General features: G+C 43.8%; 98 protein-coding genes and 1 riboswitch (1 of these 99 running past the window's edge). Of the genes, 57 read left to right on the top strand and 41 right to left on the bottom strand.

Annotated elements, in window-relative coordinates; all coding sequences use genetic code 11:
* The 3 genes from DPF91_RS16005 to DPF91_RS15995 form a co-directional block, all read left to right on the top strand.
* Positions 1-419 carry the end of an extracellular solute-binding protein gene (locus tag DPF91_RS16005; RefSeq protein WP_117235450.1) on the top strand. 616 nt of this gene lie to the left of the window's left edge, so only the last 419 of its 1,035 coding nucleotides appear in the window; its start codon lies off the left edge, out of view; its stop codon occupies positions 417-419.
* A 240-nt stretch (positions 420-659) separates the two neighbouring features.
* Positions 660-1,697 (top strand): extracellular solute-binding protein, encoded by a 1,038-nt coding sequence (locus DPF91_RS16000; RefSeq protein WP_117235449.1) that lies wholly within the window; start codon positions 660-662, stop codon positions 1,695-1,697.
* Between the two features lie 121 nt (positions 1,698-1,818).
* Entirely contained in the window at positions 1,819-2,619 is an 801-nt protein-coding gene (locus DPF91_RS15995; RefSeq protein WP_123766767.1) for a GGDEF domain-containing protein, read from the top strand.
* Positions 2,620-2,634: 15 nt separating this feature from the next.
* Here the strand turns inward: DPF91_RS15995 and cobB are convergent, their stop codons facing one another.
* From cobB to DPF91_RS15945, 10 genes are all read right to left on the bottom strand, one after another.
* The gene (gene cobB, locus DPF91_RS15990; protein ID WP_117235447.1) at positions 2,635-3,363 is read right to left on the bottom strand and encodes a Sir2 family NAD+-dependent deacetylase; all 729 of its coding nucleotides are present in this window, start codon (positions 3,361-3,363) and stop codon (positions 2,635-2,637) included.
* Between the two features lie 181 nt (positions 3,364-3,544).
* Entirely contained in the window at positions 3,545-3,961 is a 417-nt protein-coding gene (locus DPF91_RS15985) for a hypothetical protein (RefSeq protein WP_117235446.1), read from the bottom strand.
* Positions 3,945-5,009, bottom strand: a complete 1,065-nt coding sequence (locus DPF91_RS15980) for a formate dehydrogenase subunit gamma (protein ID WP_117235445.1) — start codon at positions 5,007-5,009, stop codon at positions 3,945-3,947. Before DPF91_RS15980 ends, DPF91_RS15985 begins: the two co-directional genes overlap by 17 nt.
* 14 nt (positions 5,010-5,023) lie before the next feature.
* A complete protein-coding gene (gene fdh3B / locus DPF91_RS15975; protein WP_117235444.1) occupies positions 5,024-5,632 on the bottom strand; it encodes a formate dehydrogenase FDH3 subunit beta in 609 nt (202 codons plus the stop codon).
* Positions 5,633-5,643: 11 nt separating this feature from the next.
* Complete coding sequence (locus DPF91_RS15970) at positions 5,644-8,499, bottom strand: formate dehydrogenase subunit alpha (RefSeq protein ID WP_117235443.1); 2,856 nt, start codon at positions 8,497-8,499, stop codon at positions 5,644-5,646.
* 11 nt (positions 8,500-8,510) lie between these two features.
* Positions 8,511-8,708 carry a twin-arginine translocation signal domain-containing protein gene (locus tag DPF91_RS15965; RefSeq protein ID WP_117235442.1) on the bottom strand — a complete coding sequence of 66 codons (198 nt, stop codon included), beginning with the start codon at positions 8,706-8,708 and terminating at the stop codon, positions 8,511-8,513.
* A 96-nt stretch (positions 8,709-8,804) separates the two neighbouring features.
* Positions 8,805-9,434, bottom strand: a complete 630-nt coding sequence (locus DPF91_RS15960) for a TorD/DmsD family molecular chaperone (RefSeq protein WP_117235534.1) — start codon at positions 9,432-9,434, stop codon at positions 8,805-8,807.
* A 72-nt stretch (positions 9,435-9,506) separates the two neighbouring features.
* Positions 9,507-11,174, bottom strand: a complete 1,668-nt coding sequence (locus DPF91_RS15955) for a 4Fe-4S binding protein (RefSeq protein ID WP_117235441.1) — start codon at positions 11,172-11,174, stop codon at positions 9,507-9,509.
* A gap of 268 nt (positions 11,175-11,442) precedes the next feature.
* Positions 11,443-12,051: a DUF3306 domain-containing protein gene (locus tag DPF91_RS15950; protein ID WP_117235440.1), complete on the bottom strand. Its 609-nt coding sequence runs from the start codon at positions 12,049-12,051 to the stop codon at positions 11,443-11,445.
* Positions 12,044-12,523 carry a DUF3305 domain-containing protein gene (locus DPF91_RS15945; protein WP_117235439.1) on the bottom strand — a complete coding sequence of 160 codons (480 nt, stop codon included), beginning with the start codon at positions 12,521-12,523 and terminating at the stop codon, positions 12,044-12,046. The genes DPF91_RS15950 and DPF91_RS15945 overlap by 8 nt, the downstream gene beginning before the upstream one ends.
* Positions 12,524-12,736: 213 nt before the next feature.
* Here DPF91_RS15945 and fdhD point away from each other — a divergent pair, with 213 nt between their 5' ends.
* Positions 12,737-13,564 (top strand): formate dehydrogenase accessory sulfurtransferase FdhD, encoded by an 828-nt coding sequence (fdhD, locus tag DPF91_RS15940; RefSeq protein WP_117235438.1) that lies wholly within the window; start codon positions 12,737-12,739, stop codon positions 13,562-13,564.
* 2 nt (positions 13,565-13,566) lie between these two features.
* Complete coding sequence (locus tag DPF91_RS15935; RefSeq protein WP_117235437.1) at positions 13,567-14,274, top strand: class I SAM-dependent methyltransferase; 708 nt, start codon at positions 13,567-13,569, stop codon at positions 14,272-14,274.
* Between the two features lie 91 nt (positions 14,275-14,365).
* Here the strand turns inward: DPF91_RS15935 and DPF91_RS15930 are convergent, their stop codons facing one another.
* Complete coding sequence (locus tag DPF91_RS15930; protein ID WP_117235436.1) at positions 14,366-15,958, bottom strand: ABC-F family ATPase; 1,593 nt, start codon at positions 15,956-15,958, stop codon at positions 14,366-14,368.
* Between the two features lie 273 nt (positions 15,959-16,231).
* On the opposite strand from DPF91_RS15930, the gene DPF91_RS15925 reads away from it, so the two are divergent.
* The 3 genes from DPF91_RS15925 to DPF91_RS15915 all read left to right on the top strand — a co-directional run bounded on the left by DPF91_RS15925 (position 16,232) and on the right by DPF91_RS15915 (position 20,127).
* Positions 16,232-18,580, top strand: a complete 2,349-nt coding sequence (locus DPF91_RS15925; protein WP_117235533.1) for an AAA family ATPase — start codon at positions 16,232-16,234, stop codon at positions 18,578-18,580.
* A 1-nt stretch (position 18,581) separates the two neighbouring features.
* Positions 18,582-19,460 carry a mechanosensitive ion channel family protein gene (locus DPF91_RS15920; RefSeq protein WP_117235435.1) on the top strand — a complete coding sequence of 293 codons (879 nt, stop codon included), beginning with the start codon at positions 18,582-18,584 and terminating at the stop codon, positions 19,458-19,460.
* Between the two features lie 172 nt (positions 19,461-19,632).
* Positions 19,633-20,127: a fasciclin domain-containing protein gene (locus DPF91_RS15915; RefSeq protein ID WP_117235434.1), complete on the top strand. Its 495-nt coding sequence runs from the start codon at positions 19,633-19,635 to the stop codon at positions 20,125-20,127.
* 60 nt (positions 20,128-20,187) lie between these two features.
* Here DPF91_RS15915 and DPF91_RS15910 read toward each other — a convergent pair whose 3' ends face one another.
* Together DPF91_RS15910 and DPF91_RS15905 are read right to left on the bottom strand one after the other, a co-directional pair.
* Positions 20,188-22,260: a sensor histidine kinase gene (locus DPF91_RS15910; RefSeq protein WP_241033843.1), complete on the bottom strand. Its 2,073-nt coding sequence runs from the start codon at positions 22,258-22,260 to the stop codon at positions 20,188-20,190.
* Positions 22,250-23,725 carry a sigma-54-dependent transcriptional regulator gene (locus DPF91_RS15905; protein ID WP_117235433.1) on the bottom strand — a complete coding sequence of 492 codons (1,476 nt, stop codon included), beginning with the start codon at positions 23,723-23,725 and terminating at the stop codon, positions 22,250-22,252. The genes DPF91_RS15910 and DPF91_RS15905 overlap by 11 nt, the downstream gene beginning before the upstream one ends.
* Before the next feature lie 323 nt (positions 23,726-24,048).
* Between DPF91_RS15905 and DPF91_RS15900 the strand changes: the two genes are divergently transcribed.
* From DPF91_RS15900 to DPF91_RS15875, 6 genes are all read left to right on the top strand, one after another.
* On the top strand, positions 24,049-24,840 hold the full coding sequence (locus DPF91_RS15900; protein ID WP_420855611.1) for an ABC transporter substrate-binding protein: 792 nt from the start codon (positions 24,049-24,051) through the stop codon (positions 24,838-24,840).
* Between the two features lie 10 nt (positions 24,841-24,850).
* Positions 24,851-25,552, top strand: coding sequence for an ABC transporter permease (locus DPF91_RS15895; RefSeq protein WP_117235431.1), 702 nt, complete (start codon positions 24,851-24,853; stop codon positions 25,550-25,552).
* Positions 25,549-26,271: an energy-coupling factor ABC transporter ATP-binding protein gene (locus DPF91_RS15890; RefSeq protein WP_117235430.1), complete on the top strand. Its 723-nt coding sequence runs from the start codon at positions 25,549-25,551 to the stop codon at positions 26,269-26,271. The genes DPF91_RS15895 and DPF91_RS15890 overlap by 4 nt, the downstream gene beginning before the upstream one ends.
* A 36-nt stretch (positions 26,272-26,307) precedes the next feature.
* Positions 26,308-26,937 (top strand): molybdenum cofactor guanylyltransferase MobA, encoded by a 630-nt coding sequence (mobA, locus tag DPF91_RS15885; RefSeq protein ID WP_117235429.1) that lies wholly within the window; start codon positions 26,308-26,310, stop codon positions 26,935-26,937.
* A 15-nt stretch (positions 26,938-26,952) separates the two neighbouring features.
* A complete protein-coding gene (locus tag DPF91_RS15880) occupies positions 26,953-28,749 on the top strand; it encodes a bifunctional molybdopterin-guanine dinucleotide biosynthesis adaptor protein MobB/molybdopterin molybdotransferase MoeA (protein WP_117235428.1) in 1,797 nt (598 codons plus the stop codon).
* 102 nt (positions 28,750-28,851) lie between these two features.
* Complete coding sequence (locus DPF91_RS15875; protein ID WP_117235427.1) at positions 28,852-29,118, top strand: DUF2960 domain-containing protein; 267 nt, start codon at positions 28,852-28,854, stop codon at positions 29,116-29,118.
* Positions 29,119-29,179: 61 nt separating this feature from the next.
* Here the strand turns inward: DPF91_RS15875 and DPF91_RS15870 are convergent, their stop codons facing one another.
* Entirely contained in the window at positions 29,180-39,106 is a 9,927-nt protein-coding gene (locus DPF91_RS15870) for a retention module-containing protein (protein ID WP_117235426.1), read from the bottom strand.
* A gap of 186 nt (positions 39,107-39,292) precedes the next feature.
* Here DPF91_RS15870 and DPF91_RS15865 point away from each other — a divergent pair, with 186 nt between their 5' ends.
* Positions 39,293-39,643, top strand: coding sequence for a DUF2750 domain-containing protein (locus DPF91_RS15865; protein WP_117235425.1), 351 nt, complete (start codon positions 39,293-39,295; stop codon positions 39,641-39,643).
* A gap of 116 nt (positions 39,644-39,759) precedes the next feature.
* Here the strand turns inward: DPF91_RS15865 and queC are convergent, their stop codons facing one another.
* Positions 39,760-40,449: a 7-cyano-7-deazaguanine synthase QueC gene (gene queC / locus DPF91_RS15860; protein WP_117235424.1), complete on the bottom strand. Its 690-nt coding sequence runs from the start codon at positions 40,447-40,449 to the stop codon at positions 39,760-39,762.
* A 9-nt stretch (positions 40,450-40,458) separates the two neighbouring features.
* On the bottom strand, positions 40,459-41,127 hold the full coding sequence (gene queE, locus DPF91_RS15855; RefSeq protein ID WP_117235423.1) for a 7-carboxy-7-deazaguanine synthase QueE: 669 nt from the start codon (positions 41,125-41,127) through the stop codon (positions 40,459-40,461).
* 164 nt (positions 41,128-41,291) lie between these two features.
* On the opposite strand from queE, the gene yidA reads away from it, so the two are divergent.
* Complete coding sequence (gene yidA / locus DPF91_RS15850) at positions 41,292-42,104, top strand: sugar-phosphatase (protein WP_117235422.1); 813 nt, start codon at positions 41,292-41,294, stop codon at positions 42,102-42,104.
* A 40-nt stretch (positions 42,105-42,144) separates the two neighbouring features.
* Here yidA and DPF91_RS15845 read toward each other — a convergent pair whose 3' ends face one another.
* A complete protein-coding gene (locus DPF91_RS15845; protein WP_117235421.1) occupies positions 42,145-42,624 on the bottom strand; it encodes a GNAT family N-acetyltransferase in 480 nt (159 codons plus the stop codon).
* Between the two features lie 272 nt (positions 42,625-42,896).
* On the opposite strand from DPF91_RS15845, the gene DPF91_RS15840 reads away from it, so the two are divergent.
* The 4 genes from DPF91_RS15840 (at position 42,897) to DPF91_RS15825 (ending at position 46,556) form a co-directional block, all read left to right on the top strand.
* Positions 42,897-43,124, top strand: a complete 228-nt coding sequence (locus DPF91_RS15840) for a hypothetical protein (protein ID WP_117235420.1) — start codon at positions 42,897-42,899, stop codon at positions 43,122-43,124.
* A 241-nt stretch (positions 43,125-43,365) separates the two neighbouring features.
* On the top strand, positions 43,366-44,337 hold the full coding sequence (locus tag DPF91_RS15835; RefSeq protein WP_117235419.1) for a tripartite tricarboxylate transporter substrate binding protein: 972 nt from the start codon (positions 43,366-43,368) through the stop codon (positions 44,335-44,337).
* Positions 44,338-44,514: 177 nt separating this feature from the next.
* Positions 44,515-45,012 (top strand): tripartite tricarboxylate transporter TctB family protein, encoded by a 498-nt coding sequence (locus tag DPF91_RS15830; protein ID WP_117235418.1) that lies wholly within the window; start codon positions 44,515-44,517, stop codon positions 45,010-45,012.
* A gap of 17 nt (positions 45,013-45,029) precedes the next feature.
* Entirely contained in the window at positions 45,030-46,556 is a 1,527-nt protein-coding gene (locus tag DPF91_RS15825; RefSeq protein WP_117235417.1) for a tripartite tricarboxylate transporter permease, read from the top strand.
* 76 nt (positions 46,557-46,632) lie between these two features.
* Here DPF91_RS15825 and DPF91_RS15820 read toward each other — a convergent pair whose 3' ends face one another.
* From DPF91_RS15820 to DPF91_RS15805, 4 genes are all read right to left on the bottom strand, one after another.
* The gene (locus tag DPF91_RS15820) at positions 46,633-47,313 is read right to left on the bottom strand and encodes a response regulator (protein ID WP_117235416.1); all 681 of its coding nucleotides are present in this window, start codon (positions 47,311-47,313) and stop codon (positions 46,633-46,635) included.
* On the bottom strand, positions 47,310-48,926 hold the full coding sequence (locus DPF91_RS15815; RefSeq protein ID WP_117235415.1) for a sensor histidine kinase: 1,617 nt from the start codon (positions 48,924-48,926) through the stop codon (positions 47,310-47,312). The genes DPF91_RS15820 and DPF91_RS15815 overlap by 4 nt, the downstream gene beginning before the upstream one ends.
* Before the next feature lie 129 nt (positions 48,927-49,055).
* Positions 49,056-49,424 carry a transporter gene (locus tag DPF91_RS15810; RefSeq protein WP_117235414.1) on the bottom strand — a complete coding sequence of 123 codons (369 nt, stop codon included), beginning with the start codon at positions 49,422-49,424 and terminating at the stop codon, positions 49,056-49,058.
* Positions 49,425-49,656: 232 nt separating this feature from the next.
* Positions 49,657-52,053: a helicase-related protein gene (locus DPF91_RS15805; protein WP_117235413.1), complete on the bottom strand. Its 2,397-nt coding sequence runs from the start codon at positions 52,051-52,053 to the stop codon at positions 49,657-49,659.
* Positions 52,054-52,266: 213 nt separating this feature from the next.
* Here DPF91_RS15805 and DPF91_RS15800 point away from each other — a divergent pair, with 213 nt between their 5' ends.
* From DPF91_RS15800 to DPF91_RS15790, 3 genes are all read left to right on the top strand, one after another.
* Positions 52,267-53,961 (top strand): NAD-dependent malic enzyme, encoded by a 1,695-nt coding sequence (locus DPF91_RS15800; RefSeq protein WP_117235412.1) that lies wholly within the window; start codon positions 52,267-52,269, stop codon positions 53,959-53,961.
* Positions 53,962-54,063: 102 nt separating this feature from the next.
* A complete protein-coding gene (locus tag DPF91_RS15795; RefSeq protein ID WP_117235411.1) occupies positions 54,064-54,387 on the top strand; it encodes a DUF3392 domain-containing protein in 324 nt (107 codons plus the stop codon).
* The gene (locus DPF91_RS15790; protein WP_420855609.1) at positions 54,360-55,130 is read left to right on the top strand and encodes a SanA/YdcF family protein; all 771 of its coding nucleotides are present in this window, start codon (positions 54,360-54,362) and stop codon (positions 55,128-55,130) included. The genes DPF91_RS15795 and DPF91_RS15790 overlap by 28 nt, the downstream gene beginning before the upstream one ends.
* 95 nt (positions 55,131-55,225) lie before the next feature.
* Here DPF91_RS15790 and DPF91_RS15785 read toward each other — a convergent pair whose 3' ends face one another.
* Positions 55,226-56,554: a GGDEF domain-containing protein gene (locus tag DPF91_RS15785; protein ID WP_117235409.1), complete on the bottom strand. Its 1,329-nt coding sequence runs from the start codon at positions 56,552-56,554 to the stop codon at positions 55,226-55,228.
* 201 nt (positions 56,555-56,755) lie between these two features.
* Between DPF91_RS15785 and DPF91_RS15780 the strand changes: the two genes are divergently transcribed.
* Positions 56,756-57,583 (top strand): DUF2797 domain-containing protein, encoded by an 828-nt coding sequence (locus DPF91_RS15780; RefSeq protein WP_117235408.1) that lies wholly within the window; start codon positions 56,756-56,758, stop codon positions 57,581-57,583.
* A 112-nt stretch (positions 57,584-57,695) separates the two neighbouring features.
* Here the strand turns inward: DPF91_RS15780 and DPF91_RS15775 are convergent, their stop codons facing one another.
* Together DPF91_RS15775 and DPF91_RS15770 are read right to left on the bottom strand one after the other, a co-directional pair.
* A complete protein-coding gene (locus DPF91_RS15775) occupies positions 57,696-58,925 on the bottom strand; it encodes a cysteine desulfurase-like protein (protein ID WP_117235407.1) in 1,230 nt (409 codons plus the stop codon).
* Positions 58,909-59,565 (bottom strand): 2OG-Fe dioxygenase family protein, encoded by a 657-nt coding sequence (locus DPF91_RS15770; RefSeq protein WP_117235406.1) that lies wholly within the window; start codon positions 59,563-59,565, stop codon positions 58,909-58,911. Before DPF91_RS15770 ends, DPF91_RS15775 begins: the two co-directional genes overlap by 17 nt.
* 376 nt (positions 59,566-59,941) lie before the next feature.
* Between DPF91_RS15770 and trxB the strand changes: the two genes are divergently transcribed.
* The 3 genes from trxB (at position 59,942) to cydC (ending at position 64,553) form a co-directional block, all read left to right on the top strand.
* Positions 59,942-60,898, top strand: a complete 957-nt coding sequence (trxB, locus tag DPF91_RS15765; protein ID WP_117235405.1) for a thioredoxin-disulfide reductase — start codon at positions 59,942-59,944, stop codon at positions 60,896-60,898.
* Positions 60,899-61,042: 144 nt separating this feature from the next.
* On the top strand, positions 61,043-62,824 hold the full coding sequence (cydD, locus tag DPF91_RS15760; RefSeq protein ID WP_117235404.1) for a heme ABC transporter permease/ATP-binding protein CydD: 1,782 nt from the start codon (positions 61,043-61,045) through the stop codon (positions 62,822-62,824).
* Complete coding sequence (gene cydC / locus DPF91_RS15755) at positions 62,817-64,553, top strand: heme ABC transporter ATP-binding protein/permease CydC (protein ID WP_117235403.1); 1,737 nt, start codon at positions 62,817-62,819, stop codon at positions 64,551-64,553. Before cydD ends, cydC begins: the two co-directional genes overlap by 8 nt.
* A 67-nt stretch (positions 64,554-64,620) precedes the next feature.
* On the opposite strand, the gene DPF91_RS15750 is transcribed toward cydC, so the two are convergent.
* The 4 genes from DPF91_RS15750 to DPF91_RS15735 all read right to left on the bottom strand — a co-directional run bounded on the left by DPF91_RS15750 (position 64,621) and on the right by DPF91_RS15735 (position 70,380).
* Positions 64,621-66,567, bottom strand: coding sequence for a GGDEF domain-containing protein (locus DPF91_RS15750; protein ID WP_117235402.1), 1,947 nt, complete (start codon positions 66,565-66,567; stop codon positions 64,621-64,623).
* Positions 66,567-67,736: a sugar ABC transporter substrate-binding protein gene (locus tag DPF91_RS15745; RefSeq protein WP_117235401.1), complete on the bottom strand. Its 1,170-nt coding sequence runs from the start codon at positions 67,734-67,736 to the stop codon at positions 66,567-66,569. Before DPF91_RS15745 ends, DPF91_RS15750 begins: the two co-directional genes overlap by 1 nt.
* Positions 67,737-67,894: 158 nt before the next feature.
* Positions 67,895-68,983: a 3-phosphoserine/phosphohydroxythreonine transaminase gene (gene serC / locus DPF91_RS15740; RefSeq protein WP_117235400.1), complete on the bottom strand. Its 1,089-nt coding sequence runs from the start codon at positions 68,981-68,983 to the stop codon at positions 67,895-67,897.
* Between the two features lie 131 nt (positions 68,984-69,114).
* A complete protein-coding gene (locus tag DPF91_RS15735; protein WP_117235399.1) occupies positions 69,115-70,380 on the bottom strand; it encodes a DUF945 family protein in 1,266 nt (421 codons plus the stop codon).
* A 208-nt stretch (positions 70,381-70,588) separates the two neighbouring features.
* On the opposite strand from DPF91_RS15735, the gene DPF91_RS15730 reads away from it, so the two are divergent.
* From DPF91_RS15730 to DPF91_RS15720, 3 genes are all read left to right on the top strand, one after another.
* Positions 70,589-72,586 (top strand): ATP-binding protein, encoded by a 1,998-nt coding sequence (locus tag DPF91_RS15730; protein ID WP_420855610.1) that lies wholly within the window; start codon positions 70,589-70,591, stop codon positions 72,584-72,586.
* Positions 72,579-73,076 (top strand): response regulator, encoded by a 498-nt coding sequence (locus DPF91_RS15725; RefSeq protein WP_117235398.1) that lies wholly within the window; start codon positions 72,579-72,581, stop codon positions 73,074-73,076. The genes DPF91_RS15730 and DPF91_RS15725 overlap by 8 nt, the downstream gene beginning before the upstream one ends.
* A gap of 177 nt (positions 73,077-73,253) precedes the next feature.
* On the top strand, positions 73,254-73,802 hold the full coding sequence (locus DPF91_RS15720) for a hypothetical protein (protein ID WP_117235397.1): 549 nt from the start codon (positions 73,254-73,256) through the stop codon (positions 73,800-73,802).
* Positions 73,803-73,864: 62 nt separating this feature from the next.
* On the opposite strand, the gene DPF91_RS15715 is transcribed toward DPF91_RS15720, so the two are convergent.
* On the bottom strand, positions 73,865-74,449 hold the full coding sequence (locus DPF91_RS15715) for a TfoX/Sxy family DNA transformation protein (protein WP_117235396.1): 585 nt from the start codon (positions 74,447-74,449) through the stop codon (positions 73,865-73,867).
* Between the two features lie 389 nt (positions 74,450-74,838).
* Between DPF91_RS15715 and DPF91_RS15710 the strand changes: the two genes are divergently transcribed.
* The 5 genes from DPF91_RS15710 (at position 74,839) to DPF91_RS15685 (ending at position 80,604) form a co-directional block, all read left to right on the top strand.
* On the top strand, positions 74,839-75,759 hold the full coding sequence (locus DPF91_RS15710; protein ID WP_117235395.1) for an HDOD domain-containing protein: 921 nt from the start codon (positions 74,839-74,841) through the stop codon (positions 75,757-75,759).
* A 92-nt stretch (positions 75,760-75,851) separates the two neighbouring features.
* The gene (locus tag DPF91_RS15705) at positions 75,852-76,757 is read left to right on the top strand and encodes a LysO family transporter (RefSeq protein ID WP_117235394.1); all 906 of its coding nucleotides are present in this window, start codon (positions 75,852-75,854) and stop codon (positions 76,755-76,757) included.
* 353 nt (positions 76,758-77,110) lie between these two features.
* Positions 77,111-77,644: a hypothetical protein gene (locus DPF91_RS15695; protein WP_117235392.1), complete on the top strand. Its 534-nt coding sequence runs from the start codon at positions 77,111-77,113 to the stop codon at positions 77,642-77,644.
* A 156-nt stretch (positions 77,645-77,800) separates the two neighbouring features.
* The gene (panP, locus tag DPF91_RS15690) at positions 77,801-79,447 is read left to right on the top strand and encodes a pyridoxal-dependent aspartate 1-decarboxylase PanP (protein WP_117235391.1); all 1,647 of its coding nucleotides are present in this window, start codon (positions 77,801-77,803) and stop codon (positions 79,445-79,447) included.
* Between the two features lie 302 nt (positions 79,448-79,749).
* Positions 79,750-80,604 (top strand): MurR/RpiR family transcriptional regulator, encoded by an 855-nt coding sequence (locus DPF91_RS15685; RefSeq protein WP_117235390.1) that lies wholly within the window; start codon positions 79,750-79,752, stop codon positions 80,602-80,604.
* 73 nt (positions 80,605-80,677) lie between these two features.
* Here the strand turns inward: DPF91_RS15685 and DPF91_RS15680 are convergent, their stop codons facing one another.
* Positions 80,678-81,904, bottom strand: coding sequence for an iron-containing alcohol dehydrogenase (locus DPF91_RS15680; protein ID WP_117235389.1), 1,227 nt, complete (start codon positions 81,902-81,904; stop codon positions 80,678-80,680).
* Positions 81,905-82,233: 329 nt separating this feature from the next.
* Here DPF91_RS15680 and DPF91_RS15675 point away from each other — a divergent pair, with 329 nt between their 5' ends.
* Positions 82,234-82,497, top strand: a complete 264-nt coding sequence (locus DPF91_RS15675) for a GrxA family glutaredoxin (protein ID WP_117235388.1) — start codon at positions 82,234-82,236, stop codon at positions 82,495-82,497.
* Positions 82,498-82,688: 191 nt separating this feature from the next.
* On the top strand, positions 82,689-84,371 hold the full coding sequence (locus DPF91_RS15670) for an aspartate:alanine antiporter (protein ID WP_117235387.1): 1,683 nt from the start codon (positions 82,689-82,691) through the stop codon (positions 84,369-84,371).
* Between the two features lie 63 nt (positions 84,372-84,434).
* Here DPF91_RS15670 and DPF91_RS15665 read toward each other — a convergent pair whose 3' ends face one another.
* Together DPF91_RS15665 and DPF91_RS22125 are read right to left on the bottom strand one after the other, a co-directional pair.
* A complete protein-coding gene (locus DPF91_RS15665) occupies positions 84,435-85,166 on the bottom strand; it encodes a chromosome partitioning protein ParA (protein WP_117235386.1) in 732 nt (243 codons plus the stop codon).
* Positions 85,167-85,185: 19 nt separating this feature from the next.
* Positions 85,186-85,344, bottom strand: coding sequence for a hypothetical protein (locus DPF91_RS22125; protein WP_164684211.1), 159 nt, complete (start codon positions 85,342-85,344; stop codon positions 85,186-85,188).
* Positions 85,345-85,654: 310 nt separating this feature from the next.
* Positions 85,655-85,770, top strand: a riboswitch (glycine riboswitch).
* Between the two features lie 100 nt (positions 85,771-85,870).
* Here DPF91_RS22125 and DPF91_RS15660 point away from each other — a divergent pair.
* The 5 genes from DPF91_RS15660 (at position 85,871) to phnE (DPF91_RS15640) (ending at position 90,882) form a co-directional block, all read left to right on the top strand.
* Positions 85,871-87,241, top strand: coding sequence for an alanine/glycine:cation symporter family protein (locus tag DPF91_RS15660; RefSeq protein WP_117235385.1), 1,371 nt, complete (start codon positions 85,871-85,873; stop codon positions 87,239-87,241).
* Positions 87,242-87,443: 202 nt separating this feature from the next.
* Positions 87,444-88,382, top strand: a complete 939-nt coding sequence (phnD, locus tag DPF91_RS15655) for a phosphate/phosphite/phosphonate ABC transporter substrate-binding protein (protein ID WP_117235384.1) — start codon at positions 87,444-87,446, stop codon at positions 88,380-88,382.
* 93 nt (positions 88,383-88,475) lie between these two features.
* Positions 88,476-89,279, top strand: a complete 804-nt coding sequence (gene phnC, locus DPF91_RS15650; RefSeq protein ID WP_117235383.1) for a phosphonate ABC transporter ATP-binding protein — start codon at positions 88,476-88,478, stop codon at positions 89,277-89,279.
* Positions 89,279-90,076: a phosphonate ABC transporter, permease protein PhnE gene (phnE, locus tag DPF91_RS15645; protein ID WP_420855608.1), complete on the top strand. Its 798-nt coding sequence runs from the start codon at positions 89,279-89,281 to the stop codon at positions 90,074-90,076. Before phnC ends, phnE (DPF91_RS15645) begins: the two co-directional genes overlap by 1 nt.
* A complete protein-coding gene (gene phnE / locus DPF91_RS15640) occupies positions 90,076-90,882 on the top strand; it encodes a phosphonate ABC transporter, permease protein PhnE (RefSeq protein ID WP_117235381.1) in 807 nt (268 codons plus the stop codon). Before phnE (DPF91_RS15645) ends, phnE (DPF91_RS15640) begins: the two co-directional genes overlap by 1 nt.
* Positions 90,883-90,964: 82 nt before the next feature.
* Here phnE (DPF91_RS15640) and DPF91_RS15635 read toward each other — a convergent pair whose 3' ends face one another.
* Positions 90,965-91,615, bottom strand: a complete 651-nt coding sequence (locus DPF91_RS15635) for a LysE family translocator (protein ID WP_117235380.1) — start codon at positions 91,613-91,615, stop codon at positions 90,965-90,967.
* Positions 91,616-91,750: 135 nt separating this feature from the next.
* Between DPF91_RS15635 and DPF91_RS22120 the strand changes: the two genes are divergently transcribed.
* The 3 genes from DPF91_RS22120 (at position 91,751) to DPF91_RS15625 (ending at position 94,412) form a co-directional block, all read left to right on the top strand.
* The gene (locus DPF91_RS22120; RefSeq protein WP_164684209.1) at positions 91,751-91,888 is read left to right on the top strand and encodes a hypothetical protein; all 138 of its coding nucleotides are present in this window, start codon (positions 91,751-91,753) and stop codon (positions 91,886-91,888) included.
* 84 nt (positions 91,889-91,972) lie between these two features.
* Positions 91,973-93,445, top strand: a complete 1,473-nt coding sequence (locus tag DPF91_RS15630; protein WP_117235379.1) for a carboxypeptidase M32 — start codon at positions 91,973-91,975, stop codon at positions 93,443-93,445.
* Positions 93,446-93,539: 94 nt separating this feature from the next.
* Positions 93,540-94,412, top strand: coding sequence for a regulatory protein RecX (locus DPF91_RS15625; RefSeq protein WP_117235378.1), 873 nt, complete (start codon positions 93,540-93,542; stop codon positions 94,410-94,412).
* A gap of 59 nt (positions 94,413-94,471) precedes the next feature.
* On the opposite strand, the gene DPF91_RS15620 is transcribed toward DPF91_RS15625, so the two are convergent.
* Both DPF91_RS15620 and phhA read right to left on the bottom strand, forming a co-directional pair.
* Entirely contained in the window at positions 94,472-94,810 is a 339-nt protein-coding gene (locus tag DPF91_RS15620; RefSeq protein WP_117235377.1) for a 4a-hydroxytetrahydrobiopterin dehydratase, read from the bottom strand.
* Entirely contained in the window at positions 94,800-95,594 is a 795-nt protein-coding gene (phhA, locus tag DPF91_RS15615; protein ID WP_117235376.1) for a phenylalanine 4-monooxygenase, read from the bottom strand. The genes DPF91_RS15620 and phhA overlap by 11 nt, the downstream gene beginning before the upstream one ends.
* Before the next feature lie 199 nt (positions 95,595-95,793).
* On the opposite strand from phhA, the gene DPF91_RS15610 reads away from it, so the two are divergent.
* On the top strand, positions 95,794-97,809 hold the full coding sequence (locus DPF91_RS15610; RefSeq protein ID WP_117235375.1) for an acetoacetate--CoA ligase: 2,016 nt from the start codon (positions 95,794-95,796) through the stop codon (positions 97,807-97,809).
* 214 nt (positions 97,810-98,023) lie between these two features.
* Here the strand turns inward: DPF91_RS15610 and DPF91_RS15605 are convergent, their stop codons facing one another.
* Positions 98,024-98,920 (bottom strand): LysR family transcriptional regulator, encoded by an 897-nt coding sequence (locus DPF91_RS15605; protein WP_117235374.1) that lies wholly within the window; start codon positions 98,918-98,920, stop codon positions 98,024-98,026.
* A gap of 117 nt (positions 98,921-99,037) precedes the next feature.
* Between DPF91_RS15605 and DPF91_RS15600 the strand changes: the two genes are divergently transcribed.
* Positions 99,038-99,901, top strand: coding sequence for an SDR family NAD(P)-dependent oxidoreductase (locus DPF91_RS15600; protein WP_117235373.1), 864 nt, complete (start codon positions 99,038-99,040; stop codon positions 99,899-99,901).
* A 178-nt stretch (positions 99,902-100,079) separates the two neighbouring features.
* Entirely contained in the window at positions 100,080-100,772 is a 693-nt protein-coding gene (locus DPF91_RS15595) for a DODA-type extradiol aromatic ring-opening family dioxygenase (RefSeq protein ID WP_206355577.1), read from the top strand.
* Between the two features lie 114 nt (positions 100,773-100,886).
* On the opposite strand, the gene DPF91_RS15590 is transcribed toward DPF91_RS15595, so the two are convergent.
* Positions 100,887-101,819 carry a LysR family transcriptional regulator gene (locus DPF91_RS15590; RefSeq protein ID WP_117235530.1) on the bottom strand — a complete coding sequence of 311 codons (933 nt, stop codon included), beginning with the start codon at positions 101,817-101,819 and terminating at the stop codon, positions 100,887-100,889.
* A gap of 113 nt (positions 101,820-101,932) precedes the next feature.
* On the opposite strand from DPF91_RS15590, the gene DPF91_RS15585 reads away from it, so the two are divergent.
* The 6 genes from DPF91_RS15585 (at position 101,933) to DPF91_RS15560 (ending at position 106,882) form a co-directional block, all read left to right on the top strand.
* Positions 101,933-102,856: an SDR family NAD(P)-dependent oxidoreductase gene (locus DPF91_RS15585; protein ID WP_117235372.1), complete on the top strand. Its 924-nt coding sequence runs from the start codon at positions 101,933-101,935 to the stop codon at positions 102,854-102,856.
* A gap of 29 nt (positions 102,857-102,885) precedes the next feature.
* Complete coding sequence (locus DPF91_RS15580) at positions 102,886-103,266, top strand: DUF4345 family protein (RefSeq protein ID WP_117235371.1); 381 nt, start codon at positions 102,886-102,888, stop codon at positions 103,264-103,266.
* 163 nt (positions 103,267-103,429) lie between these two features.
* Positions 103,430-103,756: an IS66 family insertion sequence element accessory protein TnpA gene (gene tnpA / locus DPF91_RS22285; RefSeq protein WP_117235370.1), complete on the top strand. Its 327-nt coding sequence runs from the start codon at positions 103,430-103,432 to the stop codon at positions 103,754-103,756.
* Complete coding sequence (tnpB, locus tag DPF91_RS15570) at positions 103,753-104,106, top strand: IS66 family insertion sequence element accessory protein TnpB (RefSeq protein ID WP_117235369.1); 354 nt, start codon at positions 103,753-103,755, stop codon at positions 104,104-104,106. Before tnpA ends, tnpB begins: the two co-directional genes overlap by 4 nt.
* A 59-nt stretch (positions 104,107-104,165) precedes the next feature.
* Positions 104,166-105,680, top strand: a complete 1,515-nt coding sequence (gene tnpC, locus DPF91_RS15565; RefSeq protein WP_117235368.1) for an IS66 family transposase — start codon at positions 104,166-104,168, stop codon at positions 105,678-105,680.
* 185 nt (positions 105,681-105,865) lie between these two features.
* Positions 105,866-106,882: an IS110 family RNA-guided transposase gene (locus DPF91_RS15560; protein ID WP_117235367.1), complete on the top strand. Its 1,017-nt coding sequence runs from the start codon at positions 105,866-105,868 to the stop codon at positions 106,880-106,882.
* A 475-nt stretch (positions 106,883-107,357) separates the two neighbouring features.
* Here DPF91_RS15560 and DPF91_RS15555 read toward each other — a convergent pair whose 3' ends face one another.
* Positions 107,358-108,485, bottom strand: a complete 1,128-nt coding sequence (locus DPF91_RS15555; RefSeq protein ID WP_117235366.1) for an OmpP1/FadL family transporter — start codon at positions 108,483-108,485, stop codon at positions 107,358-107,360.
* A 214-nt stretch (positions 108,486-108,699) separates the two neighbouring features.
* Between DPF91_RS15555 and DPF91_RS15550 the strand changes: the two genes are divergently transcribed.
* The 3 genes from DPF91_RS15550 (at position 108,700) to DPF91_RS15540 (ending at position 111,058) form a co-directional block, all read left to right on the top strand.
* The gene (locus DPF91_RS15550) at positions 108,700-109,011 is read left to right on the top strand and encodes an Mg2+ and Co2+ transporter (protein ID WP_117235365.1); all 312 of its coding nucleotides are present in this window, start codon (positions 108,700-108,702) and stop codon (positions 109,009-109,011) included.
* A complete protein-coding gene (locus DPF91_RS15545) occupies positions 109,008-110,039 on the top strand; it encodes an HlyD family secretion protein (protein WP_117235364.1) in 1,032 nt (343 codons plus the stop codon). The genes DPF91_RS15550 and DPF91_RS15545 overlap by 4 nt, the downstream gene beginning before the upstream one ends.
* A 161-nt stretch (positions 110,040-110,200) precedes the next feature.
* Positions 110,201-111,058, top strand: a complete 858-nt coding sequence (locus tag DPF91_RS15540; protein ID WP_164684207.1) for a LysR family transcriptional regulator — start codon at positions 110,201-110,203, stop codon at positions 111,056-111,058.
* A 19-nt stretch (positions 111,059-111,077) separates the two neighbouring features.
* Here DPF91_RS15540 and DPF91_RS15535 read toward each other — a convergent pair whose 3' ends face one another.
* The 3 genes from DPF91_RS15535 to DPF91_RS15525 all read right to left on the bottom strand — a co-directional run.
* Positions 111,078-112,385, bottom strand: coding sequence for an anaerobic sulfatase maturase (locus tag DPF91_RS15535; RefSeq protein ID WP_117235362.1), 1,308 nt, complete (start codon positions 112,383-112,385; stop codon positions 111,078-111,080).
* 132 nt (positions 112,386-112,517) lie between these two features.
* Positions 112,518-114,833 (bottom strand): arylsulfatase, encoded by a 2,316-nt coding sequence (locus tag DPF91_RS15530; RefSeq protein ID WP_117235361.1) that lies wholly within the window; start codon positions 114,831-114,833, stop codon positions 112,518-112,520.
* Between the two features lie 271 nt (positions 114,834-115,104).
* Positions 115,105-115,343: transposase (locus DPF91_RS15525; protein ID WP_164684205.1), on the bottom strand; the 239-nt coding region annotated here is incomplete at its 5' end.

Raw genomic sequence — 115,343 nt, 5'->3', positions numbered from 1 at the left:
TGTTGGTATTTAACTCTGACAACCCAGGTGCACCGTACATGTCTGGTGAAGTAGGCTTAGGTATGCTTTGGAATGGTTCAGCGGCGGCTGCGCAAAACGAAGGTCTACCAATTAAATTGGTATTCCCGAAAGAAGGCGGTATCGGTTGGGTTGATAACTTTGCTATCTCATCTGGCGCTAAGAATGTAGACGCAGCACATAAGATGATCGACTTCTTACTTCGCCCAGAAATTGCAGAGCAGATTTCGCGCGATACAGGGTACTTAACGGCAGTGACTGAGTCTAACGCGAAGTTTAAAGATGTTGAGCCACTGTTCCCATCTCAAGAAGATCTTGACCGTGTTGAATGGCAAGCAGCAGTAGGCGACAAAACAGTAAGATATGAAGAATACTTCATGAAGCTGAAAGCTGGACAATAATCCGTTGATAATATAACCACTTATAAATAGGTAGCTTAGGCTGCCTATTTTTGTTTTAGCTGCTATACTGCGACCTAACACACATTTTTACACTTAGAATTAAATTGTTGTTAATGACCGATAGATTAATAATATTTGGTCAGCCTACCCTCATCTTATAGATTCTTGACAGTGATGCTTTACGCATCGTGTGAGCTATCTATATGGTCAAAGTGCCGAATCAAGTAAGACGGATTAAGAATGAAGAAGACACTTTTTACAGCTGCAGTTATTACCTCCCTTTCTTTCTCTTCTGCAAGCTTTGCTGCTAACGAAGAACTTTACTTTTATAACTGGTCAGAATACATCCCAAATGAAGTGCTAGAAGACTTCACAAAGGAAACGGGTATTAAAGTTATCTACTCTACCTATGAGTCTAACGAAAGCATGTATGCAAAGTTGAAAACTCAAGGTTCTGGTTATGATCTGGTTGTTCCTTCAACTTACTTTGTATCGAAGATGCGTAAAGAAGGAATGTTGCAAGAGATTGACCACGAGAAGCTCGCTCACTTCGCTGATCTCGACCCTAACTATCTTGATAAGTCTTTTGACCCAAGCAACCAATACTCAATCCCATACATTTGGGGTGCAACAGGTATTGGTATGAATGTAGACATGTTAGACAAATCTTCAGTACAGAGCTGGGGAGATCTCTGGGATTCAAAATGGGAAGGTCAGCTAATGCTGATGGATGACTCTCGTGAGGTATTCCACATCGCCTTGACTAAGTTAGGCTACTCTCCAAATACAACGGACCCTAAAGAAATTGAAGAAGCGTACCAAGAGCTGAAGAAATTAATGCCTAATGTTCTTGTCTTCAACTCCGATTTCCCAGCGAATCCATACCTTGCCGGTGAAGTTTCACTGGGTATGCTGTGGAATGGCTCAGCGTACATGGCTCGTCAAGAAGGTGCTTCAATCGACATCATTTGGCCTGAAAAAGGTGCGATCTTCTGGATGGACAGCTTAGCTATCCCAGCAGAGGCAAAAAATGTAGAAGCCGCGCACAAGATGATTGACTTCCTACTTCGCCCAGAGAATGCAGCGAAAATCGCGTTAGAAATTGGTTACCCTACTCCAGTGAAAACGGCATACGAGCTACTTCCTGAAGAATTTTCTGGCGATCCAAACGTTTTCCCCCCTCAGTCTGTAATGGACAGCGGTTCATGGCAAGATGAAGTCGGTGAAGCAGCTGCGCTTTACGAAGAGTATTTCCAAAAGTTAAAAGTGGATAACTAATAAGAGCAATATACCCTCATTAATACGATAAATTTCTTTAAAGCGGCCTATGCCGCTTTATTTTTGCCTAATGTTTATGTAATGTTAAATAACACATCGTACTATTAATGGGAGTTTAGCTTTGAATCATCGTTATTTACCGATCGCGACTTTAATGACAGTGACTTGTTTACTGCTTGCATTTGTCCTCGATGGTTCAGTTGTCGTTGATTCTGCAGCAGATATCGTTTTTGAAAGCATGACTTTGTTTGTCATTATCTATGTAATGGCAGTTTCAAAAAGCAAGATCGTGCAAAACCGAAAGCTCCTTGCGGGGGTTATCGTTCTTATCTGCAATAAACTTTATGACGTCGTAACAGAAATTGAAGTGATTGACGAGTTCATCGATAACTACGAAGTACTTGATACCCTTCTTGAAGATGGCATGCTACAAGTTTCTGTGTTGCTTATCGCTTTCGGGATATCAGAGATGATTCGTAAAGCTGAAGATACTTCGTTAACGGATGCACTTACAGGCTTGTTTAACCGCAATAAACTGGAGCGTGTTTCTTTATCCAACTTTGAACTGGTTTACTTTGATTTAGATGGCTTTAAAGAGATCAATGACACTCTTGGGCATCAATATGGTGATGTGATTCTTTCTCGCTTTGGTAAAGCCATCAATTCAAACTTAAACAAAAGAGAGCAAGGCTTTCGTTTGGGTGGCGATGAGTTTGTCGTGGTGCTGGAACCAGGTCGCTGCATTCAATTTATTGATGAACTTAGATCATGCTTAAATGAGCAACCCATATTGTTTAGTTACGGCAAAGCTCGAGCGACTAAGGCAACATTAAAGGTGGGATTAGCGAAAGCTGACCAAGCTATGTATGACATGAAACGCCAAAAGAAAACGATAGCGCCACCTGCTCAGCATGCTATATAGGGTCACTCTGGCTCTCTATGAGTTTACGCTTTGCATGGCCAATAACTGCTCTACGAGTTCAGGTACTTCGATACTGGCTTTTCCGTAACGTTTCTCCGCAAACTCACTTTCTACAGCACTTGGTTCCAAATTGATTTCGATAGTATGTGCGCCGTGCATTTTGGCGTCATGAACAAAGCCGGCTGCTGGGTAAACTACCCCCGAAGTACCAATCGATATGAACAAATCGGCGTCTTCTAATGCTGCGTAGATGTCCCCCATACGTAATGGCATTTCACCAAACCAGACAATGTGTGGGCGTATTTGAGCAGGAATTTGGCAGCAGTGACAAAGGTCACCAGTCTCGATATCATCCTTTTGTTCAATGACTTGATTTGACTCGCTACAGCGTGCTTTTAAAAGTTCACCGTGCATGTGGATGATATTTTGAGTCCCGCCTCTCTCGTGAAGGTTATCAATATTTTGTGTAATGACAGTAACCTTGCCATCGAGTTCTTTCTCTAGTTTTCCAAGCGCTTTATGAGCGGCATTAGGTTGAATTGATGGATTCTGTAACTTCTTTCGCCTTTGGTTATAGAAAGACTGTACGAGGTCCGGATCGCGCTCAAAACCTTCTGGAGTAGCAACATCTTCAATCTTATGATTTTCCCACAATCCATCTTGAGCACGAAAGGTCTGAATACCTGATTCTGCAGAAATCCCTGCCCCAGTTAAAATGACAATATTTTGATACGGAAATTCCATGCTGTACTCCTCTCTTCCTGATAGATAAAGCATAACACTCAATCAATCGCTTCTATAGTTTTCGGAATTAGACCATAGTCGCATTAAGGTCTTTCTATCTTAGCTTTGTGATGGACTCCCAATATAAAGAGCGACTTAAACGTCGCTCTTTTATCAAATAGGTGCAACCCATTGAAAGTAACTATAGGTTTGGGCCTTTAAGGACACTCAATGGTTGGTTGGCTTTCAATTGTGTCATACCTTGGTACATACGAATGAACCAAACAACGATTGCAATCGCTCCAAATAACATACCTACATAAGGGATGTAGTACGCGATTTCATCAATGATATGACTCTTATACCAGTAGTCATTAACACCGATTAAAATGCCGTTTGATGTTGCTACTGTGACTATTAACACCACGAAGTAAGTCAGATTCAAAAAGAACGTGCGAATTAGACCGTAGTAGTGTGAATCAACCACCTCACCATCTTCGCCTTTATCCAAACGATAGCCTGCATAGACAATCGCTATGACACCGGAGATTAAGCAAGTAAACGGTGTAAAACAGCTTAGAATGTACGCAACCCAAATACCTTTATGAGGTTTGTTCATTAGGTTTAGCTCCTTTTACTTCGTCTTTCTTGGCTACTGTCTCGCCTTGATTTGCTTGTTCTGCTTTCACTTCTTCATACCAAAGATCATGATGCTCTTTCGCCCAAGTTTCATCAACTTCGCCCGTTACCATACCCTCTAGCGCACCTTCCATTCCGAACAGGCCAATATAGATGTGGAATACAAAACCACAGATAAGAACCAGAGCTGCCAACATGTGAACAAGGTTCGATAGCTCCATATCGCGGCGAGTTTGACCGAATATAGGGAAATCGAGGATCAAACCACTTGCTGCTACTACTGCACCTACAATGATAAGTAACCAGAACAACGCTTTTTCACCGGCATTGGAGAACTCCGCCGAAGGATGGCTGCCTTTATGTTTGCCAACCATACCACCTAGCTTCATAAACCAAACGAAATCGACTTTCTTGAAGATAGATTTGCGCCACCACTTCAACAGAACACACACCAATAGCACACCAAAGATTGGGCCAATGTAGTTATGGTATTGCTTCGCCAGCATGATGATGAAGCCCCAAAGATCTGTTGGAATATATGGTTTTAAGAAGTGTTTACCGTAAACCAACATCAAGCCGCTAAAGGCGAGTGTAAGGAAAGTAAATGCCATACTCCAGTGGAGTGCACGGTCTAATCGAGACCAACGCTTCACCTTACGTCCAGTGCGCGGGGCACTTAACATGAGTGGGCCAATTACAATGTACATCAAAGTAACAAAAGCGATACTGCCAAAGATTGCTACTGCGCCGGCTGGTGACATCCATTTTTCTTTTAGAATGTACCAAGTCTGACCTGGAGTACTGATAAGCACGCCATGCTCTGGAAATTGAGAGGTCGTATAACCCTCTTCTCCCGCACGAACATTTTGCCAGAACTCAGTGCCAGCTAATTGTGTCATCTCTCTTTCTGCAACTTTACCCTGCTCAGCGTGTGCCGGAACTGACACGGTAAGTAGAGGTACTGTGAGCAGCAGTGCTGTCATGAATGACAGCACTGATAGAGATGCACGTTTAATCAATTCAAACATGAATCTCTCCAAGATTAGCTCTTAGTTGCGTCGTAAGACAGGTCGTTACCGTCTGTCCAGCCCGCACCTTTAGCACCACGTTCAACAACACGTTGACGGAAGATGTCAGAAACCTTGTCTGCATCACCAGCAAGTAGCGCTTTGGTTGAACATAGAGATGCACACATAGGTAGTTTGCCTTCGGCAATACGGTTAGCACCGTACTTTTGGCGCTCTTCTACTGAACCAGGTTCAGTTTCTGGACCGCCTGCACAGAAGGTACATTTATCCATCTTACCGCGTTCACCAAATGCCGATTGTTTCGGAAATTGAGGGGCACCAAACGGGCAAGCAAATAAGCAGTAACCACAACCGATACACAGATCTTTGTTGTGTAGAACAATGCCATCTTCGGTGTGCTCAAAACAGTCAGCAGGACACACCGCCATACAAGGCGCATCTGTACAGTGCATACAAGCAACAGAGATTGAGTTTTCACCTGGCTCACCATCGTTTAGTGTAACTACGCGGCGACGCTGGATGCCCCACTCAAGTGCATCATCGTTTTCGTTCTTACATGCAGTGACACAGCCGTTACATTCGATACAACGCTTAGTGTCACAAAGGAATTTCATTCTAGCCATTTCGTGACTCCTTACGCTTTAGAAATGTTACATAGGGTGACTTTGGTTTCCTGCATCTGAGTAACAGGATCGTAGCCGTACGTGGTCGCGGTATTCGCCGCCTCACCCGTAACGTATGGTGCAGTACCTTCTGGGTACTTGTTGGTTAAGTCTTCACCTTGGAAGCGACCACCAAAATGGAACGGAATAAATGCCATACCCGGTTTAACACGGCGAGTAACCAGCGCTTTCACCTTAATGCGGCCTTTTTCTGCGCCTTCTACCCAAACATCGTCACCGTCTCTGAAGCCGATGTCGTTGGCATCTTTCGGGTTCACCTCAACAAACATTTCTTGTTGAAGCTCAGCAAGCCAAGGGTTTGAACGCGTTTCTTCACCACCACCTTCGTACTCAACCAGACGGCCAGAAGTCAGAACAATTGGGTATTCGCCCGATTTATCTTGATCCTGAATCGACTTGTAAAGCGTTGGTAGGCGGTAGATAGATTCGCTGTCATCCCAAGTTGGGTAATCAGTTACAAGGTCACGACGTGGCGTGTATAATGGCTCACGGTGTAGAGGCACTCGGTCCGGGAATGTCCAAACCACTGCACGCGCTTTCGCGTTACCGTAAGGAATACAACCGTGTTTAATAGCAACACGTTGGATACCGCCAGAAAGGTCTGTCTTCCAGTTTTTACCTTCCGCTAGCGCTTTCTCTTCCGCAGTCAGATCATCCCACCAACCAAGGTGTTTCAGAAGTTTGTCGCTGAATTCTGGATAACCATCTTCAATCTCTGAACCTTTTGAGTAGCTGTCTACTGCAAGTAGGCTCTGACCTTCAAATTCCACACCAAAACGGGCACGGAAGTTACCGCCACCTTCAGCAACAGGGATAGATGTGTTGTAAAGGATGTGCGTACCAGGATGTTTCATCTCTGGCGTGCCCCAACATGGCCAAGGTAGACCGTAAGTCTCGCCGTGGATTGGACCGCCTTCTGCTTCTAGAGAAGTCTTGTGGAACGTATGCCAGTTTTGTTGGTGCGCTTTAATACGCTCTGGGCTTTGACCTGTGTAGCCGATCGTCCACATACCCTTGTTGAATTCACGGGTGATGTCTTCAATTAGTGGCTGGTTGTTTTCGATCTTACAGTTTTTGAATAGCTCATCAGCGAAACCAAGCTTCTTTGTTAGCAAGTACATGATTTCGTGGTCTGGCTTAGATTCAAATAGCGGTTCGATAACCTGATCACGCCACTGAATCGAACGGTTTGATGCCGTTACACTGCCGTAAGTTTCAAACTGAGTCGTTGCCGGTAGAAGGTAAACACCGTCAGTACGCGTGTTCATTACCGCAGCGTGCGTTGGGTATGGATCAACGATTACCATCATATCCAGCTTCGACATCGCTTTTTGCATCTCTGTACCACGAGTCTGCGAGTTAACCGCGTGACCCCAGTAGAACATTGCACGAATGTTGTCGTTCTGCTCGATGTTAGCTTTGTCTTCAAGAACACCGTCAATCCAACGAGAAACTGGGATACCCATGTTGTTCATTGGCTTTTTGCCGCGGTACTCGTTCTGGTCAAAGCGTTTTTTCAGCCACTCGTAATCCACGTCCCACACTTTCGCCCAGTGTTTCCATGAGCCATCAGCAAGACCGTAGTAACCCGGTAGTGTGTGAGAAAGTACGCCAAGGTCAGTTGCGCCCTGTACGTTATCGTGACCACGGAAGATGTTTGCGCCGCCACCTGATTTACCCATGTTACCGAGCGCAAGCTCAAGTACACAGTAAGCACGTGTGTTGTTGTTACCTGTGGTGTGCTGAGTACCACCCATACACCAAACGATACAACCTGGACGGTTTTCAGAAAGCAGCTTCGCGGTTTGGTAAACTTCTGCTTCCGAGATACCAGTAACACGCTCTACTTCAGCTGGAGACCATTTCGCCACCTCAGCTCGGATTTCATCCATACCAAATACACGTTGGTTGATGAACTCTGTGTCTTCCCACTTGTTTGCGAAGACATGCCACAGAACTCCCCAGATGAACGCCACGTCCGTACCTGGACGAAGTGATACATAATGGTCAGCTTTAGCTGCGGTACGAGTACGACGAGGATCCGCAACCACAATTTTACAGTTGTTCTTCTCTTTCGCGATTAGAATGTGCTGCATTGCAACTGGGTGTGCTTCAGCCGGGTTTGACCCGATGAATAGCATCGACTTACAGTTGTGCATGTCGTTGAAAGAGTTGGTCATCGCACCGTAACCCCAAGTGTTTGCTACACCAGATACGGTTGTTGAGTGACAGATACGCGCTTGGTGGTCAACGTTATTCGTACCCCATAGCGACGCCATTTTACGGAAACTATAAGCTTGTTCGTTGTTATGCTTAGCACTACCTAGCCAGTAAACCGAGTCTGGACCAGATTCTTTACGAATCTCTAGTGCTTTGTTGCCGATCTCTTCGATGGCTTGTTCCCAAGAAAGCTTTTTCCACTTACCGTCTTCGAGTTTCATTGGGTACTTCAGACGGCGTTCACCATGACCGTGCTCACGCAGTGCCGCGCCTTTTGCACAGTGTCCACCAGCGTTGAATGGGTGGTCAAAAGCAGGCTCTTGTCCTGTCCATACGCCATTTTGAACTTCCGCGTAGATACCACAGCCTACTGAACAGTGTGAACAGATCGTGCGTTTGATTTCGGTTGCTGCATTAGGATCAACGTCCTTCGCTTCAACTTTTTTGATCATTCCAGGTGCAAACATGCTTGCACCTGCGATTGCACCACCTGCAGCAATCGTAGAATTCTTCATAAAGGCACGTCGGCTAATCCCGAGTCCCTTTGGTTTTTGCGATACGCTATCAGAGCGTTTTGTCAGTTTCATTCTGTCGTTCCTTATAGCGTGTCGTAGTAATCACGAATATGTTGTGTTTCGCGATAGCCTGTTTGTTTATCCGCTTTTACTTCAACTGGTTTGTCATCCGATTGAGCGGCAGCATTTCCTACGCTCGCGACTACGGTTCCAGCAACGGCAGCTGTTGTGAGTCCTTTAAGCAGTTCTCGTCTGCTTGTATCGACTTTTTTCTCTTTCATTTTTGCTTCCTTATCGCTAATGCTGATCAGCTCTATTCGATGATCAGCATAATTGGGTGCTCAAGCACCTCTTCGGCATCATTGCGTGGTATAGGTTTACTCATCGACAGTATCGATGAGGTTCTTAATTTCAATTGCTTTACCGAAATCAGCTTTAGTGCTGTTTTCACTAAATTTCACTTTCTCTCGGGATAAGAAAGCTTGCGTTAGTTCAGCAACAGAAACGTAAAAATCGGATGAAGGCGCTTCAACAACTTGTTTAGTCAAAGACTCAAACCAATTCGCGATATGTTTGTTGTAAAACGCTTGTTGTAACTCGTCATGTGCATCTGCGATGAATGACATCACTTCAAACACTGCTGCTACGTGATCCTCTGGCTCTTTGACTTGCTCATCACGTTCAAGACCAATGATTTTCAGATCTTGGCGTAAAATGGCTAATGGTTTTTCCATTAGGGAGCCAGTGATATGCCAAGAAGCAAAGGGCACAACCTCACCACGTCCGATGCCAATGAAGAGTTGTTGAAATTCATCAGCTACAAGTGACGTTTCAGCGTTTTTTGCGGCAATCTTTAAGTTTGACCATGCTTGTTGCATCTCACTTGATTCATCGTCAACGTCTAACTCACTTAAGAACGCAAGTGTTTCTGTTGTTGGTGCGTTTCGATAAAGAGAAGACAATAATAAGTAGATATCTGATCTCAGTGCGTTCTGCTCTTGCTCGATATCCTGAGCGAATTTGGTCGCGTTATCGCTCTTATGAACCATAGGTTTTTGAGTGATTGGAGAATTCATAAATTAGTAATCCAATTGTTTATTTGGGTCTTCCGCAAGGGCTTCAAAAACATCAACTACACGGCAGTCTTCACACATAGCAATACGATTAATCGCAGTTTGATCAGAGAAATGAGAGTGACCGCGTAACTTGTCTTGTAGCATAGTAATCATTGATTGAGGGGCGAAAGGCTTACCACAACGAAGACATTCGGCCGCTTTTTCTTCATGAAGTGTTTGAACGGACTGCCTTTGCCCAGCATTCCAGTTAATCTGAGCGGATAACGTTAATGCGTTCTCAGGACATGCCTTAGTACACATTCCACATTGAATACAGTCCTGCTCAATAAATTGTAGAGCTGGGGATTCGCCATCGTTGTATAGCGCTTTAGTAGGACACACAGCGACACACCCCATGCACAATGTACAATCCTGACTAGCGCAATTCACTTTGCCAAAAGGTGCGCTCGTTGATATCGCAATGACATCGTCTCGCTGTGCAAAACGATCATTGACATGATCAAGCGCTTGGTAGAGACGTTGACGTTTAGAGCCCTCTAGGTCCCCAAACCTCATGTCGTTTGGCGTGTCAATTAAACTTGGTGGACCTTGTCTCAATGACTCTAAAAATAGGATATCGATGCTCTCAACTGGAAGACCAAGATCAGTTAATAGAGACTGAGCAATACCAACCTCTTGAGTCATGACTTGAATGATAGTCTTCGGCATGTGCTGACTTGCAGCGAACAACACCTGACTCGCGCCATTAACTAGCGCAGCAAACCATGTATCGATACCAACAGAAGGAAGCTCTTCAACCACGATTGGCACAACATTGTCTGGCAACGCTTTAAGGGCCATCAGGTTGTACATTTCATGGCGAGAGCTACAAAATAGGACTATTGGATTTTCGCCACCCACTTTGAAGTAGTTTGCTAGTGTACGCTCGACAAACTTTTGAGTATCTTGTGGATTAGGTAAGGCGTAATGGATTGCTTCTGTTGGACAAGCCGTTGCGCATGTTCCTATTCCCTGACACAGATACGGATTAATATCGATGTTGTAACCTGTCTTATCACTCCCTTGACTCGACAGTGCCCCTGCAGGACAAGCATCAACACAACGCTCACAACCTTTCACACCGCGAGAGCTATGTGCACATAAATCGGTATCAAGGCGGAAGAACTTAGGTTTATCGAATGTCCCCATTAGCGTAGGAACTTCTTCCAATGCTTCATTTAGAGGTGGGTATCCACGACCAACAGGATAATAACCCGGTACGGGCACCTCTTCTTCCATGATTCCGGTTAACGTCATATCGAGTACAACATCAAAGCAATCATGATTCAGCGCTGCAATCGCGAGGTTTGACTGAGTCCCTTTATTCGATACCGTAGCGGTAAATGTCCCTAAGAAGCCATTAATTGCGACACTATCCGCATAATAAGTTGCATGAGCATCTTGAGAAGCTTTAACGCCATCAGTAGACAGGAGAGTGACGCTATTCATGGAAGTGAACTGCGGGATAAGGTCTTCAATAATTGAAGTTGGACCAACGATAAGTAAATTGCCTGCACTTTGGTAACTAACCGTCGGTGGGATCAGATTGGCTAACTCTACGGTGTTATTCACCGCGTAATAGCGCGCTTTTCCGTTTGTTGAGGTGGATTGTTTTAATTGTTCTTTTAGCATTTGCTCTGTCCAGTGTAGAACACAGAAGAAATTGACTCTTCTTGTTGTCAACTAACTAGAGCTGTCTTTGCAATTACCATTCCAAGTTTTAATTCTTTAAATATCAGCCAATTAAAGGCCAAAGTAAGGTCTCAATGAGTATGATTATCAGGTAGATAAATGAGTGGGACATAATGTCCCTACTCAAATTATGTGTAACTAGGTCAAAATGACCCTATTTTTTAATGGGTTAAATTGTCCTATTAACACTTGATCCCATTTTAGGTAGTTAAGCATCATTCTGTTGTGAATGCTCAACCTCAGCTGTGAGCTCTTCATCTATGTTATTGCCAGCTTGGTCTACAGGAGGTTGTTCTGAGTGCGCCTTTTCTGAGTCTTCAGTCTGATCTCTGATTGATTCAGCGCTGTTCGCTTCTACAGACTCATCTTCTTCATTCTCTTCAATCTGTTCTTTAACCCATCCTCGTAAGGTTTCAGCCACCTCTGATGCAAGTGGTTTTACAGAAGAATAATCATGGTCGTAATCATTGAGTCTATCAACTTGGTTAAACTCTTCACTTAGAAACAGTTTCCTCAGGGCGGCTTTTTTTATCGATTTATCTGCATCTGAAGTCAGCAATGAAGCGATACTTTCTTCGCCTTCAGTTTGTTTAGAGTCTTCAGCTTGTATGGGTTCTTCTGTCGATTGCTCGTTATCTGATTGAATAATTACTTCTTCGGTAGACTCAGCCAAATCATATGAAACCTCACTTTCAACAACAGGTTCTGAGCTACCCTGATGATTTAATGCCAAAGCATCTTCTTCCGTAACTGTTTCTTTTTCTTCTAGTTTCCTCTTTGACCAACGAGAAAGAAAGCCGTTTGATGTACTACTCATATTTTCCCTTTTTCTCGCTAGAACGCCCCGCCCCTCTACGCTTTTTACGCCTCACTTCAAGCAGTTCGCCATGACGACCAATAAAGGCTTCCATCCAAGCTTGAATAGGTAAAGGCATATCGATTGAAAGAACAACATAGTCGCCATCCATATACTGCCCAGCAACACTTTGTGAAGGCGTTAAGATAACGATATTGGCAATTTCACCTTGCTCAAAGTTGTCGACCACTAGAAATAGCTTTGGTTGCTGCGAGCTAAGGTTAAATCTGTAGTCTGTTCGTTCATCACGATGAAGCTCTATTGTTTCGATATAGTCACTGCCTTCTGGCTTTAACTCCACACCCGAAAATTGCCATTGCTCTGTCGGCCACTTGCCTATTGAGACCAACTGTTTCTCCAGTTGAAGCCCAACACTCCAGACGATGTCTGATTTTTCTTGGTTTGCTTGTTCTTGTTCTACTTGAGAGTTCATGCAGCCTCTTAATTTTTATTTATCTTCAGAAAGCAGATTCATTTAATTCTCTTAACATCAAGCAATTTATGTTCCACTGTTCGTTCATGCAAGCTTGAGACCATTAGCACAGCGTTGGAATGCAACTTGCTTTAACATACATCTGTCTATGTTTTGGCATAGAAGTAACGAAAAACACTACCACTGTATATTTATACAGTTACAGGACTTAGCGTGGTTAAACCCAACATAATTAAAACGACAGAGAACCCACTTCAAACCATGGAGGTTGAGGTTTATGACGAGTATGGCGAATCTATGACCAAGCAGATCGCTTGCGAGCAGCCATTAACTGTTATGCTCAACTGGAAAGAAATCGTTACCTTGATGACACTTGGTTCAAGGCCAGAATCACTAGTATTAGGTTACTTGAAAAACCAGAGCTTCCTATCTGACCCAGAAGCCATAGAGTCTGTCATTATCGACTGGGAAACCCATTCTGCTGCAGTTATTACCAAAGAAAATACCGCGCACCTTGAAGACGCATTAAAGAAAAAGACCGTCACCTCCGGCTGTGGCCAAGGTACCATGTATGGCAATGTGATGAAGCAATTGGAAAACTACCAAGTGCCACAAACGCCATTGAAGCAATCAGAAATCTATACCGCTCTGGAAGCTCTGACACATTACAATGATACTTATAAGAAAGCCGGTGCGGTACACGGCTGTGCTATCTGTGAAGGTAATAAAGTGCTTTCATTTGTAGAAGATGTCGGCCGCCATAACGCAGTGGATACTCTAGCTGGTGAGATGTGGTTAAACGGTGAAAGCGGTGAAAATAAGATTTTCTACACGACTGGTCGCTTAACCTCTGAGATGGTCATTAAAGTCGCTCAAATGGGTATCCCAGTCTTGCTATCTCGTTCTGGTGTGACACAGATGGGCTTAGACCTAGCGAAGAAATTTGGTATCACCACTATCGCACGAGCTAAAGGTTTGCGCTTTCAAGTGTTTGTGGGTGCTGAGAAAATTGAGTTTGATGTCAAAGGCAATCAGGAATAACTGTGAGCGAACAATATAACAATGAGATTTCCAAGCACTATTCAGCCTATCGACCACCTTTGCATGGGTTGATATTGAAGCAAGCGTTAGGTGATGGTCTATTATTTCCCGTTGGGCTTGACATTGGCTGTGGTACGGGTGTATCGAGCAAGGCGTTGCTGAATCATTGCGACCATATTATTGGTGTTGAACCAAGCAGTTCCATGTTAGCTCAGACACAATTACATCCACGCATTGATTATCTGCAAGGCTTTGGTGATGCGATGAATGTAAAAGACAGGTCTGTAGACCTTGTTACTTTCGCAGGATCGCTAAGCTACGCTTTGTCTGACGACTTGGTCACCGAAGTGTATCGAGTGTGCTCTTCCAGTGCTGTTGTCATGGCGTATGACTTTGAGGTGCTACTCGAAGAGCACTTAGATTTGCTTAATGTGGATATTGAACCAACAGAATCTAACTACAATCATGCGATTAACTTTTCAGGCTATTCGCAGTTAAAAGAGATTGAGGTATACAAAGGTCAACTGGAACTCGTTGTAACGCCTGAACAACTCGCTCATGTTTTATTCTCTTCCGAGAAGCGCTTTAATGCATTCAAAACTCAATATGGAGACAAGGCGTTTGATGATGTGGTGAAACGACTCAATGACTTCAAGTCGGAACATACAATTACGGTTGATATCTACTTCTCGACTTATAAGGTAATCTAAAGGGCGATATATAAGAGCTCATATACCAAAAGCACCAGATATAGAAAAGCCTCGCAATTGCGAGGCTTCATTTCCATTGGTTCAACTATTGTTACTCGTTGATGCCCTTAGACTTCAGGAACTCAGAGTAAGTACCTTTAAAATCGGTGATCTTGTTATCTTTGATTTCAATGATACGAGTAGCTAGAGAGTCAACAAATACACGGTCATGCGATACGAAGAACAGAGTACCCTTGTATTGCTCAAGTGCCGTATTCAATGATTCGATAGATTCCATATCCATGTGGTTGGTTGGCTCATCCATCAGTAGCATGTTTGGCTTGTGCATCATTAGCTTACCAAGCAACATACGACCTTGTTCACCACCAGATAGAACTTTTACAGACTTCTTAATATCGTCTTGACCAAATAGCATACGACCAAGGAAGCTACGTAGAACTTGCTCATCATCGCCTTCTTGTCTCCACTGCCCCATCCATTCCATTAGGTCTAGGTCTTCAGCAAAGTCTTCAGCATGGTCTTGAGCGTAGTAACCGATGTTAGAGTTTTCAGACCACTTAAACTCACCAGAACGAGGTGCGATAGTACCGGCTAGAGTATTCAATAGCGTTGTCTTACCTACACCGTTCTCACCAATAATCGCCACTCGCTCACCTACTTCAAATATTGCATTAAAGTCAGTAAATAGGTCTTCTTCAAAGCCTTGAGTTAAACCTTCTATAATAAGAGCATTACGGAACAACTCTTTAGACTGTTCGAAGCGAATGAATGGGTTCTGACGGCTTGATGGTTTAACTTCTTCAAGTTGAATCTTATCAATCTGTTTAGCACGAGATGTGGCTTGTTTTGCTTTCGATGCGTTAGCTGAGAATCGAGCTACGAAAGTATTAAGCTCTGCAATCTGTGCTTTCTTCTTAGCATTATCAGATAGTAGACGTTCACGAGCTTGAGAAGCTGCAACCATGTACTCATCGTAGTTACCTGGGAATAGGCGAAGCTCACCGTAGTCCAAATCAGCCATGTGTGTACATACTGAGTTCAGAAAGTGACGGTCGTGCGAGATGATGATCATAGTGCAGTTACGTTGGTTCAGCGTTTCTTCCAACCAACGAATGGTATCCATATCCAAGTTGTTCGTAGGTTCGTCGAGCAGCATGATATGCGGGTCGGCAAATAGAACCTGTGCTAGAAGAACACGCAGTTTCCAACCTGGAGCGACTTCACTCATTAGACCGTAGTGCTGCTCTTCTGGGATACCTACTGCAAGTAGCAATTCACCGGCTTTTGCATCTGCCATGTAACCGTCCATCTCAGCGAACTGAACTTCTAGGTCGGCAACGAGCATGCCTTCTTCTTCAGACATCTCTGGTAAAGAGTAGATACGATCACGCTCTTTCTTCACTTCCCAAAGTTCTTTGTAACCCATGATAACGGTGTCGATTACTGTGAACTCTTCGTATGCAAACTGATCCTGGTTTAGCTTAGCAACACGTTCATTTGGGTCGTAGCTTACGTTACCACCTGTTGGCTCAAGCTCGCCACTCAGGATTTTCATAAAGGTTGACTTACCACAGCCGTTTGCACCGATTAAACCGTAGCGATTCCCCTCGCCAAATTTCACGGAGATATTTTCAAAGAGTGGTTTCGCACCAAATTGTTGGGTGATGTTCGCTGTAGAAATCAAAGCCTTTACCTACTTAATAACAGAATTGCGCGCCAAGGTACTGTTTCGTGTGACGAACTTCAAGTATTGATTTGATTATTCTTTTATCAATTGACAGTTAACTCCAAGCCAAAAACCACTCAAAGTAGAAAAAAACATATGATTAACAACATAAGGTGTTGTCCTATATGCATATTTTCTAGGAAACGCTATATTGATAGGTAATGAAGGAAACACGGAGCCATTCTGCGCTCCCTCTAAGGATATTCTGTGATTAAAACCTTTAGCATTTATTTGCGTTCAGGCACCTCACCATTGCTTTTTCTCTGTCTTTCACTGCTTTCCTTTTCATCTTTGGCATCTACAGCGTTTGAAGATGAGAAGGTCACTGAATTACACAATGACGCTATCGAGATTAGCAATGAAGTTCAGTCTCTACCTGAACCACTATTTATGACAAAGTCAGACATCAAACAGACGAAAGATGTACTGAGGAGAACATTAATTGCGTTGAGTCAGCATACTGAGACTTTTTCATCAAATCTAAGCCAGTACTACAGCGAACCAAGAGACGAAACGTGGGAAAACGTTGAATCTAACTACCTAACTTTAAACAGCCTCAGTAAGAGCAAGCAAAGTCTCCTAGAACTGACTACTGCTGCAACCCGAGAAACACTAACCGGTTTTGGCCCAATCGGTGTGACTCAACTAAAGGAAGAGCTCTACCTTACGCAGCTCAATGCCGAATACCTGATTATTTTTCAGCTAAGAAGCTTCAAGAAACTCATTTCGGATTTCTTTATCTCGCCAATCCCGATTGTTTGGGCCGGCTTGAAAGTCTTCTTTATTTACATCTTACTATCTTGGTGGTTAGCCAACAGCGGTCGCTTGGTTGAAGGCTTTAAGAAAAACCAAATTGCATCCGTGCAAGAGCCGCCACTATGGGTTCGTTTAATCTGGTATATCAGCCGTGCACGCATTGCTATCGCTTGGTTAATCGCAATTACCCTTTCTCTCAATATTCTTGCTGAACTGCCAAGCTTGCAGCACCTCGTGTTCTTAGAGGTATTCACTTGGTGGATTCTTGGTGGCTCGATAGCGGTGAGCTTCTTGCTCGAGTTCGTTTATCGTCACAGCCGCGCAGCGGGGAAAGACGCTGCTAAGTTACGACTATCGACCATTCGCCGCTTTGTATGGAGTGCCATCGTAACCGGAGTCATCCTGCAACTTGCTGGAATGACAGTAGGAATAGGCACCATTTATTACTGGATTTCTAGTCTGGTTGTGTTTTGGTATGCCTTCATCACTTTCACCGTCCTACGTATGTGGAAAGCCACCGTTTTTGAGTCAGTTGAAGCACAAGCAGAGCAACCCAATATTATTCGTTGGGCGTACAACAAGCGCGATATATTTGTACTAGGCTTAATCTCCACCGCAATCGCTGCGTTCTGGCTATTTGGCCAGTTTGTCCGTAATTTGCTTCTTAGTAACCTGTCTCGCTATACCCTGTTTAGCCAAGGTCTTGCTTATCTATTCCGGATTGAAGTAGCAAAACAAAGTGATCAGGGGGCTGATTCACAGAACTTAGTGCGTATTAAAGGAAACAAGGCTTTTGAGTACATCACACCAGGTTCTGAAGATAGTGAATTGATTGATTACGGCACTGAAGAAATCAAGCAACTTGGTCGCTACCTGTTTACCGATAGCCCTGCTGTCGTTGTCGTCTCAGGCGAGCGTGGTATCGGAAGTACAACCCTGCTCAAACAACTCCTGTACAAAGTTAAAAATGCCGAACCGATCTACCTTAACTGCCCATATGCTGGCTACAAAGAATTATTGGTTCACTTTGCTGTGTCGTTGGGCTTAGAAGAAGATGCGACAGAGATTCAAATTTTAAGCCACCTACGAAAAAGTGAGACCACTTACCTTATCGCGGTTGATAACACTCAACGTTTGGTTAAGCCTATGGTTGGTGGCCTTAGCAGCTTGATTAAGTTTACTAATCTTTTACGACGCTCTAAGAAGAATCACCGAGTGGTTATGAGTATCGAAAAATCAAGCTGGCGCTTTGTAGACCGAGCTCGGGGGGAGCGTTTGCTGTTTGATATGGTGACCTTTTTACCTAACTGGAATGAAACACAGGTTGAAGCCCTGCTCGACTCTCGTATTAATCGTAAAATAGAAAACCCATTAACGTTCGAAGGTTTAGTCGTGCCTAAACAGTGGGATCAAGAGCATATCAGTGAAGAGCAGCGTGCGAAGAAAGGCTTCTATCGTATCCTATGGCACTATTCTGATGGTAACCCAACTGTGGCTCTGCGTTTCTTCCGTTTATCTCTGCGTCGCAATAAAGAAAGCGACGCTGTGGTGGTTCGCTTGTTCCACGCACCGCAATCTCAAGAGCTCGAAAAAATGCCAAAACCGATGTTGGCTGTACTTCGTTCGATTGTTCAACTCGAGATCGCCACCCCAGATGAACTTTCAGAGTGCACTCAATTAAGTACTGCAGAGGTTCTTGGGACGCTTCGCTACTTCCAGAGCCGTGGGTATATCGAGTGGAGCGAAGACAAAGCACGCCTCTCTGATCACTGGTTCCGCCACATTACTAACGTACTCGACCGTCAACATTTACTGGTGAAATAATATGCTGTTTAAATTTATTACCTTTTGCTTTGCGCTGTTAGCACCATCGGTATTCGCGACTGAAGAGCTCACTGCCAATGTTGATCATATCCAACAGTTTGCCAGCTTAATTCGCTGGAGCGGTGTATTGCTGTCGATACTCGTTATCGGAGCTACTTGGTTACTGTTGCGCTTCTTAGGTTCGATAGTCGACGGTGTGAGTGGTCAGTTTGTCCAGTACCGAATGCCACTTCAGAAGATGCAATCATTCCTGCAATTCTTCATTTACATGACTGCAGGTGTGGTGGTCTTCATGATGAGCTTTCGCATCAATGACCAAATATTGGCTCTCATTGGCGGTACGCTCGCGGTATCGGTTGGTTTTGCTATGAAAGACCTTGCTGCCTCATTCATTGCAGGCCTTACGGTAATGATCGACCGACCATTCCAGGTTGGAGACCGAGTCACCTTTGAAGGTAACTACGGTGATATTACGACGATTGGTCTTCGAAGTGTACGAATGCGCACGTTGAACGATGACATCATTACTATCCCGAACAACAAGTTTTTAAGTGAAGTTGTTGTTAGTGGCAATTATGGTGCGCTCGACATGCAAGTAGTGATACCGTTCTATATAGGTCTGGACGAAGATATTGTGCTAGCACGCGACTTGATTCAAGAGGCGGCATCTTCAAGTCGTTACATCCACCTCCCCAAGCCGGTAACCGTTTTAGTGCAGCAGACTATCAGCGAAAACTACCTTGCAATTAAGCTGACCTGTAAAGCATATGTCGTCGATACAGGGTATGAAAAGCTCTTTGAAACTGACATAACCCTACGTGTGATGAAAGAGTTTAAAGAACACGGAATTAAGCCACCGAAGATCGCACTGCAAAGTTAGCTTAGAAAAAATAAGCATCTAATCCCATTCAAAGCATTCGCCCACTAAGGCTCTCTTTCTAGTTATAAAGTATATAAGAGTTAAGTGGGCGATTTTCTAACTAGGTTAAGTGATCATTCTGAACAACATCGCGTAACACACTTCGACACCCCCACAAATGAAGGAATATTTTATGTTCAAGCGTGTTATTGCATTAATCACTACTGTCATTGCGTCACTCAGTTTTTCTATTGCGCAAGCCGACCATCACGGAATGAAAAAAGACATTGTTGATGTCGCAGTAGAAAATGGCTCATTCACAACGCTAGTCGCAGCCGTACAAGCCGCGGGCTTAGTTGATACTCTTAAAGGCGAAGGTCCGTTTACTGTTTTTGCGCCTACCGATGACGCTTTCTCGAAGCTGCCCGATGGCACTATTGACATGTTGTTGAAGCCTGAAAACAAAGACAAGTTAGTCGCTATCCTGACCTACCATGTCGTACCGGGCAAAGTAAAAGCCGCAGATGTTGTATCGCTAGATAAAGCCGCAACGGTTCAGGGCCAAGATGTGATGATCAAGATGATGGGCGATAAGGTGATGATTGACAACGCAAACGTCATCATGGCAGATGTCATGGCATCAAATGGTGTGATCCACGTCATTGATACAGTAATTATGCCGAAATGATCTGCGTCATAAGTAAACTACACGGCTCGCATCTGCGAGCCGTTTTTAGTTATATAAGAGTTAACTGATAGCCTTAATCGTCAAAGCCTCATTGACCCCATTTGAGCTGCGCTTAGCAGGAAAATATACGCTAAAGGTACTCCCTTTGCCAACCTCTGAAGTCGCTCGAATCTCCCCCCCAGTCTCACTCAATATACTTTGAGATACAGAAAGACCTAACCCAGTACCATCACGCTTAGTGGTATAAAAAGGGTCAAAAATGCGTTTCAGCTTATCCGCTGAGATGCCCGTGCCTTGATCTTTAATGTGAATAATGGCACCACATTCTTCACCACACTCACACCAATCTTCACTCTCGATGGTAAGAGTGCCACCATTGGTCATAGAGTGAATCGCATTCATTTGTAGGTTAACCAAAACCTGTAAGAATTGATGACGATTCATTTCGACTTGTGAAGTCGCTTTAAGCGAGGTTTCGAACTTGATATCTTTGCGCTTAGAACCCGTCTTCACCAAGGTAATGCTTTCATCTACAACTGGAGAAACATGCTGCCATGTGATCTCATCTTGAATACCGCCATGTCGAGAGTACTGTAACAGGCTCTTGGTGATATTACGGATTCGGTCAATCTGCGCAAGCATAGTATCGATCTCACCTTGCACTACATGGGCACTGTCGCCAAGCTCAAACTTCATTAACTCCAGGTTACCTAAGATCACGGCCGTTGGATTGTTGATCTCATGAGCGATACCTGCCGTTAACTCACCAAGCGCGGCCAGTTTTTCACTCGTGATCAGCTTATCTCGGGTCTGATTTAACAACTCGATATGCATTTCAAGCTCTTCGGTTTTTTCACGCAGACTCGCGGTTCTGACTTCAACCTTCGTTTCTAGCTCATTGGCAAAGCTCTGGATCTCTTTGTTACGCTGAGATAGCTGATCAAGCATGGTATCAAACTGACTGGCTAATTGAGCAAGTTCGTGGTCTTTGTTCAGGGGTAACTTCCCAATACGCGTGTCTTTACCCAGCTGTACCAGTTTCACCACTTTGTGAATGGTTTCAATTGGCTTGAATAACTCTCGTGATGCGCGATACACCAACCATCCAGAGACAACCAACACCGTGAGTAGGGTTAAGGTTATTTCAACCAAATTGTTTAAATAAGTAGCTATCAATGGCCAAATTAAGTAGCCGGTATAAATCATACCGATCGGCTGATTGTCACGCCCATAAATCGGCTCATAAGCAGACACATACCAAGCATCATAAACGTAGGCTTTATCTGACCAGAAAGAGCCTTGATTCAATACCACATCATTGACCTCTTCAGAAACCCGAGTACCGATAGCGCGACCTGTCGAGTTCTCGCTACTCAGTGGAACGTTAGTGCTAATGCGAAGGTCATCAAGAAACAAGGTAACGGTGCCCTGCGTTTTCACCGATGCATTGTGACTTGGGTAAACAAGGTCTCGAATCGTATCAACAAGGTCGGTACTGTTGTTAAGTAAGATACCGCCATCGATAAATCCAGCGAGCTTGCCGTCTAGAATGACTTGATGAACAGTACGGCTGACCAGGCCACGCGTTTCGATTTGCCCTAGTTCAGGCTCCAAAATAGCTACTTCGGCCCTCTTCACCAAGCTCGGTGTTAATGAAGTTAACTCTTGTTCATCAAGTACATCAAAAAACGATGCCTGTTTAGACAGTGCAATGAACTCAGACGTATTATCGAGCTCACTCATTGGGTGCCAAACGAGGAAATCCAAACCTCTTAGTTCAGCTTGCTTTGACACCCAAGCCTTTAACTCACTGTCTGAGCTACCAAGCTTAAGGTGAAATTGATGGGAATCAGAAAAGGCTTCTACTTGTTGCGTTTGGCGCTGCTGAAGAATGGTAATACTGTTCTTCGCAACCCCGAGACGTTCAGTAACGTCGACCAATGAACTTTGCCAAGTATAATGCAGTGACCAATATAGAGTAATGCCAAACAATGCCAGTAAAGTTAAGAATATCGGTGCGGAAGTAAGAAACAATAAGCGGTACCGAACCATGGTTTTGATTCGATAACGCCAGCTGGCTAAGAAACGACGAAGTGACTTAGGTGGAGTCGAACTAATGTAATTACTGCTCATTAGCAGACTCACTATCCCACTCTTTAAATTTGCGTTCTAAGGTTTTACGCGCAACACCAAGATCTCTAGACGCAGCGGATTTATTGCCACAGTGGTGATCGACGAGTTGTAAGATGTGTGCCTTTTCGACCTCTTTTAATGTCCAGTGATTTGGATAGCCTTTATCCAAATCATCATTGAGTATAGGGTTGACTTGAGTCTCCACAGCATGTGATGGCGTTACATCAATCGGAGCTGTCAACACCTGTTGCGGAATGGTCGGTGTCCAGAATGTCGCCGGAGGTGTGCCAAGCAGAATACAACGCTCAATCATATTTTTGAGCTCTCGTACATTGCCCGGCCAATCGTGTTGCTCTAGCGCTACCATGTCTTCATGCGCCCATTTGGGTTCAGCGACACCCAGCTCAGTCGCCATTTTTCGAGTAAAGAAAGGAACCAACTCAGTTAAGTCCGCCTTACGCTCGCGTAGCGGTGGTACATCAATTTTGAGTACATTCAGTCGGTAATAGAGATCACGACGGAATCGACCTTCGTCAACTTCATGTTGCAGATTACGGTTAGTGGCGGCTACTACACGTACATCCACCAAGATCTCTTTTTCAGCACCGACTGGGCGAATAGTTCTTTGTTCCAACACTCGTAGCAAGGCACTTTGCATCGACAACGGCATTTCACCAATCTCATCGAGGAACAATGTACCGCCGTTAGCGATTCTAAATAGACCTTCTCTACCTTTCTTCGCCCCGGTAAACGCACCGCTTACATGGCCAAATAGTTCACTTTCTAATAATTCGGGGGCTATTGCACCACAGTTGATTGGGACAAAAGGTCCGGAACGTCCACTAGCCTCGTGTACGCCACGCGCAACGAGTTCTTTACCAGTACCAGATTCACCCTCGATCAGAACAGAGGCGCGAGAGGGTGCAAATTGTTGGATAAATTGTCGCAATTGCATCGTCTTTTGCGACTTACCGAGAATTTGCGTCGTAATATGTCTTTGCATATCGTGCTTGAGGGCGAACTCATTGCGCTCAGCGACACGTTTCCCCATGCACTTGGAAACTGATTGAAGAAGTAGAGACAGATTAAACGGCTTTAAAATAAAGTCACTTGCGCCAAGTTGAAGCGCAGTAATCGCCGTTTCTAGATCGGCAAACCCAGTCATGAAAATGATATCAGCAGGTTTGTCTGGATCATTGAACGCTTCTTCCCACTCGATCCCTTTTTTACCCGGTAGATTGATATCGAGAATAATAAGATCAAAATGATGCTGCTTTCGTAACTCCTCTGCCTCTTCAACACTTCCTGCAGACATGACACGCCCAAACACTTTTTTTAGTGCTTTTTTGAGCATCAACTGAATGCCCTCTTCATCATCTACAATTAATGCAGAAAAGGCTTGAAAGTCGAATTGATTAGCTGGGTTGAGTTGATTAGCGGATGATACTGTAGAGCTAGAGTACATTTATTATTCTCTTTAATTCTAATTATTCTGATGATTAGGTCAGAGTGTACCAACCTAGACAAGGTTTCGCAGAATCAGGTTGAGACATTTTGTCCTAGTTCAAAGTTTATTACCGTTTTCCCAATTAACAAGATCAAAATTGGTGCATATATCACCGACTTGACCTGATAAAGCAGACATAATTATTGGCACTACATTTGCTTAATTTGTTGGTCAGCTCAAATGATGTAGCAGAACACAATAAAAACAATGAATTATCTAGGTGACCTATCCCGGTAATCTCGGCTTATAATGGACAAATTATGAACTACTCAGCCCCAGCAATTATTGCGCTTTCTTTAACTTTGGCTTTACCAAGCCATGCAGAAACCCAAGAACCACAACGTATTAAACTTGCGACGACGACCAGTACTTACCACTCAGGTTTACTGGATTACTTGCTGCCAAAATTTGAGTCTGACACTGGCTACATAGTCGATGTGATTGCGGCGGGTACGGGTAAGTCTCTTCGTATGGGTGAAAACGGTGATGTGGATTTGGTAATGACACACGCACCAAAGGCAGAAGCTGCTTTTGTGGCGAATGGTTACGGCGTACTTCCACGTGCATTGATGTACAACGATTTCGTTTTAGTTGGCCCTGAGTCGGATCCTGCTAAGGCCTCAGACAATGAAACCGTCGCTCAGGCTTTTGCTGATATTGCCGGCTACAATGCCACTTTTGTTTCTCGCGGTGATGATTCAGGCACACACAAAAAAGAAAATGGTCTTTGGCAACAAGCTGAGATTGAGCCAAACTTTGGTGGTTATCGCTCAGTTGGCCAAGGTATGGGCCCTACGTTAAATATGGCCTCTGAGATGCAAGGTTACACCCTAACTGACCGTGGAACTTGGCTTGCCTATCAGAACCGACTGGCACTTTCTGTTGTGTTCCAAGGTGATGAAGCATTGTTTAACCCTTATCAAGTAATTTTGGTCAACCCTAAACGTTACCCAGAAATTAACTACCAAGGTGCTAAGGTGTTTAGCGATTGGTTAGTTAACCCTAAAGGCCAAAAGCTCATTAATGAATTTAAGCTACATGGTAAACAATTGTTTGTTGCTAACGCTCAGTGATTGGTAAGTAATGGATCTATTAGCAACAACCTATGAAGCCATCGAACTGCTGATCAATTTTGATCAACAGCTATGGCAGATTGTCGGTGTCTCATTCTCAGTCTCGCTCAGTGCTATTGGATTGGTACTTCTACCTGCTAGCCTGTTTGCTTATGCCATCGCTTATCATAATTTCTGGGGTAAATGGGCGCTGCTCTCATTAGTTAACACATTGCAAGCTGTGCCCACAGTCGTCATAGGTTTGTTGTTATACATGCTGCTCTCTCGTTCAGGCCCCCTAGGCGACTGGCAAATGCTGTTTAGCCAAAAAGCGATGATCTTAGGACAGATGTTGATCTGTACACCGATACTGATCTCAACCATGCACGGAGCGATGCAAAACAGCGATAAAAGGGCTTTGGAGACAGCAAAAACACTCGGTGCTGGCCCTTTCCGTCTATTCTTAACATTGAGTTGGGAACTACGTTTCCCGTTATTAGCATCAATCATCGCAGCTTTCTCTCGTATTGTAACTGAGGTTGGTTGTTCAATGATGGTCGGCGGTAACATTATGGGTTTGACCCGTAATATCCCGACCGCTATTTCGATGGAAAGCCACAAAGGCGCCTTTGCTCAAGGCGTCGCACTTGGCATCGTATTACTGGCCCTAGCACTAACCCTGAATTTATTTTTGGGTATGCTGCGTGGTAAAGGACAGATGAGGACATCATGACCATAAAACTCTCTGGACAACATTTATCAATGCGATTTGAAGAGCGAGTATTGTTCCATATACCCGAGCTTTCAATTGGTCCAAACGATGCAATATACCTAACGGGTGGTAACGGTGTCGGTAAAACCACCTTACTGAAGATCTTATCTGGTCTTTTAACGCCTAGCTCAGGTAGCGTCAGCCTACCAAAGAGAAACCTTTGGCAACGAATGTTTGGGGCTTCCCGCCCTGATGTGATTTATTTGCACCAATCTCCTTATCTATTTGATGGCAGCGTATATGACAATGTGGCCTACGGCCTAAAATACCGAAAAAAGAATGAGAGTAGCGAAACCGATAGTTGTACTCACGCCAAGATTATCAATGCGCTTAGAATGGTGGGGCTTGAAACTCTAGCCAAAGAACATGTTTGTGTTCTCTCCGGTGGGGAACGGCAACGCGTGGCAATGGCGCGCGCTTGGGTGTTAAAGCCTTCTATCCTATTGATGGATGAGCCCAGTGCTTCTCTTGATGATGAATCTGTGTCTCGTATCGTCGCAATGGCAAAAGATTTGCTCGCATCAGGCGCAAGTATAGTCATTACCAGCCACCAACGTAACGCTCTTACTGATTTGTGCCGCAAGCAGTGGTCTATTTCTGAGCTAACGCTCAAAGAAACCCCGATCTTACACATAGTTAAAGAAGAGAGCACAAGCCCTAGTCATATAAAAGCGTTATAATCGGGTCAGTAATGTGATTCTACATAGACAAAAATAATGACAAAAATCGATACCACTATCTCACCTAAAGACACATCGTGGGTTATTCTTGCTGGTGGACAAGCTACAAGAATGGGTGGAGCGGATAAAGGGTTTGTAGTATTCAATAGCAAGCCGCTCATTGAACATGTTCTAGAGCGCTTGTCCCAACAAACCGAAGACATCACAATCAATGCCAATCGAAGTGTAGAACAATACCAGCAATACTGTTCAGTAATTTCAGACGTATTCGCCGACTACCCAGGTCCTCTAGGTGGTATCCATTCTGGGTTGGTTCATGCACACAAAGATTGGGTTGGCTTTGTACCCTGTGATAGCCCAAATATTGCGCTGGATCTCGTGGAACGCTTCTGCAATAAGCTCAAACCAGACACGGATATTCTGGTAGCCCACGACGGTGATTTTCAGCAACCCGTGTTTACACTCTATCACAAGCGTGTATTACCCAAGCTAGAAGCCTTTTTACAACGTGGCGATCGTAAGATCATCCTATTGTACAAAGAGTGTAATACCGAATATGTGGATTTCAGCGATAACCCTGATTGCTTTATTAACCTAAATTCCCCTCAAGAACTAGAAAAATTCGGCGAACTTCTCGCACCGAATGACAGTAAGCCCGTTAAATAGGCTAAAGGTTTGAAAATGACAAACAATGTTTCCCTGCCCCTACTGGGCTTTGCTGCGTTTAGCGGAACTGGTAAAACAACACTACTTGAAGCTCTACTACCAAAGCTTACAGAAGCTGGCCTAAGAATCGGTCTATTAAAACACGCTCATCATGATTTTGATGTCGATAAGCCAGGTAAAGACAGCTACCGTTTACGTAAAGCGGGGGCGAGTCAAATGTTGATCTCTTCGCGCAACCGTCATGCATTGATGACCGAGACACCCGAATCAGAAGCAGAGTTTGATTACCTACTATCACGCTTCGATCAAAGTCAGCTAGACCTTCTACTTGTCGAGGGTTGCAAGAATATCGCTTTCCCTAAGGTTGAACTTCATCGTAAAGCGCTCGATAAACCATGGTTGTATCCAAATGATGACAATATCATTGCTGTTGCCTGTGACGAGGCTTTAGATACTGAACTTCCACAGCTTGACCTCAACAACATTGATGAGATAGCTCAATTTGTGGTTGCTTATGTTGACCTTGAGCGCATCAAGCACGACAACCCGCCGTCAACTCAACAAAAGTCAAAGCCAGCAGAGTGTTGCGATACACTTTCACCTGCAACAATGAGTGTGACTCAAGGACAACAAAAGATTCTATCTCTAGTCGAACAGCAAGTTTCGACCGAAACGCTGTCGCTTAAACAATGTGTTGGCAAAGTTTTAGCGAAAGATATTGTTTCTCCGATTAACGTCCCTCAATACACAAATTCAGCAATGGATGGTTTTGCTATACGTAGTAAAGACATCGGTTTAGCCTCTTTTGAGATCGTTGCCGAAGTGATGGCAGGTCATGCATACAGCGGCGAAGTTAAAACCGGCCAAGCCGTTAAGATCATGACTGGTGCGCCAATGCCAGCCGATGTTGATACCGTGATAATGCGTGAACAAGCCAATGAAGTTGATGGCGTCGTAAGCTTTACGACTGATAATATCAAAGCAAAACAAAATGTTCGTAGTGCTGGAGAAGATTTGGCGTCAGGCCAAGCCGTGTTCACTGCAGGTACGCGAATCCAAGCACCGGAACTCGGTATGATGGCATCACTTGGTTTTGGTCAATGTGAAGTATTAAAGCCGATCAAAGTCGCTCTATTTTCAACCGGTGACGAAGTACTTGAAGCAGGTGAAGAGCAAGTAGCGAACACCATTTATGATTCCAACCGCTACACCTTGTTTGCTCAGTTAGAGCGCATGGGCTGTGACATCGTAGATTACGGCATCCTAGAGGATAACGAACAAGTTATGATCGATTGCTTAGAGAAAGCGGCCAGTGAGTGTGACATGGTCATCACATCTGGTGGTGTGTCTGTTGGTGATGCAGACTACATCAAATTGGCTCTCGATAAGCTAGGAAGTATCGATTTCTGGCGCATTAACATGCGTCCAGGGCGTCCTCTTGCGTTTGGTAAGATCAACGAAAAGCCTTTCTTTGGTCTACCAGGCAACCCCGTTGCGGTTATGGTGTCATTTATCAACTTTGTTGAACCTGCACTGCGTAAAATGCAAGGCGAAGAAAACTGGCAAGCGCTAAAAGTACAAGCGATAGCCGCAGAAAACCTGCGCTCTCGACAAGGGCGTACAGAGTTTAGCCGTGGTGTTTACTCTACCAATGAAGTTGGACAACTTGTGGTTAGAACAACCGGTAAACAAGGCTCGGGGATTCTGCGCTCAATGAGTGAGGCAAATTGTCTCATAGAGATCTCCCCTGCTGTCGATACCGTCAAAGAAGGTGAAAGCGTGACTATTATTCCTCTACAAGGGCGTCTATAAACTTACGTCGCAACTATAGACGGGATCTGCGCGTATTTAATCACTTGAGTGAGTTCTCAAATTTGGTTAAAGTGCGCGCTCATTTAATTACTGGAATCCATCATGGCTAGAACGATTTTATACACCTACAAGAAACAAGAAAAAGAACTGCTTTTCTCGTATCAAAATCACCGCAACATCCATGAAGCGGTTGCAGAAGCTGAAGGTATCGATATTCGCGATTACCTAAAGATGGAACAACAGATTGAAGCAGTTTCGGATACTAAAGCTGTGCGTGATTACCGTGATAATTACTTTAAAAAGCTTGGCTTTGGTAAAATCACTCTGAAGCAAAAAGAGAACAAAGGCGTTGGTCACAAATACGACTAACTGCATAGAGAACTCAAAAGACCCAGCATCTCTGCTGGGTCTTTTTGTTTGATGGTACGAATCAATTTACATCAAAGGTTGTTTTAATGATGTTGTCTTGTATCAATGCTTTTAACAAATCCGTACTCGTAGCATCGTACCCCATGGTTGTAGCAAGGTCATGAACAACAATTGTCTGCTTGTGCGTATCGCTTGGCTTCACTTCAATCACGACATCTTCATTCGCAGAGTCAAAGTTGGCCGTTAAGCGCTCCGAAGCAATAAGATCCGTCAGTAAGTCTTCCATGCTGTCGGCTCCATTCAGCTCTCCAAGCACTTGGCTTATATCGATCTGATCACCGATGTGGAAGTCCAGTATCTCGTCGACACCACTCAAGCCTTCAATATGAGAATCTAGCCATACGAAGGTATCATCACCTGCATTACCCGTGAGTATATCGTCACCAAGGCCACCACTAATCGTGTCACCGCCATCACCTGCAATGATGATATCGTTTTGAGCAGACCCAGTCAGTACAGTACTTTCCGAAGAGCCAGAATCCACGATATATCGTGATTCATTAGAGTTAGAAGAGTCCAAAGGAGCAGAATCAGCAAGTATCTGATAATCAAGTTCTATCGAGTCTGAACGTTGGGTATCACCATTGCTCTCTTCTGAGATAGCAGTGACGGTGAGTGTATGTGCCCCAACAGGAAGACTGTTCACCACGATATCGTCAACATTCGTTCCGGAAGGAACGGTAAAAGTCCATGTATCACTTGGGGATTGATCAGTGATACTTACGCTCCCCGATTCGAGTGTTGCACCACTCAAACCTGAAATTTCTAGTGTTAGGGTTTCTAACGGATCGGCTAATGTCGCAATGACCGCAGCTAAAGGTATTCCGGCGTTACTTGCAGTCAGTGAAGCTTGCACCGATTGCAACTGTGTATTGACCACTGACAAGTCTAAACTTGGTTTCGCAGCGACAGGCGTAATGGTTATCGTCGAACTATCAACGTCACTCAGTTCCTCAGAGCCATCCTCTGCGTAAACGCCGCCATCGCTAGTAGTGATAGTTAAGTTGACTTGCTCTTGCGTGCTAAATGTTGGTGCATCATAGAAAACACCAAAGTCTGTATCCAAGGGTTGTAGAGCCAAGTTCACCGAGTCGATTGGCCCCGTCAATGTGATGCCACCTAGCGTTCTTTCAATCCCGACGTCTGACGAAAGACTTGGCTCTATGATGATATCTAACACCCCGTAATCGACGGTTAAGGCTACTGAGATATCCTTTCCAGATTGCGTACCTTGATAGTCAATGTCGCTTACAGCAATACCATTGAGCCTTAGAGAACCACCCTCATCAACCGTGTATGTATTTTCAATGGTATTAATAGGTGCATCATTAACAGCGGCAACGTCAATATTCACCACTTTTTCGCTTATTTCACCCAAAATACCATTATCATCAGACCGAACTTGAACAGTCAGTTGCCCATCCCAAGTCGCACTGCTCGCCTCACCAGAATTAAAGACTAATTTATCTAATTGACTCGCTTCTAAGGCTGTCAGTGTCTGAGTCCAGCTGCCTCCGGTAATGGTCACTAGATTTTGAGCATCAAAACCGATTTGAGCGCCTTCTGGAATACCGCTCACAGTCATAAGCAAGGTCTCGGCGCTGTTTTCGTTGTAAATGAACCCTCCACTCGCCGCAGGAATTGCGAAGTCACTATCAACCAATTGAGTAGACAAGTTAATTTCAACATTTTCACCTTCTATTGCTTCGACATCCACGTCTAAATCTAGATCAACAATGTCTCCCACAGGCGAAATATCAATGGAAAAACTGTCCTGTTTCAAGGTTGGTTGGTTCAACAGATTCTCTTGAGTATATAGGTCTATCCCAAGCTGTACTTGTCCACTAAAGTTTTCGGGTGGCAATAAGTTAATACTATCTAATGATAGACCGTTCTCCATAATGGACGACTGAGGTAATAACGGTTGAATGCTCCATTTCCCCTCTCCGTTATTCTTCACCGAGTAGTCTTCATTAGTACTCTCTAATCTGAAATCAATTGGGACTCCTGTAATGATAAGAGAAACCAATTGCTCAGATTCATCTTGATCCCCGAAATCAGCAGTCACGGCGGATAATGCAATCGGTGCGCCTTCTGTTGAATTGATAACAACGCCTTCCGGAAGCACGACCTCATCTACGACAGGAACCAAGTTGAAAACAATGTCTGTTTCAAAAGTTGCTTGTTCACTTGGCGAGGTTGAAGGTGTTGCTAGATCATAGCTAGTGGTATCACGTACCGTCGATGCAACACGAATAGACACGTTGCCATCGTGATTTTCAGGTGGAAAATTAGAATCGGGTTTAAAAGCAATTGAAGACAGTAGAGAATCAATATTATTACCCGTAATAACTATTGATTGACCATCTGGAGAGACCGTGTAGTCAGGGTTTGTAGCGGTTGGAGCAATGAACACGCCAGCGATAGTATCAGTTAATGTCACTACCACTTGCTCAATAACTTCTTCACCCGAAGTCATTGAATCCGTATCACTGACACGCGCTCTAATGTTGAGTTCTATCACCCCGTCTTCTAGAGCAATACCGGGTTGAAATACCTCTACATCATTGTTCGGGTCATCATCAGCGGTAACAACAGGCTGGAGGCTAGTGGTTAATCCGGCAGTTCCGACCACTTCAAGCTCTACTAATGGCTCATCGACCTCCGGTTGAATCTCAATTTGAACATTCGCATCGAGTGTATTCTCGTCACCACTGCGATTATCAGTTGTTACAAGACTAAACGGTAAATCGAAATCTCCCGAAAAATCATCAGGTAAAGTCAAAGAAAGATTGTTTAGCCCTAGGAGCTCGGCATCATCCCCTTCGCCTCTCACACGGGCACGATATATGTACTGGTTGGTAACATAGTTATACTGTGCGTTATTTACTGCAACCCCTAAAGCAGCAAGTGTAGCACCCTCAAAAACAACTGAGACTGTATCATTAGCGACACGTCCATCAGCAGCCTCTGCTCCTCCCGCACTTAGCACGCCTGTCAATTGACGACCCAGGTTAACGGTTTGATCTTCTGCCCCTGTTATAACGACATCCGGTGCTATGTCAACTTCAGCAGCAAGAGAGTCCCTACCATTAACCGTTTCTGGGAAGGTCAATAACATGCTGGTTGAATCACGCCCTTCGAAGCTTCTATCGTTCTCCGATTCGATATCACCTTCATCATATAGTTTCGAATGAATGGTCACACCAATTTGGTTATCCAAACTTGAGCCGAGTCCGTTCGGCGCAATAATCGAAAAGGCATTCGCATCCTGTATCATCCATGTGCCGTCGCCGTTGTTATTTGCAGGCACAGAACGACCGTTATCTAAAGTATTTCTAATCAATAGCGCATCGAGAAGCTCTGGTGAAGGAGCTATACGATTCCCCTCATCATCAAGCATCCAAATTTCAACAATCAGATCATCAAGTAGCTCTTCAGATTGATTCCCAGCTGCACTGCCATCCGAATCCTTTTGGTTATTGAGATAAACAGTATTTGGACTATTCTCAGAAGGCTCACCGTTGATGACAAAATCCAATGCTCCTGAGCTGTCAGAATCAACATTGATGTATGGGGTGACACCGTCACTCCCGACATCTTGATTGTCCGAGGTAGCTTGAATACCCGCATCCACTTCTAGTTCTGGAGTGATCCTTATCAACGCAGTACCATAAAGGTCTGATGTAGTAACAACATTGGTATCAGGATCGATTTCCGCGACGGTAACTATTAAATCAAGCGTAATATCCGCACTACGATCTTGAGATGGCGTAATATCCAGGTTGCTGATGGCATCTTCAATATTGAAATCACTAAAGCTAGTGCCTGTTGATAATATCGCACCACTTTCGTCAACTATTTCACCACTAATGACAACACCATCTTCATCAATGACAACAGTGTTACCCATACCAAAGATGAAGGATGTTTCTCCAAAATAAATGACGGAATCTTCTGGGATCTGAGAAAATTCTAAACGGCTGACGAACTCTTTTGAATCTTCAACTTGATCAGAGATATTATTTACACTCGGATGCCAATTTATCGAGATTCGTTCGTCCTCAATACCTTGACTGAGCAAGTCTTCAGATACTAATTGCGCACTGATTACAGGGTCAATCACCACTCTAATCTCACCATCGAACTCGCGAGCGTGCCCATCTATTTCAGTCACGATAATTGATGCATTGATCGTTAGGTCGGTTGCAGAGTTAAACTCGGGAATGATCTGAATGCCATCGGCGTAATCAAACGATGCCAAGTTCGCTTCGTACATAGGAACATCATTACTGTCATATCCCACAAATGCTAAATCAGCCTGTTCACCGGATGTGTTTTCGATACGAACTCCCGCAGGGATATTGCTTAAGATGACACTGACTCGCTCTGAACCATCTCCACTTACTTCACCGGTCTCAACATCAAAATTCAGGAAAGCACGTCCATTCTCAGAGATATTTGTTTCGACGCCACGTACACCATCGTTCTCTACCGATGACCAGACAGCTGCAACATTGGGTGGAATCGCAAACTGCGGAATATCTGCAACACCTTTAACGTCAACATTCACCACCTTTTCACCGACAATACGCTCAACGGTGGTTTCACCTGTCGAGAGTGAAGCGGTATCTTTAATCACCCCCTCTACGTTAAAGGTAAAGTTATCGTGGCTATCCTTCAAAGGAACCACGTTAATGAGGTTCAAATCGTTCGCGCTGATTTCGTAGTACTCAACGTCACCATTTTGACCAAGTACTTGTTTTATAGGATTAGGTTCTGGAATTGGGTCACCCAAATACTCAAGAGCCGCACCCGACACATCAAGCCCCGATACACGTATAAACCATTCCTCTGAGCCATCGACATCATTTAAAGAAGCAAGATTAACCACCTCGCTGAGAAGCAAGTAGTCCACATCAGTTACGGCATCTTGTGTTGCTAAATTATCTTCAAAAATAGCAATGCGTTGCGTCGTGAAAGACGAGGAATCTGGGTTGGGAGTAACATCAATGACCACTTGTTGTGTGGCTTGTACGGTATCATTATTACTGCGTTCCGTGGTTATAGCAGTAACATCGAGTATAACTTGCCCTGAGAAATCATCTGCGGGGTCAAAGGTGAGTCGTCTGATCTCTGCTGCTGTTAACTCATAAACTCCATTCTGATTGGGTATGAGCGGCGAAGATTGCCCTGAAATATACAGTTCATGGCCGGCAGAGTTCGCGAATTGAATTTGATAACTTATCACCTCAGAACGATCAGAATCTTGTGTGACGGCTCTGACTCTTAAAGCAATGTCATCACCATCTTCTTGTGTTTGGTAGTAGGTAGTATTTTGTCGAACATTGGTACTCCACGTCGGCGTATCAGCAATCGCTTCTATTGCGACGGTCAAGCGACCTTCTACTACCTGAGGTTCTCGATTGTCACCGGAGACACCTATATCCACATTAAATCGTTTATTTCCCGACCAATGACTGTCCGGTACAAAGTAGAGGTTATCTATTGAAATAGCACCATTTGAGTATGTCGATTCGATATCATTAAAGCTAAGTGTGGCATTCCCATCAGCGACAGCCAGAGCTTGGTAACTTACTCCATCAAAGAAATAGAAAGCTCCTCGAGGGTTATTGGTTAAATCTATTTCAATGAAACTCAAAGACTCGTTATTGTCATTGTCGCCCACCATGACTTCAACATCGATCTTTATCGGATCATTCGGAAGGTCAACATTGTCTAACAAATTGGTATCGCTTCTCCCTGCATCTTCACTCCCTTGGCCATTAGCAAAACTGAACTCGGCTACGCTATCGGTAATTTTTATGTTGAGTGGATTGGTAGACTCATCTCCGTCGCGATCTTGTGCAGTTATATTGAACACTACATCAATGTCACCTCCATTATGCGGTAGATTGTCTTCGGGAACGAATCGAACCGCACCACCACGAGTGACGGTAAGTTGGCCTAACAACTCGACATTCCCATCTATGTTGAGTGTGACATCATAGCTGCCTGAGCGAGGACTCACTGATTGATCGCCATTGATTAGCAAACCAGTCGTGACGACTTCAATTTCAGTCACGAAGGTATTGCCATCTGCACTCTTATCTCCATCACCAGAGAACACATTGTTTCGAACCGCTCTAGTCGCGCCTTCTTCAACTTCAAAGGATATGGGTTTTACATACGGAACATCATCGTTGACGATGAGTTCTAAATTAACCGGTGCACTAAGATCATTGTCATTATCTATTGCAACAACTGGAATCAGGATTCGCAGAAAGTCTGTACCTTGAATATCGTGGTCCAAGGTTCGAATAAGCTCGACTTCAAACTTACCAAACGTTGCACTTCCTGGTTCGTTGTCGAGTGTCAGTTCAATGATCGTTCTTTGGTTTCGTCCACCAGCATTAGTTACGCCAAGGTAGTTGCCTGAACCTTCTGGTGATTCTATGAAGGTGACTGCTTGACCACGATAGGTGAGCGATACCCTGTTTCCATCATCATCTTCAGCAGTTATTGACGAAAGGTTCAGTTTGTAACCTACGACATCATCTGAACCACGTAATACAACTACATTACCATCGTCTGATTCGTTATCTGAGCTTGGACTACTGCCTGCTGGTATTCCTCTAGAGCGATTTATGGCGTTTTCACTGACACTTAGCGCATCAACAGTTTGAATCGTTGGCAAAGCGCCATCATTCACCTCGACAACGACATCGATTGAAGATGACAGATCATCGCCATCATTATCAGTGACATTGACCGACAACGTTCTCTCCACACTATCAAGCTCAGCCACCAATGCATCGTCATAATGATAGATGTTATCGTTAGAGTCGAAATACACATTTCCGTTAGAGGATACAAACCAACTGCCAGAACCATCTGCCAAAACCACTTCCAGATCAATGCTACCCAAGGGGACTTGTACCGTCTGAGCAGACCCCAAGTGATCGATATAGGAGACGGATGTGATACGTGCCCCATCTGCACCTTGCGTCACTTCTGACAAAACATTGACGAGAACAGATGTGCTCCCCTCTGTAATTTCATCGTTGAAGTTGGGTTGTTTAATGACTGCAGTGTCATCTTGTACATTAATAGTCAGTGGGAACGCGGCAGTAGACACATTTTTGTCGCTGTCGATAGCATAAATAGGCAAAACAAGATCAAGAGAAAAATCACCACCTGCTTGGTCATGATCGAGGGCTTGGTAAAGAGTAAATGTGTACTGTCCGGCGGATGTTAACGAGACTGTGAATACTTCAACGCTATTCGCAATACCGGAGTACACATTAACGCCTGATGGCGTTGTTTCTTTTAACTGAATCGATACTGGGTTATTGCCAGCAGACAAAGTGTTGTTAAGCTGCGCAAACTGGTCATCATCAATGACAAATGAAACAATATCATCACTACCTGATGCCACTAACTCGCCTCGAACCTCGGTAAGGCCCGTAAATTGCTTAGAACCCGAGGTGAGTTGTGCCTCTGTCACGTTGATTTGTGAGGTGTCGCTGAGAGACGAAATAAGAGGTAGTGCGCCATCGTTAATGGTTACATTGATATCGAGTCTATTGTTTGCATCAACGATATCTCCATCGCCATCAATAGCGACAACTTGAAGGCTTCGCTCTAACGCATTGGCCTCTTCATCTACCGCGTCGTTGTAATGATACACGTCGCGATTGGCTTCAAAATAGATATCGCCATTAGAAGAAACAAACCAAGAACCAGACCCATCTTGTAGGTTGATTTCGTAATTGATACTGCCTTCTGGGATAGTAAATGTTTCATCCGTTCCGTTGCCGCTGCGATCTAAAATGACTTGGTGTACACGACCACTATCCGCACCGAGAGTGAAACTATCCAATGCAGTAAACACCTCTGAACGAAATTCAACGCTATCACCTTCTATTACTGTATCCGATAGCGCATCGCCCGATAGCGTTGGAGAATCATCACTCACGTCAATTTTTAATATGAAGGCTTCGCTTTCATCACCCTGAACCAAAAAAGAGCGATCCCCATCTGTATCTACCGCATAAATGGGAAAGTTCACAGTAAGTATGTCGTCGTTACTGCCTTCATGCTGTAAAGGTGCTAACAGGGTAAAGGTATAATCGCCTGCTGCAGTCAGCGCTAAAGAAAAAACCGCTGTTCCGTCCGCATAGCCGGTGTAAATTCTGTCTCCTTGAGCGTCATTGGATAACGTAAGCGTAACTGGGTTTCCATCCGCCTGAAGCCCCGTATTTTGCGTTAAGAATTCTGTTGTTACTATTTCGTAATGTTGGATCTCATCACTTCCAGCCGAAACATTGAATCGCCCTGTAGCTTTAATTTCGCTTTCATCACCTACGCTGCCAACAGCATTAAGTGTTGCTTCATCAACACTTTCTTGTCCTGTCGAACCACTAATTACAGGATCTTGTCCATCACTGAGCTTAATCTGTAGTGGTGTTGTAATTGTGTCATTATCGTAATCGGTCGCTGTAATGCTTAAGTCAAGTACTAGAACATCATCATTCCCCGATTGTTCTATAGCTCTGTACTGACTAACATTCACGCTGCCATCGAGGTTGAGACTTATCTCTGCTACTTTCAGTGCAGGTTGTCCCTCTAGATACACAGTGACAATGCGTCCATCTTCCGATAGGCCGAACTCGGTAGCTTGATTATTGGATAGAATAGTCTTGAGCTGATCTAACGATGATTCTACAAACTGAATATCTGATAAATAATCACTGCCTAGATCAATGGCCTGCGCTGAAGTAGCATCCGGTGTAGCACCTTCTAGCCCAACGGATTCCGTCGACTCTACTACCCTTTCATTGACGCTTGGATTCACGCCATCGGTTATAGACAAAGTGAGATTTAGTGGGCTTAGGAGGCTAACGCCCGCTTCATCCTGACCGGTTAATTGGATGTTTAGGATAATCTGGTCATTCGCTAAACGGATTAATCCACTATTGTTGACACTCGAATGGTCAATCGGCGCAAACACCGTTGTTTGGACACTAACAATTGCATCTAGACCTTGATTTTGCGCTGAAATACGGACTGAGAGTACGTCTTCTCCGTTGAGTGAGCCGACGACTTGATTGTTTGTAGAGTCAAAGTTAAACGAGACAGTTTCGCCATTTGAACGAATCTCACTAGCCAACTCTGTTAGTAACTGATTTACATTTGCGGGCAAAATAGTAAAACTTGCTGGATTTAAAGGTCGTTCTCCTGCAGCAATTAATACGGTTGACTGGATTGACTGCGGATAGCTATCGAGTGTGATAGAGCCTTCTGAGACAATACCACTAAATGACTGCCCACCCTCTGCCAGTCGAGTTGGGTCATAGAGCTCTTCTTCGTCTACAAACTCAAATGAGGATTCAATACCCATTGTTTCAAAATGCGTCTCGGGTATCACTTCTACATGCGTAGCTATGATTGACAAAAGCCCGACGCGAGCTTCGCTCGGCGCGACAGATCCGCCGGCTGCAGTAGCTTCTAAGAGCTCTGTCGGGTCAGCACCTAGCAAAATCGCTTCTTGTATTGCAGCTAAATCATCAGGTTGGCTCAAGGCTGTCGCCTGAAGGGACTCCTCAGGAAGACTAAACTCACCATTTTCTAACGGTGCCCCCACTAATACATCTGCCGAAACTTCGGTCACTCTTAATGGTGGTTCATCTTCTAGCAATAAAAGGGAATTAGGGGTCAAACACGCCGCACAATTTTCATCGACAATAAACTGCTTACCGTCAACATCAACCCGGACGCGTGCACCATTTGCCACAATGAGGATCTCATCCGGCGTAAGAATTGAGCCTTCTGTTATTAATCGAGCCTGCCCGTTAGGAGCCATAATAATTGCTTCACCATCTGTTTGTTTTACAACGGCTTGTAGCTCAACAACTTGTACATCCATACTGACCCCTACTACGACTCAACCTGCAGTCAATGAAATAAAAAACAAAGTAGTGTAAATAAATTGTAAATCAAATCTAACTCTTATAACAAACAAGAGTTTTATTTGATTAAGATCCTATAGAACATAGGAATAGATAAGCTTCAATGTTACTCTACGCGGGTCATTACTAATGAGATTAAAAACATGAGCCAATTAACAGCGGACATCCAAAAAAACCTAGAGCTATTTGTTCAACAAACTCAGGAAACAAAACTAGTTTGGGGACTACGTAACGAAGATGGCTGGCTAGCCTGTGACTCAACAGAATTTGAAAACAGCGAAGTGATGCCTTTCTGGTCATCTGAAGAAGATGCGAAGCTGCATAACGTTGAAGAATGGGCTGATTTTGAAGTGCTAGAGATCCCTCTAGACATCTTCACTGAAGATTGGCTTCTAACACTTGCAGAAGACGGTGTGCTTGTTGGTGTTAACTGGAATGACCAACTTGAAGGTAAAGAGCTAGAGCCTTCTGACCTAGCTAAGCTATACCTTTAATCGCTGTATAAGCAAAAACAAAATTTGAAAAATAGAGGCTCATTCGAGCCTCTATTTGTTTGTGTACAACACAAGCCTATCTCAGCACTGTTATGTAATAGATAGACTGGTGAAGATTAAGAATTTTGCTTGCTCTCAAGGGACAGGTTTACACGCTCTTTGTTATTTACATAGCCGTCTAAGCCATTCTTACGCAACTCACACGACGGACAATCACCACAACCATCACCAATGATACCGTTGTAACAAGTCAGAGTTTTATTGCGCACTAGCTCAAGTGCATCGTATTGATCCGCCAATGCCCAAGTTTCAGCTTTGTCGAGCCACATTAGAGGTGTGACTAGCGTTAGTTCACGATCCATCCCGAGATTAAGTGTCTTACTCATCGACTGGATGAAACTGTTGCGACAATCAGGATAACCAGAAAAATCCGTTTCACACACACCAGTAATAACTGCTTCTGCACCCACTTGGTAAGCATATATACCAGCAAGGGTTAAGAACAAAATGTTGCGACCCGGCACAAAGGAGTTCGGTAACCCATTATCTTGTAACTCATGCGAAACCTCGATGTCATCTCGTGTAAGCGAGCTAATAGCAAGCTCATTGAGTAAGGTAACATCCATCACCTTATGCGCTTTGACACCCAGTTCTTTTGCTAGACTTTGCGCAACTTCAATCTCTAAGCGATGGCGCTGTCCGTAATCGAACGTAATCGCATGAACTTCATCATAGTCTTTGAGCGCTTGAACCAAGCAAGTCGTGGAATCTTGGCCACCACTAAAAACAACAACTGCTTTTTTCATAATATTCCTTTAAGCAATGTTTAGGTATTTGTGAGTTTGAATAGAAAGACGCCAATTGCGTTCGATACAAGTTTCAATACAAAATTGTGTCGCTCTAGGCTTTTGACTGATCGGTTGAAGAGCGATCAACTTACTATCGACATTTTTCGTCGTAGAGAGCAGCTCATCCAACTGCTTAATGTCTTTCTCTGTCGCGACAGGGTGCTTAATCTCGTCGGCACGGTCCATGGCACTTTGAAGGATTGGAAGCTTCGCTTTCATCAGCACTTTAGGTGACACCGTCACCCAAGTCTTCTCGGATACCCGAACTTCTGACGTGCCGCTGGTTTCAATTTGACACTGACAGCCCATCGATTCAAAGGCCTTAGTCAATGGTAGTAAGTCATAGATGCAGGGTTCACCACCCGTAATCACGATATGGCGAGCGCTATAACCTTGCTTTTGGTATTCGTTTACAAGTGCCTCTGCAGAAATATCACACCACGTTGGTGTATCACCTTGTTTGCTTAAAATGCCATCTAGTGACGTTTCGTCGCTTGGGTTTGCATCCCAAGTCTGCTGAGTGTCACACCATGCGCAGCCTACCGGGCATTCTTGAAGTCGGATAAATACAGCGGGAATACCAGTGAAACTCCCTTCCCCCTGAATGGTTTCGAACATCTCGTTCAATTTGTACATAACCATGGTTCTTAATTCAGCTCTACTTCTTTTTATTTGGTCGAGACCTTAAAGTAGCGAGCCAGTTACGTCAAATCTTATAAAGTTTCAAACTACCAATATGGCTCATCAAACAAAACTCGATTATCCTATCGCAAGTTTTTAAAAATTAACTGGAATCCCAGATGTACAAACTATTAGCCTTAGATATGGATGGCACGCTACTAGGCAGTGACCATCAAATTTCCGACGAGAACAAACAAGCGATTCAGCGCGCCAAAGAGCAAGGTGTTACCGTCGTTCTTGCTTCCGGCCGCCCTTTAAAGGGAATGCAAAGGTATTTGGATGAATTGAAAATCGACTCGGAAAAAGACTTCGTGTTGTTCTTTAATGGTTCGATGGTTAAAAATGTTCAAACTGGCGAAATCATTCATGCCGAAACCATCAGTGGTCAATCGGCAAAAGAAGTCGCTCGCCTAGCAAAAGAGCTTGGGGTTAATGTTCACGCATTCAGTGAAATTCATGGTCTTATCACACCGAAAAATAGTGAATTCACTCAACACGAGGCAAACATCAACAAGCTGACCATCACGGAGATGGATTTTGACGAGCTAGAAGACAACCACCCTATAATCAAAGCAATGCTTGTTGACGAGCCGGAAAAACTGTCGAAAGCGATCGAAGCAATCCCAAGCAAATGGCGTGATGAATATACTATCGTTCAAAGTGCACCTTTCTTCCTTGAATTTTTAAACCCGAAAGCAAACAAAGGTGTCGGCATCGAAGCGATTGCTAATCACTTGGGAATTAACGCTGAAGAAGTGATCTGTATGGGTGATGCGGAGAATGATCACCACATGATTAAATACGCAGGTTTAGGTGTAGCGATGGCCAATGCCATGGAACAAACTAAAGCGATTGCGAATCATGTCACAGTAAGCAACAACGAGCATGGTGTAGCAAAAGTTATCGAAGAATTTATCTTAGCAGGTAAATGATCTCTCTAAGGTTCTAGGATAAAACCTCGAAAACCTACCATCATTCGCTGGCTTTGATCGGCTTTCTTAGCCAGTGAATATGATGGTCAAATTGATTCGATTGATAAAACTCGATCGCGGATTGGTTGAACGCCCACACTTCAACAAATACCTGTTGTACACCATACTCTTCAAATGTTTGCTCTAAGCGGCTGACTAACTTCATTGCAAGCCCGTTACGACGCTGATCTGGAGTGATATAGAGCTCGTCGATACTGCCCATCTGAACTGGCTTACTAACGGTTGAAACCAACTCACAAAAGTGACCAGTAACAAAGCCAAATAATTGGTCATCATAATCGCATGCGACATAAACCAGACACTCAGGATCGTCTAAATATCGGCCGATACTCTTTTCTTGCTCAATATCAACAGCACTCTTAAACAAGTTAGGTTGTTGCTGATGATGCTCCTCATGAAGCTTGAACATCATTGTATTCAGTTGTTCAAGATCATCAAGACGCGCAGTACGGATAAACATACCGTCCTCTCTTTCATTATAAATATATAAATCAAGTTGCTTACCTTAAACTACGTCAAGTCTAAGAATTGCAAGCAAATGTAATCGATTACTTTTTAATTAAAATTAACTCAGCACTTTGATCTAGATCATTACTTATACGTGAGAGTTGAATTAGTTTTAATCTTGAGCCGTATAAAAATCACTCAAAAATCGGTTCAACAAGGAAGCAGTAGTTGTCCTATTCACTCAATAAGAGTTTGTTTAATTCAATTGCTAAAGGAGTATACCCCATGAAACGAGATTGCTTCGGCATCTGTTTGAATAGTTCAGTTTTACATGACCATCTTCGTACCACGTTTACTCATGTTAGAGCTTATCGTTCGGCAGAGCCAATTTCGGATGATTTAAAAGTTCAATACACTTTTTCACAGATTACCGGACAAGACTTATTAAGTGCGATGAAGACAACTCCAAGCCTGATTTGGCGTGCAGAGTACCATTGTCCAAACCTTCATTGAAATATTTCTGCCAAACCTTTCTTACCGCCTCGAATTTTCGAGGCGGTTTTGTTTTTGGAGAACCGCAAAGTTCATACATTGTATGTGGTGAACTTTATGAACAAAATGGTTTCAATAAGCTTTAATCAACTTATTGGTCTTTTAGAGACTTTAAAGCACCGCCCACCTACTCTTTCCTCACCCAATAAAGCGCACATGAGCTTGTTGGTCAAAATAATAAACACAACGAGGAATGTGAAACATGTTAAAGAAATTCAAACCTACTCTCGCTGCGACTGTTGTCAGTACATCACTTTCGTTTGGTGCATTCGCTGCAGATATCGATAAGATTCACTTCCTGATTCCAGGCGGCGCTGGCGGCGGTTGGGATATGACGGCTCGTGGTACTGGTGATGTATTGGTTAAAGAAGATATTGTAGAGAACGTTTCCTTCCAAAACCTGTCTGGCGGCGGCGGCGGTAAGGCAATCGCACACCTAATCGAGACGGCTGAACGCCAAGAAGACACTCTGATGGTGAACTCAACACCTATTGTTGTCCGTTCTCTTACTGGCGTGTTCCCACAATCCTTCCGTGATTTAACACCCGTCGCTGCAACAATCGCCGATTATGGAGCCATCGTGACCTCTGCTGACTCCCCATATAACAGCTGGGAAGAGGTGGTTGCAGACTTCAAAGACAATCCTCGTAAAGTCAAAATCGCAGGTGGCTCAGCGCGAGGTAGTATGGATCACCTAGTTGTTGCTGCGGCCTTCAAAGGTGAAGGCTATGACGCTAAGCAAGTTCGCTACATTGCCTACGATGCGGGCGGCAAGGCTATGGCAGCACTTCTATCTGGGGAAACGCAATTGCTCTCGACTGGTCTTGGTGAAGTACTCGAAATGTCTAAGTCCGGACAGGTGAAAATTTTGGCCGTGACGGCTCCAGAACGATTAGAAGCCGCACCAGATATCCCAACACTAGTTGAAAATGGTAATGACACAATATTTGCTAACTGGCGCGGATTCTTTGCGGCTCCTGGCACCCCACAAGAGAAGATCGACGAGTGGAACCAAGCACTGACGAAGATGTACGGCACAGACCAATGGCAAGTGGTTCGTGACCGCAACGGCTGGATTGATAACTACAAGGCCGATAAAGACTTCTATACCTTCCTTGAAGAGCAAGAAACGCAAATGGGTAACCTAATGCGTGAGCTTGGATTCTTGAAGTAACGATCCTCTTAACCTCTAAAAATCAGCTCATCTGAGATGTCCTTTTAGAGGTTAATCATCAATTTTCGCGTATACGGTTAACACACTAGGGCGCGCCCTAACAATCTCCTTTAAATCCTTGGTTCGGTAGCCGTTTGCTGAGCTTTTGTATACGCGCTTTTATTTATGGAGTTGGACATGTTGGATAAGCCAACCTCAAACCTAACAAGAGAGCAGCTGTTATGTAGAGACCGCGTCGGCGCGCTCATTTTCTTGTTAGTGTGCATCTTATATGGATATCAAACCACTCACATCCCTATGTTTCCTGGGGATGAATACGAACCGTTCACCGCAAGAACATTACCAACACTCCTCACTTACATCGGTATTGGATTATCGCTGATTTTATTGGTTACCGGGAAACCAGATTCAGAGAGTGGAGCCGTGGTTGGCTTCAACTGGAAATTACTCATCGGTTTTTTAGTTTTGATGGGCGCTTATGGTTTTGGCCTTACCTACTTAGGATTCGTGCTGGCTACTGGTCTATTTTTGCTTGCAGGTTTTTATCTCTTGGGTGAACGAAGAAAAGCCGTCTTGTTTGGCGCGTCATTCCCTTTCGTAGTCCTATTTTATTTACTGCTCACAAAAGTGCTCGATATCTATCTTGAGCCTGGGCTTATTTACACCGTTTGGTAACAAGCAAGGAAATACACATGTTAGAAGGAATTTTTCAAGGCTTGAGCACCGCAGTGATGCCTATGAATATCATGATGGTAATCGTCGGCTGTTTTGTTGGGACATTCATTGGTATGTTGCCAGGCTTAGGCCCAATCTCTGCCATTGCACTGATGATCCCGATCACTTACGGGCTTGAGCCCTCTTCCGGCCTTATCTTGATGGCTGGTGTTTATTACGGTGCAGTATTTGGTGGCTCAACCTCTTCGATCTTAATTAATGCGCCAGGGTGTTCATCAACGGTCGTTACAGCGTTTGATGGCTATCCAATGGCTCAGAAAGGTCAAGCGGGTAAAGCACTCGCACTGGCTGCTTATTCTTCATTTACTGGTGGTACTTTATCAGCGTTGATGTTGCTGTTTGCAGCCCCTGCACTTGCCAGCGTATCACTCAGCTTCCAGTCTTCAGACTACTTCGCGCTCATGCTGCTTGGCTTATCTGCCGTGGCTGCGTTTGCTGGCCCTGGTCAGGTAATCAAAGCATGGATGATGACGGTGCTTGGTTTGATGTTATCCACTGTGGGGATAGATAAAGGTGTCGGTGTTGAGCGCTTTACGTTTGGACTAACCGACCTCATGGATGGCTTCAGCTTCTTATTACTTGCGATGGCAACGTTCGCTTTAGGCGAGACGCTGATGGGGATTCTCAAGCCCGAACAAGACAATCGCTCGGAAGAGCAGAAACAAATGAGTGACATTGGTAGCATGAAAGTGACTAAAGAAGAATTTAGGGACGTTGCTCCGGTTTCCATTCGTTCATCTATCCTAGGGTTCTTTACCGGCGTTCTACCTGGTGCTGGGGCTACTATTGCCGCGTTTTTGAGTTATGGGATGGAACGAAACCTTGCACCCAAAGAAAAGAAAGAAGAGTTTGGCAAAGGCAGTATCCGTGGCCTAGTAGCACCAGAATCTGCAAATAATGCAGCATCAAGTGGTTCGTTCGTTCCACTACTAACCTTAGGTATACCGGGCTCAGGCACCACAGCCATCATGCTAGGCGCTTTAATCGCCTATGGCATTCAACCTGGACCAAGGCTGTTTGTAGAGCATCCGGATGTGTTCTGGTCGGTGATCATTTCCATGTATTTTGGCAACATCGTATTGGTGATTTTGAACTTGCCATTAATCCCTTACATCGCAAAGTTATTGGCAGTGCCAAGAACGGTTCTATTGCCGATGATCTTATTCTTCTCAATAACCGGTGTTTACCTTGTGTCATTCAATACCATGGATGTGTTCATCATGCTATTGATAGCTATGGGTGCCATCGCTCTGCGCCTAGCCAACTTCCCTTTAGCACCATTGTTGCTTGGTTTTATTCTTGGTGGATTAATGGAAGAGAACCTACGCCGCGCGTTGATGATCAGTGATGGTGAACTTAGTTTCTTATGGGAACGACCAATTACCCTCACGTTTACAGTGCTAGCTGGGCTCGTTTTATTAAGCCCGATTGCGATTAAGCTTTTTAATCGAAATAGAACAGCAAAGAAAACCGTCACCGATTAATAACGGCTGGTTAAGAATAGATAGAAAAAAGGAAGGAGGAAAGTCACTCGGTGACTCTCCTCCTTTATAATTAGCTCTATTTATGAACGGTGGCTTTTGCATAGCTGCGCTCAGGCCGCCCCACAGTCCCATAGTGGAGGTCAGCGACCAACTCTCCTGTTGATGTTAAATATTCTAGGTAACGCCTTGCCGTAGTCCGGCTTACCCCAATTTTTTCGCCTGCCATGTCGGCGGTTAGATTATTCTCTAGTTGATATAACGCCTGAATTTTATCAAGCGTTACACCATCAATACCTTTTGGCAGTTGGCGACTAGATTGTTGTGGTGTTGGATTTGAAAACATCTTGTCGACCATGCTCTGATCGATATTGCTACTGTGGTTGAGTTTGTGCTTTTGTTCTCGATACTTGTTCAAAGCCGACTCTAATCTTGGAAACATCACTGGCTTGAGCAAGTAATCGACTACACCGCCACGCATGGCTTGCTGCAACGTATCTACATCTCGCGCTGCAGTAATCAAAATGACATCCGCTGTGAGCTGTTTGCTGCGTATTTCCTGAAGAATATCGATACCATGCCCATCCGGAAGGTACACATCGAGCAGTATCAGCTCTGGTTTTAAAATCTCTAACTGAAGGAGTGCTTCTTTTTGGCTTGTCGCGATACCCACAACGTCAAACCCTTGGATGTCATGCAAATATCGATGATGTAACTCTGCAAGGGCATTGTCATCTTCAATTATCAAAACCCTAATCATTGCATTTCCTCTTTCGGTAGATACACGGTTACTCGTGCTCCATGCTTAGTATTGTTCACCATGTCAATTTCTCCAAAGTATCTTTCGGTGATCTTCGAGACTAAGTAAAGTCCAACACCATGACCCGTACTTTGTTTAGTTGTTTTCCCTTTCTCCAATAACCCTTTTAAATCAGTGCTTGGAGAAAATCCCGTTCCCTGGTCAATCACTTCTAAAATGATCTCCTTACCATAATCACTGACGGATACTTCTATCTGCCTACGTCCGCTTGAAAACGGTGACTCTCCACGCATGGCGTTAAATGTTGCGTCAAACGCGTTATCAATGAGATTACCAAGCAGCGTTACAACGTCTTCGGACTCAATCCATTCTGGTAAATATTGTAAACGAGAGCCTTCTTCAACATACAACTCCAGCCCCAATTCCCGTGCTCGTTCTGTTTTACCTAACAACATGCCAGCGATAAGAGGATCATTAACCGTTTCGCGCAAGAACTGGATTAAGGTTTGATAATGGGCTGTCTCTTGCCCTATTAACGTTTGTACCGCTTCAAGTTCACCCAATTGAACCATACCACTGATGGTATTGAGCTTGTTTCTATGCTCGTGTGTCTGAGAGCGCAATAGTTCTGCATAGGCTTTGGTTTTAGACAACTGTTCAGTTAACTCATTGATTTCGTCGCGTCGTCTAAAACTCGATACTGCACCGACGACAACATCATTAACAACAATTGGACTGCGGTTAGCAATCAATCGTTGACCATTGAGAACGATCTCTACATCGTTATCCACTCGTTCAGTGGTCACTAAGTCAGCCAAGTCACTCTCGGGAAGCACATCAGCCAGCGGTCTATTCACCACTTCACTTTTGTTCAGGTTCAGAATCTGACACGCACTGGTATTTATTGAACGTAACACGCCTTTTGAGTCGATACTCAGAATACCCTCTTTCACGGTACCCATGGTGACGTCTAACTCGACGTACAAGCGGCCGATTTCTTCAGGTTCAAATCCTAAAATTGCTTTTTGGAAACGGCGAGAGGCATAGTTAGACAGAACTGCGTTGGCAGCAACTACAAGTAACGCCATTGTGATGAGGAAAGCGAGGTAAGGCTCAATGCGGTCTTGCAGTCGGTCTAATAGGTAACCAACAGAAACTACACCAATAATCTCTCCCGCTTCATTAAATACAGCTGTTTTGCCTCGGACAGAGTAGCCCATAGAGCCCTGAGCAAAGGAAACGTAAGATTCTCCGTAAACCAAGGCTTTTTCGTTGTCCCCACCCTTCATTGGCTTGCCTACTCTTTCTGCAATGGGATGAATGATTCGAGTGCCTTTATGATCGCCGACCACTATAAACGCCGCACCAATCAAATGAGTCAATTTGGAGAAGCGTTCTTGTTCATCGTCGGTTGGGTGACGTTGTATTAAATCAATTACATTAGGGGATTTGGCGAGAAATGTTGCAACGCCCAGCGCCTTTTCTCCCATCTCTTGCTCTTGAGAGGATTTGATGTACATGAATCCTGCGCCTGCTAGGATCAACAGTTCGATCAAACCTGATAGGGTCATGACGATAAGAAGGCGCTTTCGAAAGCTAAGTTTTGTCCACATCCATTACTACTCCATACGCTCGCAGTAATTGTAACAGATATGTAACAAATTAAATTTTAGGTAGAAAGGAAGTGTGATGCTGCGCTTAGGTGCAACATAAATTAATCGATGTGATACGAACGCTAATGATTAAAGCAGAATGGAAAACTCGTCATTCTGTTCAGGTTTAACTACCGCGTCGCAATGGCTCTCAATAAACTCAATCTGTTCGTTGTCGAGCGAATAAGGCATTTGCAACCTAAAGTGAGCAATACCTTGCTTTTTCGCTAGTCGGCACAGCTTTGTAATGTTTTTTTCATCGCTATGACGCAACGACATTATGTTCTGTGCCTTTTCCCAAAGCTTATTCTCGGGCGCGCTTTCAGCCTCAATGGTGCTTTTCCATACGGTGCCAAAGATAGGGGCAAAACTGACTAAAGCATCGACAAACGTCCATTTTTTGGATGCATTAGTTCCAAGAAATGACCCATAGTCAAAAATAATTTCTTGTTGTTTCATATGCTCTCCTGATGCCGTTATTTAGCTTCACAATCTACTATTGCTTAGGAGGCGTCATATATCAATGCGATATAAGAAATCCATCTTTTATAGCCTGAACGGCATGCGAAAAATTATATAAGATGGACTTTGTTAACACTGAATATACAACAATATCTATATTCAGTACCTATTAATAATATTTTGATAGTAAAATAAAAACAGTTGATTTTTTAGTCACTATCACCCTAATCTAGCGTACATCAACCACCTTGCTCGCTTTCTTGTATTGGATACGCCACCCTTGCCAACTTGGCAGCTCCCAACGTTTAGGAGCATTTTTACGGCTGCCATCTTGATAATGAAGAATAATTCTTTTTGCTTTCGGTTTGTACTCAACACTGACTTTTAGCTCAGGTAGAGAAACCGTCATTGGGTACTTCGAATAAAACTCTTCTGCCATCCAATAAGGGATACCTTCGAACACAATATCTGAATTATCGATCAGCCCCATATCCTCATAACTGTCAACGCCAAGGGTTTCTAATTGACTTGACAACCACGCATCTGTAGTTAGCTCGTCATCAAGATATTGTTTAATTGCAAGGTCTTCAGTATTCAATCCCAGCGCACAAAACAGTTTCCAACTTTCTATCTGGATATCACGTTCTCTATACAACCCAGGAAGTATTTCTTCGTTTCGGATAGACTCAACCAAGCTTGGTAAAATATCTGCGCCTGTTAATTCTTCTTGTTTTGTCGAAATCATTCGCCCTGCATAGATGTAATGTTGCTGTGTGATACGACGCCCATCGACTTCCGCTGTTTCACCGTTCTCCCACTTTGCAACTCCCGAGTCGAGCCCTATCGAATGATCGACAATCAGATTAAGAGGTATCGGCATCATGACACTTGCAATACTGAGCGTTTGCTTCACGCCACGACCGGGCAAGCTAATGTAATCAAATACAAGCGCAGCTTCCGCTGCGTCATCAAGTCGGGATTGATGCCCTACCGACAGCTCCATAAAACCATTGCCCAAGGCTTGTTTTCGTTTTTCACGTCTCACGAAGACCAACTCTGGGTGTAGCTTCATGACTTCTTCGATGATCTTCAGGGGATCTAATCGGCTTGCAACGTCACGGTGTGGCACCTCAAACACCTCACGAATCTGATCCGATAGTGCTTGTGCTTCTGTCAAAGCATCCACATCAACAATCAACCCTTCAATCTTTTCACCGCGAATCAGACGAACAAGCGTGGTGACATCGCACCGCACCGGAGCAGACTGGTTGAGTTTCTCCAACTCAATCTCCGATTTTGGTAGGGAATACAACTGTGCGGGGGTACAAATAGCAGCACACAGATCAATCATCGCTTCTTTGCTCGCTTTCGACTCAATACGCGTAACCAAATCCGCATACAATGAATCGATAGGCAACGGGTATAGCACTTTCCCATGCTCCGTTACCACCCCTTGTTGATCAATAGCGTTTAGTCCCTGTAATTTCTGTGTTGCCTGTGCGAGTGGTTTTGCCGGGATAGCATCAAGAAACTCAAGTGAACTCAATCGTTCACCACAGCACGCCGCCGCAAGCATAGGTTCGGTGAGATCCTCACGTTGCAATTCTGGCGGGGTAACTAACTCTAAAGGAGCGTACTCACCATAAAGGTGGATGCATTGACCATTTGAGGTTCTCCCTGCTCGTCCGGCACGCTGAGTTGCACTCGCTTTCGAAATGTTTTTGAGGCTCAAAACAGTTCGACCATTTCTTTGTAATGTTCTCCGCTCCAGACCCGAATCAATCACTAACTGTACATTGGGTATGGTTAAAGAGGTCTCCGCGACGTTAGTAGCTAGAACGACTTTTTGCAGCTCTTGAGGGTTTAATGCCAGCTTCCTTTGACTTTCATTGACACCAGCATGTAACTCTAAGATCAATAAGTTACCATGTAACTTATTTAATCTATCCCGACATTGCCGAATCTCTTTTTTACCAGGCAAGAAAACTAATATGTCACCATTAATTGACGTATAACGGTTCTCTACTTCCTGACACACGCGTTCGACCAATGAAGAGTAATCTGGCAAGTATCGACTGTCTTTCGCAACATGCACTCTAGACACATTAAACACACGCCCTTTAGCCTTAAGTATCTCAACATCCAGATACTCGCTTATTCTTTGGGTTTGCAGTGTCGCTGAAGTCACAATGAGCCGATGTGATTGGTGTTTGTTGAGTATGGAAAGCAGTAAATCTGTATCCCAGCGTCGTTCATGAAACTCATCAATCATAACGATATCAAACTCAGATAATTGGTTTTCTGCATACCAACGAAGCGCAACACCTGGGGTCACAAAAACCACAGCAGTATTCTCATCACATCGTACATCTAACTTAATGGCATAACCCACTTCCTGCCCCAACGGCTTACCGCTCTGCGATGCCAAAAAATGAGCAAGCGAAGTACAAGCAATTCTTCTTGGTTCTACAACAAGTACTCGACCATGTTCTTTGGCCCAAACAGGCAAACACGTTGATTTACCAGAGCCTGTCTCTGCCTCTACAACAAGGTTATGGTTTCGAAAAGCTCGGTGAAACTGTGGTTTTATCGCTTCGATGGGTAAAGCGTGAGAGTGTATTGACATTGATTCAAGGGCGGTAAATTAAGTGAGTGAATCTATTATAAAAGTCTGATTCATTAGTACCAGCGAAGCTGCGCTATAAATTTAGCGATTAAGCTATAATTTTAACGAAATTGTCCTTTGCGGTTATTTACAGTTTGGTAACGAAAACGCTATGATCGCCGGGATTTTTCCTTGCAATTATCCCGTACTCAAATAACGCATTCGTAGGTAGTAATGAACAACAACAAAAGACCACTTTATATTTCTTATGCAGGCTCTCCTTTGCTAAGTACACCATTACTAAACAAAGGAAGTGCTTTTACTGCAGAGGAACGCAGTTCGTTTAATCTAGAAGGCCTATTGCCTGAGAATACCGAAACCATTCAGGAACAAGTTGAGCGTGCTTATCAGCAATACCGTGGTTTCGAAAGCGATATGGACAAGCACATCTACCTACGTAACATTCAGGACACCAACGAAACCTTGTTCTACCGCTTGGTTCAAAACCACATTTCCGAAATGATGCCTATCATTTACACACCAACGGTAGGTGCAGCTTGTGAGAACTTCTCAAACATCTATCGCCGTGGCCGTGGCCTGTTTATCTCTTATCCGAACCGTGATCGTATTGATGATCTTCTAAACAACGCTTCAAACCAGAATGTAAAAGTAATCGTTGTGACTGATGGTGAACGTATTCTTGGTTTGGGCGACCAAGGTATCGGTGGTATGGGTATCCCTATTGGTAAGCTTGCGCTTTATACCGCTTGTGGTGGTATCAGCCCTGCTTACACACTACCAATCGTGCTTGATGTTGGTACCAACAACCCACAACGCCTTGCAGACCCAATGTACATGGGCTGGCGCCACCCTCGAATCACTGGCGCAGATTACGATGCTTTTGTTGAAGAATTCATCCAAGCCGTACAACGCCGTTGGCCTGATGCTCTGATTCAATTCGAAGATTTTGCGCAGAAGAATGCAATGCCGTTGCTTAACCGTTATAAAGATCGTATTTGTTGTTTTAACGACGATATTCAAGGTACAGCAGCAGTAACCGTTGGCTCACTAATGGCGGCATGTAAAGCAGCAGGTAGCAAGCTGTCTGAACAGCGCATTACATTCTTAGGTGCGGGTTCGGCAGGCTGTGGTATTGCGGAAGCAATCATCGCGCAAATGGTATCTGAAGGTATTTCTGACGAACAAGCTCGTTCGCAGGTATATATGGTTGATCGCTGGGGCCTACTCCAAGAAGGTATGCAGAACCTTCTTGACTTTCAGAAGCGCCTTGTACAAAAGAACACGAATATTGCAGACTGGACCAGCGAAAGTGAAGAGTCTGGCTTCGACTTACATGATGTTGTTCGTAACGCAAAACCTACCGTTCTTATCGGTGTGTCTGGTGCGCCAGGTCTATTTAGCAAGGCGATCATTCAAGAGATGCACCAGCATTGTGAACGCCCTATCGTGTTCCCACTATCAAACCCTACAAGCCGTGTAGAAGCAACACCAAACGACATTATCCGTTGGACTGATGGAAAAGCGCTTGTTGCTACGGGTAGCCCGTTCGCACCAGTGGTGCACAACGGTGAGTCATTCTCAATTGCTCAATGTAACAACAGCTACATCTTCCCGGGTATCGGTTTGGGTGTATTGGCGGTTTCTGCTTCTCGCGTGACTGATGAGATGCTAATGGAGTCAAGCCGTGCGCTATCAGAGTGCTCTCCAATGGCGAAAAATGGCTCTGGTGCACTTCTTCCACCACTAGAAGAAATCCACCTAGTGTCTAAAAAAATTGCATTCGCAGTAGCGAAAAAAGCGATCGAACAAGGCGTAGCATTAGAGATCACTGACGAAGCACTTGAACAAGCGATCGACCAACACTTCTGGCAACCAGTGTACCGTCGATACAAACGCACAGCGTTCTAGTCAGAAAAATAATAAAATAATCACAAAGCTCCCAAAAAAACTGGGAGCTTTTGTTTTTTCGCATTACTATCAAGAACATTCTGAATGTTAGACCCCTATTGAATGTTTGAAATCCTAGATCCATTGGGTAGAGCTATCTATCCCTACCTTACTGAAATCTCGACTGCGCTTGTCGCATGTTCGCTCGTCATCTTGGGCGGCGACATCAACACACTATTACGCCGAGCGATCAGGAATCAACACTTCATCGTAAGAACCCTGTGTTTTATTGGTCTTAATGCCTTCGGCTACGGACTTATCATCATCAAATGCACCCCACTGCTCCGTACACAACTTTCATCTTTATCACCAGGAGTAATGGTCAGCTTATTGACTATCGGGTTCATCGCAATTGGTATGTGGGCTCAAAGAAACAGGCAAATGTAATTGTGAAGTGGCGATCTTTCCTTAACCTCAAGTATCTCAAGCTGGCTATCAAGCTTGGAATATCGGGTGCGCTTTCAGTTGCACTTAGCGTCGTGGCAATTGACCGCTGGGTAAGTTGGCAGGCAAAAGAACAGATATACAAGGATATCGAACAAGTTCCTAATTACGAAGTGGCCGTCGTTCTCGGCACAAGTAAGTATCTTGGACGCACACTTAATGAGTACTATAGCCACCGTATTGACGCCGCTATTGAGCTGTACGACCAAGGGAAAACCGATAACTTTTTATTAAGTGGTGATAATGCTCATCGCTCTTACAACGAGCCGTGGACAATGAAACGCGACCTACTCAAAGCCGGTATTCCTGAACAATCCATTTATCTCGATTATGCCGGATTTAGAACCTTAGATTCAGTTGTTCGAGCCAAAGCCATTTTTGATACCGATGACTTTTTGATTGTCACTCAGCAATTTCATTGCGAACGAGCTCTATTCATCGCTAACCAATTAGATATCAAAGCAAACTGTCTGGCGGTCTCTGGCCCTATTTCAAAGCAGGGCTACTCAGTTAGGATGCGTGAAGTTTTTGCTCGCACAAAAGCCTTTATCGACTTGTTCATCACTCATACTCAACCTAAGTTTTTAGGCCCGAAAGAGCCAATTATAAAAAGAGTAGAAAGCGCTGATAGTGAGTTAGATGTTGAGCCAGTAACAGAACAGTTAACCGATCAAGAAAATCCGTAGTGACAAACTACAGCTCAAATGAAAATACGCAGACCAAAGCTCTATTTTCATTAAGCATGGTTTTGATGAATCACTGTTTTTATGAATCACGGGATTTATGAAGCAAGGTCTTCGCGCTTAACCAGTCCATAGTTTGTTTCTACGCGGTTTCGTCCGTTTGCTTTCGCTTTATATAAGGCTTCATCTGCTCGAGCTAATGTCTCTGATGTTCGCTCGTCTCCCATCTGTGCTACCCCTATACAGCACGTCATTGCACGTCCATGTACCCATTGATGAGATTCTACCTTCTGACGAATACGCTCTGCTTTTTTCTGAGCATCGCATAAGTTTGTTTCAGGAGAGAACAAGATGAACTCCTCACCACCCCATCGAACGATGCGATCCATACAATCAGTCGAGCTGCGAACCACCATAACAAACTCCCTCAAAATATCGTCCCCGACTTTGTGGCCGTAGGTGTCGTTAATGGCTTTGAAGAAATCAATATCTAAATAAAGAACCGATAATGAAGTGCCACCCCAACGCACCGCGTTCGATTGCTCTCTTAGCCAACCATTCACACCATAGCGATTCATTGCGCCAGTCAGTGCATCTCGGTGCGCTTGCTCAGCGAATTGTTCCTTCTCAATTTGAAGTGAATTATTAAGATCCGCTAAATGCTGCTCACGGGCTTGGATCTCTGCAACCTTCTGTCTTCCCTTATCGATCTCAAGTAAAGAGATAACAGCACCGACGACAATCCAGACAATCAATAGACATAAAAATAGGTCTTCGGCTTTAACATATTCACCGACAAGCTCAATGGAATAAAAGTGAAGATCATGGATACCGACTTGAGCGCCTGAGCCCGTCGCTATCTCAATTCGATTAACGTTTGAAAACTCTGGTCCCGCATGTTCAATAGGAATCTTGTTATCGGCTAACCACCAAGTCATGACCTGAAGGTTTTTTAATGGAATATCGATACGCCCATTGTGCTCTCCAGGCGCAAACTGAATACCGTTGTACTTGTGTGTGTAATCATCTTCAACGCTGGAATATGCGGGATTAAAGTTTCTCAGATATAGGCGAACCTGTCTCAAAGGCTCCCCCTCCGGTGTTTCATAGGCCATACGAATGCGTAAAGTGTGAAATGTCGAGAGATCCAGACCCTGCGTGACATCATCAGATAAACGAATCGAAATACCACAGTAAGGCCAGCGATAGTGACTCTTGTTCAACTCACAAGCGAGATGTTTGCTGCCACCCTCTAGTAGCAATTCAGAGGTACTGGTGCCGCCCTCTAATTGATCATTTGTTTTCAAGAATGTGAACTTCTCACTTCCTATTCTCAATACTTTCTCATCCCCTACCTCGAGGTAAAGCGCAACAACCAACAAAGTTGCTGCTGCTAATATCAGTACTGAGTTATAAATCCATTTCACAGTGTGGAGCCAAGCCTTGTTACAGTATGAGCGTCTAATTAGTTTGTTTTTATATTATAAAGAGTGAAATAAATCAATTAACATTCTATTCACTTCGGAGTCAACCAACACTATTAGCCTAAAGATTCTCGCCAATTGAGCGTGAGTTTGCTGGTGTCTCTGTTAGAATCTCAGAAAACACTATAATTACAGAGTAATGTCATGACTTTAATCGCTACCGGCACGCTAAAAAAAATGCGTGCTAGTCTTGTTGAACCGATTCAATACCAACTTCCGGTTGGAGAAGAGTTGGTTGACCTAAACCCATACCTTGGTAAATCTTTTACCTTAAAGCACACCGGGAATATTTATTGCTGTTCTTGCGGCAAGAAAACCAAGAAGAGCTACTCTCAAGGCCACTGTTTTGTTTGCATGAAAAAACTTGCAAGTTGCGACATGTGCATCATGAAACCAGAGACATGCCACTATGATGCGGGTACCTGTCGTGAGCCACAATGGGGTGAAGAAAACTGTATGGTTGATCACTTCGTTTATCTATCAAACACATCAAGTTTAAAGGTAGGGATTACACGTCATACACAAATCCCTACCCGTTGGATCGATCAAGGCGCGACTCAAGGCCTGCCAGTCCTAAAAGTAAAAACCAGACAGATCTCTGGGCTCATCGAAGTAGAGATTGCTAAGCACATTGCTGACAAAACTAACTGGCGTACGCTGTTGAAAGGTGATGGTGCCCCTATCGAACTTCAACAACGTTGGGATGAGTTGTACCCACTCGTTGAAGAGCACATCGCAAACATTCGAGCACAATTTGGCGAAGATTCAGTAGAAGTGCTTACCAACGACATTGTTAGCTTGGCATATCCTGTTGAACAGCACCCAACAAAAATTGTTTCTCATAACTTTGATAAAAATGCTGAAGTGGCGGGCGTTTTACAAGGAATAAAAGGTCAATACCTGATATTTGATACCGGTGTCATTAACATCAGAAAATTTGGTTCGTATGAAGTCGAGATGCACGCTGAGTAGTTATCTCATCGTCCGATTATAGTAAGTCCGATATAACCGCATTCATATGCACTCATATAAAGGCCGCCTCTATACATGCTAGAGGCGGCCTTTTTCATATTAAACAAACAGGCTAATTGACTATAATTTTAAGCTGTTCAATCAAGTCATCAATCTCTTCAAGCGTGTTGTAGTGCATGAAACCAACTCGCACAACCCCACCACTCTCGAGCAAGCCTAACTGCTTAATCAAACCCAGTGCGTAGAAGTGCCCATTCCAGACACAAATCCCCTTTTCTCCTAAGCGCTTAGCAACGGTTTCTGGAGCCGTACCATCAAACCTTAAAGCAAAAGTCGGGGTTCGAGTTGCGACGTTTTCCAACCCTCGACCATAAACTTTTACGCCTCGAATCTCCTCAATACGCTGCAAGAAATGACGACATAAAGCCGCTTCATGAGCTTCGTACTGTTTAAAACTCTGCTCAAGGCGAGCTCTAATCGGTGACTCTTTGCCTCCCCATTGAGCTAGATACTCTACTGCTTCAATAAAACCTGACAAGGCTTCAAAACTTTGCGTGCCTGTTTCAAAGCGACCAGGCCCATCGTTGGTTGCAGGTTCTACTTTGTATGGTTTAAGAGTGTGCAAATGTTTAGGGTGAACATAAGCCATGCCTAAATGAGGGCCAAAGAACTTGTACGCTGAACAAGCAAGAAAATCGACTTCCCACGCCTGGACGTCGACAAGGTGATGTGGTGCAAAGTGAACCGCATCCACATACACCAAGGCATTATGGCGTTTGGCAAGCTCAACGACTTTTGAAATATCAACTAAACTTCCAGTTGTATTCGATGCCGCTGTGACTGCAATCAGCTTTGTTTTCTCGTTGACCAACTGTTCCAGGTGGTCGAAGTCGAGTCCGCAATCTTCTTCGTCCACTCGAGCCTGATGCACAATTGCTCCACGGTCTTCTGCGGCTTGTTGCCAACTAGAGACATTAGAGTAGTGATCAAGTGCCGTCACCACAACCTCATCGCCTTCAACCCAATCACGGCTGATTGCCCGGCTCAAGCTAAACGTCAAGGACGTCATATTTGGGCCAAATACAATTTGATCCGAAGACTCTGCATTCAAAAGGTTTTGTGCATAGGTTCTTGCTTTCGTCATTAGTTCTGTAGTAACCATCGATGAGTAAAAGTGGCCACCAAGGTTTGAATTGTAATGAGACAAATAATGTCCCATTTTTTCAACGACACGCACTGGCACTTGTGAACCACCAGGCCCATCCAAAAATGATGGTTTAATTCCATTCTGTGGCTCAAATGCTGCGAATTGAATACGCGCTAAATCAGGAGTGAAGTGCATTCTTCGCTCCTTTTGCTGTGAGAACGAAAACGTCCATGTGCCCTTCTTCACCATGTTCAATAGTTCGAATAGGCTGAGCGTTATGCCAGAGCTTACTATCATCAAGAATCGCTACTTCACCGTTCTCTAATACTTTTCTGAAGAAAGGTGCTTCATGATTGTCGTTGTAGAGCATTATTTCACCGCCAACAATATTATGGCGATCGATACCGATAAGGGCGATATGGTCAAACCCATCTTGATGAACTCCTTCCGGTGCTACTTGAGTTTCATCATAGATCGCTGAAATTCTAATTTGGTGAATTTCAATTTCCTGACCATTTGGAAGATGATTCTCATCAACAAACAGCGAGCACATCTCTCTTAAACCCTCACTTTTCAATGTCGTTGGCAGTAAAGGCTCAAACTGACGAACAACATCGCCTTGAAAGTGGTTGATATCTTCAGTTTGTACAAATTCGTGCTTCTCAGTTTCAATCACTTTACCATCAGAAAATTGAATCACGGAGTAACGTCGTAAACGGTATTTTCCGTCTGCGTGCTCCGTACGAGGCAGTTGGTAGAAAGATCTCGCTAGCTCTTCAGTGGAGTGCGGATCCAGACTTGTCAGATGTAGAGTATTTCCGTGATGGTGTAACATGGCTGATTTCCTTTCTAGTTCAATATAATTATTATTCTAATTAACAATATCTTTACATTTATTAAATATCACATATATCGCCAATTCAACTTTTTAGAGCACATAAATCCACATTAAATTACAATTCAACACTTAACACCAACAAGGCATCACTTAAGCAGTCATATGCACTAATACAAAGAAAGCTAGTCAATCTAAACTAGAATACTTCACTAGACCAGAACGTAGAGCTCTGTTATTTCATAGTCTTACGGCTACATGAATCCGTTCTAAACTATAACGATTAATTACATTTATACCCTTGAATATGCTTTTTTTGCCTCCATAACATCTTTACAATCAGACCGTTATATATGATTAGATTTTGGAGCTGTAAATGAGCGACGTAAAACACTGTAAACTATTGATTCTTGGTTCAGGCCCAGCGGGCTACACAGCAGCCGTGTACGCCGCTCGCGCAAACCTTAACCCTGTATTAATCACGGGTATGCAGCAAGGTGGTCAGTTGACCACAACAACGGATGTAGAAAACTGGCCAGGTGACCCTGAAGGATTAACCGGGCCAAACTTGATGGAGCGTATGCGTGAACACGCAGAGCGCTTCGAAACAGAGATGATCTTCGATCATATCAATGAAGTGGATCTGTCTAACCGCCCATATACACTGAAAGGCGATTCTGGTACCTACACTTGCGACGCACTTATCATCTCAACGGGTGCATCAGCAAAATACCTAGGTTTAGACTCTGAAGAAGCGTTTAAAGGGCGCGGTGTATCTGCCTGTGCGACATGCGATGGCTTCTTCTACCGTAACCAAAAAGTAGCGGTAGTGGGTGGTGGTAACACTGCCGTTGAAGAGGCACTTTATCTTTCTAACATCGCATCAGAGGTTCACCTAATCCACCGTCGTGATTCTTTCCGTGCTGAAAAGATCCTTATTAAGCGCTTAATGGATAAAGTTGAAAACGGAAACATCATTCTTCATACCGACCGTGTACTCGATGAAGTACTTGGTGATGACATGGGTGTGACGGGTGTTCGTATTAAAGATACTCAATCTGATGCAACAGAAGATCTTGATGTAATGGGCGCGTTTATTGCGATTGGCCACCAGCCAAATACCGCTATCTTTAAAGGTCAGCTTGAAATGAACGACGACTACATTGTTGTCCAATCTGGTCTTGAAGGTAATGCAACTCAAACAAGCATTCCAGGTGTATTTGCAGCAGGTGATGTAATGGATCACAACTACCGTCAAGCGATCACTTCTGCTGGCACTGGATGTATGGCAGCACTTGATGCTGAACGCTACCTAGATGCTTTTGAAGGTTAATTTGCTTTCAAAAGCACTGCATTCACTCTAAGTGCTTTTTAGTAAACTAATTTATATAGAAAACCCTATAACCCAGTGGTATATCCACTGGGTTTTATTTTGTATAATGCCCGCCCCAATCGCCAATAATTATCATTTGTTTAAATGGATAAAAAGAAACAGAGAAGCTTGAATAAGTGGCTAAAGCAGCAGAGTAAACTGGCTAAACGCTGGTTAATGGTTGCCGTGAGCCTTGGTGTCTTATCAAGCGTATTTCTGCTCGTACAGGCAGCTTTGCTCGCCGATATTCTGCACCAACTTATCATTGAAAAAGTCGACAAAAATGAGCTCATTTGGCAATTCGTTGGACTAGGCTTCTCGGTTGTAGGACGCGCACTGTGTAACTGGGGTCGCGAGATTGCTGGATACCGTTGTGGTGAGCAGATAAGAACCTATATTAGACAGTTGATCCTCGATAAATTAAGAGAATTAGGACCTGCGCATATCAAAGGCAAACCTGCCGGGACATGGGCAACGCTTCTTTTAGAGCAAGTCGAAGACATGCAGGATTTCTTTGCTCGTTACCTACCGCAAATGTCGCTATCTGTACTTGTCCCATTCATCATTCTTGTTGTTGTTTTCCCTATCAACTGGGCAGCGGGTCTAATATTCTTGCTGACCGCACCGTTAGTTCCACTGTTTATGGCATTGGTGGGAATGAAAGCTGCGGACGCTAACCGTAAAAACTTCAAGGCACTGCAACGCCTTTCTGGTCATTTCTATGACCGCTTACAGTCGATGACAACGATCCGTCTGTTTAACCGTGCTGATGAAGAAACGGAGATCTTAAAGGGTGCATCGGAGGTATTCCGAACTCGTACTATGGATGTACTTAGAGTCGCATTCCTATCTTCGGCTGTACTTGAGTTCTTTACATCTTTGTCCATCGCTATCACGGCGGTATATTTCGGCTTTAGCTACATCGGTGAACTTAACTTCGGCCACTATGGTGTTGGTGTTACCTTGTTCGCTGGCTTGTTCATTCTGATTTTGGCACCAGAGTTTTATCAACCTCTTCGTGATCTTGGCACTTTCTATCATGCTAAAGCACAAGCAGTAGGTGCAGCAGAAAGCATCGTTGAGTTCTTAGAGACCGATATCGATCTGACTCAATCTGGTTCAACGTCATTACCAAAGCAAAACACCATTTCAATCTCGGCTTCAGATTTAGTTGTAAAAAGCCCTGATGGCGCAATATTGGTTGGTCCGATTAGCTTTGATTTGAGTGATGGCAAAAGTACAGCACTTGTTGGACCAAGTGGTGCGGGTAAAACCAGTTTAATCAATGCGATATTGGGCTTCCTTCCCTACTCTGGCTCACTGAAAGTGAATGGTATTGAACTGAACACATTAAATACTGACGAGTGGCGTAAACAGATTAACTGGGTTGGACAAAACCCGTTACTTTTACACGGTTCTATCTTAGATAACCTAACACTTGGTAAATCGTCGCTGTCTGAGCAAGCGGTTAATCAAGCCGTCATGAACTCATACTCTGCAAAGTTTGTTACTAAACATGGTTTGAACTACCCAATTAGTGATCGCTCTGGTGGCTTATCAGTTGGACAAGCGCAACGTCTTGCTGTAGCTCGCGCTATGTTGCACGGTGGCAGCTTCTGGTTATTGGATGAGCCAACAGCGAGCTTAGATGCAAAAAGTGAGCAGCTAGTCATGAGCAGCCTTGATAAAGAAACCATGGGTAAAACTACACTAATGGTGACACACCAACTTGCCCCACTCAAAGACACGGCTCAAATACTTGTATTAGAGAAAGGTAAAATTGTCCAACAAGGTGATTTTGCAGCATTGAGCAAACAGCAGGGTCTCTTTGCAGATATGCTCAGCTCTTCGCAACAAACCAATGATGAGGGCAATCTAGATGCGTGATTTACTTCCTTACATCAAACTTTACCGCAAACATTGGTTCGGCCTATCTCTAGGGATGTTATTAGCGTTTGCTACCGTTGCCGCTTCTATAGGTTTGTTAACGCTTTCTGGTTGGTTTATCTCAGCCTCTGCAGTTGCAGGTTTGACGATTGCGCGCGAAACCTTTAACTACATGTTACCAGGTGGTGGGGTTCGTGGTTTGGCGATGAGCCGAACTGCTGGACGTTGGGGCGAACGCGTGGTTAGCCACAATGCTACGTTCAAGCTTCTTACAGACTTACGTATCTTTTTCTTTAAGAAACTGACTCCGTTAATCCCTGGACGTATTTCTACCGTTCGTGATGCAGATTTATTAAACCGTCTTGTCGCAGACGTCGATGCGATGGACCACGTATATCTACGCCTAATTAGCCCCATTACCGTCGGTACTTTGGGCATCCTCGCGCTCACAGCGTTCCTGTGCTGGTTCGATATGACTATCGGCCTGACTTTGGGCGGGATTCTTCTAGTTATGCTTATCGTGTGGCCTATCATTTTTTACAAATTAGGTAAGTCAAACGGACAAGAAGTCACGCTTAATAAGGCTGAATTACGTATTCAGACACTGGACTGGATTCAGGGCTACAGTGAGCTTACTATCTTTGGTGCAGAAAAACGCTATCGCGAAGCGATCATTAATACCCAAACTAAGCTACTTAAAAACCAATATGTTAATGCCAACATCACGGGTATGGCCTCTGCACTACTAATGCTCATTAATGGCTTAACCTTAGTGCTTATTCTTTGGATGTCTGCCGATGGTCTTGGTAATAATCAACCTGACCCACTGATCGCACTCGCTGCTTTTGCCACCATGGCAAGCTTTGAGCTGCTGATGCCTATTGCGGGAGCGTTCCAGTACTTAGGTCAAACACTAACTTCAGCTCGCCGCTTAAATGAGATTATTTTGGCAAAACCTGATGTTGAGTTTAATAATGAGGCCGTAAACAACGATAATTTCGATATCGAGTTCAGTAACATTACCTTTAACTATCCAGATAACCATCAAGCGGAAGCAGCACCAGTACTTAACAAAGTCAACTTGACGATCAAACAAGGTGAAAAATGTGCGATTGTCGGTCAAACGGGCTCTGGTAAATCGACACTGCTTCAGTTGCTCACCCGATATTTTGACCCTCAACATGGCGAGGTTGCAATTGGCCAAACCTCTCTACGTCAGTGGGACGAGGCAAGCCTGCGCCAATCAGTAACTGTAGTAAGCCAACGTGTCGACATTCTTAATGGTTCTCTGCGTGACAACTTGTTAATGGCGAATGACCAAGCAACGGACGAACTTTTAATGGCAACACTCACCAAAGTTTCACTCGATGCACTTCTTGAAGAGCAAGGGCTTGATACTTGGCTGGGTGACGGAGGGCGCCAATTGTCCGGTGGTGAGCGTCGCCGTATTGGTATCGCACGAGCGTTACTACATGATGCCCCTATCCTTCTACTTGATGAGCCTACTGAGGGCTTAGACAAGAAGACGGAGCAATCCATCATGGAAGTGTTGAAGCGTCACTACGAGAATAAAACGGTTATCTTCATCACTCACCGTTTGGTTGAACTGGAAAACATGGATAAGATTTGCCTCATCGAGCAAGGCGAGATCGTCGAAAGTGGCACTCACACTGAACTAATGCACAATGAGCAACGTTACTTCCAATTAAACCAAACACTACTTGGTTAAGTTCGATACCTAACTAACGAGGCCAGCATTTGCTGGCCTCTTATCGTTTCAGTTTAGTATCTTTTACTTAGCTGTTAGCGGTTTGTTCTTTATCCCGATTTAAGCTCTCATAACAAGCATGCTTATTTCGATACATTCTTTCATCAGCAACATTAAATAATTGTTCGAACGCTGTGGATGCCGTATCAGCGTAGCCCATTGCAAATCGAACAGGTATCGATGCTCCATCAATGCTGATCGATTTATTGTGAGACTTCAGCTCTTTAATCGCAGGATCAATATTATCTTGCGCGAGTATCACGAACTCATCACCACCGACACGGTACAAATTTGCACTCTCACTTAATACCGACAGCAATACGTCACGGCATGCCATAATCAAGCAATCTCCAGCATGGTGGCCCAATTGATCATTCACCTGCTTCAAGCCATTGACGTCAATAACCACAAGAACAACTCTCTGTCCTTCACTCCTGTATAAAGACCTCAAATACTGCATGTCTTCGTCATAAGCCTTACGGTTCAAACAGCCCGTAAGCTTATCAGTGCGCGCCAGCGATTCAAGTTCAAGCCAAGAAGCCAGCTGCTTAACATACAGATCAGCGGCAATTTTCTGCTCGTCTGAAATAATATCCGCACAAGGAAAATTTAAGTGTGCAAGTGGTAAGCCGTCGCGAGACAAAATTGGAGTAGCGTCTTTCTTGGGTAAATAGCTTAGCGAGATATCGGATACATTAAGCAGCCTCATCAAGTGCTTTTCGGCAAGTAGTGGTATGCCTCGATAGCCAACAACCTTGAGTTCACTGATATAGTTAAGAATGTCATTCAGAGTTTGTTTTTGTAGAGCTTCTCTTTTTAGGGCGTAAGTGAGCTCAGACGTTTTCTTGATAACCTCACTCTCTAGCTGAGCATTAAACCCTTCCAATTGACGATTGGTGTGCTCAATTTGATGATTCGCTTGCTCCAACTGTTGGTTCTGAACTTCTAGCGTATCCATGTGTTCTCGAATTTTAGAGAACATATTGCCCAACAGGATCTTGAGTGAACGAAACTCCTGGAAATCCCATTGCTGATTATCCTCTTTAGGGCGAATATTGTTTGCATAGGACTTAGTGACATCACTCAACGCCTTGAACCTGATTCCAATCCATCGATTAACCAGATAAACAATGAATGCGATGACAATCAAAGACGCAACCATCACCCTATTCATCTCAGTCTCTGATTTATTGATGTGATTTAGCCTAGCTTCATCCGAATAGTGGTAGTCAACATTGAGAACCAATGGTGCGGATAATCCTTCGTTAGGTATCGAAACAGAGCTTTGCTTTACATGCCATTTCCCACTCATCAAGTGGCGCTCTTGATGGCTAATAGAGAACACTACAAACTCAGGTCCAAACAAGAAAGGAGCAACCTTTTCTCGTAATGCATCGTATTCAACTATGTTGACTACATAACCAAAAGGTTGATAAACCGAAGCATCCGTTTGCTGATAGGCGAGCATCGGACTAATTACAGCAACGCCACCGCGTGCATTAGGAATAGGATTATCATCGGCGCCATAGGTAAGAATGACTGTTTTACCGTGAAATAAAGACACGGTTTTATGTTTAATATCCTTAAACAGTTGGCTCTGCTCAAAATGATACAGGCTCCCCTGTGTCTCATACACCGGAGTCCACTCTTTATCGATGATGTATGTGGCGCTTGCCAATGTTGACAGCTTTTGAAACTCTTCCATCTTTCGCCACATCACGGATGAATACAATAGATTGTTAGTCGATTGCAGTACAAAACGATCGCGAGAAAACCACTGGGACAAATCAAGTAAGGCAGTAAACTCCTCATAAACGGTCGCTCTAATACCTTGTTCGGCTGCATTGAGCAGCGTCTCTTTTTGGTCCAGTAGGTAATCTGTTTGTCTTTCGATGTAGAAACGGCTAACAATAAATGCAGGCATCAAGGAGCCCAGTAATACAATGAACATAAAAGTGCGTCTAACACTGAACATTAGCGAACCTCCCTGAGACGATCGAGGTGCTTGTTCATGAAGTTCTTAAGGAACTCTCCTGTATGCTCTGTAGGCATTCCGGAAGCATGGCGACGATTGACTCGTCCAACCGCTTCCCAAAAGATCGCCATTTCATAACTGCCAGGCATGGAACGAGTATCTTGAAACTGCAGATAGCTTTGAATGAACATCTCGTCACCAGAATACAAAAGCTTTCCGTTGAATTTTTTATTGACTGTTATGAATCGATATTTCTCTGTCGCGTGATTGAGGAATTCTTCACTTTGGATATAGGAAAGAAAAGCGAGCATCACTTCAGACTTAACAGGGTCAGCCGATGCGTCTTTCATTATGGCAACCGATTTTGCGCCACTGAATGAAGTCATGGGTACACCTTGGAAGCTTGGCAAGTCGACAACTTGTAGGTCACTCCCTAAAACCTGTTTAAGTTTTGGATAAGCCCAAATCCCATCAATCAAGTAAGGTGCTTGACCAGTGGTAAACTTGTTTTGTGCGCAAAGCGAATCACAATTTTGATGAGGTGCATTGAATGATTGCACTTGATAATAAAAGTCGAAAACGTCATTCCAGACATTGGCGTTTTCAGAAAAAGATTTCATCTGATTTTCATCAGTAAACAAGCTAGCAAATGCCGCAAGGAAGTACATATTCGGGTACTGCATTGCGACTTGGACTTGGCCACTTTTAGCTTGTGTGTGAAACACATCCTCCCAACGTACTTGTTTAGTATTATCCACTTCAGACTTATTTCTGTATAAAACCAGATGGCTGCCTAAGGTAAGCGGTACAGCAAACTGCTTATCTTCCACTGTGACATAAGGTAGTGCTTGCGGCTCGAGCTGATCTTTATTAACAATTGAATGCGATACATCAGCAAGATCAATTTCATCCTTGAGTCCCACAAAATCTGAAGGCACCCAGATAAGATCAGGTTGATAAAACTGTGCATTGTGGGCAAGAAGCAGTTCAGAACGAATATGCTCAGTATCAAAATGTCTAACTTTGATGGTATGCCCAGATCGTTTCTCAAACTGAGTGATTGCCACCTCAAGCGCCTCTAATTCAATGCCAGCCCAAAGTTCCAGCTCTATCGCTGAAGTCATTGATGCCCAGAGGCTTATCATTGATATAAGAACTTTCTTAAACATACCGTCATATTCAACACTTATTTCGTGTTAACTTTATAACACAGCAGCCAGTATAATCACACGAACAAACCCCATCCATGAGTGATAGCTCTCCTTCTGCAACCAAAAAAGCCTTCCTAAAAAGGAAGGCTTCAAATTATTGAGGTTTGCCTGAGGACTTAAGCGTATTCTTTCTCAAACTCTCGCATAAACTCAACAAGCGCTTTAACACCCTCTAAAGGCATTGCGTTGTAAATAGAAGCACGCATACCACCAACGGCTCTATGACCTTTGAGCGACTTTAATCCACGAGCATCAGCCAGTTCTAAGAACCTTTCATCCAACTCAGGCTTTGCCAGTTGGAAGGGAACATTCATTAAAGAACGGTTGTTCGGGTGAATTTCGTTCTTGTAGAAATCAGATTGATCGATGTAATTATAAAGGATCGCACCTTTCTCTTTGTTTAACTGCTCAATCGCTTTCACACCACCCTGTTCCTTCAACCATTTGAATACGAGGCCAGATAGGTACCAAGCAAATGTCGGAGGCGTATTAAACATTGATTCTTTTTCAGCCAAGATCTTGTAATTAAGAATACTTGGTAGTGCATCATTAGCTAGATCCAAAAGGTCATCACGAACAATGGCGATACAAATACCCGCAGGGCCAATGTTTTTCTGTGCACCAGCATAAATAACACCATACTTAGACACATCAATCTCGCGAGAGAGAATGGTAGAAGACATATCCGCTACAATCGGTTTGTCCGTGTCAGGCAGGTCGTTAATTTCAATTCCATCGATGGTTTCATTTGGGCAGAAGTGAACGTAAGCCGCTTCCTCACCCACTTTCCACTCAGATGCAGGCTTAATCGCAATTTTGCCATCAATGTTTGTCTTTGCATCAAATACATCGGTTTCACAGTAACGCTTTGCTTCCGCTACAGCGCTTTGTGCCCAATAACCCGCGTCGATGTAGGTTGCTCTCTTAGCATCTCCTAGAAGGTTAAGCGGCACTGCTGCAAACTGCGCACGCGCACCACCTTGGCAGAACAACACCTTATAGTTGTCAGGAATTGAAAGAAGGTCTCTGAGATCTTGCTCAGCTTCAGCAGCGACTTGTAGAAACGGCTTACTACGGTGGCTAATTTCCATCACCGAGGTGCCTAGGTCATTCCAGTCGATAAATTCCTGTTGAGCTTTTTCCATTACCGCTTTCGGTAAACCTGCCGGGCCGGCACTAAAATTGTAAACCTGTGTAGACTCCATGAAAGACTTTGCTCCTGCACTATGTTCTTAAAAAATATACCCTGATTAATACCACTTTTATTTGGTTAAAAAAAGAAAAAAGAGGCTTTAAAGCCTCTTTTAATTCAAATAGTAAAAATTACTAATTAACTTTACATACCGCCCATAAACAAAGGCAAAAGTAGACTAATTAACGGCACTTCATTCCCATTAGAGAAGCGCACATTACCTTGTTCCATTGTCACATTTAGATGGTAGCCATCATCACTTTGCTCAACCATCTCTAAAATAATAAGCTCATCCAGATTTTCTCGGATAGATGGGTTGTTCTCAACGACCTTGTTACCAATAAATGCCTCAGTTTGACCACTTAATGCAGGAAGTATCGTTGAAGGATCTTGAGTGATGCTTTGTGTCCCTTCTGCAATGTCGATATTCCATGAAGAGTTAAACACACCACCATCTAACACCATAGACAACTGGTTCAAACCAAGAGAGAAGCCACGCGCAAAGAGTGCGTCGACATGAGGAAGAAGTTCAGCGATATCTTCTTGGGTCATAACAGGGCTGTTTTGATATACGCCCATCACGTTCTCAAAAGCTTCGGAGTCTATGTCGTTCATCGAGAAATCAAAGATAAGATTTTCGATACTTAAACCTGCCGAGCTTAATTTATCTATAGAAAATAGATGATGGTTATTGATGCGCGTATCTTCTGCTGACTTAGTTGAAGAAAAACGATAGCTAACATCTCTTAGTTCACTAGATTCAGTTGGTTCTGGTGCGGTTAGAACAAGCTTTTCAACCGAAACTTCTTGTTCTCCTAGCCAATAGCCCTTTTCTTTTTTACCTTCACCCTCACCCTTCATGTTCGTGAGCTCCATTTTCTCCCCGTTGTTCAACGCAACCTGGATAGAAGGAACATCGATTTGATAAGCAAGTTCACCTAAAACAGTGAGGTCACCCTTGATGGAGGCTGGTGCGATAGAGATAGCACCTTGTTGTTCTGTGTTGATATTCCAGCTATCGAGCATCAAATCGAATGAAGTATTACCATTTAGCTGAGTCACACTGGTCATTGAAAGTGGAACTTCAGGCAGGTTTTCGATTTTTGAATGAGAAGTCAGGCTCATTAAACCGTGCTTGATATCACTCACTACATCAAACGCAACAGGTAAACCATCTTGTTCCAGTTGATCGACCAACATCGGGTCAGTGATTGTGTAACGGGTAAGCACCCGCGAGGACAAGTAACCGCGGTCATACTCAACAATGGTCGAGTCCATATATTCATTGTCATTTAATGATGCTATACCATCTTCAATGACTTTCTCACCAATGTGGCCAACAGCTAGAGGCCAACAAAGTGCTAGCGATATGGCACCACCGATCGCACCAAATTTCTTTAAATCTTGCATGTAATCTTCTCTTTTTCACCTTTTGAGAGTCTAACCTATTAATTCTATTGGTCAAAATTGAATAATATTGAGTTTAATCAGAAAAACTGCAGATAAGCAGTATATTTGCTTCCAATTAATACCCAGCTCCCATCCTGATCTTGTAAAAATTGCTAACGTGTACTTAAAGCTTGAACAGAAGTTAACGCTTATTAGTGAGAATAACCAATTGAAAGAACTAGCGATTATAGCATTTACATCGAATGATGAAGGAAGCTCACATGTAAGAGCGTCCCTTGAGCTATTTACTAGTCACTTTACTGTTTATGAAATTCAAAGCATTGAACAAATAACCGCAACCTTTCGACAGTTGGCACTCAATGATCAAGCGATCGCTCTTACCCTTGCCTGCCACCAAAACACATCATTAAGCGCCGATTTTCTATTACGTTGTCATCGGTCAGAGCCCAGTCATAGCGCAAAGAAACTACTTATTTGCTCGGCAAACCATATCTCTGAAATGTTACGAACATTGAACAATGGTCATTTGGATTGTTGCCTAACTTCACCCGTTTCAGATTCACAACTCGTATCCACAATCAAACATGAACTCAGTAACTATGTTCTTGAAAAAAGATATGTTTTCGAAAAAAAACAGGGACTCGCGAAAAGGCAGCTCGATTGGGTTAATTACGCTCAAGTACTAGAACAAGAACGATTGTTGCGCGCCCATTTAGAGCAAAGGATGAATTCTTATCAACCCGATTTCATTCGAGATGTGCATACCCTGTCAGACCATGAGCTTACTGAGAATGTCATTCATGCCCTCAACTTATTCTTTGATATCGAAGATGAAGGTAAGGCACGAAGAGTCTACTCACCCGAGCATCTCTTAACTAAAGAGGGTGAGCCTAATCGATTCTTATGGTTCATTACCTCAGGCAAAGTAGCTCTGTATAAGAAAGACCAGCGAGGCCAGCAACGAGAAGTGGTTCGCCACGAAAAAGGTAACATCGTTGGAGGCATGTCCTTTGTTACGGGCGAGTGCTCGTTTTCAACCGCCATAACCCTAACGCAAACGCACGTCATTAAGTTAGACCGAGACGTATTTTCTAAGGTGATGCAGTCTGACAATACTCTCTTGCCACTGTTTACCAACCTATTACTACGACACTTTAACCGCCGTTTGCAACGCAGCATCAATACAAAGTTAGTTCTACAGGAAACCATTGAATCATTAGAGTCGGCTCATCGACAACTAATAGAGAAAGAAAAGATGGCTGTACTCGGGCAACTTGTCGCTGGGGTCGCGCATGAGTTAAATAATCCAACAGCGGCGATGCTCCGCAGTACCGATATCGTCAAGGAAAAACTAGCAAAGCTAGTGAGCAATCAAGTTGATCCTCAAACCCATCAGTTAGGTCTCGGTCTACTGCGCCAAGCGCAAACCATAAATCCAACCTCAACCGCAGAGATTAGACAAAGAGCAAAAGCACTCAATGGTATGGTTAAAGATAATTCGCTTGCGAAAAAGGTCGTTCAGTTAAACTTAGATCGCGATTCAAGCTTCTCCCACTGCCTATCGCTCGATACTAAAAAACTGAAAGAACTGGTTACATCATTAGAAATATACCATTCGGTAGGCTCTAACTTACGCTCACTCGATGTATGTTCAAAGCGTGTGGCCGATATGGTGAAAAGCCTGAAGTCATATGCAAGAAGTGATGACGAAACGCAACATAGATGCGACATTCATGAAGGGCTCGAAGACACGCTCGTGATCTTTGAAAACAAGTTGAAAGTTTACTCCGTCGAGACACACTACTCGGCAATTCCGGATATATATTGTTTCCCCAATGCCCTACAACAAGTCTGGACCAACCTCATTTCCAACGCAATTGATGCGTTACCAATAGTTGGCGTGATCACTATTAACACCAGATTAGAAACCATTAACGCCATTGAATACGCAACAGTCGAGGTCATTGATAATGGCTCTGGCATTGATGAACCTATGCTCAACAGCGTCTTTGAAGTGAACTTTACAACCAAAAAGGCAGGTAATTTTGGATTGGGTATCGGGCTTTCTATTTGCCGGCAGATCATCGAACAACATAACGGGATGATCTCGATTAAATCAAAACCTAACACTTATACAAAAGTCACAGTGCACTTACCACTGACACAACAGCAGACTTTGCTAAATCAGGAGATAAATCATGAGTAACTATTTGATTCTTTGTGTCGACGACGAACGCGTTGTTTTAGATAGCGTTATGCAAGATATTGATGATTTTGAAGAGCATTTTTCCATCGAGGCGGCTGAATCTGTTGAAGAAGCAAGAGGGGTTATTTCAGAGTATCAACAAGAAGGCAAACCACTTGCTCTCATTCTATGCGATCACATCATGCCGCAAGAAACAGGGATTGATTTCCTAATAGAGCTTAACGATAAGCCAAGTACGAAGACGAGCCGTAAGATCTTGTTAACGGGTCAGGCTGGGTTAGAGGACACCGTTCAAGCGGTCAACAAAGCAAGTCTCGATTTCTATATAAGCAAGCCATGGAGTAGAGAAGAGCTACTTAAGGCAATGAAAGAGCAACTGACGAGCTTCATCATTGAAAATGATTCTAATCCCCTAGCCTGGATCTCAATTTTGGATGCAGAACGAATTTTGAAAGCAGCTGCTGATAAAAGAGTGAACTTTGGTGATTAAAAAAACAACCCTAATCCAAAGTTTTGGTAAGTTTTATAGTCGCATCGAATATTTGGCTGGTGGTCGATAATGTCTTGAATTAAGATAGCAAAACACTATAGCTGCGAATGTCTATTTGACGGTACAAAAATTGCAGCAAGCAAATGGATTAATTTTTTGAATAGGTTTTTCGACACTATGCGCAAATCACTTATTGCTATCGCGTTATTAGCATCTTCTCATGTTGCAGTAGCAAACACAGACCAAAACAGCCCTGCAGTAATGAGTAACTTCAGCTACGACTATATCGAAGCTCGTATTGGCCTTAGCCCGGTAACTTATGGTGCAGGCTTCAGCAAATCAATTCACCCAAATGCACATATGATTGGTAGCATCGATTCTGAATTTGATAGCGATTACGACGCATCTTTTGGCCTTGGCTTCCACGCTCCAGTAAACAACTGGGCAGACCTTACTGGTGCTATGAAGCTTCGTATGGTTGATAACCGTAAGACTTACAGCAATGACTTGGGTATGGAGATTAACCTAGGTATTCGTCAATGGTTAGGCCCACAACTAGAAATTGGCGGTAACGTTGGTTACGTAAGCATTGATGACAATGATGACGTAATTGGTTCTGTGAATGCACGTTTCCACGCAACCGAATTGTTCTCTCTTGGTGCAGAAGCTCGCATTAACGACTTCTACGGTGACCAAGTGATGCTAACTGCACGTTTCAAATACTAATCTGAAACAGCAAGTGTTAAAAATGCCAGCTTGTAAGCTGGCATTTTTGTATCTGATATAATCTATACGTTACAACTACTCAATAGGTTTTGCTTTTTGGGCTCTTCGATCAACTCCCAATGCACTCCTTCTATAGCGCCTGCAAATTTCCACAACAACTTTAGGTCCACATCGTTACCATAAGTTTGACGAACTCGATTAAAAACGACTGGTGCTCCTAACTTCATGAAAGTAGACACATCCTTTACACCCGACTTCTTTACCATACGTTCTAGCGTCAGCTGCATATTGGGTAGATCTCTCAAACGACGATTAGTTGAAGAGCGTTTGTAGTCACGCCTCTTTATCGCCACCTCTATCGAGCGCTCAATAATATGATCGAGCTTTTCGTGCCGGTCGCTAAACAAGTGACTGATGTTGTAGTAATTCACTGTCGCGATAGTCTGCTTTTTCACGTGCTGATACTTCTTACAACCAAGTGAAGCAAAAAGAACGTTTAAATCGCCCCCTCCTCGAACATGAACTTGATTGTCGGCGAGCAGTGCGTACATAGCATCTTGCATAAATAACCCTGTACCGCCGAACATAGAACGTTTTTGGTAGTCTCCGAATTTTTTTACGTATTCTAAAAATGATTGCTCTAACATAATCCATTGATCCTTAGTTGCATTAATCTTCCCCGATTAATTCGTGATCTCCAGATTTGGCAATGCAGCGATAAAAAATGTTAGTCTTTAAGTATTATGTCGATATAGGCAAGTAACACTTCTGAGTGTTTTTAGAGTAATGAAATGTACTAGCTCAATAGTTTAATCATACTTCACATTAAAAAATAAGCTAGGATGGAGATCACATCAATTCTTATAAAATCACAAGTCAATGCGATAAATCTCGCAAAAAATACCTTAAAACGCCAATAATTTGACTCGTCAATCTTCGATTTTTAGTGGTTAATTCGCTTCGGAAAAACGATTTGTAATTGTCGACGAGTACCCTTGCAGGTACTATTAGGAAAAAACATAAAAACAAAAGTAAAATGACTCACTTATCGTTCTATTGGCTACCCACGGATAAGAATAAACTCGTTAGAAGTATTGAAAGTGAATTTGCGCAGCTGGTTGAACAAACACTTAAAGCTGGCAACATCACCCTGCCTCCAATTCCTGACGCCGTACTCAAAATACAACGCTTATGCACACAAGATAACGTGGGCATTGCTGAGATTGCTGATTGCCTACTTGAAGACCCGAGCCTTGCGGCTTTGGTCATTAGAGTAGCCAATTCAGTGATTTTCAATCGCAGAAACATTGATTGCACCGACCTAATTACAGCTGTTTCACGTCTCGGTATTCTGCGAGTACGTGACATTGTCACAGCTCAGGCGGTAGAGGAACTAAAGCAATCATTAGACCTAACAAAAGAACTGAATGGCTTGTTAACTAAGAGTGCAATGGTTTCTAGGGAGTTAGGGGCTACAATGGTGCTGGTTGTGAATGAGTTTCATAAAATCGCACCTGAGACATACACTCACCTTGAGCAAGAAAAAGCACTACTTGTTGGTTTGCTGGCTGATATCGGCTTGTTCTGTCTAGTCAGTGAATATCACGACTACCTCAACAATGGTAATTACCTTAACTACGAGTTGGCACTAGAGATATTCCATTCTCGTTGTCCTAGAACCAGTTACCTTGTTTTAAAAGAGTGGGCATTTGATAAGGACTTTATCGAGGTCGCTTCAAACCGCGCCTATAAAACTAATGTCACCAGAGTAAGCTATTTAGATATCGCACGCATCGCTAACCATCTTCTACTCTATCGTCGTCAAGACGAAGCAATTGAAGAACATGAGGTGGAAATTGATTCAACAGGTGCAGAAGTGCTTTATGTATTAAGCAATATGAACGATGACGAGTTCAATCGGAAGATTTCTGATGTTATCTCTTCTAGTGGATTGTAATGCTAACTGCCCTTCCAACGACAACACGCCAAAACGAATTGGCACTATAAACTGAACTAATACACAGAAACATAACGGACGGACTCTACTCTATGTTTTCAGGGATGCTCTTCATCTTCTCTCCTCTTGTTGTTGGTTATCTGATATCGATTTCGAACAACAAGAGGTTGGCGACAATCAATACGCTAACCTCAAATCTTATCTACTTGATTCTGGCTCTAATGGGCTTGAGCCTTGCTGCGCTTGACAACTTATCTGGCAACTTGCAAACCATTCTCACGCTTACCCTTACCTTTTTCGTATTTATTGGTGGTTGTAATCTGTTGGCACTGCCTTTCGTTGATAAGTATTTCCCTATAAAAACAGAAGGAAAAGCACAACAATTTCCATTAAGTAGCATGTTTCTCGAGTCAGCAAAGCTACTGTTTGTAGTGTGTGGTGGCTTGATTATCGGCTTGTTCTTGCCATTTGACTTATCTTGGGTAGATACCGCAAGCGAATGGATTTTGTTTTTGCTGCTTTTCTTCATCGGTATCCAACTTAGAAATAGTGGTCTAACCCTACGCCAGATTCTACTCAATAAGCATGGGATGATTTTAGCCGTGGTGATGGTTGGAACGTCGATGATAGGCGGACTCTTATCAGCACTGGTCCTTGATATGCCTATCTTCCAGGGCCTAGCGATGGCTTCAGGGTTTGGTTGGTACTCATTAGCAGGTATCTTGATGGGCGATGCTTTTGGCCCACTCTATGGTGGTGCATCGTTAATGCTCGAACTTTTGCGTGAACTTGTCGCCTTAGTATTAATCCCAGTCCTCATAGGACGTAAGCCCTGTACAGCTATTGGTTACGCTGGCGCTACAGCCATGGACTTTACGCTACCGATCATTCAGACCACTGGTGGAGTAAAGTGTGTACCTATTGCAATAGTTAGTGGCTTTTTATTGAGTATCTTAGTTCCAGTATTGATGCTGTTCTTTGTATCTCTTGCTAGCTAGATCTCATGAATTTACGGCAAATATCGATATGCTATTGCCGATTAAAATTATTAAGGGGAAAACCCCTAGGGTCTATTGACCTTTCGAGCTGATTTTTGCAGCAGTTTGTGGGAAATTTATACAAGGCAGAGGCTTTGATGTGTAGCTGGCCTACATGAGAAGCCGGTAACGCAGTAGAAATGAAGCACAAACGCTGCCCGAAGGGTTCGGCTAAAATCGTTTTATGCTTTGTTAAGAAGTATTTGCTTAGAGTGACTAGGCTACAGACTCCTTGCCGCGCCTAAAACGATTTTATCTCGAACAAAATTTAACCGCGAAAGGTCAACAGACCCTAATCTCTAAAAGGAAGAAGTATGAAATATTTGGCCCTAACTGCTGCTCTGTTCGCGCTTTCTCCAGCAAGCTTTGCAGCTGACTCAACGGCAGAAGTGAAAGGAACGCAATGTTATGCTGGAAAGTATGATGCATATATCGATGCATCGCTAAACTGGTACAAAGACCTTACAGAACTCACCACAGAACAATATCCTGAGCTCGAAGAAGTAAGTCAATGGTTCTTGCAAGGGCGCATCAACCACTTCGAATTAAACCGTGCTGCGGTTCATTATTACTTAAACAAAGACACAAGTAAGGTCGCTACTGAGCAACCTGTTGAGGCATGGCTTAAACTCGAACAGAGTGATATCAAAGAACTTGCTCAACGTGATGACGAGCTGGGGAAAGTTGCGAGCACGACTTTCCAGGACCGCCAGACCAAACCTCACAATCAAAACTACGAACTACGTTCTGCCTTTGCTGATTTGCTCAGCCACCCTAAACAGATTGACAAAGCCCTAAGTCGCTACAATGATTCAATTGCTCAGCTAGAAGCTATCGATTGTAACTAGTCGCTAAAAAACAGCTAATACCTTGGTATGAGTTTGGTTTTTCACCATTGTCATTAATGAAAACTGGCTTTGCACAATAAAGACGGGACATTGTTCCCGTTTTCGTTTAGATTGAGCGGCTATCAAAAGCAACAACAAATATTCAAATTATTTAATATGTTTACAGCACAAAAAACAGCGGACGTTAACTTCGAGAGTCTACTTCGAATTTTTACCGTGCCTGAAGGTCCAGATTCAACGCTGACTCAAATTGAAGCGAAGCTATCACAGAACCTAAATCAGTTTTTACGTGAACATATTGTTGCTGAAGAAAAGCCGCTTCACGAAATAGAGAAAGACTTTTCTACTGCAACCATTCCAGAACAAGCCACATTTGTTTCTGAGCATACTGAACACCTTCTCGATACCTTGGTTGCTCACTCAGTTCATACCTCTGCACCAAGCTTTATTGGGCATATGACTTCGGCGCTGCCTTATTTCCTAATGCCTCTGTCCAAGATCATGATTGCGCTTAACCAAAACTTGGTCAAAATAGAAACATCTAAGGCGTTCACGCCTCTAGAGCGTCAAGTACTCGGCATGCTTCATCGACTCATCTATGGTGAACAAGACGATTTCTATGCTAAGTGGATGCACAGCTCAAATCATTCACTTGGTGCGTTCTGCTCTGGTGGCACAATTGCCAACATCACAGCGTTATGGGTTGCTCGTAATAACTGTTTGAAGGCAGAAGGCGATTTCCCAGGAGTTGAGCAAGAAGGCCTATTCCCAGCTATGATGCACTACGGCTACAAAGGATTAGCGATTCTTGTGTCTGAGCGCGGCCACTATTCTCTTAAGAAGGCAGCAAACGTACTTGGTATTGGCCAATCTAGCCTTGTAGCGGTAAAAACCGATGAAAACAATCGTATCTGCTGTAAGGACCTTCAAAGCAAGATCGACAACCTAAAAACACAAGGAATCAAACCCTTTGCTGTTATTGGTGTCGCAGGCACAACAGAAACCGGCAATATCGACCCATTGGAAGACATTGCTAACATTTGTGAGAAAGAACAGTGTCACTTTCATGTTGATGCCGCCTGGGGTGGCGCGACGCTAATGTCGAACAATCACCGTCAGCTGCTTAAAGGAATCGAACGCGCAGATTCCGTTACTATTGACGCACATAAGCAACTCTATATCCCAATGGGTGCTGGTATGGTGCTCTTCAAAGACCCATCAGCAATGAGCGCCATTGAGCATCATGCGGAGTACATTATTCGTAAGGGGTCAAAAGATCTTGGTATCCATACGCTAGAAGGCTCTCGCTCTGGTATGGCGATGTTAGTTTATTCAAGTATGCAGATTATTAGCCGTCCTGGTTACGAGATGTTGATCGACCAGAGTATCGATAAAGCGAAGCGCTTTGCTGATCTTATCAAGCAACAAGATGATTTTGAGCTAGTGAGTGAGCCAGAGCTTTGTCTCCTCACCTATCGTTATGTGCCAAAGCAAGTGAAGCTTGCTCTACACCATGCTAATGAGCGCCAACGTGCCAAGCTCTATCGCTTATTAAACGACTTGACTAAGTATGTTCAAAAGCGCCAACGCGAAACGGGCAAATCATTCGTGTCTCGTACACGACTGAACCCTGCCCAGTACTATTATGAAAACACCATTGTTTTCCGTGTCGTGTTGGCTAACCCACTCACTTCTTATGATATTTTGGCAAATATTCTCGTTGAACAGCGTGAAATTGCGTTGGCGAACCACAGCCTTATCAATGCGATTCAAACCGTAGTAGACGAAGCGCTTGCTGAATAGTTCTACGCCTATTTCTGAAAATTTATTTCTTAAAGCTGTAAGTTCGACACCAAATTTCGCTCAGAAGCACGTATTTAACGGGGCTTCTGCTATTATTTCCGTTACCAAACTGAAATTTTGTTTGAGGCTTGTCATATTCTTATGATTTGTTTCGGATTTATAGCGGCTTTTATTACAAATGGTGGCTTGCTTAGGTTTATAATCAGGGCATTGGAGCTGGCACTATCAGCACACCATTACACTAATAACGTTGATAGTTACTAATAGAGCCAGTAGCTGTTCCTTTGAAGCTTGTGAACACTATGAATATACTTGAAAAAATCCAGAATAATTTAGAGAACTTCAGTAAGTCTGAACGCAAGGTTGCTGAAGTTATTATGGCCTCTCCCCAGACAGCCATTCATTCTAGCATTGCTACTTTAGCGAAGATGGCTGACGTCAGTGAACCGACAGTTAACCGTTTTTGTCGTCGTCTTGACACCAAGGGCTTCCCAGACTTCAAGCTTCACTTAGCACAGAGCCTTGCTAATGGTACACCTTATGTTAATCGCAATGTTGAAGAAGACGATGGTCCAGATGCTTATACGCACAAAATCTTCGAATCAACGATGGCATGTCTAGATGTTGCAAAGAACAGCCTAGATTCTATGCAAGTGAACCGAGCGGTTGACCTATTAACACAAGCAAAACGTATATCTTTCTTCGGATTAGGTGCCTCCTCTTCTGTAGCAAAAGATGCGCAAAACAAGTTCATTCGCTTCAACATTCCAATTACGTGTTTCGAAGATATAGTAATGCAACGTATGAGCTGCATTAACTGCACAGATAACGATGTTATCGTGCTGATTTCACACACAGGCCGTACAAAAAGCTTAGTTGAGATCGCAAACCTAGGTCGTGAGAACGGTGCAACAGTTATTGCTATCACAGCAAAAGATTCACCGCTTGACCGAGCTAGCTCACTGTCTATCTCCCTAGATGTTCCTGAAGACACTGACGTGTATATGCCAATGGCAAGCCGTGTTGTTCAGATGACAGTGATCGACGTTCTAGCGACTGGCTTTACTCTTCGCCGTGGTACTGGCTTTAGAGAAAACCTACGTCGAGTGAAGGACGCACTAAAAGACTCACGCTACGACAAACTGTCAAGCTACTAGGGTTACGTGAATCATAAACAAAGGGAGCATTTGCTCCCTTTTGTTGTATTTGTATTACAGAATTAAGAGATAACTAAGCTTCTTCTTCCTCATCATGTCGAATTTCAACTCTTGCTTCAGAGACTGAGTGGGCTTGCTCATCCGTTGTGTGACACTGACACACTTGTCCAAGTATATGAGTTAAGCGCTCTTCAGTTAGCGGGATTGGGTTTCCTTTTATCGCCACAGACTTCATTGCATCTTTCGCGACATCATCAAACTCCGTTTTACATACACCAAACTGTGAGAGGCGCGGTAACGCCAACTTGTCGAGTGTTTTATTCACCCAATCGACCGAATCACTTTCAGCAGCCGTCTCTTTTCCAGAAAGTAACACCGCTATTTTTCTGTAACGACTCAGAATATCGCTTCTTCCAGCTTCTCTTGCCGCACGAATGTTTTCATTCATGACATAAGGCGCCAGACGAGCAGTGATAACACTGTGTGGAGCGTTAATCTTGCCACCCAGCGCTGATGCTAAACCATGTGCTGCGCCAAGTTTGGCATTGGTGATCGCCATCCCGCCTAACATCGCTGCGAAAGAAATGTCTGCGCGCGCTTTATAATCATCTTGCTTACAAGCAGGAAGTATCGATGCGGCAATACGACGTAAACCCTCTTCACAAACCATGTCGGTAATTGGGTTAGGGTCTCCACACACATAGGCTTCCATCAGATGTGTAAAGGCATCCATCGCACCACGTCCAGATCGATATTGATTGGTACCATAAGTTAAGGTGGGATCGACTATCGCAACGTCTGGCAGCATATCCGGGCTGCGCAAGCTCACTTTCACCTTGTCTTGACCCGATTTTAGCACTGCATTTTTTGTTACTTCGGCACCGGTGCTGGCCGTGGTAGGAATCGCGATACAAGGTACAGGTTTAGTTTTCAATGGTACATTACGCCCAACCACTTCAACATAGTCATACAAACTACCTTGGTTTGGGATGACAGCAGCAAGCGCCTTGCCCATATCAAGCACGCTACCGCCACCGATCGCGACCACCATATCTGGCTTGAATTTGCGAGCTATAACTGCAGCTTCTTCTACCATGGTGATATTGGGCTCACCACCAATCGCGACATGCTGATATCGCATTGACTGACTGTGGAGATAATTGAGAATGGGTTTTGCACGTTCGGAATCTTTCCCTGAAACCAGTAATACACTGTATCCAAACTGATTTAGGACTGATAAAGAAGAGTTTAGCGCGCCCTCTCCAAAAATGATTCGTGCAGATGTCATGAACTGAAACATATCGCATCCTTTCTTAATCAACTGCTTATAGCTTGCTCTTTTCTACGAGTTTAGTGTTTGACCTAGTACAACTTATGCAACATAGGCTTTACTCGCGCGGGAATTATTAGAGAGTCATCACATATAGTATTGTCTTTGAACAAGTTTCCCTCAAGCCTGAGAAAAACGATTAGGTTTTATTCAGTTAAAGGTTTGATAGGAAAAACCTATCAGCCTAAAAGGTAATTCCATCTTTATTTTCATCACATGATAAGGCATAGTGGGTAGCAACAAAGTAAGAGCACACACTAAATAGTTCAGTGCTCTACGATAAATTAGGAGAAATTAGAATGTTTGTAGTTATCTTTGGTCGCCCAGGTTGTCCTTTCTGTGTTCGTGCAAAAGAGCACGCAGAAACACTAAAAGAGAAGCGCGACGATTTTAACTTCCGTTACGTAGACATCCACGCTGAAGGCATCAGCAAAGCTGATCTTGAGAAGACGGTTGGTAAACCAGTAGAAACGGTTCCACAAATCTTCATCGACCAAGAGCACATCGGTGGTTGTACTGAATTTGAAGCATACGCGAAAGAAAACCTAGGTCTTTTCGACTAATATTTGGCGTATTCTCGATTGTCCAAGCTCGCTTAATCGCGAGCTTTTTTTTACCTTAAGATAAGCTCATCTAAACCTTATAAAAAGTAATGATTAAATTATAAAAAATTCACTTCTCTTTCGACTATATTTAGTTACAATCCACACACTTTTGCACCATTACACTTGACACTCCAAAAACAGAGCACGCTGTGAACATTGATGTCGTTTTACTGTTAGAACAAAACCCTATTCTCTTAATTTTCTTCGTCTTAGCTATTGGCTTGACTATCGGCAAACTGCGCTTTGGTAGTATGCAACTCGGTAACTCAATTGGTGTTCTTATCACCGCCCTTGTCATGGGCCACCTTGGTTTTACTTTTAACGCAGAAGCGCTCACCATCGGCTTCATGCTGTTCATCTATTGTGTCGGTATTGAAGCTGGCCCGAATTTCTTTGGTATCTTCTTTCGAGATGGTAAGCACTACTTTATTTTGGCTCTCGTGGTACTGAGTACCGCTCTAGCTTTCAGCTACTTCGGTAGTCATTGGTTTGGACTTAATTTAGGGTTATCTGCAGGTATGATGGCCGGAGCACTGACATCAACACCGGTTCTTGTCGGTGCTCAAGATGCGTTGCTATCTGGACTATCAACACTACCTCGCAATGCTGACTTGTCACTTGTACTAGAAGACCTCTCGGTTGGTTACGCAATGGCGTATCTGATTGGCTTAATCAGCATGATCGTATTCGCTAAGTTACTACCAAAGCTACAAAAACAAAGCCTTCACGACCTTGCAGAGCAGATTGCTCAAGAACGAGGCTTGGGTAGCAAATCACAGCGTAAAGTATACTTACCCATCATTCGTGCCTACCGTGTAGGACAAGAACTGATTGATTGGACAGATGGCAAGAACCTTCGCGAGTTGGGCATCTACCGCCAAACGGGTTGTTACATCGAACGAATCCGACGTAACGGTATTTTGGCGCACCCTGATGGTGATGCGATTTTGCAGGAGGGTGATGAAATTGCACTCGTTGGTTTCCCAGATAGCCACGCTCGTCTTGACCCTAGCTTCCGTAACGGTAAAGAAGTATTTGACCGAAATCTTCTGGATTTGCGCATTGTTGAAGAAGAAATCGTTGTTAAGAGTGATGCTATTGCCGGTAAACGCCTATCAGATTTAAATCTCTCTGAATTTGGTTGTTTCCTTAACCGCGTAGTACGTGCACAGATCGAAATGCCTATGGATCTCGACATCGTTCTAGCCAAAGGTGACGTATTGCAAATCAGTGGTGAGAAAAGCCGTGTGCACGGTCTAGCGGAGAAAATCGGTTTTATCTCAATCCACAGCCAAATGGCGGATTTGTTGGCATTCTGTAGCTTCTTCATCATAGGTATCGTGTTAGGTCTGATTACCATGACTTTCGGTCAAGTGTCGTTTGGCTTGGGTAATGCGGTGGGCTTACTGCTTTCAGGAATCATGCTAGGCTTTTTGCGAGCTAACCACCCTACTTTCGGCTACGTACCGCAGGGCGCCTTAAACATGGTCAAGGACCTTGGTTTGATGTTCTTTATGGTCGGTATCGGGTTAAGCGCAGGTGGTAAGATTTTTGAACACCTAACTCAAACCGGTTTACAAGTTATCGGGCTCGCATTCTTTGTCAGTGTGGTTCCAGTATTCATCGCTTATTTTGTTGGTGCTTATATCTTAAAAATGAACCGAGCACTGCTATTCGGTGCCATCATTGGTGCGAGAACCTGTGCTCCTGCGATGGACATCGTCAACGAATACGCTCGCTCAACGATCCCTGCATTGGGCTATGCAGGTACCTACGCCATCGCCAATATCTTGATGACGCTTGCCGGCACCATCATCATCATATTAAGTTAAAGACCATTCTCAACGAAAGACGGACGCTATACAGCGTCCGTCTTTCGTTTTATTGGTTAATCATTACATACCGATATCTTCGGCAAGTTGCTCAATCTGTTTAAGGTCTAACAAATGAACCTGAATCATCTGATCAATATGTGTGATACGTGACTGCGCTTCATCTTGCTTATCACACGCATCGGTTTTCGCGTCCCAAGATTTGCCAGAGAGAAAAACATCACAGTCTTTTTTGAGTTGGCTGATCTTTGGCCTCAACTCGTCTCGCTCAGTACGCAGCGCCTCAAGCTCATATTTAATCTTAAATTCTCGCTGGAAGATCTCTCTTGAACGCTCAAACATACTCGCCTGCATGTCTGCTTGCTGGACAAGCTTATCGTTATCTGCAGACGCTTGAATGATTTGAGTGTCCTGCTCAGCAATGCGCTGTTCTAAATCAATATTGGCCTTCTCTAGAGCAGTAACTTGTTTGTTCACGTCTTTGAGTTGCAGTTCATGTTCCGCGCGTTCTTTTTCGAGCGCTTCTTCCACACGCGATGCGACTTGATCTTCAATCGTCGTTACTTTCTCTTCAACCTGAACCGTTAGTTGTTCTTGCTGCTGATTTGATTGCTTGAGCTTTGACTCCAACACTTCATAACGATTCTGCCATTTCGACTCAGTAATTGTTGATCCAATTAAACCGCCACCAGCTAAGCCAATTACAGCAGCGAGGGCAATATAGGCTAGAGTGAATTTGTCTCGCTGTTCTACAACAACAACTTCATCTTGATCATTATCTTGAGGTGAGTTCAACGTATAACTCCAAATTTCATCATCTCATAAGCTCAGTGATCATAAGTGAGGCGGTATAAAGCAAAAATGCGGAAACCACGCCAATTACGACACCTTTTTGAATTTTTTCGTTGGTTCGATAGCGAATAAGTAAAACAGCAACTGCTACAAGCAATCCAATCGCGATAAGCCTAACCATATCTTACTCCTAACATCCCTAATATCTTATAGTTATACCATTTTTCGCCGCGGTTAACTCACTTAGAAATGCCAAATTTTCGTGAATTAAATTCTTCTAATTGATGAATATCAAGTTGAAGCTTTAAAAAAACATGATAAAGTTCACACGTCTACGCAACAACACCGTTGAATAGACCAACTTTTACACACTTTAAGTGTAATTGTTCCGATGAAGACTGTTGGAGAGAGATTTCTCTACTCAATTGAGAGAAATCCACCGAAGAATTAATTATTTCAGGTGCCAGATGTTTCTGGTGAGGACAGCAGTTGGAGGAACCTCTGGAGAGAGTCGCACTACTTTTTGTAGCAAGCGGCCGCCGAAGGAGCAAGCCCACAGCACCATGTTGTGGGTCAAACTCTCAGGCAAAAGGACAGAGGAGTGAATAGTAAAACCTGAATACAAATCTCAGATCGATCTTTGGGTCATAGACCTATTGGATCGCTTTCACTCTTCTCCTTGATTGCAGTATTTATTAAGGGGAATCATGCAAAACTTACATTCTACTCTCGTTACTATCGACAACTTCGTTTGGGGTCCACCGCTTCTTATTTTGCTTGTTGGTACTGGTATCTATTTCACTTTCCGCCTCGGGCTTATTCAGTTTGTCCATCTACCAGCGGCGCTAAAACTCATCTTTAAAAAGTCTGAATCAGGCACGGGAGACGTATCTTCGTTCGCTGCGCTGTGTACAGCTTTGTCTGCAACAATCGGTACAGGTAACATCGTTGGTGTTGCTACGGCCATCAAGCTTGGTGGTCCTGGTGCGCTATTTTGGATGTGGCTTGCTGCGTTATTTGGCATGGCCACGAAGTATGCTGAATGCTTGCTGGCCGTTAAATACCGTAAGACTGATGCTAACGGTCAAATGGTTGGCGGACCTATGTACTACTTGCAATACGGTGTGGGCTCTAAAGCACTTGCTATCATGTTCGCAGTCTTTGCGCTTGGTGTTGCTTGCTTTGGTATCGGTACCTTTCCGCAAGTTAATGCCATCTTAGATGCAACCGAGCTATCATTTGGCGTTCCACGCATTACCAGCGCTATCGTTCTAACAATACTGGTTGCATTCGTAACACTAGGCGGCATCCAATCAATCGCAAAAGTGGCAGGTAAAGTCGTACCAACCATGGCTCTGCTTTATATCATCGCTTGTATGAGCGTATTGGTTCTAAATTCAGACAAACTACTGGACGCAATCCAACTCGTTATCACTTCTGCATTTAGCCAAGCCGCAGCAACAGGTGGTTTCTTGGGTGCAAGCATCATGCTGGCGATTCAGTCTGGTATCGCTCGTGGTGTGTTCTCGAATGAATCAGGTCTTGGTAGCGCACCAATGGCGGCTGCAGCTGCGAAAACAGACTCGTGTGTAAAACAAGGTCTTATCTCAATGACAGGCACCTTTTTTGACACGATTATCATCTGTACCATGACCGGCTTGACGCTCATCTTAACGGGAGCGTGGCAAGGAGACTTGGCTGGCGCAGCAATGACAACACAAGCGTTTGCGACTGGATTAAATTCAGAAACCCTAGGTCCACTCATGGTATCTGTTGGTCTTATCTTCTTTGCTTTCACCACGATTCTTGGTTGGAACTATTACGGTGAACGCTGCGTCGTATTTTTATTTGGTACTAAAGCAGTCCTACCGTACAAAATTGTTTTCCTTGGTTTGGTACTTTCAGGTGCGTTCCTTCAACTCGATACCATTTGGGTAATAGCCGATATCGTTAACGGTCTAATGACTATTCCCAACCTGATTGGTTTGATTGCTCTTCGCCAAGTCGTTGCTCAAGAAACACAATCATTCTTTAACTCGTTTCGTACAGACAAATTAGCAACTACGGCTACTCAATAACAAGCGTTAGTAAGCACTAAAAATGACACCCTCGTTGTTCTAGAAACACGAGGGTGTTTTTGTTTTCAAGCTCAAATAATCCGTACCACAAGAAATATCCTGTTACTTGCTGTCTTGTTTCCGTCATCTTGATGGGGCCAAACTGTCACATGACAACATTAATTTATGCGCAACTTTTCAGTAAATCTAAATGAGTATCAAGATGAAACTTATCAAATCTACCGTCGCAGCTGCGCTAATCATGTCATTCAACACTGTCGCTATGGATGCGCGCTATGAAGATCGCTCGGGTAACTTAGTCGCCGATCTACCGGCGTCAGAGTCTGAGTGGAATGATCCATCAACTCTAGTCTTCGCTTATACCCCTGTTGAAGACCCAGCGGTTTACGCAGACGTGTGGAGCGAGTTCCTAACACACATGGAAGAGACCACAGGTAAGAACGTTCGATTCTTCCCAGTGCAAAACAATGCAGCCCAAATTGAAGCTATGCGTTCTGGTCGATTGCATATTGCCGGTTTTAATACAGGTTCAACTCCACTTGCTGTGAACTGTGCGGGATTCAATCCGTTTACAATCATGGCTGCGGAAGATGGTTCGTTTGGCTACGAGATGGAAATCATCACTCACCCAGAGTCAGGTATTAACAGTGTTGAAGAACTAAAGGGGAAGCAACTTGCTTTCACTTCTCAAACGTCTAACTCAGGTTTCAAGGCCCCGTCAGCGATCCTAGACGCTGAATACAGCCTCAAACCAGATGTGGATTTCACACCTGCGTTTTCAGGTGCACACGACAACTCAATCCTAGGTGTTGCGCACAAAGATTATGATGCAGCCGCTGTTGCTAACTCAGTGTTGAACCGCATGCTGTCACGTGATGTCGTCAATGCAGATTCAATCCAATCAATCTATAAATCGCAAACTTTCCCAACAACGGCTTACGGTATTGCTCACAACCTGCATCCAGAACTTCAAGATAAGATCAAAGACGCGTTCTTTAGCTTCGATTGGGAAGGTACGAAGCTTAAAGAAGAATTTGAGCGAAACGGTGAATCTCAATTCATTCCAATTACCTACCAAGAACATTGGGAAGTGATCCGTACAATCGATACTGCGAATAACGTTTCTTATTCGTGTAGCTAATGTACTGATTGGTAAACACTTTCTACGTTCAATAAGGAGTAACTCATCGTTACTCCTTAGCTTTTATTCTCTTTCTCATTTCCAAGGTATCACATGTCTACGCTGACACTTAAAGGCTTAACCAAGCACTATTCCAAAACAGATAAGGCGCTTACAGACGTCAATTTGTCCATTCAATCAGGTGAAGTCGTAGGACTTATTGGTCCTTCAGGTGCTGGTAAATCAACCCTAATTCGATGCATCAATCGCCTGACTGAACCAACATCAGGGGAAGTACTATTCAAAAAGACTGACCTAACTCAGCTCCCTAAAAGTCAATTAAAACAGGCACGTCGCGAAATAGGTATGATCTTCCAAGAATACGCCTTAATCGAGCGTCTCACCGTGATGGAAAATGTGTTATCAGGGCGATTGGGATATGTACCTTTCTGGCGTAGTTTCCTGAGAAAATACCAAGGGCACGATATTCAAAATGCCTATGCGTTACTTGATCGTGTTGGGCTGTATCAACATGCAAACAAACGAGCCGATGCCTTATCTGGTGGCCAACGACAACGAGTAGGTATAGCTCGTGCGCTAGCTCAGCAGCCATCTCTATTATTAATTGACGAACCGACAGCCGCGCTAGACCCTAAAACTGCCCGCCAAATCATGAGATTGATTACGGAAGTATGCTATGAGCATCAACTCCCAGCAATCATCAATATCCATGACGTAAACCTAGCAACTCAATTTGTAGACCGAATTATAGGTTTGAAAGCCGGTGAAGTCGTATTTGATGGCACTCCAAATGAACTAGATGAATGCGCATTAACCACCATTTATGGTGAAGAAGATTGGAATGCTACGACTAACGAAGCAGACCAAATTTCAGGGTTAGAGTTGGAGTTTGCATAATGACTCACTACCCTACAGCATGGAAAAAACCACCACTTATCCATAACACATGGATAAGAAACGGCATTTGGCTGATTGCAGCTATCTATTTGTACGCTGCGACTCAATCAATTGAAATCAATTGGACACGTATCTACGAAGGGTCAGAGCGTGGGTTAGCCTTTATTCTTGCCTTTATGAGCCCTGACTTTACTGGGCGATGGAACAACATCTCTCAAGGCTTGGTTGAGAGTTTAACCATGACGATGACTTCAACAGTTGCGGGCATCCTTCTCTCCATACCATTTGGGCTAGGTGCTGCGAAAAACCTTGCACCAAAGCCAGTGTATTACTTCTGCCGAAGTTTCGTCGCTGTCGCTCGCAGTCTCCAAGAAATTATTATTGCTATTTTATGTGTCGCATTATTTGGTTTCGGTACGTTCGCAGGCTTTGTCACACTAACCATCGCGACCATAGGCTTTTTAGCTAAGCTGTTTGCCGATGAGATTGAAGCGCTTGACCCTGCCCCACTCACTGCGATGAAAGCTGCCGGAGCAAGTTGGATACAACAAGTGAACTATGCAGTTCAACCTCAAGTTATGCCAAGAATCATTGGTCTTTGTTTGTATCGCTTCGATATCAATTTCCGAGAATCTGCAGTGATCGGTATCGTTGGTGCGGGTGGTATCGGGGCAACGCTCAATACCGCAATGGACCGTTACGAATACAGCGCGGCCGCAGCTATCCTAATGATCATCATCGCAATTGTCATGATGGCAGAGTTCACTTCAACACAAATCAGAAAGCGTATCCGATAATGAGCACTCTTAATTCGACCCAGTGGAATAGATATACACAGAAAGAATCGTTGCAGCACTTCATTCTTTGGTTTGTCTTTGTTGCCCTAACGGTTTTTTGTTGGCAGGTTATGAATGAAGAAACAATGTGGTTCTTCGTTATCGATGCACCAAACCAATTTTCAGATATTTCATCACGTATGTGGCCTCCTCGTTGGAGTTATCTAGAGCAATTGTGGGTTCCCCTTTGGGACACCATCAACATCGCGACGTTAGGCACAGCGTTGGGGGTATGTATTGCTTTTCCAATTGCATTTTTAGCCGCTCGGAACACAACACCAAGCCAAAAGTTCGCTCGCCCAATTGCTCTTCTTATCATAGCTTCAAGTCGATCAATCAACTCGTTAATCTGGGCTCTATTGTTAGTTGCGATAATGGGACCTGGTCTGCTAGCCGGCATCATTGCAATTGCATTGCGTTCTATAGGCTTTGTTTCAAAGCTAGTGTATGAAGCGATTGAAGAGGTGAACGAAACCCAAGTAGCTGCAATTCGGGCAACAGGGGCGTCAGAACTCCAAGTATTGAGTTATGGTGTATTGCCTCAGATATTACCGAGTTTCATTGGTACCAGCCTATTTCGTTGGGATATTAACATCCGTGAGTCGACTGTATTAGGGCTCGTAGGCGCTGGAGGAATTGGCTTAAAGCTACAAGAGTCAATGTCTATTCTTGCTTGGCCTCAAGTTACTGTCATTTTCTGTTCAATACTCGTCACCGTCGTTATATCTGAATGGATCTCAGCGAAAGCTCGTACTGCTCTAATCTAGGTGACTTAAATCTTTTACACAAAAACGGGCATATTTTGCCCGTTTAATTCCTTAATGATCGGCGTACAGCTAGAACCTGCAATCAACTCTGTAAATCTGTATCTTCAAGTAATAATTTCATTCCTAATACCATTAATACGCAACCTGTAAGACCCTCCATTGCCTTCATAAAACGAGGACTACTCAGGACTTTTTGAGCCTTACTCAACGTTGAGGCTAAGCAGCCTTGCCAAATCATTGCAAGAACAAAATGGATAGATGCCAATATTAAAGATTGCACAAATGTTGAACCCTGAGGGTCGATAAACTGTGGCAAAAATGCGAGATAAAAGACGGCTGTTTTCGGATTAAGTACATTTGAAAGAAACCCTTCACGTAAAGAACGCAGCGTAGATAACTGATTTCCTTGCTCAGAAGTGACGTCAACGGAAAACTCCGCTTTCCAACAAGAACGTAAGCTCTGAATACCTAACCATATTAAGTACGCCGCCCCAATCATTTTCATCGTCTGAAATAGCTCAGCTGACTGAAGCAGAATCGCCGAGACACCAATGGCAGATAAAGTCGCGTGAACAAACAACCCAAAGCACACACCCAAGCTTGTAATCCAACCATCAACCGCACCGCCCCGACTGGTGTTTCTGAGCACCAATGCAGTATCAAGCCCCGGTGTTAGGGTCAAGATCGTAATCGCAATCAAAAAAGCTTCGAAGTTAAGTAGCGAAAATTCCATTTTCTTATCCAATTTGAACTGCCGTTAAAAAGTATGCCATTCAAAATAGAAAAGCTTTTGAGCCTTTTGAGCAATTTTTAACAACATAAATCTTATAAATTACCCGCATTGCATATAAAACAATGAGAGCTTCATATGAAATTTGTAACCATTAAATATCAAGTTATGGGTATAGGTGATTGGGTTTCTGCAACGGTAAGTAAAGACGTTGCAGAGCGACTTCAAGACGAATATACAGGCTATGGCTGGCCGGTCAAACTTATCGAAGAATAATCACTCGATTATAACTTCAAGATTTGGTTTGCTGCACGAGCATTGATACACTCTCTTTTTATTTCATGGAAAGAGAGTCGTACAATGAGTGCGTATAAAAAACTAGTAGAACACTCCCAAAAAACCTCGCATTACCAACACCTTGCTGCAATCTGTGGCTGGGACCAAGCATCCATGATGCCATCAGGTGGCAACGAAGCCCGTTCACAAGCAATGGCCGAACTGTCTGTTCATATTCATAACCTAATGACACAGCCACAACTCGGCGAGTGGTTTGAACAAGCAGAGCAAGAAAACCTAACCATTCAAGAATCGGCAAGCCTACGTGAACTCAAGCGCCAATGGCAGCAAGCAAATGTATTACCAGAAGACCTCGTCCAAGCAAAATCACTAGCAGGCTCAAAATGCGAACACGCATGGCGCACTCAGCGTGGTAAAAACGATTGGATTGGCTTTGAAAAGAACTGGGCTGAAGTCGTTAGGCTTTCTCAAGAAGAGGCCCTAATTCGCGCAGAAGCAGCAGGTACTTCGCCTTATGATGCAATGCTTAGCCTCTACGAACCAGGTACCACTTCAGAATCTCTGGATGTTGTGTTCAATGATGTAAAAGCTTGGTTACCTTCGCTTATTGACCAAGTAATTGAAAAGCAATCATCAGAATCCATTATCCTCCCGCAAAGCCACTACCCAAGAGAGAAGCAAAAAGCGCTAGGACTTGAAGTAATGAAATTGCTTCAGTTTGATTTTGAACATGGTCGTCTTGATGAAAGTGTTCACCCGTTCTGTGGCGGAGTGCCGTCGGACGTCCGTATAACGACTCGTTATGACGAATCTGAATTTGTTCAAAGCCTAATGGGCATCGTCCATGAAACGGGTCATGCGCGCTACGAACAAGGTCTACCGAAAAACCTTGCAGGTACACCCGCTGGTGAAGCTCGTTCAATGGGTATTCACGAGTCTCAATCTCTATTCTTTGAAATGCAAGTTGGTCGAAGTGATGGCTTTATCAAGCACCTTGCTAACCTGGCGGGTCAGCAGTTCAGCGGTGATGAGTTTGCACCAGAAAACTTCAAAAAGATTTATACACGTGTTAAGAAAGACTTCATCCGCGTTGATGCTGATGAGCTTACCTACCCTGCTCACGTTATCCTTCGCTACGAAATCGAGCGAGATCTGATCAACGGCAAGATCAAACACACCGATGTTCCTGAACTTTGGGACGCGAAGATGCAAGAATATCTTGGTCTATCAACTCAAGGTAACTTCACGAACGGCTGTATGCAAGATATCCACTGGACGGATGGCGCATTCGGTTACTTCCCTTCATATACTCTTGGCGCAATGTATGCGGCGCAGTTTATGGCGGCGATGAAGCAAACCGTTAATGTTGAGAGTGCAATTCAAAGCGGTGATCTATCTCCTATCTTCAACTGGCTAGGTGATAATATCTGGAGTAAAGGTAGCTTACTAACGACTGACGAACTTGTGAAGCAAGCAACTGGTGATGTACTTAACGCCCAGTTCTTCCAAGAACACCTTCGCTCACGTTACCTGTAAATAACTCACTTCCAAATTAAGAAAGCAGCTTTACAACAAGCTGCTTTCTTTTTCCACCTTATTGTTAATTACCCCACCTGGACACTAACTAAAAATGCCTGACTTCTTCGATGATGATTACAAACCAAAACAACGCAAGCTGCCTCAAGCCACATCGGTAGAAGGTGTTCATCGAAGTGCGACTTGGCACATGTACGAGAGCGATAAAGCGTTCTTCTTAACCGAAGCTGAAATGCGAGTCAGGCTTGAGCGAAAAACTGACAACCAAGAGTGGATTGCAGAAGCCATTCAGCGCCTTAAGAATATCGGTGACCTAAAAACCGATCAGCAATTCACACAGCAATATATCGAACAATCTTACTTTGGCGATTATGGCGCTGGTCGTGTTTACGATGTCCTCATTAAAAAACTGATCCCCAAGAAGATCATTCTTGAAGAGCTCGCAGCCTATCAAAAAGAAAAGGGCATTGATGAACGTGAAATCGTGACCAACTACATTCAAAGCTACTATTCATCGTTTGAAAAGACTTCAAAAGAAACGCTCGTCCGCGTGCTAACCAAACGTGGTTTTAAGCATGAAGATGTCGAGTATGCCATTAAAGAGCACCATGACTATTCAAACCTCAAAACCAAGATGGAAATCAAAGCGGAAAAGACTGACGTCGCTGCTGAAATAAAAAAAGGGGAGCGAAAGAACAAAGGCCTAAGAGCGATCAAAGCAGCGTTACAAGCCAAGAAAGTCGACGTGAGTAATATAGAAAAAATTGCGGATGAACTGGCAAGAAACGATGAAATTGATTTCTTTGAGCGCTGTAAGGACTACCTAGCAGTTTACGTTAATAAGAAACGTCTCGATACCTCAGATTACAGTGATAAATCAAAAGCCTATGGTCACCTTAATCAACGTGGCTATTCTAGCGAAGAAATCAAGTTTGCTTTCGAAGAGTTTGAGCAAACTGATGATTAAAGTGAGTCTGCACATTCGCAAACTCACAGCTGGTTAAAACACCTTTCTATTGGAAAGTGTCACTCGTTTTCAACAAATCCATCACAGCTTGAAGCACAGATAAAATCATTCTTGTGGAGCCCTTTTATCGAATGGCTCCACCAAGTAACAGTTACCTTGCCCCACTCCAGTAGAATCGATGGATGGTGAAACTCATCTTCTGCCAGCTCCGACACCTTATTGCTGAACGCCCACGCCTGTTTGTAGTTCTTAAATTTATACACCTTCTCAAGCTGTGGAATGCCCTCTCTTTCGATGATATGCCAGTCCGACAACTCCAACAATAGTGTATCCCTTTCACCTTTGTTTAGGGCGACAGCGTCGATACTGCAAGCTTCGCATTTCTGTTCACTCAGCATGTGTGGGCTCCTTGGGTTCAAAAAGTGGTGGTAGTAGCCCCGCCTCTATAGCGAGATCTGTTTGGTGCAACAGGTTTTCTTGACTAATTTTGAAAAGTTCAGCCATCTCATTAATCACAAAATACTTGGGTTGCATGATGTCGATGCGATAAGGGGTTCGTAATACAGTGTGTAAATTAAACTCCTCACGAACAGCCATATCCCCTTCTAGGGCATAAATGGTTTCCGCTGGAGATGACAAAATGCCACCACCATAAATTTTCAACTTTTCGCCTTCTTTTACTAAACCGAACTCAACCGTAAACCAATACAGACGGGCCAGGTAACCACGTTGTTTGGAAGTCGCTGCTTGACCAAGCTTTCCATAATGCTCGGTAAACGCCGCAAAGTCTGAGTTCGTGAGCATTGCACAGTGACCAAATATCTCATGAAAAAAATCAGGCTCCTGTAGATAATCGAATTCATCTCTTGATCTCAGGAACGTAGCAACTGGAAAGCGTTTATTGGCAAGCAGATCAAAGAAACGATCAAAGTCAATCAAAGCTGGGACGGGTTCTACCTGCCAACCTGTTGTTTCATAGAGAACTTTATTAATCTCTGGAAGTTGAGGAACCCTGTCCAAAGGCAAATCGAGTAGCTTCAAACCATGTAAATAGGCTTCACAAGCGCGGTCAACAATGACGTCCTGCTGCCTCTTTACTAAGTCGTGCCAAATAGTATCTTCTTCGATGCTCCAGTTTACCCATCCCTCTTTGCTCACAGGCTTAGAATGATATCGAGTCATTCTATTCCTCCTTTCAAATATCCTACCTTAAGCCTATATCCCCTCCCTCCAAGCGCCAATTTGAACGTTTTTTTTAAACAGTTGATTGTGTAACATTTTATTTACACAACCACGCCAGATCTTAATTTTCCAGACCTTTTGACTTTGTAAAACCTAAATACCAGACTCAATCTGTTACCACCTTGTTAAAGGAAAAAGGATGAAAGAAAGTAATAAGCTCATTTGGAAACCAAGCAAAAAGCGCATAGACGATGCCAACCTAACTCAATTTATAAGCAGCCTTTCGCAGTCGCTTGATACTCAAACTGGATTGAAGCCAGAGAGCTTAGATACTCTTCCATCGAGCTATGCAGAGCTTCATCAATGGTCAGTGAATCGTTCGGATCTCTTTTGGCAAAACGTCTGGCAATTCTGTGAGGTGGTGGGTTTTCTCGGAAGTGACACAAAAATACTGGGGGATAGTCGTTGGCAACAGCTGCAACCAAACCGCGATACTGTTTGGTTTCCAAACGCTGAGATAAATTACGCTGAAAACTTGTTGCGATTAGCACAAAAAATGCCAAGCGAGTACGCTATTTGGTTCGAAAACGAACGAGGAGTACAACAGAGGTATACATGGGAAAGTCTTTGTGAATCCGTCTCTAGCGTTCAGCAATGGCTTATAGATTCAGGGGTTAAGCGTGGTGATGTAGTTGCAGCTTATACTCCTTACCTACCAGAGACGGTCATTGCGATGTTGGCAGCCACCAGCTTGGGCGCTATTTGGACATCCACCTCCCCTGATTTTGGTGTAGAGAGTGTGATTGAGCGATTTGGTCAAGTGAAACCTAAAGTTCTATTTACTTGCGATGGATACACATTTAATGGCAAAACGTTCGATATGAAGGTGAAGAATCGCGACATCATCAACCAGCTCAATGAAGTAAAGCAAGTATGTCAGATCCACTACTTAGATGAGAGTGTTCTAGAGACCAATAAATCATCCCATAACTGGCATGACATCATCAAACGTTACCAACCACAACCTTTGCGATTTGTTCGTGTCGGCTTTAATGATCCATTATTTGTCCTCTACTCTTCCGGCACTACAGGTAAACCGAAATGTATCTTGCACTCAGTGGGTGGCACTCTTATCAACCACCTCAAAGAACATCAACTTCATTGCGATGTTAAGCCCAAAGATCGTGTGTTCTATTACACCACTTGTGGTTGGATGATGTGGAACTGGCACGTCTCTGCCCTCGCCAGCGGTGCTTGTTTGGTGATATTTGATGGTAGCCCAATCTATCCACAACACGATGTGCTTTGGGACCTAGCACAACGTTCAGAGATATCGTTATTTGGCACCTCAGCAAAGTACCTAGAAGCAATAGAAAAAACGCAACTATCACCTATCGATAGCCACTCTTTACCCAAGCTTAGGACACTTTGTTCAACCGGATCGGTGCTCTACCCTGAGCAATTCGATTACGTTTATACACACATCAAGAAAGATCTACACTTGGCATCCATATCTGGCGGGACGGATATTTGCGGCTGTTTCGTACTGGGTAACCCTATCTCGCCAGTATACCGTGGGGAGTGCCAATACGCTGGACTAGGAATTGATGTACAAGTGTTTGATATTGTAGGCAAGAGCCTATCAAATCAGCGAGGTGAGCTAGTGTGTACCAACTCTCTACCAAACTTCCCAACAGGCTTCTGGAATGACAGTGGAGAGCGCTATCACAGCACTTATTGGGATAGATTCAAAAATGTATGGCATCACGGCGATGAGGTCGAAAAGAGCAAACAAGGTGGCTATCAATTCTACGGACGAGGCGATACCACGCTCAATCCTGGAGGCATACGAATCGGCACCGCCGAAATCTACCAGCAGGTAAACACTATAGAAAGCATTGTCGATTCAATTGCTGTCGGCAAAGTCATCGACCGAAATGAACAAATATGGCTTTTCGTTCAATTGAAGAACGGGGTCATATTGGATGAACCGTTAATGGAAACCATCAGAGAAAAGTTGAGATCATGCTGCTCACCAAGGCATGTACCCAGCCAAATCTTTGCTGTCAGTGACATACCCAAAACACGCTCTGGTAAATTAGTTGAATTAGCAGTGAAACAAGTGGTGAATAGAGAACCAGTTAAGAACATCGGCGCTATAGCTAACGCTGATGTTTTGGATGAAATAAAGCGTATCACTTCTCTACGAGACTAAAAGTACAGCGTTTGACCCTTTTATACAGGAATGAACATTAGAAAAATAACATGATCTGCCTAGAGGCCCATGTTGGTTTATTTTCCTTTTGTTCAAATCTTACGTGTACATGAGCATGTAACACATTTCTGGACATTTCTGAGTTACAAGTAGCTCTACTGCTAACGTTAAACGGATATGCACAAGCGTGGTGTTGATTCTAATCTAACATGCTTTAATCGGGATCTAACATACTTTCAATTTCCGCATGATACTTATCACTTTTAAGTATCTTCATGAACGCCTGTACTTTCTTCGAGCGATGTAAGTCACCATGCGTTAACAACCAATTATTAAACTGCCATTCTAGCTTGGGCAATACTCTTTTCAACTGTGGATATTTCAGCGCTTCATGATAGGGAATAAAGCCAATCCCAACGCCTTGTACTATCGCACTTTCGAGCACTTCGCGATTATTACTTGTGTAAACAATTTGGGAAGGAGATACAAATTTCTCAAACCATTGTGAAACTTCTAGGCTCTTAGGCATTTGGTCGAAAGATACGAACTTATGGTTTTGGATTCTTTGCTCTGACTCAGGCACACCTAGCTGTTCGATATAGCGAGGGCTCGCATACAAGCCAAAGTTAATTGGTGCGAATGGTTGTACAACATAGTTTTCATCTTGCGGTTTAGGTCCAGACCGAATGGCTAAATGAGCTTGACCATATTCTAGTTTCATTTGAGCCGTAGAACTTAACCAACGGGTTTTTACCTTAGGGTGTTGTTGATTAAATAGGTAAATAGCCGGAGCGATAATTGACGACATGGCGTCAACAGAAGTAATGATAAAGTCTCCTTCTAGTTCACCAGAATGACCACTTGCGCGTTGCTCAAAGTTATTGAATTGCTCCTCCGTTAATTTGGCCACTCTATATAAATCCTCACCAACTTCGGTGAGGTAGTATTTTTTTGAATCTCTGATGAAAACCTTGGTACCAATTTCGTTTTCAAGTACGTCGAGATGACGCAGAACCGTTGCTCGATGAACACCGAGTTTTTGAGCAGCGCCGCTAATGCTGCCTGTCTCAGCAACAAAATAGGCCGTTCTAAATTCAGTCCAATTTTTCATGTCTCTCACCTATTTTGTCGCAAATTCGCACACTAACCTACATTATTCGCTCATTGTCGTAAATAACTACTGCGTGGATAATTGCTTCATCAACAAAAAGTTTGAAAGGAATTAAAAGTGAAAAAATATGCTGTAGTTACGGGATCGACAGGTGGAATTGGTGCACAAGTAGCGAAGCGCCTAGCGGACGATAATTGGAATCTTCTTCTTATCAATCGCTCAAAAAGCAAAGCTGATGCTCAAGTTCAAGAGCTATCAAAAACATACTCAAATCTTGAATTTCATGCGTATCAGGCTGATTTTATGGACCTCAATTCGGTCCAGGCTGCGGCAGAAAAAATCAAGAGTGAATATGACGAGATTCATGCACTCTATAATATTGCGGGTTACATGACGAATAACCTTACCCATAGTGTACAAGGCGTTGAGTCACAGCTTGCTGTAAATACGCTTGCGCCATATTTGCTTACTAAATCTTTAACCGTTCGGTTAGCTAAGGGGGCAAATTTAACAGGTGGTAGCCACGTTGTTAATTTCTCTACGAGCATGATTAGCAGCATTAAAGGTTTGGATATTTCTAACATCGCAACACCTGAAAAAATTGAAGGTATGGGTAAAACCTATGCGGCGGCAAAACTGGTGGTTAATGTTTTTAATAGAGCGCTGAAAGATGAACTAGCCACCCAAGGTATTTCGATATTTGCTGTAGATCCTGGCCCAACTAAAACACAAATGACAGAAAACATGGTTGGTGTGCCTTGGCTGTTTAAAGTCCTGATGCCTCTGATGACCAAAGATGTGAACAAGCAAACAAACAAGCTAATGAACGGTGTCAAATCAGCAATTTCATCGAAGCAATCAGGTGTATTTATCAGTGAAGGAAAGGTAAAGAAAGAGCACAAACTAGCTGATGACGATCAAATACAAAAACAAGTAACCACCTTATTGGACAAGCTGTGTTTTTCTAGGCAGCCGGCCTAACAGGAGAAAAGAATATGTCTACAAAAACAACCAATAAAGGACACGCACTGTTCCTTTCTCATGGAGGGGGCCCTTTCCCCCTCATTGGCGGAATGGGTCATGAAGCGATGATAGCTTTTACCAAGAATTTATCCACATTACTCCCTAAGCCAGATGCAATAGTAATCATTAGTGCACATTGGGAAGCAAGCCAGATGCAATAGTAATCATTAGTGCACATTGGGAAGCAAGCCAACCTACTGTAAATGCTGGCTTTACCCCCAATTTGCTATTTGACTATACCGGATTTCCTGATGAGACATATCAATACACCTACCCAGCACCGGGGAATCCAGTTATTGCTGACATGATCTTAGATCTTTTCAAACAATATGGGATTAACTCAAAAAGTGAAATTAAAAGAGGCTGGGACCACGGTGTTTTTGTGCCATTAAAGCTTGCATTTCCGCAGGCAGATATCCCAATTGTTCAGCTGTCATTACTAAACTCTATGAATGCAAAGTCACATATTGAAATGGGCAAAGCACTTCGCAGTTTAATGCAGCACAATATTCTGGTCATTGGTTCAGGGTTTACGTTCCACAATTTACGTTCACAAAATTGGGATGATTTACATAAATCCGATCCTGATAACGAAGCGTTTCAAGAGTGGCTTACTGAGGTTTGCACTTGCGAAATGAATGAAGAGGAGCGCCTCCAACGGCTAATTGAATGGGAAAATGCACCTGCCGCACGGTATTGTCACCCTCGTGAAGAACATTTACTTCCGCTACACGTTTGCCAAGGCATTGCAAACCAAAAAGGTAAAATCGTGTTTGATGACAAGATTGCAGGAAAACGTTGTTTAGGTGTTCTTTGGGGGGATGTATAACAAGGAATGGGGCAAATTTGCGTTACGACGATCGGCCCCTCAGCGCAAAATCTTCTGAGACGATACATGTTACCTCCACAAAAAATCTAAATCGAACTGAGCTAACCTTGCAAATTAAGAAACATGTTCGGCAATTGGAACTGTCCCGGTAACCCAAAACTCATTTTCTCGTGATTGGATCTGTTCGGCAAGAAAGTCAACAAAGCAGCGTATTCTTGCTGTGCGACGTAAGTCGCGATGGAGCAATAACCAAATACTTCTATACGGTATGGGTTTTTGAAAAGGGGCTCGAACAAGGTTTGAGTGCCTATCGCCAAGGTTACACGCCAGATATGCCATTCCAAGCCCAGAAGCAGCGAGTGAAATTAAGGGCACAAGCTCTGAAACACGATGTTTAAGTGTCGCTTTAGGGTAGAAACTCTCTTTTAGCCACTTAGCAGTAATATCTTCTTCGGGCTCATGCCAGCCAATAAAGCTAAGCCCTTCTCCACCATTGTCTTTTATTCGCTCTGCATATTCTCTAGTGCAATATGCTGCTTGAGACATCTGAACGAGCCTACGTCCGACCGCATCATCATAAACGTCATTTGCCACGCGTATGGATACATCAGCTTCACGACGACTAAGATTGGCAATATCGTTGCCGAACTGCAGATTAAGCGTGATATCAGGGTAGCGCTCAGAAAATAACGCTAGGTCATCCATAATAGAAGTCATTGCTAGACCATGAGGCATAGATACATAGACGGTACCTACTGGATCCGCATCTCTGCCAATAATCATGCGTGAAGCAGATGTCATCTCCTCTTCCACCCGCTCTGCATAGGGAAGAAGTTCTTCACCGATCTGAGTGAGTACGAGCCCTTGTTTGGAGCGATCAAAAAGGCGGCTGCCTATTCTCTCTTCCATGATCGAGAGCCGACGAGTCAGCGTTGTATGATTGACATGGATGCTTTCGGCCCCCCCTCGCAATGTTCCGGCTCGGACAACAGCAAGAAAAAACTTCAGATCATCCCAATTGAAGGCGTAACTCTCATTGTTTAGCATTTTATTACCGTGATTCATTTTTGAAACAGTGTGTCCATTTTTACCTATATACAGTCCATTTTTCAATCATGCTAACTTAGCTCATATCAACAATCACACTAATGGGGAAAGAGATGGATATGATCAAAACGGTTTTGATTACGGGTGCAAATGCTGGAATCGGACTTGAAGCTGCTCGTCAGTTGGCACTGCATGAAGGTATTAATAAGATTTATCTTGGTTGCCGAAACTTGGCAAAAGCAAATGACGCAAAGAGCAAACTAGTCGAAGCAACTGGGCGAGATATCTTTGAGATATTAATACTTGATGCTTCTGACTCGACTTCCGTGCGTAACGCTGCAGCAAAGCTTAAGTCACCGATTGATGCTGTGGTTTTGAATGCGGGTGGTACTGGAGGACAAACACCGCACAAACTAACGGATGATGGTGTAACTAACATATTTGCTTCGAATGTGTTGGGGCACGTGGTGCTTGTGGAAGAGCTAATCAAACGTCAACTTGTCACCTCAACTATTCTTTACGCAGGCTCAGAAACGGCGAGAGGAATACCCAAGATGGGTGTGTTTAAACCTGAGCTAAACTCCACTTCTATTGATGAGTTTGCTTCGATCGCCAATGGTAGCAAGTTTGGCTCGAACGCAGATCCTCTCGATGTATACGGCACCATAAAACTGGCGGGTACGCTATGGATGGCATCTATGTCTAGGCAGCATCCACATCTTCGATTTGTAACTATGAGCCCTGGCGGAACAACAGGCACTAACGGCATGGACGACTTACCTTTCCTCAAAAAACTGTTCTTTAAATATATAGGAGGTCTTTTTATGCCAATGATCGGCATGATGCATAGCGTTGAAAAAGGTGCAAAACGTTATCTTGATGGTCTGTTCGACCCAAGATTTGAGAGTGGCCATTTTTACGCAAGCCGCACTGGATCACCTACTGGCCCAGTCGTAGATCAACTTACCATTGATCCTCTGTTTGGCGATACGGCTGCGCAAGATAATGCTCGTCAGGCAATTCAACAATTCTCGTAACTTAAGGTTTAAAACAAAGGAGAACCATTATGGATATCACATTACAAATTCTGGTTGGGGTGGCGACGCTAATGCTCAGTGGTCTTGGCATCATGTCAATGTTTGCACCTCAAAAGATGGTCAATAATTTCTCGGTAGAGCCTATAGGCAAAGCTGGGTTAAATACGATTCGCTCAGTAATGGGTGGTTTATTTTTAGCCAGCGTTACTATTCTGGCGCTTGGGTTAACCTCGGGTGATACGGAAGGCTACTTCTTCGTTGCAGTGTTACTTATTGCTGTAGCTATTGGTCGAGTAGTGGGGCTGATTTTTGATGGGTTCGATAAAGCAGTCGTCCCTCCTTTAGTTTTAGAGTTAGTGATTGCAGGCGTATTATTGTTCAGTCACATGAAAAATGGCGGGTTCTATTGAGGAATTTCCTTTGGGCAATGGATATAAAGACAGCTTTGAGTATGGCTGTCTCTATTTTCGGTAGTTTTAGTTGGATATTTCGTAAGCGCGTCATCAACCACACATTCAATTAAACTGACAGCAGTTTTATGATCTTATCTCCACGACACAAAGAGATAAAATCATGGCTCACCGACGACGTAGCGACCAGGAATGGCTGGAGATATTTCAGCAGTACGAAAACAGTTCCTTAAACCAAAGGGAGTTCTGCCGACAGAATCAGCTCAGCCCTTCAACCTTCTTTTCTAAACGACGTTCACTGGAGCTTACCAGAGGTAACTCTACGAGCGGATTTGTCCGTGCAGAAGTTGTTGAGAAAACCACTCACTACCAGGTAACCAGTTCCTCTACAGAAAATATGATGCTCTGTATTAATGATGTTGAACTGAGCATCCCCCAAGGTACACCAGCCGATTATCTAGCAGAACTTATAAGGGCATTGTCATCATGAGGGGGATAACTGACGCACCAGCTATCTACCTATATCGAGAGTTCGTTGACTTCAGAAAGTCCATCAACGGGCTGGCAGCATTGGTTGAATCCGAAACTAATCTCTCCCTGGATTCAGGAGCGCTGTTCCTATTTACCAACAAGCAGCGAGATAAAATGAAGGTGCTTTACTGGGATAAAACAGGCTTCGCACTCTGGTATAAGCGTCTGGAAAAAGCGAAGTTCAAGTGGCCTTCCCAAGAGAAAAAACAGGTGTTTACGCTAAGCCAGTTCGAGCTGGACAGACTTCTGGCTGGCTTTACGATTATCGGCCATAAGCCTGTTGAAATACACGATTATACAATGAGTTAATCGCTATAAAAGTCAGATGTATCAGGTGTCTCAACCGCATTCTTAGTATAATAGATACCATGAAAAAGACGCCTGATATCAACCCTGACAGCCAAGGTGTTGCCGAGCTTCAAGCTATGGTGAAAGCCCTAATGGCTGAAAAGGTATCACTGCTTGAACAGTTCAAACTGGCTATCGACCGCCAGTTCTCTAAACGCTCTGAGGCACTCAAGCCTTACGATGAAGCGCAGGGCGATCTGTTCAATGAGGCAGAGTACGAAGTTGATACCGCTTCCGATGAAGAAGAAATCGTTACGACTACAACCACCAAAAAGGTTCGGGGTAAACGCAAACCGCTTCCTAAAGACTTGCCGCGTGAACGTATCGTTCTGGATTTAGCTGACGATGAAAATGTCTGCTCATGCTGCCAGCATTCGTTGCACAAGATCGGCGAAGATAGCTGTGAGAAGCTAGAGTTTACTCCAGCAGTGCTGAAGGTTCTGGAATATGTCCGTCCTAAGTACAGCTGCCGCCAGTGTGAAAAGGAAGCGGATAAAGTCAGCATTAGCCAAAAGCCTGCGCCTGTTAGTCTGCTCCCTAAGAGCTTCGCCACTGAAAGCCTCTTGAGTAACATCATCCTGGGCAAATACCAGTACGCCCTACCGCTCTATCGCCAGGAAAGTCTGTTTAAGCAATCTGGAATCGAACTCTCCAGAACCACTATGGCCCGCTGGGTGGTGCAGGTCAGCGAACACTTCACTCCTCTGTATCAGGCTCTTCACAAACACCTGCTTGAGCAAGTGGTCATCCAGGCAGATGAAACACCGCTCAATGTGCTTAAGGAAGAAAAGAAGTGCTACATGTGGGTTTACAGCTCTGGTGCAGACTCTCCCGAAGCTACGCTGGATGGTGTCAAAAATATCGCCTTGTTCGATTATCAAAATAGCCGTACGAGGGCCTGCCCCGAGGGCTTCCTTGGTGAGTTCGGCGGCTATCTACAAACGGATGGCTATAAAGCTTATGATGGGTTAACGAAGGTGGAACACCTTGGTTGCCTGGCTCATGCTCGCCGTAAGTTCATGGATGCTAAAAAGCTACAAGGGAAAGGAAAAACGGGCAAAGCTGATGTGGTACTGGCAAAAATCCAGAAGCTGTATGCGCTGGAAGCTCGTTTGAAAGGGAAGTCCGCCGAGGAGCGAATGGCAGAGCGCCAGAAACTCGCGCAACCAATGCTGGATGACCTGCACACATGGCTGACCTCGCAGAAAGTGGTGGAGTCCAGCCGACTGGGTAAAGCGATAAAGTATACCGTTGGTCAGTGGCCTAAGCTGGTTCGACACGTTGAAGATGGCCACTTATCTATCGACAACAACCGAGCAGAGCGTGCAATAAAATCCATGGTCATCGGGCGCAAAAACTGGCTCTTTGCCGACACTCCAAAAGGTGCGGATGCCAGTGCCATGCTGTACAGCATCATCGAAACGGCAAAGGCTAACGGGTTGATCTTGTACGACTACCTGGTTCAGTGTATGCAAGAACTGGCTAAGCCAGCACCTGATATCGAATCACTTCTCCCTTGGAACTTCTCTCACTGAGGCAGCGCCCGTGGGATCATGGGGCGCTTACAGTAAATCAGCCAAGAACTTGATATTAGGTTTTATAGGGAAAATGCCAGCCCCTAAAATGTGTAGAGTATGTAAGCAAACAAGTTTAATGAGATGGTACGTCCCTCTTCACAGCTAAACTTAATCTATGTTTAGCGCGAATAGAAAGGTGTCCCATGTCAACAGCTCATATCATTGGTATTGACCTAGGTAAAAATACATTCCACATTGCTGCACATGACAAGAGCGGCAATGAACTTTTTAGAAAGAAGTTATCGCGTAAAAAGTTACTTGAATTCTTGTCTTGCAGAGAGCCTTCAACCATTGCAATGGAGTCATGTGGTGGAGCACATTGGCTAGCTAGAAAGTGTGAGTCGTTAGGACATACTGCGAAACTCATCCCTCCCCAATACGTTAAGCCTTACGTGAAAACGAACAAGAACGACTTTATTGATGCCTGTGCTATCGCAGAGGCAGCATCAAGACCTTCTATGCGATTCACTAGTCATAAAACCGAATCGGCTCAGATCATTTCAACATTAAGAAAACTTAGAAATGGCTATATACGAGAACGAACAGCGTGCATGAATCGAATTGGTTCTATATTGCTCGAATTTGGAGTCAGCTTTCCTAAAGGTCATGCTGCAATGAAAAGACTGTTTCAATGGCTTGCTGATGAGGGTCATTATGTACCACCTCAGATAATCTTCGAGCTCAGTAAGTTGCTCGAGCATTATGAGATACTAAGTCGTAAAATTGAAAATCAACAAGTTAAGGTCGAAAAGTTACTTGCAGAAAATCCACAAATGGAACAGCTACAATCCATACCAGGTGTAGGTCCAGTGATAGCAAGTGCATGCCTTTCATCCGTAGGTAATCCAACAGACTTTAAAAATGGTAGAAACTTTGCGGCTTGGATAGGTCTGGTGCCTATCCAGTATTCTACAGGTGGAAAGACCACAATGCTGGGCATTTCAAAACGAGGGAACCGAGAACTAAGGACTCTCTTCATTCACGCAGCACGTTCTATTTTATGGCGAGATAAATCAGCCGAAAAATACTTTGGTAGTTGGCTTATAAACCTAAAACAAAGGAAGCCTTTCAATGTTGCTGTTGTAGTATTTGCAAACAAGCTTGCAAGGATAGCGTGGTCTGTAATGACTACAAATAAACCCTTTTTGATCAAAGCTTAATTCAAATTTGCAATGGATAAAAAAGATGACAAAACGGTTAGACCACCAGATTGAAAACCTGTTGCCCCAAACAGCAACTTAGTATGCTTATCGTTTTGCGAGGACAATCTGGCGCGAACCTCATCGTAGAGCTGAGCCATTAGGTCTCAATAAAGACTCTGAATATATTAGCGCAAATCAGCTCGTTATCTGGTTATCTACTTGCAATAACGGGACGTACCATATATTGGGGCAAAGGTGTGTTACATATTCACGTCAGTACACATCTGGACGTTTCTGAACTACGAAGCGACCAAGATGAAGGTTTGGAAAGTACAGGAGTTAAGGGTTTGGACCAAAATTATCAATCAGATAATTTTTAGTATTACGAAATTTAGAATGAGCGGTTAACTAAGCGCTACCTATTCATTAATTAGATAGCACTTTTTCTTTCACAACGAGGATGTGCGATTCGCTTTATGTAAAGCGCTTACAACTAATAACGGTAAGACATTGTTAAGAAGTGAATTCGATTATCGGTATAGTTACCAGTTGGTTGGATAATACCATTGCCTGCATTGATCTCTGCCTTACCGTTGTTTTGATACTGATAAGCGAGCCCTAATTGTCGACCTGAATCAAGTAAATACTCTGCTCCAACGCCAAATCGCCATTGCTTATCTACCGGAAGTAACACATCTCTTTTTTCTTTTGATACAGGACTAGAGTCGATACTTGCACCTGTGTAGAGCGTCCAACGATCCAACTTTTTCTGTAGCCCTAAACCTAGAGAGTAAGTCATGTCATATTTGGCATTGTAGTCATGCCAGTTTTCCATCTTCGCGTTGAGCAATATCGCCGTTGATTGAGTCAGCGAGTGTTGAATGCCTATGTCGAAATTGCGTACCCAAGATAGCTCAACTTCTGGGTCGAGACCTGTTGACGAACTAACTTCAAACTCGTGGTCGCTACTGTGATTGTATTGAGCTCCGATGCTTGTTTTATCATTGATTGAGTAGAATGTACTAAAAGCAAAAGTCGGAGCAATGCTGGTTCCGGAAGCAAGCTTGTCACTACTTGTGTTGATTCCTCCAACCACATCTATACTCGCATGCTGCAAGATTGCCGAAGCTCCAATCGAGAGCCTATCTGAAAGTTGGTAAGACATCGCCCCAGTCAAGTTGACGATAGAAATCGCATTTTCACTGATTAAATTAATAGGATCAGCAGAAACGCCATTGCTATAGTCGACGCCAATTCCTCCCGCTGAGTGTAATGATGCTCCCACTACCGTATTTTCGTTCATACGTTTCGCATACGACAGATGTGGTGCTATCAAGCCTTTTGATGATTCAGTCGTTGCTCCATTGTCTTCGCGTGTGAATGTTGAGAAGACATCAATATACTGGCCTCCGATTTGATAAGAGCTCTGTTTGATTTGAGATAGAGCCGCCGGGTTGGAGACCGTCGCTGATGAGTCCAATGCGTTGGTTACATTACCAGCGCCAGCAGTAGCAACACTTTTGGTTGTCGCGAGTTGAGACATACTAAGGCCAGCAGCATTTGTGCACGAACTAAATGCGCCGATGGTAAGTATAGCGAGTGTTGTTTGATTGAGTTTCATGGAAGCTTTCCCAGTTAAAAATACGAAAGTGGAAGGGGGACCTGCCAACGAACGCATTGTATTCGGGAGAAAAACCAGATGTAGAGAAGTACTGCTATACCTCCCATAGGTTCAACCTATAGATAGCAACAGTCTATGAGAGATATAGATGTGGTTACCTACAATCATATCGATAGTGAAATTACCCTAAAGTTTTCTATATTGGGGAATAACTATGCAGATTCATCCAACCACCTTATCTTATGACCTTTACCCTTCGATATATCAGGTATTAGAGTCCACGACCTTTATGTGGCTAATTGTTATTGTTACTTTGGTCGCCGCAAGCTGGGTATTGAGTAAACTTTGGTATATCCATTCGATTCCCAAACATCTAGCAAAAGAACAGGGATTAGGACAGGCTAAGCTGATTTTTTGGCTGTGTATTCTCGGGTTGTTTTACAAGCCTTTATGGGTGCTCGCTGTACTCGCTATTGTTACCGATTGGGCGAAGCTTCAACTGTGGATTAAAGGAGCGGTATCATGAAAGAGATCATGCTGCCTTATATCTTAATTGTGTGGTTGTTGTTTAAGTTTAATGTCCTAAAAAGAACGGGACGTAATTACTTCATAACCACATCAATCGGATTGTTTTTACTGGTTAGCCTGTTCTTAGGCCATCGCTTTTTCTCTCCCATCGATCTCACTAACTCCACCACGGTAAAAGCTCCTCACTCCGTACTTTCCCCAGCATTGGGGCAGCAAATAGAGACTGTTTTTGTTGACCATAATAGCCATGTTAAGAAAGGGGACGTTCTATATACGCTTGTGGATGACAAAATTACTGCTTCAATTTCTGAGATCAATTCGAGCATTGATGAAATGGATAAAACCATTGAAGCTCAAATTGTAAAACTTGCCCAAGCGAAAAGAAACTTAGACAGAAATCTCAACCTTGATCAGCATGTAAGCTTGAAAGAATTAGAAGAGTCTCAAGATGGTGTCGAGCTGCTCTGTGCAGAAATGGACGTGTTGATAGCTAGGCGAGATGGTATGCAGGCGAGAAAGAAAAGCTTAGCATTTGATTTATCGCGATTAACGGTACGAGCTCCATTTGATGGACTTATAACTCACGTGTTTATTGCAGATGGCTCAAGGGTCGGATCTCTACATATATGGGATACTTCTAAGAAATTCGTTGAAATGCGTATCCCAGATCAGACATTTAATAACATTAAACCTGGTCAATTTAGCGAATTCTATATCGATGCGTACCCTGGGCAAATCTTTAGGGCAAGGGTTCATAGCCTTGTGAAAGCGACGGGTGAGTCGCAAGGTAATTTGCTGCCTCAAGAGCAAGGTGTTTCGGCTCATATTCAGCGAGGGGCCGCCACTGTCGGACGAACCGTCATTCTTGAAATTGATGATAAGACGATGGCGAAAGTGCCAATTGGGGCAACGGGTTCGGCATGGATTAGTGCTTCAAAACCCTATCCGATTTTAGGGTTCATAGACATCATCGGTGGCGCGACGTTACGTTTAACTTCGGTTAAGTCTTATCTTTTTGCTATCTAACTCATTCATTTTTCGATAAATCGATGGATAGGCTCTTTTCAATGAGAAGAGCCTTCTGTTTATCATTTTGATTTAAAATCATATTTTGGTTGTTTAGAAAACATGCCGTTATACTGAACATGCCAGTGGGCAAAAATACCTTTCTACAGAAAATGAAATCTATGCAAAGTGATCAGCAATTCGATCTGAATTTAATCAGAACATTCTTTGAGGTTTACCGAACGGGTTCGTTTACTAAAGCGGGCAATAATATTGGTATAAGCCAACCTTCTGTAAGTGCTGCGGTTAGAAAAATGGAAGCGGATATTGGTTATCAGCTTTTTGTAAAGCAAGGGCGAGGCATTAGCCCTACTGCCAACGCACATAAACTCGCCGCACGATGTCATCAAGGTTTCAATGAGATTATTAACGCAGTGACAGATGATGTGAGTTTCGAGGTACATGTGAATGAAGCGCTTCTCCATCAAGTCGTTAATCTCGACCATGCTCAAATACAAGAGACGCCAGCTGAGCAGATAGATGTCATAGAAAGGCTGCGCAACCAATCTTTGGATCTCGCCCTGTCTGTTTTTACGGTTAGAGACCCATCACTGATTATTGAGCCAATTGTTGAAGAAAAAGCGGTAGTCATTTGTCGAGCTGATCACCCATCAATTGGAGCTTCAATGACGAGTGAGGAATTTTATCAGCAGCAACACATCATACTATCTACCAAATGGGAAAGAATGACAGGCTTTGAGCATGGTGCTAAGTCGATAGTTCAAGAGCGCAAGGTTCATAGCGTTGTGGGTTCGCTTTCGGCCAAGTTAATGTTGGTATCGAAATCTGATGCGGTCGCTGTTATATCAGAAGGCTTTGCCAAGTATTGGCAAAGCACGTTGGGGTTAAAAACGCTTGAGTGTCCCGTTGAGCTTAGCGCTATCAATTATGGTTTGGCTTACCACAAACGATACGCTAACAATGAGCAACACAAGTCGCTCAGAGAAGCTATTAAGCGCCGTATCGCGGGCGGGTGGTAACCTTAATCATTGAGTTAGATTACCCACAGCAACGTTTATATTTTTGACCACTGCCACATGGGCAAGGTGAGTTCCTGCCGACAGGGTTCATTTTAATAGCACTGGTTTTGGGCTCTCTGTAGTTGAGTGTCCACATCAGTTCTGCAGGAGATCGCCCCTGTTTGAGTAAGCTGCACATTTCCTGCATGTAGGTTGCGGTATGTTCAAAAAATAGCTTATAACCCTGACAGAAGTAATTGTGGTTAGGCAACCCATTTGGGCTAATAGCAAAGCGCTGCTTTGGACATCCGCCATTGCATGCGAACTTGTACTTACAGCGTTTGCAGTCTGCGTTTAGCGTTTCTTGTTTGTCTTTTCCGAACTGAATAGCCTGAGCGCTCGTATTGCACTCCTCGATGGACTTGTCGTGAATATTGCCCAACAAATGTTCAGGGTAAACATAGTGGTCACAGTTGTATAAATCCCCATTTGCCTCAAGAGCAAAGGCGTGACCACAACGCTGTGCGAAGTGACAAATACTAGGGTGCTCACCAAACCAGCTGCTCAATGTACTATCGAACATGTTGATATAAATTCGGCCAATATCTTTTCGTACCCATTGGTCAAAAATGGCATTCAAAAACTCACCATATTGACGCGCAGGTACGGACCACTCCTTGACATCCGCCAATGTTTCGTTCGGTAGAACCAAACGTAATTGATCACCTTTGACTTCCCTCGCTTCGCGTTCGACCAGAGGCGTAAACTGGATGTGGGTTGAACCAATATCCTTGAGCAATTGATAGACACGCTCCGGATACTTGACGTTTTCTCGGTTCACCACGGTCAGTGTATTAAAATCTACGTTATGCTTTTTTAGCAGTTCGACCGCTTGCATTACCTTTGCGTGGGTAGGTTTGCCTGCTCTGTTTTTTCGATAGCAGTCATGCAGGTCAGCGGGGCCATCAATCGACAGGCCAACAAGAAAGTTGTGCTGTTTAAAGAAACGACACCAGTCATCATTAAGCAACAAACCATTGGTTTGAAAACTGTGCTCTACCTTCTTTCCGCCCGCGTATTTGTTACTCAGCTCTACGGCTTGTTGGAAAAAAGCCAGCCCCATGAGCGTAGGCTCACCTCCTTGCCAAGTAAGCTGAACGTGGTCATTTTTCTGTGCTTCAATAGTCTGCTTAATATAAGCTTCCAACGTTTCGTCGTTCATACGCCAGTTGTTTTGGCGATCTGGATAGAGCTTTTCTTTCTCTAGATAGAAACAGTAATCACAGTCAATGTTACAGATTGATCCAGTTGGTTTTGCCATTACGTGACAACTAGTCGGTGTTTGCATGAAAGCTCCTCACGGCCAAAGGACGCGCGATAAATCGGCGTTGTTGAATGTTGCTTTGTAGTCGCTGTACGTGGCTACCAACCGGGACAATACATCTACAGTTGGTAGCGACAGGTTGTGATAACGGGATCGTTAGTTGAGTGTGTAATCCACAAACTCAATGCGGTTCGGATACTCGAAAGGTGCTTTGTATTCTGGTGTCACCGGAGAGCCCAGATCCATACCGATATCGGTCGTTTCTGTTACGGCAAAGCGAAGCGGCACAGTGTTTCCAATTTTCTCAGAACCCACCTCTTTGCCATTCACATACAGTGTTGCGGTACCACCGCCACCATGTTCATTAGACTCTTGCTTGTAGTCCATCCTGATGTTGAGAGTGCCACTTGGCAATGGCTCATCTGATGTCACATGGAAGCGTTTTTTGTTGAAGAAGTTGTAGTGGTAGTGCAGTTTGCCATCCTTAATATAGATGGTGTAGCCAGCAACATTGCCCCCAACCGCCACGATGACACCTTCATCACCTTGGTTGTAGTCCAACTTCGATTCAATAGTGTGGCTACGTGAGTAGACCGGAGGCGTGCCGCCTTCTGGTATGCGCACTGTGCCTTGGTAATATCTGAAGTGCTTTTTACCACGAGTAATCGACGGGCGGTTTGGGTTTACTACGCGCTCTGCATAACGGTCATCCAATGGGTAGACGTCATACTTGTTGGCTTCCTCATCGAATATCTTCTTCAGCTCTTCAAGTTTCTCTGGGTGAGACTTAGCAAGATCATTTGCTTGAGAGAAGTCTTCATCAATGTTGTAGAGCTCCCAAGTGACATCATCAAACCCTTTCGATCCTATAAAGGCCCACGGTACGCCGTGGAATGCCGATGCCATCCAACCTTCATGATAAATAGCCATATGACCTGCTACTTCAAAGTACTGTGTTTTTCTCGTGCCTTCTTTGTCCGCATCATCAAATGAGTAGTTCATCGGAACACCGGCCATTGGCGATTGTTCAACACCGTTCACTTCTGTCGGAGTTTCAATCCCTGCAGCTTCATAAATAGTCGGGGCAATATCGACAACATGGTGGAACTGTGTGCGTTTTTCATTGCTCGCTTTGATGCCTTCTGGCCAAGAAACGATGAGACCATTTCGGGTTCCGCCAAAGTGAGATGGGACACGTTTCATCCATTGGAAAGGGGAACTTCCCGCCCAAGCCCAAGGTACTGCGTAGTGGTTTTCAAAGTCTTTTCCACCGATACCATCAATCACTTCTAACTGATCTTCAACCGTATCTGGGAAACCATTTTGTACCATCATGTTGTTGGTTGTACCGATGAGAGTACCTTCACCGCTAGCGCCATTATCGCCGACGACATAGATAACCATGGTGTTTTCTGCACCCGGAATATCCTTCGCCTGTTCGATTAGATTACCCACCCAGTGATCGGTGTGCGCCATAAAACCAGCGGCTACTTCCATTTGACGTGCAAAGAGCTTTTTCTCGTCCTCAGACTGTTCATCCCACGCAGGGATCTCATCCGGTCTCGGGGTCAGTTTCGTGTCTTTAGGAATGATGCCAAGTTGCTTCTGCCTTTCAAATGTGTGCTCACGCATCGCATCCCAGCCATCATCAAACTGACCCTTAAATTTGTCGATCCATTCGCTACCCACATGGAAAGGAGCGTGGATGGCACCTGTTGAGAAGTACGCGAAGTAAGGCTTATCTGGGTTAAGGGATTTTTGTTGTTTAATCCATTTAACAGCGTCGGTCGCAAGATCTTCGGTCAGGTGGTACGTCTCACCCGGTTTCTTTTCAGGCTCTACAGGCAGGGTGTTTTTAAAGAGCTGAGGTTCATACTGGCTGGTTTCGCCCCCCATGAATCCGTAGAAGTATTCAAAACCTAATCCAGTTGGCCAGCGATCAAATGGCCCAGTCTGGTTCGTTTCCCAATCTGGGGTATTGTGCCATTTACCCCACGCTGCCGTGTTGTAGCCGTTTTGCTTTAAAATCTCAGCAACACTTGCCGAATCTTTACCCCAGATACTGTGGTAACCAGGATAGCCCGATGACATTTCGGAAATGGTACCAAAACCTAACTGGTGATGATTTCGTCCTGTTAGCAATGACGCCCTTGTTGGGCTGGATACTGCCGTTGTATGGAAACGGGTGTACGTGACGCCTTCTTCAGCCAGTTCGTCCAATGCAGGGGTCGGGATCGGGCCGCCCAATGTTGATGTTTGACCAAAGCCAACATCGTCAAGGATGACAAGGATAATGTTTGGAGCACCTTCAGGAGCTTCAACGGGTTGCGGGTAATCTTCTTTTGATTCTGCGATTGTACGACCAATCTTCCCGTTAAATTCTGGGATTTCGTACGGTAGTACACTTCCCGAACCATATGAACTGAAGGGTAGCGCCAGTGTTATTGCTGTAAGTAAGAATTTATTTCTCATTTCAATGACCAACGTTAATAGAGATTTATAACAAAACGGTTTGTTCCCAAGTTATGAATGGGGGTGTAGATAGGTGTTTGGCCTCCTAGATAGGAAAGATCGGCTAGCGATATAAAGGGGATGAAGGCTATTTTAATGGTGAGGTAGAATTGATATAGGGAGTGGCCACGATACATGTCATAGGCTGACGCTATGAGTTTGTGATAACGACGGTGTATGAGGTTTTACTGATTAATTGCCGAGGCTGTAACAGATTCTGTGTATCTGCCATCTAGTTAATGTATTTTTCTAATCGTTCCTCGAACTCGATAATAAATCGACTCATAGCTTGACGCCAGTTTTGAATGGGCATTGTCCATTTCTTGCTTGCGTCTTTGATCGCTAGATACACCATCTTGGTTGCGGCCTCGTCGTTTGGGAAGATCTTACGTTTCTTGAGTGCTTTCCGTATTACGCTGTTCAGAGACTCAATCGCATTGGTGGTGTAAATGGCCCGACGGATATCTTCAG

The sequence above is a fragment of the Vibrio maerlii genome (genome assembly GCF_003415655.1).
Taxonomy (GTDB): Bacteria; Pseudomonadota; Gammaproteobacteria; order Enterobacterales; family Vibrionaceae; genus Vibrio; species Vibrio maerlii.
This window is presented reverse-complemented; position numbering and strand designations above follow the sequence as displayed.

Bases quoted from the DNA above. Each gene is read 5' to 3' on its own strand.
- DPF91_RS15890 (WP_117235430.1), top strand. From the start codon at position 25,549: ATGACCATAAAACTCTCTGGACAACATTTATCAATGCGATTTGAAGAG.
- DPF91_RS15715 (WP_117235396.1), bottom strand. From the start codon at position 74,449: ATGTTAGAGCAATCATTTTTAGAATACGTAAAAAAATTCGGAGACTAC.
- queE (WP_117235423.1), bottom strand. From the start codon at position 41,127: ATGTACAAATTGAACGAGATGTTCGAAACCATTCAGGGGGAAGGGAGT.
- DPF91_RS15725 (WP_117235398.1), top strand. From the start codon at position 72,579: ATGAGTAACTATTTGATTCTTTGTGTCGACGACGAACGCGTTGTTTTA.
- DPF91_RS22120 (WP_164684209.1), top strand. From the start codon at position 91,751: ATGAAATTTGTAACCATTAAATATCAAGTTATGGGTATAGGTGATTGG.
- DPF91_RS15915 (WP_117235434.1), top strand. From the start codon at position 19,633: ATGTTCAAGCGTGTTATTGCATTAATCACTACTGTCATTGCGTCACTC.
- DPF91_RS15685 (WP_117235390.1), top strand. From the start codon at position 79,750: ATGAATATACTTGAAAAAATCCAGAATAATTTAGAGAACTTCAGTAAG.
- DPF91_RS15820 (WP_117235416.1), bottom strand. From the start codon at position 47,313: ATGATTAGGGTTTTGATAATTGAAGATGACAATGCCCTTGCAGAGTTA.
- tnpB (WP_117235369.1), top strand. From the start codon at position 103,753: ATGAGGGGGATAACTGACGCACCAGCTATCTACCTATATCGAGAGTTC.
- tnpA (WP_117235370.1), top strand. From the start codon at position 103,430: ATGGCTCACCGACGACGTAGCGACCAGGAATGGCTGGAGATATTTCAG.
- trxB (WP_117235405.1), top strand. From the start codon at position 59,942: ATGAGCGACGTAAAACACTGTAAACTATTGATTCTTGGTTCAGGCCCA.
- DPF91_RS15545 (WP_117235364.1), top strand. From the start codon at position 109,008: ATGAAAGAGATCATGCTGCCTTATATCTTAATTGTGTGGTTGTTGTTT.
- tnpC (WP_117235368.1), top strand. From the start codon at position 104,166: ATGAAAAAGACGCCTGATATCAACCCTGACAGCCAAGGTGTTGCCGAG.
- DPF91_RS15845 (WP_117235421.1), bottom strand. From the start codon at position 42,624: ATGTTTATCCGTACTGCGCGTCTTGATGATCTTGAACAACTGAATACA.
- DPF91_RS15550 (WP_117235365.1), top strand. From the start codon at position 108,700: ATGCAGATTCATCCAACCACCTTATCTTATGACCTTTACCCTTCGATA.
- mobA (WP_117235429.1), top strand. From the start codon at position 26,308: ATGACAAAAATCGATACCACTATCTCACCTAAAGACACATCGTGGGTT.
- DPF91_RS15625 (WP_117235378.1), top strand. From the start codon at position 93,540: ATGCCTGACTTCTTCGATGATGATTACAAACCAAAACAACGCAAGCTG.
- DPF91_RS15965 (WP_117235442.1), bottom strand. From the start codon at position 8,708: ATGAAAGAGAAAAAAGTCGATACAAGCAGACGAGAACTGCTTAAAGGA.
- DPF91_RS15535 (WP_117235362.1), bottom strand. From the start codon at position 112,385: ATGCAAACACCGACTAGTTGTCACGTAATGGCAAAACCAACTGGATCA.
- DPF91_RS15880 (WP_117235428.1), top strand. From the start codon at position 26,953: ATGACAAACAATGTTTCCCTGCCCCTACTGGGCTTTGCTGCGTTTAGC.
- phnE (WP_420855608.1), top strand. From the start codon at position 89,279: ATGACTCACTACCCTACAGCATGGAAAAAACCACCACTTATCCATAAC.
- yidA (WP_117235422.1), top strand. From the start codon at position 41,292: ATGTACAAACTATTAGCCTTAGATATGGATGGCACGCTACTAGGCAGT.
- DPF91_RS15835 (WP_117235419.1), top strand. From the start codon at position 43,366: ATGTTAAAGAAATTCAAACCTACTCTCGCTGCGACTGTTGTCAGTACA.
- queC (WP_117235424.1), bottom strand. From the start codon at position 40,449: ATGAAAAAAGCAGTTGTTGTTTTTAGTGGTGGCCAAGATTCCACGACT.
- DPF91_RS15735 (WP_117235399.1), bottom strand. From the start codon at position 70,380: ATGCAAGATTTAAAGAAATTTGGTGCGATCGGTGGTGCCATATCGCTA.
- DPF91_RS16000 (WP_117235449.1), top strand. From the start codon at position 660: ATGAAGAAGACACTTTTTACAGCTGCAGTTATTACCTCCCTTTCTTTC.
- serC (WP_117235400.1), bottom strand. From the start codon at position 68,983: ATGGAGTCTACACAGGTTTACAATTTTAGTGCCGGCCCGGCAGGTTTA.
- DPF91_RS15710 (WP_117235395.1), top strand. From the start codon at position 74,839: ATGACTCACTTATCGTTCTATTGGCTACCCACGGATAAGAATAAACTC.
- DPF91_RS15830 (WP_117235418.1), top strand. From the start codon at position 44,515: ATGTTGGATAAGCCAACCTCAAACCTAACAAGAGAGCAGCTGTTATGT.
- DPF91_RS15585 (WP_117235372.1), top strand. From the start codon at position 101,933: ATGGATATGATCAAAACGGTTTTGATTACGGGTGCAAATGCTGGAATC.
- DPF91_RS15970 (WP_117235443.1), bottom strand. From the start codon at position 8,499: ATGAAACTGACAAAACGCTCTGATAGCGTATCGCAAAAACCAAAGGGA.
- DPF91_RS15865 (WP_117235425.1), top strand. From the start codon at position 39,293: ATGAGCCAATTAACAGCGGACATCCAAAAAAACCTAGAGCTATTTGTT.
- DPF91_RS15660 (WP_117235385.1), top strand. From the start codon at position 85,871: ATGCAAAACTTACATTCTACTCTCGTTACTATCGACAACTTCGTTTGG.
- DPF91_RS15675 (WP_117235388.1), top strand. From the start codon at position 82,234: ATGTTTGTAGTTATCTTTGGTCGCCCAGGTTGTCCTTTCTGTGTTCGT.
- DPF91_RS15770 (WP_117235406.1), bottom strand. From the start codon at position 59,565: ATGTTACACCATCACGGAAATACTCTACATCTGACAAGTCTGGATCCG.
- DPF91_RS15950 (WP_117235440.1), bottom strand. From the start codon at position 12,051: ATGAGTAGTACATCAAACGGCTTTCTTTCTCGTTGGTCAAAGAGGAAA.
- DPF91_RS15910 (WP_241033843.1), bottom strand. From the start codon at position 22,260: ATGAGCAGTAATTACATTAGTTCGACTCCACCTAAGTCACTTCGTCGT.
- cydD (WP_117235404.1), top strand. From the start codon at position 61,043: ATGGATAAAAAGAAACAGAGAAGCTTGAATAAGTGGCTAAAGCAGCAG.
- DPF91_RS15795 (WP_117235411.1), top strand. From the start codon at position 54,064: ATGTTTGAAATCCTAGATCCATTGGGTAGAGCTATCTATCCCTACCTT.
- DPF91_RS15875 (WP_117235427.1), top strand. From the start codon at position 28,852: ATGGCTAGAACGATTTTATACACCTACAAGAAACAAGAAAAAGAACTG.
- DPF91_RS15810 (WP_117235414.1), bottom strand. From the start codon at position 49,424: ATGAAACAACAAGAAATTATTTTTGACTATGGGTCATTTCTTGGAACT.
- phnD (WP_117235384.1), top strand. From the start codon at position 87,444: ATGAAACTTATCAAATCTACCGTCGCAGCTGCGCTAATCATGTCATTC.
- cydC (WP_117235403.1), top strand. From the start codon at position 62,817: ATGCGTGATTTACTTCCTTACATCAAACTTTACCGCAAACATTGGTTC.
- DPF91_RS15870 (WP_117235426.1), bottom strand. From the start codon at position 39,106: ATGGATGTACAAGTTGTTGAGCTACAAGCCGTTGTAAAACAAACAGAT.
- DPF91_RS15905 (WP_117235433.1), bottom strand. From the start codon at position 23,725: ATGTACTCTAGCTCTACAGTATCATCCGCTAATCAACTCAACCCAGCT.
- DPF91_RS15840 (WP_117235420.1), top strand. From the start codon at position 42,897: ATGAAACGAGATTGCTTCGGCATCTGTTTGAATAGTTCAGTTTTACAT.
- DPF91_RS15805 (WP_117235413.1), bottom strand. From the start codon at position 52,053: ATGTCAATACACTCTCACGCTTTACCCATCGAAGCGATAAAACCACAG.
- DPF91_RS15560 (WP_117235367.1), top strand. From the start codon at position 105,866: ATGTCAACAGCTCATATCATTGGTATTGACCTAGGTAAAAATACATTC.
- DPF91_RS15955 (WP_117235441.1), bottom strand. From the start codon at position 11,174: ATGCTAAAAGAACAATTAAAACAATCCACCTCAACAAACGGAAAAGCG.
- phhA (WP_117235376.1), bottom strand. From the start codon at position 95,594: ATGACTCGATATCATTCTAAGCCTGTGAGCAAAGAGGGATGGGTAAAC.
- DPF91_RS15745 (WP_117235401.1), bottom strand. From the start codon at position 67,736: ATGTTTAAGAAAGTTCTTATATCAATGATAAGCCTCTGGGCATCAATG.
- phnC (WP_117235383.1), top strand. From the start codon at position 88,476: ATGTCTACGCTGACACTTAAAGGCTTAACCAAGCACTATTCCAAAACA.
- fdh3B (WP_117235444.1), bottom strand. From the start codon at position 5,632: ATGGCTAGAATGAAATTCCTTTGTGACACTAAGCGTTGTATCGAATGT.
- DPF91_RS15825 (WP_117235417.1), top strand. From the start codon at position 45,030: ATGTTAGAAGGAATTTTTCAAGGCTTGAGCACCGCAGTGATGCCTATG.
- DPF91_RS15580 (WP_117235371.1), top strand. From the start codon at position 102,886: ATGGATATCACATTACAAATTCTGGTTGGGGTGGCGACGCTAATGCTC.
- DPF91_RS15605 (WP_117235374.1), bottom strand. From the start codon at position 98,920: ATGAAAAATTGGACTGAATTTAGAACGGCCTATTTTGTTGCTGAGACA.
- panP (WP_117235391.1), top strand. From the start codon at position 77,801: ATGTTTACAGCACAAAAAACAGCGGACGTTAACTTCGAGAGTCTACTT.
- DPF91_RS15800 (WP_117235412.1), top strand. From the start codon at position 52,267: ATGAACAACAACAAAAGACCACTTTATATTTCTTATGCAGGCTCTCCT.
- DPF91_RS15530 (WP_117235361.1), bottom strand. From the start codon at position 114,833: ATGAGAAATAAATTCTTACTTACAGCAATAACACTGGCGCTACCCTTC.
- DPF91_RS15705 (WP_117235394.1), top strand. From the start codon at position 75,852: ATGTTTTCAGGGATGCTCTTCATCTTCTCTCCTCTTGTTGTTGGTTAT.
- DPF91_RS15695 (WP_117235392.1), top strand. From the start codon at position 77,111: ATGAAATATTTGGCCCTAACTGCTGCTCTGTTCGCGCTTTCTCCAGCA.
- cobB (WP_117235447.1), bottom strand. From the start codon at position 3,363: ATGGAATTTCCGTATCAAAATATTGTCATTTTAACTGGGGCAGGGATT.
- DPF91_RS15610 (WP_117235375.1), top strand. From the start codon at position 95,794: ATGAAAGAAAGTAATAAGCTCATTTGGAAACCAAGCAAAAAGCGCATA.
- DPF91_RS15945 (WP_117235439.1), bottom strand. From the start codon at position 12,523: ATGAACTCTCAAGTAGAACAAGAACAAGCAAACCAAGAAAAATCAGAC.
- DPF91_RS15985 (WP_117235446.1), bottom strand. From the start codon at position 3,961: ATGAACAAACCTCATAAAGGTATTTGGGTTGCGTACATTCTAAGCTGT.
- DPF91_RS15680 (WP_117235389.1), bottom strand. From the start codon at position 81,904: ATGTTTCAGTTCATGACATCTGCACGAATCATTTTTGGAGAGGGCGCG.
- DPF91_RS15620 (WP_117235377.1), bottom strand. From the start codon at position 94,810: ATGCTGAGTGAACAGAAATGCGAAGCTTGCAGTATCGACGCTGTCGCC.
- DPF91_RS15780 (WP_117235408.1), top strand. From the start codon at position 56,756: ATGACTTTAATCGCTACCGGCACGCTAAAAAAAATGCGTGCTAGTCTT.
- DPF91_RS15555 (WP_117235366.1), bottom strand. From the start codon at position 108,485: ATGAAACTCAATCAAACAACACTCGCTATACTTACCATCGGCGCATTT.
- phnE (WP_117235381.1), top strand. From the start codon at position 90,076: ATGAGCACTCTTAATTCGACCCAGTGGAATAGATATACACAGAAAGAA.
- DPF91_RS15980 (WP_117235445.1), bottom strand. From the start codon at position 5,009: ATGTTTGAATTGATTAAACGTGCATCTCTATCAGTGCTGTCATTCATG.
- DPF91_RS15750 (WP_117235402.1), bottom strand. From the start codon at position 66,567: ATGTTCAGTGTTAGACGCACTTTTATGTTCATTGTATTACTGGGCTCC.
- DPF91_RS15630 (WP_117235379.1), top strand. From the start codon at position 91,973: ATGAGTGCGTATAAAAAACTAGTAGAACACTCCCAAAAAACCTCGCAT.
- DPF91_RS15920 (WP_117235435.1), top strand. From the start codon at position 18,582: ATGCTGTTTAAATTTATTACCTTTTGCTTTGCGCTGTTAGCACCATCG.
- DPF91_RS15895 (WP_117235431.1), top strand. From the start codon at position 24,851: ATGGATCTATTAGCAACAACCTATGAAGCCATCGAACTGCTGATCAAT.
- DPF91_RS22125 (WP_164684211.1), bottom strand. From the start codon at position 85,344: ATGGTTAGGCTTATCGCGATTGGATTGCTTGTAGCAGTTGCTGTTTTA.
- DPF91_RS15720 (WP_117235397.1), top strand. From the start codon at position 73,254: ATGCGCAAATCACTTATTGCTATCGCGTTATTAGCATCTTCTCATGTT.
- DPF91_RS15775 (WP_117235407.1), bottom strand. From the start codon at position 58,925: ATGCACTTCACTCCTGATTTAGCGCGTATTCAATTCGCAGCATTTGAG.
- DPF91_RS15590 (WP_117235530.1), bottom strand. From the start codon at position 101,819: ATGCTAAACAATGAGAGTTACGCCTTCAATTGGGATGATCTGAAGTTT.
- DPF91_RS15815 (WP_117235415.1), bottom strand. From the start codon at position 48,926: ATGTGGACAAAACTTAGCTTTCGAAAGCGCCTTCTTATCGTCATGACC.
- DPF91_RS15635 (WP_117235380.1), bottom strand. From the start codon at position 91,615: ATGGAATTTTCGCTACTTAACTTCGAAGCTTTTTTGATTGCGATTACG.
- DPF91_RS15540 (WP_164684207.1), top strand. From the start codon at position 110,201: ATGCAAAGTGATCAGCAATTCGATCTGAATTTAATCAGAACATTCTTT.